This window comes from Polaribacter sejongensis (assembly GCF_038024065.1).
Lineage (GTDB): Bacteria > Bacteroidota > Bacteroidia > Flavobacteriales > Flavobacteriaceae > Polaribacter > Polaribacter sejongensis.
The window spans coordinates 1,211,104-1,326,446 of the sequence record NZ_CP150667.1 but is presented as its reverse complement, the minus strand read 5'-3'; the positions used below and the strand labels follow the sequence as shown (position 1 = coordinate 1,326,446).

Sequence of the window (115,343 nt, the reverse complement as noted above, 5' to 3'; positions counted from 1 at the left end):
GATCGGATTTCTAAAGAATTAGATGAGGTGGTTGAATTAAATATTCCTGCTGTTTTGTTATTCGGAATTCCATCTACAAAAGATGATGAAGGAACAGAAACTTGGAATGATAACGGAATTATGCAACAAGCAATTCGTTTTATCAAGAAAAACTACCCAAGTTTATATGTAATTACAGACGTTTGTTTTTGTGAATATACTTCTCACGGTCATTGCGGAATTATTCATGACAATGATGTAGATAATGACGCTACGTTAGTCAATATTGCTAAACAAGTTATATCGCATGCAAAAGCAGGTGTAGATATGGTTGCGCCATCTGGAATGATGGACGGAACGATTGATATGATTCGTCAGTCTTTAGACAATACAGGCTTTGTAGACTTACCAATTATGGCGTATGCTGTAAAATATTCATCGGCTTTTTACGGTCCTTTTAGAGATGCTGCAGATTCTGCACCAACCTTTGGAGACAGAAGAACCTATCAAATGGATCCTGCAAACAGAGACGAGGGAATGCGTGAAGCAACTTTTGACGATCAAGAAGGAGCTGATATCTTAATGGTAAAACCAGCATTGTCTTATTTAGATATTATTAGAGATTTAAAAAACAATTTCGACCGTCCGATTGCATGTTACAATGTAAGTGGGGAATATGCAATGGTAAAAGCCGCGGCAGAAAAAGGTTGGATTGATGGTGAAAAAGTAATGATGGAAAGCTTACTGTCTATGAAAAGAGCAGGAGCTGATATTATTATTACGTATTTTGCTAAAGAAGCAGCAAGAGTACTGTTGAGAAAATAAAGTTACAATGTCACCTCGAGCGCAGTCGAGAGGTTTTATAAAGGTCTCGACTGCGCTCGACCAGACAAAAATCTAGAAAAATGGAATTCAAGAAATCAGAAAAATTATATAAAAAAGGATTAAAAAATCTTGTTGGAGCGGTAAATTCTCCTGTAAGAGCCTTTTCATCAGTTGGAGGAAATCCGTTGTTTATCAAAAAAGCAAAAGGAACTAAAATTACCGATGTTGATGGTAATAAATATATAGATTTAGTACTTTCTTACGGGCCAATGATTTTAGGTCACAGACATAAAAAAGTACAAAAAGCTGTTGAAAAAGCATTACAAAAAGGATATTCTTTTGGTGCATCAACAGAAAACGAAATAAAATTAGCAAAAATAGTTTGTGATGCTTTTCCAGGAATGGATAAAGTCCGTTTTGTAAATTCTGGTACAGAAGCTGTTTTAAGCGGAATCCGTTTGGCAAGAGCATTTACCGGAAAAGATAAAATTATAAAATTTGCAGGTTGTTACCATGGGCATCAAGATGCGTTATTAGTCGCTGCAGGTTCTGGTTTAATGACTTTAAGTTTACCCGGTTCTAAAGGAGTTCCTGAAGGAGCTGTTAAGAACACATTAATTTCTAATTATAACGATTTAGAAAGTGTAAAAAAACATTTTGAAAACGACGACAATATTGCAGGAGTAATTATTGAACCAATTGCAGGTAATATGGGAGTTGTTGTTCCTGAAGATAATTTCTTAGTAGAATTAAAAAAATACTTAGAATCTAAAGGAGCCTTATTAATTGTAGATGAGGTAATGACAGGTTTCCGTTCTAAGTTTGGTGGAGCGCAAGAATTATTAGGCGTAGAAGCAGATATTACGTGTTTAGGTAAAGTTATTGGTGGAGGTTTCCCCGTAGGAGCTTACGGAGCAAGAGAAGAAATTATGCAAGAAGTTGCGCCTTTAGGCGGAATGTATCAAGCAGGAACGTTAAGTGGAAATCCAATTGCAATGGCAGGTGGAATTGCAACTTTAACGGAACTGAAAAAGCAAAATCCGTATAAACAATTTGAAGAAACTGGTGCTATTTTAGAAGTAATTTTATTAGAAACGGCTAAGAAATACAATGTAGCTTTAACAGTAAATAGATTTGGTTCTATGTTAAATCCTTTCTTTGTAAATAGTGAAGTTACCAACTTTGTAGAAGCACAATTATCAGATACTAAAAAGTTTGCAGTGTTTTTCTGGGAAATGATTAGAAACGGAGTTTTCTTACCTCCAAGTCAGTTTGAAGCATGGTTTTTATCATCAGCTTTATCAGACAAGGATATTAAGAAAATAAGTAAAGCTATTGATGCAGGAATGAAAAAGGTTGCAGAAAGTAATTAAGTATTAAAATGCCTAAATTAAGAAAACAATCATTACTAAATTACATTTATCGGTTTTTCGATATTATTGTATTGTTTTTTATTGTTTTTGATTTTGGTTACGATCATGCAGATAACTTTACATCACCACATGTTTTTGGATTAATCGTTTTATCTACCGCATTATTGGTGTTTAACGCCATTAAGTTTTTTGCTGGAAAATATAAGAAAACCAAGAATATTGCATTAGTAAACATTGCAATTATTGCTGTTTTACTTATTATTTCTATTGTTGTTTCTGTTGTTCATTTTAATAATGATTATCATTTTATCTTACAGAAAATAAAACCAACTCTAGAGTTTGGGCTTATTTTATACTTTCTTTTAAGGTTACTTGTTTTAGTTCGCTACATTTATGAAGTTTACTTTAACCCTGCTATTGTATTTGTAGGGAGTTTTTTCATTTTAGCTGTTTTAGGAGCATTCTTATTGATGCTACCAAGTGCTACCTCTAATGGAATAACATTTACAAATGCTCTTTTTACGGCTACAAGTTCGGTTTGTGTTACGGGTTTAGCTGTTTTAGATACCAGTCATGATTTTACCACGATAGGACAATCTATTATATTGGTTTTAATTCAATTAGGTGGGTTAGGGATTTTGACTTTTACCTCATTTTTTGCTTTTTTTTTTAGAGGAAGTTCTTCCTTTAAAGAAGGTTTAAATACACGCGATTTTCTTGCTCAAGAAGGATTGAAAGATGTTTTTAGAGCGGCATTGAATGTAGTTGCCTTTACGGTTGTTTTAGAACTAATTGGTGCGGTATTTATCTATTTTTCAGTGGCAGATAATATGGTAATTAAAAACAAGTTGTTCTTTTCTGTATTTCATTCTATTTCAGCATTTTGTAATGCCGGTTTTTCTATTATTCCTTCTGGATTATTTCAAGAAAGTATCCGTTTTAATTATAGCTTTCAATGGGTTATTATGATGCTTATTATTTTTGGTGGTTTAGGGCACAATATTATATTTAATTTCTACAAAAAAATTAAAATATCGGTTATAGAGTTATTTCAAAAAAATACGATACATAAACGCGTGCCAATTATTACATTAAATACAAAAATTGTAATCTATACTACGGCTATCTTGCTTGTTACGGGGTGGGTGTTTTTCTTTATTTCAGAATATAATAATACGATGCTAGAGCATACTACAATTGTAGGTAAACTCACAAATGCTGCGTTTAATTCGGTAAGTCCTAGAACAGCTGGGTTTAATGTGATAGATTATAGCCAAATGACTGTGCCATCATTATTGTTTGTAATATTTTTAATGTGGGTTGGAGCCTCTCCTGCATCAACAGGAGGTGGTGTAAAAACAAGCACTATTGCATTAGCAACATTAAATATTTTTACGGTTTCTAGAGGTAAAAGTCGTACAGAAATATTTGGAAAACGGATTTCATCAGAATCAACAAGTAGAGCCTTTGCAATTTTATGTATCTCGCTTATTGTAATTGGAACTGCTATTCTGGCTTTATTAATTTTTGAACCCAAAGACACTCCAATATTATCTGTTATTTTTGAATGTTTTTCGGCATATAGTACCGTTGGATTAAGCTTAAATTTTACGCCCATATTAACAGAGTCTAGCAAATACGTTATCATTTTGGTCATGTTTATAGGTAGAATAGGAATGCTCAATTTAATGATTGGTTTATTACGACAAATCAATCATCAATTTTATGAATATCCAAAAGAAAATATTTTAATTAACTAAGGCTAGTTTATAACGAATTAAATAAATTTATACAAATGAAAATAATAGTTATTGGACTTGGAAATTTTGGACACGCACTCGCATTAAGGCTAACCGAAACTGGCAACGAAGTAATTGCTATAGACAAACAAATGGAGAAAATTAACTTATTAAAAGACCAAGTTTCTCATGCCATTTGTATGGATTCTACCAATGAACTAGCTTACAATGCGGTACCATTAAAAGATGCCGATAAGGTTATTGTTGCTATTGGGGAGAATGAAGGAGCCGCAATTATTACCACAGCAATTGTAAAAAAACTATGTGATGTAAAAATTATCAGTCGTGCATTATCTTCTATTCATGATACAGTGCTCGAAGCGATGGGAGTATACGCTATTATACATCCAGAACAAGATTCAGCAAACCGATTAACCAAGCAAATCAATTTTAAATCTACTTTAGAAAACTATCAATTGGACGATAATTTTACGATTTCAGAAGTAAAAGCAAAAAAAGATTTTATTGGTAAAACATTAAAAGAATTAGATACCACAAATAAATATCAACTGACCTTAATTACTATTATTCGTGAGAAATATGAACGAAATTTTATGGGTAAAAAACATAGTGTTAAACAGAGTATTGGGCGAGTAAATTCAGAAACCATAGTGATGGAAAATGACGTTTTAGTGGTGTATGGAAATAATAAAGATATAGAAAATTACTGCTTAGGGGAAGAAGAATACAACCTAGGTAACAAAAACATATAAGATGATAAAAAACGATTTATTTTTAAGAGCTTTAAAAGGAGAAACTGTAGACCGTCCACCAGTTTGGATGATGCGTCAAGCAGGTAGATATTTACCAGAATTTCAAGAAATCAAGAAAAAGTACGATTTTTTTACACGTTGCCAAACTCCAGAGTTAGCATCAGAAATTACGGTGCAACCAATTCGTAGATACGGAATGGATGCTGCAATTCTGTTTTCAGATATCTTGGTAATTCCACAAGCAATGAATATTCATGTGGAAATGAAACCAGATTTCGGACCTTATTTACCGAATCCAATTCGTACTCAAAAAGATTTAGATTCCGTAATTGTTCCAGATATTCAAGATACTTTAGGCTATGTTATGGAAGCTATTAAAGCAACCAAAGAAAAGCTGAATGATGAAGTGCCATTAATCGGTTTTGCAGGTTCACCTTGGACAATTCTTTGTTATTGTGTACAAGGACAAGGTTCTAAAAACTTTGATAAAGCAAAAGAATTATGTTTCACAAACCCTGTGGTAGCACATTCTTTATTACAAAAAATTACAGACACAACTATTGCGTATTTAAAAGCAAAAGTTGAAGCTGGTGTAGATGCCGTTCAGGTTTTTGATTCTTGGGGAGGAATGTTATCTCCAGTAGATTATCAAGAATTTTCTTGGCAATATATGCAGCAAATTATCGATGCTTTAAAAGATAGTACTCCGGTAATTGCTTTTGGTAAAGGTTGTTGGTTTGCTTTAGACGAGATGTCTAAATCTGGCGCTTCGGCTTTAGGTGTAGATTGGACGTGTTCTCCAAAAACTGCCCGTAAATTGTCTGGAGGCAATATTACTTTACAAGGTAATTTCGATCCTACAAGATTGTTTTCGCCACCGGAAGTTATTAAAACAATGGTACATCAAATGATTAATGAATTTGGTAAAGACAAGTTAGTTGTAAACCTTGGTCATGGTATTTTACCTAACATTCCGTTAGAAAATGCAAAAGCATTTATAGACGCGGTAAAAGAGTATAAAGCTTCATAAAATAAATATTTGGGCGTTACTTTGTGTTGAAAAAACAACACAAAGTCGCGCTTTACATTATATCTTTTTTAATTTGTTCTCGATACAAATTTGCAAAAAAGCAAATTTACTCGAACTGACATTAAAAAAGGATGCCATTTCAATCGCTAACGCAAGCCAACGCTAATGATTAAAAATATACTTTCAGGTATTAGTGCCTACGCAGGTTCTTTTGGTTTAATATCTCAATTAAAACTTTGGAAATATTTTATAATTCCCATAGTAATTAGTGTGGTAACGGCAACAATTATTGGTTTTACAGCCTACGGATTATCAGATAATATTGGTGCTTTTTTAGCTAAAATCTGGATTTGGGATTGGGGAAAAGAAACATTTACAACCATTACATCTGTAATTGGAGGACTCTTTGTTTTGGTTATTGGTTTTTTACTGTACAAGCATATTGTAATGGCTTTATCAGCACCATTTATGAGTCCTGTATCAGAAAAGATAGAAATTCATATCATTGGAGATTTAAAAGACAACCACAGAAAAACGAGCTTTCAAGAACAATTAATTAGAGGTATTAGAATTAGTTTAAGAAACATAAGTAAAGAATTAATGTTAACGATTCCGTTGTTATTATTAAGTTTTATTCCCTTAATAGGAATTGTTTTTACCGCTTTATTATTTTTATTACAAGCTTATTATGTCGGTTTCGGAAATATGGATTATACTTTAGAAAGACATTTTAATTATAAAGATAGCATCAACTTTGTAGGAAAAAAGAAAGGTTTTGCTATTGGTAATGGAATTGTTTTTATGCTCTGTATGTTAATTCCAATTATAGGAATCATTATCGTTTTACCACTTTCTGTAACAGCTGCATCTGTAAAAACGGTGGCCTTATTAAATACCGAAAATAGTAAGTGAATTTTTTAAAAAAATACGACAAACCTTTTGAGTATGCAGGCATAATAATGAAACTTATTATTGCTTATCAATTTTCTGTTATTTGGTTTCAACCAGAAGCTTCTGATGTTTCTAAAATATCTTCAATGGCTATCTTAATGGTTTTTGAGTTTATAATGGTACATTCAGGTGTATTTATGGCTGTTATGCCTAAAAGATTATCTTTGTTTCTGTTGGTGCCTTTTTATGGTTTATTTGCCTGGGGATTTTCGTCAGCAATGGAAGGCAATGATATATTAATTATATACTTGTTAGTTGTATTAAATAGAATGCGCTTTGCATTTTCAGAAGTCGATATTCAGATACGAAGTAGAGCGATACTGTTTTCTATTTCGGCAGCAATTTTATACTTTATACTTATCTTTATCACTCTTTTTTCAAATGGTGTTTTTGGAGAATTAGGACTAACACAAGAATTTTTAAATTCGTCTGGATATTTTGAAACTTTAACAGCAAGTGGAGAGTTTATGGAAAGACCACATACGGCTATTAGTTTTGGTTTTTTTTATTACTGCTTTTTGGCTGTAGTAGAAACGCTATTGCTAACCACTAAAAAAATAAATATGACTAAAATTGCAATTAAATGAAAGATCAATTTTATAAATACATAGAAAACTTACAAGACACAATTACTTCTAAGTTAGAGGAGGTAGATGGCGGAGCTAAATTTCAAGAAGACCTTTGGAAAAGAGAAGAAGGTGGAGGTGGAAGAACTCGTGTGATTGAAAACGGAAAAGTTTTTGAAAAAGGTGGTGTAAACATATCTGCTGTTCATGGCGAATTACCAGAAGCGTTAAGGAAGCAGTTTAAAGTAAAAGAAGGAAATTTCTTTGCTTGTGGATTGAGTCTCGTTTTACATCCAATAAGTCCATTTGTGCCAACAGTGCACGCAAATTGGCGCTATTTTGAAATGTATGACGAAGCAGGAAACATCGTTACACAGTGGTTTGGTGGTGGACAAGATTTAACGCCGTATTATTTATTTGATGAAGATGCTACTCATTTCCATACAGTATGTAAATCTGCTTGTGACCAACATGATCCAGAATTTTATCCGAAGTTTAAAAAAGTTTGTGATGAGTATTTCTGGAATGCTCACAGAAATGAAGCAAGAGGAATAGGAGGTTTATTTTTCGATTATCAAAAGGAAACTGAAGAATTTTCTATAGAAGATAGATTCAATTTTGTAACAGAAGTAGGAGATAGTTTCTTAGAAAGTTATGTGCCAATTGTAGAAAAACGAAAAGAAATTTCGTTTACAAAAGAACATAAAGATTGGCAAGAGGTAAGACGAGGACGTTATGTAGAATTCAATTTAGTGCATGATAGAGGTACTTTGTTTGGCTTAAAGACAAACGGAAGGATAGAAAGTATTTTAATGAGTTTACCGCCAATTGTACAATGGAAATACAACCATCAACCAGAAGAAAATTCTGAAGAAGAAAGGTTGATTAAGGTTTTAGAAAATCCTAAAGAATGGGTTTCTTAAAAGATAAAAAAGGCAAAACGATTCGTTTTGCCTTTTTTTTACATCGTTTTTTTTATTGATATTAATTTTAGTTGTATTTTGCTTTAACTTTTGTGATATCTATTGTTTTGTAAAAGTAAAAATAGCACTAACAAAAAAATGTACTTCAAAACTATATTCTTCTTTTTATTTCTTTTTATTTTAAAAAGCAACTCTCAGAATCTAGATTCTATTTTTATTTCAAAAAAAGAAATTGTAAAATCTATAAAAACAGACGAAAAAAAAGCACTGTTTTTATATGAATGTGGCGAGTATTTTTATTCTAAAAATAGTAATAAAGCGGAATATTTTTATCGAGAAGCTTTGGCTTTAAATAAGGGTAAGAATAATTTGATGGAAGGTAGGGCTTTATTTAAATTAGGATTTGTAGAGAAAAATGAAGGTAATTTAAGTACGAGTCTTAGGTATTTTAATAAAGCAAAAGATATCTTTAAAGATAATAATGATATAGAACGTTTAGCTTCTGTTTATTTTGATATTGGATATGTATATCGATATAAAAACCAAATGGATAAAGAATTTGAATTCTATAAAAAAGGATTGAAATTAAGTGAAGGAGGAAGTGAAACATTAAGAGGAAAAGGTTATCTACATTTAGGGAATTACTATACTAGATTAAAAAAATTAGATTCATCAATTTATTTTTATAATAAAGCGCTTTACCTTTTTAAAAAAATAAAGAAAGAAAATAGAGTTTATAATGTTTATAATAACATAGCGAATACGTATTATAAACAGGGAAGATATGCTGAGGTAATAAATATTAGAAGTTTAGTTTTAAAATATGCTAAAAAGGAAAATAAGAAACTACTTATAACTGTAAGTTATCATAACATTGCGGCCGCATATAGTGAATTGGACGAATACGATAAAGCTGAGAAATATTTAGATTCTGCTATTGTAGTAGCAGAAGAGGAAAATTTTAAACTGAGGTTAGCAAAATCTTATAGCTCAATTTCAAAGGTTAACTATTCATTGAAAAATTATAAAGCAGCTTACCTATATCAACAAAAACATAAAATTTATTCAGACTCTATTATTAAATCTCAATTAACAAACACACTTGAAGAGACTGAGTTAGAAAATAAGCACAAGGTAGAAACCAAAAATTTGCAAATATTAAATCAAGAAGAAGTTTTTGAAAAGAGATTGTACTTAATTATAATTTTTGTTTTTTTATTATTGGGTATTCCTCTTGTTGTTTTACTATATAGAAATTCAGTTAATAAAAATAAAATAATACAAGGAAATTTAGAAAAAGAGAAAATTAAAAAAGAAGTTTTACAGCAAAAGTTTAAAAGATCTGAAACAGATATAAGAAGTTTAGTTGCAGATAATTCAATGAGATTAGAGTTTTTAAAACAACTTTTATTAAAACTTAAAAATCAAAGAGAATCTATTGATTCAGTTGAAGTGAAAAACTATATTAAAGATTTATCTTTTAAAATTCAGCAACAAATTACAACAGATAGTAAATTAACTTTGCTTAAAAATAAGATTGATATAATTAATGATGGTTTTGATAATATGTTAGTTACTACTTATAAAGAGCTTACTAAAACAGAAAGAGAAGTATGCTCATTATTAAGGTTAAATTTATCGGTTAAAGAAATAGCATCAATTAGAAATTCAAGTTCAGATGCAATAAAAGTTACACGCTATAGAATAAGAAAGAAAATGAATGTACCTAAAGGTGAAAAATTAGAGATGTTTATTCAAAAGTTAGAAGTATAGCTTGTTTTTTTTTGTTTAAATAATTGACTTTTAATCGATTACTGTTAATACATTGTTTTTTTGTTACTTTTTGTTACGTTTGAAAAGTACTTTGTTACTTTTTGTTACCTATTTTTTTGTGTAAAATTTAGACTTATTATTTATATTTGATTACATAATAAGTGATTCCCCAAAATGTTTAATTTTCCCCCAAAATATTTTATCACCATTTTAAACTTTTAAAGCAACTTAGAAATAAGTTGCTTTTTTATTTACAAAGCTTTACAACTATTTTTAATCACACAATAAGTTTAAATCGTAACATAATTTCTATTACTTACGGTTTTTAATATTCTTTGCTTTTTACTAAGTCTACTAATTATTAGGTTAGTGGTCTAGTTGTTATATTTTTTATAAATGATAAAAATATAGATTTTGAATATCTCTCATAAACGAAACTGATTTATATAGAATAAACCAGCTAAACATCATTGTAAATAGTTTTTTTTTAGATGGATGCCATACTATGATTTCTATTTAATATTAAATAAGTTCTTTAGGATGTATCTATACAGGAAATAATAAAACCATACAAAAGGATATTTCAGTTTATTAAATAACGTGAAATACCCTTTTGATATGGCTTATGAGAATTGTTGTATTAATTAGAAGAACCTTATTAATTTTTCTTAACAGTATCTTTCTTTTTATTTCCAAAAAGACCACCTAAAACATCTTTTACTTTATCGGTAACCTTGTCTTTTGCAGTTTCTGTGCTAGTAGAATCCTTTTTAGTGTCACCACTTATTAAATCTTTCAACTTATCTTTTCCTTGATTTATCAATTGATTTTTTTGTTTTTCAACCAAATCCTTAACTAGGTTTGCCGTTGCATCTTTAATATTAGAAGTAAATTTAGGACTATTAAAACTACCCGTTAATGTTCCGTTTACAGGAATACTTTTAATATTTGCAGCATCTTTAGCTGTTAGTTTAGCTATTATATTGGTTACATCTGTACCTAAATATTTTACAGGAACATCAAAAACTAAGTTATAATTCATAGATTGATCAAAACCATGTGTCCCTGAAATTGTTAAGCCAATATCTTGATAGTTTAAAGGAATTGGTTTTACAGTAACTTTACCATCTTTAAAAGAAAATGCACCAGTAGCTTCGTTTAAGTTTAGTTTATTTATATCTAAAAAACTTACTTTTTCTGTTAGTGTAGTTAACATTTTAGAATTACTAGCTTTTAGTTTAGTGTCTAACAACTGTCCTAATAAATTTCCAGTAATGGTTTTTAGATTAGGTGTCATATCTTTATTTAAATCACCAGAGACAGTAATTGTAGAATTCATTTTTCCTTCAATTGCTTTTGCTATTGGAGCAATAGATTTTAACATTTCTAAAGAACCAAAAGATTCTCCAATATTTAATTTAGATAGGTTTAAATCCATTTTAAATTTAGGGGTACTTCCTTGGGTAGAAACATTTCCTTCAAAAGCAATATTCCCTCCAAATACATCCGTTTTTAGGTTTTTTAAATCAACCGTTTCATCATGTATATAAAGATCACCAGAAACATTGGTTAAGTTTATATTATCATACACTACTTTTTTTGCATTGGCTGTAAACTTAACATCTAAAAATGCAGGAATTTTTAAAGGAGAAGTACTGGTTTCTTTGGTTTCTGTATTGGTTTGTGGCGTTGCATCTTCAGCAATAAAATCGGCTACTTTAAGATTGTTAGAGTTTAAAGTAAAGTTTCCTTTTAGCACATCATTTTTAAATATAAAACCATAAAAATTGTCTAGGTTTCCTTTTATAGATAAATCGGAAGTTCCTGTTTTTGCATCAAACTCATTTAGTGTAATGGTGTTGGTGTTAAAAGTAACTTTTGTTTTGTTGATGTAAAAAGGGTTGGCAACATCAGCTCCTTCATATTTAAAATCAGTTACGGTAACTTCACCAGCGTTTTTAATATTTTGATAGTTTTCTTTTTCAACAGAATTCATATCAAAATTCGTTGTAATATCTGCCTTTAAAACACCTGCTAAGGCATTTTCTAATTCAACAGGATACACTTTCCCAATATTAGCTAAGTTAATAGTTCCTTTTGCTGTTAAATTAATATATGGATTGGTGGTAATGTTTTTGAAATTTCCATTGGCAGCAAAGGTGTCATCATCAATTTTAAAGTTGAATTGATCAATATTTACATAGGTGTCTTTAACAAAACCTGTTTTGTTTACAATTTTAGTATCTATGTTTATGTTGGTTACAGATTTTGGTAAATCGGCATATTTAAACAAGGCGTTTTTAGAAATAATTTCGATATTAAATGAAGGAATTGTAGTTTCTGATAAAGTCCCTTTTACCACACCATTTACTTCAAAATTACCTTCCGTTTTAATAGATTCTAAATTACCTGCATATTGTTTAGGTAATAAAGCCAATGCATTTTTAAAAGATGAGGTTGGGGTTTTAAAATTAAGGTTATATAATTGGTTTTCATCAACTAATTGAACAAAACCATCAAACTCTAAAGGCAATTGATTTATATAGCCTGTATTTTCTTTAAAGGTGTATTTGCTGTTTTTTAAATCGATACCAAGTACGGCGTCTAAAGAAATTTTTACATTACTTAAATAATTCGTTTTGTCTAGGTCTAAAGATAAATAACCTGTTGTTTGGGTATCTAAGTTAAAAACATCTTCAGCAAAATTTCCTTCACCAGAATGGTAAATACTATCTAAACTCATTTTGGTGTTGCTACCTCTGTCTATGTAATTAAAATTGATGTCTTCTAACTCATAGTCTTCAATGTTTAAAGAAAAAGTACTTTCGCTACTTGTTGTAGGCGTTTCTTCGGAAGCTATTGCTATATCAAAATTTCCATTTCCTTCTTTATCAAATATAATATTGACATCTCCTTCTTTGGTAGAAATACTTTTTATTGAAAGCGTTTCTTCAGAGTTTTTAAAAAGTTCTGTTAGTTTTAAAGATAAGCTTAATTCTTTTGTATTGAATAAAGTATCACCAACAAACGGTGCTTTATTAGCTACAACCACATCGTTTACCGTTAAACTAATTAATGGAAAGTGTTTAAGTAAACTAAGGTCTGCTTCTTTAAAAGTTACCGTAGCGTTTATATTGTTATTAATGGTATTGGTTACCATAACTACAATTTTATCTTTAAACAGAAAGGGAATTGAAATTACTGCTATTATCAATACAAGAGCAGTTATAGAACCCCATTTAAGAATTTTTGAGACTAAAGACTTCTTCTTTTTTTCGGTATTTGTCATTTTTTTAAGTTGATTAAATATCAACAGCAAAAATACAATTTAGACACTCTTTAATGTGTTTATATAACGTTAAATATGAATGAATTGAAAAAAAATACTGTAACTCTTGGTAAGAATTACAGTATTAGTAGTTTACTATATATTGGTATTATTGCCCAAAGATCTCATTTATTCTTTGTTCTAATAAGGCTGGGTCTTCTAAAGTTGCTAAACCTATTTGGTAAAAGAACCATACAATTACCAATAAAAAAATTGCGTTTAAGATGATACCAATAATTCCTGTTATTTTCCCTGCAGTAGCGTTACCAACGCTATTGTAGTTCTCTGGGTTTAAATTGTATTCTTTTATAGCTTTGTTACCTAAAACTAAAGCGATAATACCTAAAGGCAGTCCTATAATTCCGTAACAAATACAAGTTACCAAAGATAAAATACCAAGTACTAAAGAAGTGGTTGCATTGGGTAAATTTTGTTTTTCCATTGATTTTTTTTAAAGTGTAAATAAAGGTTTCATTTTAATACAGTAACTAATTACAATAACAAGCACGTTTATGGTTGCAAAAGATATAATTATTTTTTGCTTGTTTTTAAACCTAAATTTAAAGGTTATCAATATAAATAGACCAAATAATAGTAACGTGTAAATTGCAGGATACATTTTAAATGCAGCTACAAAGTCTCCTTTTGTAAGCAGCATAAATGCCCTCTGAATTCCGCAACCTGGGCAATCTATCCCGAAAAGAGATTTATTTAAACAAGGCAGTAAATAATCATTTGTACTTAAAAACATCTGTAATTATTTAAACATGTCCATTCCTGGTATGTTTGGCATTCCGCTTTTAGCGGCAACAGCCATTTCTGCATCATTAATTTTGGTTGCTTTTTCGATGGCTTTATTTAAAGCAAGAATTAAATAGTCTTCTAATTCTTCGGGATCTTCTAACAAAGAATTATCTATAGAAATAGATTTAATTTCTCTGTTTGCTGTTAAAGTTATTTTTAGTTTACCATCTGCGGCTACTTCATCTACTAAAACAGAATTTAATCTTGTTTTTGTTTCTTCTACTTTTTGCTGAGCTTCTTTAAGCTTATTCATCATTCCTGATAAGTCTCCTAACATATTTTTTTATTAAAATTTAAGTTTGTTACAAATTTAGTATTTTTATAAGAATTTAAATCAACCAAAAATGAGAAAAATAGTTATTCCTTTCGTTGTATTAAGCCTTACATTTGCAACCGCTTGTAAAAATGAGACCATGAAAAGTACAGATGCAAAAACTCCAGTAGCAGAAAAACAGCCTACTAAGTTAGAAAAACACGGAGATGTTAGAATAGATAATTATTTTTGGATGCGTTTGTCTGATGAGCAAAAAAACGCCATAGATAAAGACACTCAAACTGAAAAAGTAGTAAATTATTTAGAAGAGGAAAATACCTATTATAATGAGGTAACTGCATATACAAAACCGTTTCAAGAAGAATTATTCGAAGAAATGAAAGGTAGAATAAAAGAAGACGATTCTTCTGTACCTTATAAAGACAACGGTTATTATTATATTACGCGTTATGAAATAGGGAACCAATACCCAATTTATAGCCGTAAAAAGGAAAATTTAGAAGCAGACGAAGAAGTGCTTTTTAATGTAAACGAAATGGCTAAAGATTTCGATTATTATCAATTAGGAGGTTTAAATATTTCTTCGGATAATAAATTAGCCGTTTTTGCAACAGACACAGTAAGTAGAAGACAGTATTTTTTAAGAATTAAAAACTTAGAAACTGGCGAAATTTATAAAGATATTATAGAAAATACAACAGGTGGCTCTGTTTGGGCAAACGATAATAAAACTATTTTTTACACCAAAAAGAACCCAGAAACGTTAAGAAGTGAAAAGGTTTTTAGACATGTTTTAGGTACACCAACCTCTGAAGATGTGGAAGTTTTTCATGAAGATGATGATACATTTGGTACGTATGTAACCAAATCTAAATCTGATAAATACATTATTATTGGTTCTTACAATACAATCTCTACAGAAGCACAGTATTTAGATGCAGACAATCCAACAGGAGCATTTACAATGCTACAACCTAGAGAAAGAGATTTAGAATATAGTGTTGCGCATTTTGGAGATTATTTTTACTTGTTAACCAATAAAGATAATGCTATCAACTTTAAGTTGATGAAAACTCCAATTACAAATACTACCAAAGAGAATTGGGTAGATGTAATTCCGCATAGAGATGATACTTTATTAGAAGATTTTTCAATATTTAAAGACTATTTAGTTTTAGAAGAGCGTACTAATGGCTTAAATAAAATACGTATTAAGCGTTGGGATGAAACAAAAGATTACTACTTACCTTTTAATGAGGAAACTTATTCTGTAGGCGTGTATGCTAATCCAGATTTTGATACTGATGTAATTCGTTATTCATACAATTCTTTTACAACTCCAAGTTCTGTGATTGATTTTAATATGAAAGATCAATCTAAAGAGGTTAAAAAGGAACAAGAAGTTTTAGGAGGTAAATTCAACAAAGAAAACTACGTTAGTAGACGTGTTTGGGCAAGTGCTAGAGATGGTAAAAAGGTAGCTATTTCTTTGGTTTATCATAAAGATACAGAGCTAAATAATAATACACCGGTATTGCAATATGCATATGGTTCTTACGGATACACCATTCCAGATAGTTTTTCTACCACTCGTTTAAGTTTATTAGATAGAGGTTTTGTGTATGCGTTGGCGCACATCCGCGGTAGCGAATACCTAGGAAGAGAATGGTATGAAGACGGTAAAATGTTGAATAAGAAAAATACTTTTAATGATTTTATCGATTGTTCTCAGTATTTAATTGATAACAACTACACATCACCAGAACATTTATACGCTATGGGAGGTTCTGCAGGAGGTTTGTTAATGGGAGCTATTGTAAATATGAATCCAGAATTGTATAACGGAATTATTGCTTCTGTACCTTTTGTAGATGTAATTTCTACGATGTTAGATGATAGCATTCCACTTACTACGGGAGAATATGACGAATGGGGAAATCCAAACGACAAAGAATATTACGATTATATAAAATCGTATTCACCTTATGACCAAGTAAAAGCAAAAGACTACCCGAATATTTTAGTTACTACAGGTTTTCATGATTCTCAAGTACAATATTGGGAGCCAGCAAAGTGGGTTGCAAAATTACGTGAGTTAAAAACAGACAACAATTTACTGTTATTAGAAACAAATATGGAAGCAGGACACGGAGGTGCTTCGGGGCGTTTTGATGCTTTAAAAGAAACAGCTAAAATGTATTCTTTCTTTTTAGCATTAGAAGATAAATTAGATACCAAATAAATTAAGTATTAAAAACAGTTTCAGTATTTAAGGATTAACCGTACTTTTGCTGCAAGAATCAAAGATCATATAAGTGTCATTGCGAGCGTAACGAAGCTATTTTTAGCAATAAAAGATAAATACGTAGCGCAAAATCGTAATGACATTTACTTTGAGAACAGTGAGAGAATGACGAGAAACAAAGGAATTACCAATTCAATATTAGATTTAGTAGGTGAAACCCCACTAATTAAACTTCATAAGATTACCAAAAATCTACCTGGTGCCTATTACGCAAAGTTCGAAGCTTTTAATCCGGGTCATTCAGCTAAAGATAGAATTGCTTTACACATTGTACAAAATGCAGAGAAAAAAGGCATCCTTAAAAAGGGAGCTACCATTGTAGAAACTACTTCGGGGAATACTGGTTTTAGTTTGGCAATGATAAGTATTGTTAAAGGGTATAAATGTATATTAGCAGTAAGTGATAAATCTTCTAAAGATAAAATTGATTTACTAAAATCTATGGGAGCAGAGGTACATGTTTGTCCAGCAAACGTAGCACCAGAAGACCCAAGATCTTATTATGAAGTAGCGAAAGCAATACATAAAAAAACAAAGAATTCAGTTTATATAAATCAGTACTTTAATGAGCTAAATACAGAGGCACATTATAGAACAACTGGACCAGAAATTTGGGAACAAACAGGAGGTAAAATCACACATTTAGTGGTTGCAAGTGGTACAGGAGGTACAATATCTGGTTCTGGGAAATATTTAAAAGAACAAAACCCGAATATTAAGGTTTTAGGTGTTGATGCAATAGGTTCTGTATTAAAGAAATATCACGAAACTAGAGAGTTAGATTTAAATGAAGTAAGTCCGTATAAAATTGAAGGGTTGGGTAAAAACTTAATTCCTACGGCTACCGATTTTGATGTGATAGATATCTATGAAAAAGTATCTGATAAAGAAGCTGCTTTAGAGGCTAGAAACATTGTTAGAAAAGAAGGTATTTTTCCAGGATATACAAGTGGAGCTGTTATGCAAGCCACCAAACAATATGCTGCAAAAGATATGTTTAATGAAGATAGTTTTGTAGTGTTAATTTTTGCAGATCATGGATCTCGTTATATGAATAAAATTTATAGCGATGATTGGATGAAAGAAAACAAATTTTTGTAAAAAGAATAGAAATAAACGCAATTTGATTAACTGCAAAAAAAGCAGTTCCTTTGCGTTTCGAATAACAATAATAAAATAGAGCACATGGCGAAAGATTTATTTGAAAGAATAGAAGCAGATAAAGGTCCCTTAGGTAAATGGGCAAAACAAGCAGAAGGCTATTATGTTTTTCCTAAGTTAGAAGGACCAATCTCTAACAGAATGTCTTTTAATGGTAAGAAAGTTGTTACTTGGAGTATCAACGATTATTTAGGTTTGGCTAATCATCCTGAAGTTTTAAAGGTAGATGGTGCTGCAGCTGCAGAACATGGTATGGCTTACCCAATGGGTGCCAGAATGATGTCTGGACATACAGAATTTCATGAACAATTAGAAAAAGAGTGTGCAGAATTTGTTGAAAAAGACGCTGCATATTTGGTGAACTTTGGATACCAAGGTATGGTGTCTGCTATTGATGCTTTAGTAACTAAAAACGATATTATTGTCTATGACATGGATACACATGCGTGTATTATAGATGGTGTTCGTTTGCATGCTGGTAAACGTTTTGTTTACAAGCATAACGACATGGAAAGTTTTGAGAAAAACATTAAGCGTGCTCAAAGAATGGCAGAGAAAACAGGCGGTGGAATCTTAGTGATTTCTGAAGGTGTTTTTGGAATGCGTGGAGAGCAAGGTCGTTTAAGAGAAATTGTTGCCTTTAAAAAAGAATATAATTTTAGACTTTTAGTAGATGATGCTCATGGTTTTGGTACCTTAGGTAAAGACGGTAAAGGAACAGGAGTAGAGCAAGGAGTACAAGATGAAATAGATGTTTATTTTGCAACGTTTGCAAAATCTATGGCTGGTATTGGAGCTTTCTTTGCAGGTAATAAAGAAGTAATACAGTATTTACAATACAATATGCGTTCTCAAATGTTTGCTAAATCGTTGCCAATGGCAATGGTAAAAGGAGCATTAAAACGTTTAGATATGTTACGTACAATGCCAGAATTAAAAGAAACTTTGTGGAGAAACACAAATGCTTTACAATCTGGTTTACGTGATGCAGGTTTCGATTTAGGAACTACACAAACATGTATTACACCAGTATTTTTAAAAGGTGATATACCAGAAGCAATGGCTATGGTAAATGATTTACGTGAAAACCACGGAATTTTTTGTTCTATTGTTGTATATCCTGTAATACCAAAAGGATTAATTATTTTAAGATTAATTCCAACTACAACACATACACAAGAAGATATAGACGAAACAATTACTGCATTTTCTGCAATTAGAGAATTGTTAGAAAACGGTACTTATAAAAAGATTGCAGCTTCTATGGTGTAATTTTTTATCTTTTTAGATATTATAAAAAACCGAGCTTTATAGCTCGGTTTTTTGTGTTTAGAAGTTTGGATCTCTAATTTTTATTTTTCATAAAGTTGTAAAACCTTTTCAGAATTAGGGAATAATTCATATTGATAATTATATGGAAAAAAAATAAAAAGTGAAACAGTCTCAAATGATTTAGGGATCATATATGATAGAGATTGCAACACTTTAATCTAAAAAGAATTAAAAAAATAGATCCTATTTTTCAATAAATTCTTTATTAGAACACCTAAATTATATATTGTTTAGAAAGCATTATATGATATTTATCAGGTTTCTAAAATATTTAAAATTTTATTGAAACGTATTTATAGATACTTCTCTGTTATTTAATGGTTGCTCATTTCTATAATTGTTTTTTGGCATATTGTTCTTTAATTTTAAAACTTCATCAACAGAAACAATAATAGGTTCTTTAAAAATAATCCAATTTACATTTTCTGTACATGGAGGTGTTGTTAGAGAACCACCATAAGTATAAAAGTTTTTGTTTTTTGGAAATAAGGTTGTTAGGTCTGAGGATTGGTTAATCTCTTTAGTTGTATTTACTTTTATAGGTAAAAAGCTTTCAAAGAATTCAAATAACTGACTTTTTGCACCTTCTTTAGCTAAAACACTCATAACTGTATACGCGTTAGATTTACTTTTGTGTACTAAGTGAATTTCTAAGGGATAGCGTATACCGTTTATGGTATGTTCAGAAGGCTCATGAAAATGCAATTGAGATAGGTGATAGATCTCTCCGTGATATTGTATAGAATCTCCAGCTTCAAAATCAAACTGAATAGAATGTCCGTTATTAGTAACTTGTTTTAATGCTGTTTTTGGGGTATATAATACTTTTAACAGAGTATCTTTTTGTTGTGTAGGTTTTGTATCAATATCTATAATATTAATAGGAGATTGCCTATTACCATCGCAATCAGAATTTTTTTCTATTTCTACCCAATGTTCAGGAGAAGTTTCTCCATCATAGCTCCAATGTGGTTGGTGTTCTTTTGTATGTGTCTCTGTTTTATCAGATTTACAAGATGTTATACTTATCAGTGCAAAAATTACGATAATGGCTACAAACCTGTTCATGATTTTAATTTATTTTAAGTTGATTAATATCTTTACAAATGTAGGTTATGAAAGAAAAATATATCTATAACATTTATCATATTCTTTAAAAATCTAAGAAATCGGTTTCGTATATAAGTTACCAAATGAATTTGAAATATTAAGGAAATTAATTGAATTTAAGTGATCATTCAGGTAAGCGTCTTTCTATATAATGGTTTTAAATAATGTTAAATTTTTAGGCATAAAAAAACCTCATCATTTTAAAATGATGAGGTTTGTATATATAGTTTAATACTATTTAACTTTCTCTACGTTTTCTTCCAAAACCGCCAGAAGATCTTCTTTCTCCAGAACCACTTCCAGAACTTCTATCTGATCTGTCTGGTCTATCAGAAGAACGTCTGTCAGATCTTCCTCTACTAGAAGAATCTCCTCTAGATGAACCTTCAGAACCTCTACGTCTTCCAAAACCGCCTCCTTCTTTTTTACCGAAAGGTTTTTTACCACCTCTTCGTCCACCACCAGAACGTTCTTTCTTAGTAATCTCTATATTTACAGAGCGTCCGTCAAAATCTGGTTGATTGCTAGCAAAAGCTTCTAATGTTTGGTCTTCGAAATTTTTATCAAGTTCAAAGAAAGAGAAAGTGTCTAAAATATCTATAGAACCAATTTCAATCTTATCTCCAATGTTTTGGTCATTAATTAAACCAATTAATTTACCTGGGTTTAAGTTGTCTTTTCTACCAATATTGATAAAGAAACGGGTCATGTTTTCATTCTCCATTCTAGCTCTAGAGTTATCTCTAGAAGATAAATCATTTAAATCTTTAGAGTTTTCATAATACTTTAACATCGTATTAAATTCTAAAGAAACAAATTTCTTGATTAACTCTTCTCTATCTAAAGATTCTAGTTTTTTATAAATACTTGGTAAAAATTCCTCCATTTCAGATTCATTTACTTCCGTATTTTGAACTTTATCAATTAAATTCATTAATTGATTCTGAACAATTTCTTTTCCAGATGGAACTTTACCTTCTAAGAATTTCTTCTTAATGATTCTTTCAATCTGGCGTAATTTCCCTTTTTCTTTACCGTTAACTAAAACAATAGAAATACCTTTATTACCAGCTCTACCAGTTCTACCACTTCTGTGTGTGTAGTTTTCTATCTGGTCTGGTAATTTATGATTTATTACGTGTGTTAATTCCGTTACATCCAATCCACGAGCAGCAACATCTGTAGCTACTAATATTTGAATTGTTTTCTTACGGAATTTACCCATTACAGAATCTCTTTGCGCTTGAGATAAATCTCCGTGTAAAGCATCTGCACTGTAACCATCTTTTATTAAATTGTCTGCAACCTCTTGTGTTTCTCTACGAGTTCTACAAAAGATAATTGCATAAATATCAGGGTTTAAATCTGCAATTCTTTTTAAAGCAGGGTAACGAGTTCTTTCAGTAACTGCATAAAACTCGTGACTTACATTGTCTGAACCTGCGTTCTTTTCACCAGAAGTAATTTCTACTGGCTTAGTCATGTAGTTTTTCGCAATTGCTTCTACTTCTCTTGGAAAAGTTGCAGAAAACAATAACGTTTGTTTTGTTTCTGGAGTAGCTTCTAAAACTTTATCTAATTCGTCTTTAAAACCCATGTTTAACATTTCATCAGCTTCGTCTAAGACTAACCATTGAACGTTTCCTAATTTTAAAGCTCTTCTATTAATTAAATCTACAGTTCTACCTGGAGTTCCAACTACTATTTGTGCACCTCTTTTTAAAGATCTAATTTGATCTTCCATACTAGAACCACCATATACGGTAGCTACTTTAACATCTGGTAAATATTTACAAAAGTCTTTAATATTATTACCAATCTGAACTGCAAGTTCTCTTGTTGGTGATAAAATAATTGCTTGTACGTTTTTACTGCTTGTATCTAAAAGCTCTAATATTGGCAAACTAAAAGCAGCAGTTTTACCTGTACCTGTTTGTGCAAATGCTTTTAAATCGTCTGTAGATGAAATAATTTGTGGAATTGCTTTTTCCTGAATTACGGTAGGTTTTTCGTAACCTAAATCCGTCAATGCTCTGTTAATCGGTTCTTTTAAACCTAATTCTAAAAATGTTGACATTACTGTGTTTTTTTGGATTCACAGAACGCCCACCTGCAAACCCGATTATAAATTCGACCTGATTATTAATGAGTTAGACTCAGAATAAAAATCGTGCAAATGTACAACTAATTTTTAGATTATCGAAATAAATTAGTGATCTCTTAGCTTTTTTAAATCAGAATATAATTTTTTAGAAGAAATAGAAGCAAAACCATTTGTAATAATTCCTTCTTTATTAATGATAATAGATCTTGTCATTTTACTGGTTAAGAACTTATTGGCTTCACTGTCTTCTGTAATAAAAAATTGATTTTTAATATCTAATTGCTCTATTCGATCTTGTGCACTTCCATCAATTTTTATTTGAATAAATTGTACATCCGGAAATTGTCTACTTAAATAATTAATTCTAGATGAGATATACATTGGTGTTGTATTCTCTGGATTCCAGAACAATAGAAACGTATTTTTGTTTTTTGTAATCTCTTTTATAGAATAAGTGTCGTTCGTTAAATCTGTGATGGTAAAATCGACCAACTCTTGATCTTTATGTAATTCTTCACTATCTAATAGCAATAGTTTTACATGTTCTTTGTCTTTAGTATTTGTGCTTAGTTTAAAATAAGTTTCAAAAGCTTCTTTATTTACGTTGCAACTAGATTTTTTATAAAAATGACTAATAACTGTTTGCTTTAGAATAGCATTCTTAGAAGCATCAGATGTAATATTCTTGTCTATTGTTTTTAATAAATCGACTGTAAAGTCAGAAGAATATTCATTAGTCATTGGTTTATGGCCTAAAGAATATGTGCTGTTATATAAAAAATTTCTAACGTATTTAGAGTAAGGTTGATAATACATTAAAGAATCATTATTCACACCTGCAGATGCTCTATGCTTATAAAAGGACTTGTTCACTTTATGAAAGTCTTTTTTATGCTTATATCTTAGGTGCGCAATAGGATATTTTTCTATTCTAGAAAATATAGGGTAGGTAAGTGCCACATTTAAAACGCGGTTAAACCCTTTTGTTTCTCCTGGATGGTTCATGGCGTATTCTTTAAATGTTTTATCTTTTAAAACCAGTAAAGAATCTGTCTTTTTAATAAATTTATCAGGCGTTAATTGATTTAATTTGTAAAACATTTTATTGTCTCTTTCTTCTTGTAAAAAGCAATCTATTAAAATGTTATTTCTTTCTGCACCTTTACCTGCATACACAATAGATTCATCAAAGTCCCAGGTGTTTAAGCGCAGCATTAAGCTATCTTGTTGTTCTAAGTAGATAAATTGGTTTTCATTACCATGTGCAAAATAGTACAAACCTTCATTGGCATTTTCTAATTTCCCTAAAAATCTATTGTCTTTATTAAGGAACAAAGTATCTATTACTTTTTCCATAGAAAATAACACAACATATTTAGATTTTGGGTTTATAATCTTACCACCAAAATAAGTTGCTGTATTTTTAGAATTAGAAGTACAGCCTACAAAGGCGGTAATTGTAATTAATAAAATTATATGAAGTAGATTTTTAATCATGTACACTATGGATCTATTCTTTATAACAAAGTTAGGTATTCATGTAGGCTATTGTTGTTAATTCATTGTTAAAATAGTTCTTAAATTGGTCATAAAAACCAAATTATAATTTATTGAAAACCGTTTTAAATCAAGGGGTAAAAGATAAATCAAATTTGTACTTTTGCACAAAATTAAAAATAATAGAGTATGTTATCAGTTTCTAATTTATCTGTTCAATTCGGAAAACGAATTTTGTTTGATGATGTTAATACTAAATTTCAAACAGGAAACTGTTATGGAATTATTGGCGCAAACGGAGCAGGAAAATCCACTTTCTTAAAAATTATTTCAGGTGTTCAAGAGCCAACTTCTGGGCAAGTTCATTTAGAAAAAGGTAAAAGAATGTCTGTGCTAACGCAAGATCATTATGCCTTTGATGAATTCCCAGTTTTAGAGACAGTGGTAATGGGGAACAAAGAGCTGTTTAAGATTAAAAAGCAAATTGATGATTTGTATGCAGATTATACAGATGAAAATGCAGAGAAGATTGGTGAGCTTCAAATAATTTTTGAAGAGATGAATGGTTGGAATGCAGATTCTGATGCTGCAGCAATGTTATCTAACTTAGGTATTTCTGAGGATTTGCATTATGCAGAAATGAAAGATTTAGATGGTAAACAAAAGGTACGTGTATTAATTGCACAAGCACTTTTTGGAAATCCAGATGTATTAATCATGGATGAACCTACCAACGATTTAGATTTTGAAACTATTTCTTGGTTAGAAAACTTTATTGCAAACTTTGACAACTGTGTAATTGTAGTTTCGCATGATAGACACTTTTTAGATGCAGTTTGTACACATATTTCTGATATCGATTATAGTAAAATAAACAACTATTCTGGTAATTATACATTTTGGTATGAGTCTAGCCAGTTAGCTACAAGACAAAGAGCACAACAAAATAAAAAGGCAGAAGAAAAGAAAAAGGAATTGGAAGAGTTTATCCGTCGTTTTTCTGCAAACATGGCTAAATCTAAACAAGCTACCTCTCGTAAAAAAATGATCGAGAAATTAAATGTAGATGAAATTAAACCATCTAGTAGACGTTATCCTGCTATTATTTTTGATAGAGATAGAGAAGCTGGAGATCAGATTTTAAATGTAGAAGGTTTATCTAAAAACTTTGAAGGAGATAAATTATTTGATGATGTACATATCAACTTAAATAAAGGTGATAAAATTGCGGTAATTTCTAGAAACTCTAGAGCTGTAACTGCTTTTTATCAAATTATTACTGATAATGAAAAGGCAGATGCTGGTAAATTTGATTGGGGAGTTACAACAACACAGTCATACTTACCGTTAGATAATTCTTCTTTTTTCCAAGACGGAGAATTAAATTTAGTAGATTGGTTAAGACAATATGCGCAAACAGAAGAAGAACGTGAAGAAGTTTTTTTAAGAGGTTTCTTAGGGAAAATGATTTTTTCTGGAGAAGAAGCTTTAAAGAAAAGTAACGTGCTTTCTGGAGGAGAAAAAGTACGTTGTATGCTTTCTAGAATGATGATGAAGAGAGGAAATGTGTTAGTTTTAGATGAGCCAACAAATCACTTAGATCTAGAATCGATACAAGCTTTAAATAATTCATTGATCAATTTTAAAGGAACGATCTTGTTTACAACACATGATCATGAGTTTGCACAAACAGTTGCGAATAGAGTTATTGAGTTAACGCCAAAAGGTGTAATTGATAGATATTCTACTTTTGATGATTATTTATCAGATCCAAAAATTAAAGAATTAAGAGATAAAATGTATTCTTAAAGTTTAAAGAAATATTTTTACATAAAAAAAGGAAGCTATTTTAGCTTCCTTTTTTTTGTTCTGTAATCCATAGGTTTTCACGCCATTCTTCTATAATTTGAAATAGATCATTAAAATCCCATTTTTCAGATAACATACTGAATCCATTAAAAACAGGTGAATTTGAACCTATTCTATGATGAAAATTATTATTATTGATATCGTAAATTTCTTTATACTCAATGTTTAAATCGTCAAGCGGTCTAGTCGTGTTTTTATGTAACTCACTTGGTAAATCTCTATGTTTATAGTAATTAGCTAAAGTAATAATTAATTCTATTTTTGTTATTTTAGAATTTCCTTGAACTTTTTCGCCTATCGAATACTTTAAATGCAGTTTTTTCATTTCAGGATATAAATCGGAAATACTACTATTTATATAATTTTGTAGGACTATAAAAGCTGTTCCAACTAAGTGTTCTGTGTCATCTGCATAAATAGTATCCCAATAATCAAAAGAATCATCCTCACATAGTCTTGTGATTTTATTCAATTGCTTTTGAAAAGGTTTAAAAATTGATTTAACAATCTTTATTCGAGAATCAATTCTATTACAATCAATATTCCCTATTTTCATTTATGCTAATTTGTTAGATTCAGTTAGTATTTGCCATGGTGTTTAATACTATTTATTTCTTCTGTAACGGACTAATAATCTTTACATCAGAAAAAGAAATGGCACCTCTAACAACACCATCTATTGTTTTCTTTAGAGCTTCAATTAATTGCATTTTCAATTGAGATTTATGATAAATTAAACTCACTTCTCTCGCTGGAGGAGGTGTTGTAAATTCTCTTAAATGACTTTTATCTTCATCATTTAAGTCTAAAGTGTGTAGGTAAGGTAGCAATGTCATTCCTAATCCTTCTTTAGATAGTTTAATTAAAGTGTCAAAACTTCCACTTTCTAATTGGAATCCTTTTTTATTATCTACTTTTCTAGTGCTGCATAAATTAATGATGCTATCTTTAAAACAATGTCCGTCTTCTAGTAATAAGATATCTTCCATTTCTAACTCTTCTGCAGTAATGGTTTTGTTTTTAGATAATCTATGGTTCTGTGGTATCAACCCAACAAAAGGCTCATAATATAAAGGTCTTTCTTTTATCGCTTCATTTTCTAGCGGAGTCGCAGCAAGACCTGCATCGATGTGTCCATCAGTTAATTTTCTTATGATTTCTTCCGTAGTTAATTCTTCAATAATCAACTTTACTTTCGGATACTTTTTAGTGAAGTTTTGTAAAAACATTGGCAATAGTGTAGGCATGATTGTAGGAATAATTCCTAATTTAAATTCGCCTCCTATATATCCTTTTTGTTGATGAACAATATCTAAAATTCTATTGCTTTCATCTACAATTACTTTTGCCTGTTCTACGATTTTTTTACCAACTTCAGTTAGCTCAATTGGTTTCTTAGATCTATTAAATATCTTAACACCTAATTCGTCCTCCAATTTTTGAATTTGCATACTCAGCGTTGGTTGTGTTACAAAGCTGTGCTCTGCGGCGACCGTGAAATTTTGGTATTCTGCAACAGATAAAACATATTTTAATTGGGTAATAGTCATTATGTATAAAATTTTTTGATAAAGATATTAAAACTATCAATTATAATGATGCATTATCTGGTTAAATTTCTCATAAATTTGATGTATCAAAAAAAAACAATATCATGAACAAGTCAATATTAGGATTAGATAAAAAAGAAACTGCAAATTTAGTAGATGAATTAAACGGTTTGTTAGCAAATTTTCAAATTTATTATCAGAATTTAAGAGGATTGCACTGGAATATAAAAGGTAAAAACTTCTTTGAATTACATGTAAAGTTTGAAGAGTTTTATACAGATTCTCAAGTAAAAATAGATGAGATTGCAGAACGTATTTTAACATTACAAGGTAAGCCATTACATACTTTTACAGATTATATAAACTTGGCAACAGTTCCTGTTGGAAAAAATATTTCTAATGATGTAGAAGGTGTAGAGTTGGTTGTTAACTCACTTTCAGAATTATTAAAAAACGAAAGAACGATACTAGAATCTTCAGATGAGGCAAATGACGAAGGTACAAACTCTATGATGAGTGATTTTATTGCAGAGCAAGAAAAAACTATCTGGATGTTGAATTCTTGGTTGGGTAAATAAGTAAAACTTGTCATGCTGAACTTGTTTCAGCATCATATTACCTCAATAATCAATTCCTATTAGAACCTGAAATTCATTTCAGGTTCTAATAGGAATTTTATTTTAAGTATAGCCTTTAATCTAGCACATAAGAAACACCAACTTCAAACCCTAAAAAAGTATATCCATTATTTGGAGACTGAAAATCAAGGTTAGAAATGTGTCCTATATTACTTCCAATATATAAAGCTGTTTTTTTAGTAGTTTTATAAGAGAATCCTAGAGAAGCATTTTCTAAAAATGTAAAACCTTTTGCCAAACGTTCTGTTCTGGTGTCTATAGTTGCTACGCCTAGACCTGCTGTAAACTGAAAATCTAAGTTTTTAACAATCTCTCTCTTTATCACAAAGCCCAATTCAAATGCATATAAATGCATTGTTTTAGGCGTTGTAAATTCAATTATTTTATCCTCAAAATTTTCTTCTGAAGGTAATACGAAATAGGAGTTTAATAATTGATGTTTTATAACCTGTATTTGCGGTTGAACAATCAATTCAAAATCAAAAGACCTCCATTTTCCTAAGTTGTAAAAAGCTTGTAACTTTAAGGTCTTTGAAGTGTATTTATAATCTTCATCTTCAAATATAAAGTTTTTAGCATTTACAGTATTATATAAAACCCCTACCTTTTTAATGTTTAGAATTCCTTTTTTATTTTCTTGTGCTTTTACAGCGTATATCAGTATAAAGAATAAGAAAAATAGATAGTACTTTTTGTGCATTTATAGAAAGTTATTACTCTAGAAAATAGAGATTATGAAAACATTTTAGCAACTTTTTCTGCCTTTCTGCTTTCTGAATAATCATAAAAACCTTCACCAGATTTTACACCTAATTTACCTGCCATTACCATGTTTACTAATAACGGACAAGGAGCGTATTTAGGGTTTTTAAAACCATCGTATAAAACATTCATAATAGACAAACAAACATCTAAACCAATAAAATCTGCCAATTGTAAAGGTCCCATTGGGTGCGCCATACCAAGTTTCATTACCGTGTCAATTTCTTCTACTCCGGCAACATTATTATATAACGTTTCAATAGATTCGTTAATCATTGGCATTAAAATTCTGTTTGCCACAAAACCAGGGTAATCATTTACTTCCACCGGAGTTTTACTAATCTTTTTAGAAAGCGAAACAATGGTTTCCATCACGTCATTAGAAGTATTGTAACCCCTAATAATTTCCACCAATTTCATAATCGGCACCGGATTCATAAAATGCATTCCAATAACCTTATCAGCCCTGTTAGTTGCTGCTGCAATTTGCGTTATGGAAATAGAAGAAGTATTGGTTGCTAAAATGGTGTTTTCACTACAGGTTTCATCTAATTCTTTAAAAATTTTTGCTTTTAAAACAGCATTTTCAGTAGCAGCTTCCACTACTAAATCTGCATTTTTAACTACGTCTTTAATAGATGTAAAAGTGCTAATATTTTTTAATGTTTGAGTTTTATCGGCTTCAGAAATTTTTTCTTTGGCCACCATTCTATCTAAATTTTTAGCAATGGTATTCATTCCTTTCTCTAAAGAAGCTTCAGAAATGTCTATTAAACTTACGTTATAATTAAACTGAGCAAAGGTGTGAGCAATTCCATTTCCCATGGTTCCAGCTCCAATAATAGCTATGTTTTTCATGTATATTCTATTTTATTTGGGCGTTTTAACAGGTTTTCACTACTCGCTTTTTTCGTGCCTTAAAAGAGCTCAAACAAACCGCTCAATCCCTAACGCAATTATTTGTAAACTTCATTACTTATTCAAAAAACTATTCGCTTTTTTAAAGTAAATATAGGTTCCTTGTTATTTTAAATCAACAATCTAGACCCAAAATGAAAAGGTATGCTTCCGTGACAAATCTTTTCATTTCAAGCCACACTTAGGTAAATAAAATAATAGACTATCGCTCTGCGATTAAAAACAATCAATAATCATTTGTGCAACTTTTAATGCTTCTGTTCCTTGTCTTAGACTTACTACAGGAGATGTATTGCTTTTTATTGAACCAGCAAAAGATTCTAATTCATCTAAAATAGCATTGTTATTTTCTACTTCAGGATTCTCGAAATAAATCTGTTTCTTAACACCTTCTGCATTTTGTAAAATCATTGCAAATTCATCTGGGTTTGCAGGTACATCTTTCATTCTAACAACTTCAGATTCCTTGCTTAAAAAGTTAACAGAAATATAGGCATCCTTTTGAAAAAAGCGAGATTTACGCATGTTTTTCATAGAAATTCTACTTGCAGTTAAATTAGCGACACATCCGTTTTCGAATTCAATTCTTGCATTTGCAATATCTGGAGTTTCAGAAATAACAGCGACACCACTCGCGTGTACACTTTTTACGGTAGATTTTACAACGGAAAGAATAATATCAATATCATGAATCATTAAATCTAACACTACAGGCACATCTGTACCTCTTGGGTTAAATTCTGCCAAACGATGGCATTCAATAAACATTGGGTTTTCAATTTGATCTTTTACGGCTGTAAAGGCTGGGTTAAAACGCTCTACATGTCCAACTTGTCCTAAGACATGAAATTGACTTGCCAAGGTTTTTAAAGCTTCCGCTTCTAAAACAGTTTTTGTAATGGGTTTTTCAATAAAAATATGACGTCCTTTTTCGATAGCAGATTTAGCGCAATCAAAATGAGATAAAGTAGGTGTTACAATATCTACAACTTCCACAGCATCTATTAAAGCTTCTACAGAATCAAAAGCGGTGTAGCCAAATTCTTCTGCAACACTTGCTGCGTTTTCCTTAGAAGGGTCGAAAAAACCTATTAAGTTGTATTTGTCTGATTGTTGTAATAATCGTAAATGAATTTTTCCTAAGTGCCCAGCACCTAATACTCCTACTTTAAGCATATATTATATTTTTAGTCTTTTAGAACAAAGTAAAATAACTCTTTTGTATCGTTGTTATTTTAGTTTACTTGCTTTACAGCAACGATGCTCATTATAAGGACATTAGTTTAGTTTTACTGATTTAAAAATCAGCCAAAAACAAAGATACAATTTTATGCTTATGTATATGGATTAATTACTATTTTTAGACTCCAGAAATTTATAAAAATTGAAAGATACTTCTAAACACCAAGGCCTTAGAAACCAACTTGCTAAAGTACTAAACGCAAAAGGGATTATTGATAAAAATGTATTGAATGCAGTACGTAAAATTCCACGTCATCTATTTATTGATAGTAGTTTTGAGTCTCATGCGTATCAAGACAAAGCTTTTCCTATTGCAGCAGAGCAAACTATTTCTATGCCTTATACAGTGGCTTTTCAATCGCAAACATTACAAGTAGAACCGGGTGAAAAAGTGTTAGAAATCGGTACTGGTTCAGGGTACCAAACCGCTGTTTTATTAGAGTTAAAAGCAGAAGTATATTCTATAGAAAGACAACGTGAATTATTTAAGAAAACGTCTTTGTTTTTGCCTAAGTTAGGATATAATCCAAAACGATTTATTTTTGGAGATGGATATATTGGCTTAAAAGTAGAAGCGCCATTCGATAAAATTATAGTGACTGCAGGTGCTCCTTTTGTACCAAAGCCTTTATTGTCTCAATTAAAAGTGGGAGGTAGGTTATTGATTCCAGTTGGAGACCAAACACAAATAATGACTTTGTTTATTAGAAAATCTGCCACAGAATTCGAAAAACACGAGTTAGGAGATTTTGCTTTTGTACCAATGTTAGAAGAGAAAAACTAACTATTTTCTTTTATTTTACCTGTGGAGCCATTTTTACTAGGTGTTAGTTCATAAATAAAGTTAGGATTTAAGTTTTCTACTTCTCTATGAGATACAAATAGTATGGTGGTGTCGCTTTCTTTTACAATTTTATTAATTAAAGCAACCACAATAGCTGTTCCTTGGTTATCAAGGTTGATTAATGGTTCGTCTAAAATTAATAATGGCGGATGCTTTATCATGGCTCTTGCTATTAAAACCAATCTTTGAGTTGCGGTAGTAAGATCTTGAAAAGAGGTGTTTCTTTTGTTTTTTAAATTTAATAATTCAAGCCAATCATCTGCTATTTTAATTTGAAGTGTAGTAGGAGTTTGGTATAAGCCTACGCTATCAAAAAATCCAGAAAGTACCATTTGTGAAATGCTAATTTTTCTTTTGAATAATTCTAAAATAGCAGGACTAAAATAGCCTATTTTCTCTTTTATTTCCCAAACACTTTCTCCAGATCCTTTTTTCTTGCCAAATAAATAGACTTCTTGTCTAAAAGCTTTTACATTATTTCCATAAATCATGGATAAAATGGTGGTTTTTCCAGAGCCATTAGGACCAATTAAATGCCAAAATTCATTTTTATTGATGGTCCAATTAATGTCTTTTAAAATAGATCTTTCATCATATTCAACATTTACATTTTGTAAGGATATAAGTTGGTTTGGTATGTTTTTGTAAAAGGTAATCGGTTTAGGAACTTCTCCCTTAAACTCGAAGTTAGTTTCTTTAAAATTATATTTTTTTATAGGAACATTCTCAATAATCTCATCATTCTCAATTTCTAAAACGTGTGTTATTATTGGTAAAATCTCTTCTTTTCTATTAAAAAGCTGAATTAAAATAATTTCTGAAGATAATGCAATAAGATCTTCTTTTAAGTTAGAAACAGAAGCAATATCTAAACTTTCAAAAGGACTGTCTAAAATAAGAAAGTCTGGTTTTTGTTGCAGTAAATAGTTTAGTAAAGCCTTTTTTTGTTCACCACTAGACAAGGTTCTTATGCTTCTATTTTCTTTACTTGTTAAGATTTGCGTGTCGTGCTTTGCTTCTTCGTCTATAAAGATGTCTAAAATAGAATTTGAAAATAAAAGTCCTTTTTTGTTTTTTAAATTAGGGAAACTATGTGTCCCCTTTAAAATGTTTTCTACCAAAGAACTTTTAGCGGAAAGACTTTTATTTTCAATTGTAAAATGGATGTTCTCCATAGTAATTTAGTGAAATTTTGAAAAAAAACTGAAATTATAATTTATATAGCTCTTTCCCAGTAAGTAGTTTTACCGAATAATGAAAGGCCAATATATCCACGAACTTTCAATTTATTTGGTTTAACTAATTCAACATAACTTTTGTATACTTTACCGTTCCTTGGATCTAAAATAGTACCTCCAGACCATTCGTCACCATCTTTTTCTAAACCAGATAAAATATTTAAACCTAAAATAGGCTTGTCTTTATTTTCTCCTTCACATAAACTACAAACAGCAGTTTTTCTGTCAGGATTTTTTATGTCTATTATTTTCGCAAAGGCTTTTCCGTCTTTTTCATAGATTTCTACAACAGAGTCAACTTTACCTGTTTCATCATTTTTAGAATTCCATTTTCCAAAAATGGTTTGTGAACTCATAGAAAAAGAAATAATTAATAGTACGAATGTAAAAAGCGATTTTTTCATGTTTTTATTGTTTTATAAAGACATCGATAAGCGAGGTCTAATTTATTTTAATGGTTTGTAAGTTATCATTTTAAATTTAACAAATATACATTTAGTCATATTTTGCATTAAAATTATTTTCCCATTTTCCTTGAACACGTAAAATTTGTTCAATAACATCTCTTACGCAACCTTCGCCACCTTTTTTGTAAGAAATATATTTAGAAACAGCTTGTATTTCTGGTGCTGCATCATTTGGGCAACAAGGCATTCCAACTAATTTCATTACAGGATAATCAGGAATATCGTCTCCCATATACAACACATTTTCTGGTTTTAAATTGTACTTTTCTACCAATTCGTTGTATTGCTTAATTTTATCGTGAGCGCCTAAATAGATGTCTTTTATACCTAAGTTGGCTAAACGAGTTCTAACTCCTTCGTTTTTTCCTCCAGAAATAATACAAACATTTAAGCCTTTATCTACTGCTGTTTTTAAAGCATAACCATCTTTAATATTCATGTGTCTTACTAATTCTCCATCGGGCATAATTGTAACCATACCGTTGGTAAGTACACCGTCTACATCAAAAATTAAAGTATTTATTTGTGGTAATAATTGTTTGTAACTAATTTCCATATTTATGTTTTATAAAACTTTTAGACGTTGCTAAAAGTGACATTTTTTGTTTTAAATAAATTTAATCAACCGAATTTTGAATTGATTTTGTTAAAAGTTGGTAGATTTCTTGTTGATTTAGATTCAACAAATCTAAATGATTTTTTATTGTTTTTTTATCTTTTCTTACCGCAGGTCCTGTTTGTGCTTTATCTGGTGATAAAGATTCAATTTTAGAAGCAGTTTCTTTAATTAAAGGAAGCAAAACCTCAAAAGGGACTTTATTTTCTGTACAAATATCATTCCCAATTTTATAAAGGTGATTGGTAAAGTTGTTTACAAAGACAGCGGCAACATGCAATGCCTTTCTTTGTTCTGAATCTACTTTGTAAATTTTTTGTCCTATCGATTTTGCAACTGCATCAAGTAATTGTTGGTCTTTTTTATTGGTGGCTTCTAAGCAAAAAGGAACGTCATTAAAATTGACTTCTTTTCCTTTCGAGAAAGTTTGTAGCATGTAAAAAACACCTTTATTATTTTTATTTTTTAACTCATCAATAGCGCATCCACCGGAGGTGTGTACTACAAACTTGTTATTTGTTTTAGAAGAAACTTCAGCAATTGCATCGTCTGAAACAGCAATAATTGTAAGATCTGCTTCTGGGATATTTTCTAATTTTCTAGAACTAATTTGCGTAATAGCAATAGTATCAGCTTTTAAAAAAGCAGTATATAAATGAGTGGCTACATTTCCAGTTCCAACGAGTAATACAGATATCATAAAACGAAGATATTGTTTTTTTTAGTGGATTGCATAAGGAATTACTAAATTAGCAATCATAAAATAATTATAGAAATGAAAGAATCTAAGAAACTAGGAATAAACACGACTTGTGTGCATGTTGGTGAAGTTAAAGACGAACAATATAAAGGAGCAGTTTCTCCAATATATACTTCTACTTCTTATGCTTTTGATGGGGTAGATGTAAAACGTTATCCGCGTTATTTTAATACTCCTAATCAAGAAATGTTGCACAAGAAGATTGCTGCATTAGAAAAAACGGAGGATGCTTTAATTTTTGGTTCTGGTATGGCGGCTATTTCTGCGGCCTTATTTGCTTTTTTACAAAAAGGAGACCATGTAGTTATACAGCAAGTAATTTACGGAGGAACCTATAATTTTATTGTATCAGAATTTGATAAATTCGGAATTGAGTATTCATTTACAGAATCTGATAAAGTAGAAGATTTTAAACCTTTAATAAAAGAAAATACCAAAGTTTTATATATAGAGACGCCTTCTAATCCTTTGTTAGGTATTACAGACATGAAAGCAATTGCTGACTTGGCAAAAGAAAACGGAATTTTAACCATGATAGACAATACGTTTGCATCGCCTATTAATCAGAATCCTATAGATTTCGGAATTGATATTATGTTGCATTCTGCTACTAAATATATGGGAGGACATTCTGATATTTCTGCAGGAGCCATTGCCGCAACTACAGAGCATATTGAGAAAATATGGAAAACTGCCATCAATTTTGGAGGGAATTTAAGTGATCAAACCGTTTGGTTGTTAGAAAGAAGTTTAAAAACATTGAATTTACGTGTAAAAGAACAGACTAAAAATGCGAAAAAAATGGCGGAGTTTTTAGAAAGTAATACAGATATTGATACCGTTTATTATCCAGGATTAAAAAGTCATCCGCAGTATGCGTTGGCTAAAAAGCAAATGAAAGGTTTTGGTGCAATGATGTCTTTTGAATTATCAGCAGGAATTGATGCCATGAAATTTCAGAATCATTTACAATTGATAAAACCATCAATGAGTTTAGCAGGTTTAGAAAGTACAACGGTAAGTCCGGTGCAAACAACACACGCTTTATTAAGTGAAGAAGAACGTTTGTCAAGAGGAATTAAAGATGGATTAATTCGTTTTTCTGTAGGTATTGAAGAGTCAGAAGATCTAATTGAAGATATATTACAAGCAATAAAAAAAGCAAAGAGTTAAACTCTTTGCTTTTAATGTAAAAAGGAATAATAAATTCTACATGTGATCTAATTTGTGGTGTTCATCAATTAATGGACCACCTTCAATAATGTGCTCTGATGCTTCATTTGCAAATTTTTCGAAGTTTAAGTGGAAGAAGTGTGCTAAGTGAATTGCTTTACTAATGTATGCACTTTTGTTTATCCAAGTATTCATTGGGTTTAACATTTCAGTAGGTACGTTAGGGCAATATTTTGGCATAAATAATCCGAAAATTGGGTGTTGTTCAAATTCGATGTTATCTAAACTTCCGTTTAAAATTTCAGTAATCATTGCTCTTGTGTATTTTAATTTAATACGAGAACCAGTTCCGTAAGGACCTCCAGACCAACCTGTGTTAATTAACCAAACATTTACACCTGCTTCAGTCATTTTTTTACTTAACATTTCAGCGTATTTTGTTGGGTGTAATGGCATAAAAGGCTCACCAAAACAAGCAGAGAAAGATGGTACTGGCTCTGTAATTCCTGCTTCTGTACCTGCAACTTTAGCAGTATATCCAGAGATAAAGTGGTATGCAGCTTGTCCAGGAGTTAATTTAGAAACTGGAGGCAATACACCAAAAGCATCTGCAGTTAAAAAGAAAATATTTTTAGGGTTACCTGCGTAAGAAGGTTTTGCAATATTATCTATGTGGTAAATTGGGTAACTTACACGTGTATTTTGTGTAATTGTGCTATCCATATAATCTACATCTCCATCTTTATTGAATACTACGTTTTCTAATAAAGCACCTGGCTTAATTGCTCTAAAGATATCTGGTTCTTTTTCTTCTGATAAATCAATTACTTTAGCATAACATCCACCTTCAAAGTTAAAGATATTGTTTTCTGCTGTCCATCCATGCTCATCATCACCAATTAATTTTCTTTTTGGATCTGCAGATAAAGTTGTTTTTCCTGTTCCAGATAATCCGAAGAAAATAGCTGTATCTCCATCTTCACCAACATTTGCAGAACAGTGCATTGGTAATACATCTCTTTCTACTGGTAACACTAAGTTTAATGCAGAGAAAATACCTTTTTTAATCTCTCCTGTATAAGCAGAACCACCAATTAATGCAATTTTATCAGTAAAGTTAATGATAGAAAAGTTTCCTTGACGAATTCCGTATGCTTTTGGATCATCACAAACATAACCTGGTGCACATAAAACTAACCACTCTTCATCAAAATTAGCTAACTCTTCTTCAGAAGGTCTTAAGAACATGTTAAACACAAATGAACTAGACCAAGGGTATTCTGTTACAGTTCTAATATCTGTTTTGTAAGTTGGATCTGCACATACATAACCATCTCTTACATATAATTCTCTGTTAGATAAGTAATCTACTACATTCGCTTTTAATTTATCGAAGTTTTCTTGAGAAACTGGTTTGTTGGTTTTTCCCCACCAAACTTTGTCTGCTGTATAGTCATCTTTTACAATAAATCTATCTTGAGGAGATCTACCAGTAAATTTACCTGTATTAATAGCTAAAGTTCCATTTTTGGTTTCTTTACCCATTCCTTTTTCAATAGTAATTTTTTGAAGTTCAGCAGGAGATAAGTTCCATTTTACAGTTACGTTTTTTAATCCGTAGGTTTCCATGTTTCTGTTGGTTTCCATAATTTTATATTTATTAATTAATGTGTATTACAATTGCCAATTTGTTGGCTTTTATATTATTGTTTTTCTATACTGTAAAATTACTCACATTATAGAGGTTGTTTTATGACATATATCATACTGGCGCCGAACAGCAGATTTTTATGATAATCCTAACAAAAAGATGTCCACTTTATATAAAATTAAATACGAAAACGTAATAGAAATAATTTCTTATTACGTTTCTTTAAAAAATGATTATTTTTGATGATTCAATTTATTGTTTTGTTATAGATTAATTAATAAAACGATGAATTTGTTGTCTATTTTAAGACAACGGAATGTTTTTTATAGTAAAAACTGATGAAAAATTAATTTATATTAAATAAGTACATTATATATGAAATTAGATATTTTGGCTTTTGGGGCCCATCCAGATGATGTAGAATTGGGTTGTGGAGCTACTCTTGCAAAAGAAATTTCTTTAGGAAAAAAGGTAGGAATTGTAGATCTTACAAGAGGCGAATTAGGTACTCGTGGTTCTGCGGATTTAAGAGATATTGAAGCCGCTAATTCAGCAAATATTTTAGGGGTTTCTGTACGTGAAAATTTAAGGTTTTCTGATGGTTTTTTTACAAACGATAAAGAACATCAATTAGCTGTTATTAAAATGATACGAAAGTACCAACCAGAAATTGTTTTGTGTAATGCTGTAGATGATCGTCATATAGATCATCCAAAAGGAAGTAATTTAGTTTCTGATGCATGTTTTTTAAGTGGTCTTTTAAAAATTGAAACAGAAGTAGGAGGAGAGTTGCAAGAAAAGTGGCGACCAAAATTAGTATATCATTATATACAATGGAAAAATATAACTCCAGATTTTGTAATTGATGTTACCGGATTTATGGATATTAAGAAGAAATCTGTGTTAGCCTACACTTCTCAGTTCTACGATCCGACCAGTAATGAGCCAGAAACACCTATTACAAGTAAGAATTTTACAGATAGTGTAGATTATAGAGCAAAAGATTTAGGAAGATTGATTGGTGTTGAATCTGCAGAAGGCTTTACTACAGAGCGTTATGTGGCTGTAGAAAATTTAAGTAAATTAATTTAATATTTTATTTTGTTGAATTAGAAAAAAGATATATATTTGCAGCCGCAATTATATGGTGGTTGTAGCTCAGTTGGTTAGAGTATCGGTTTGTGGTACCGAGTGTCGCGGGTTCGAGTCCCGTCTTCCACCCAAAAAACAAAGCTTCTTAGAAATAAGGAGCTTTTTTTGTGCCTAAAGTTTTTTCTGATGAGGTTTTATAAAATGAAGAACTATTGGTTTAAAAAATCTAAAAATCAATTTAAAACACTTTTATCTACGCTTTTTATCAAGCTTGCTTGTAATATTTAGAAAAGTCTTTACCTATTATGTGTTTTCTCTTCTCTAAAGTAAAATAAAAGTTTATTTTTACGCAAATTTTACAACACAACAAATTTATAATGAAAAAATACACGTACACAGAAAAAAAAGACACTCGTTCAGGTTTTGGAGATGGTTTAACAGAATTAGGAAGAACAAACCCAAACGTAGTTGCCTTATGTGCAGATTTAATTGGTTCTTTAAAAATGGATCAATTTATTGAAGAAAACCCTGAAAGATTTTTCCAGATAGGTATTGCAGAAGCAAACATGATTAGTATTGCTGCAGGATTAACTATTGGAGGTAAAATTCCTTTTACAGGTACATTTGCTAACTTTTCTACAGGTAGAGTGTATGACCAAATTCGTCAATCTGTGGCGTATTCTGGTAAAAACGTAAAAATTTGTGCATCTCATGCAGGAGTTACTTTAGGAGAAGATGGCGCAACACACCAAATATTAGAAGATATTGGGTTGATGAAAATGCTACCAGGAATGACTGTTATTAATACGTGTGATTACAACCAAACAAAAGCAGCAACAATTGCAATTGCAGATTTTGATGGACCTGTATATTTACGTTTTGGTCGCCCAAAAGTACCTGTATTTATGCCAACAGATGAAAAATTTGAAATTGGTAAAGGAATTCAATTAACAGAAGGAACAGATGTAACTATTGTTGCAACTGGGCATTTAGTTTGGGAATCTTTACAAGCTGCTGAACAATTAGAAGCAGAAGGAATCTCTGTAGAGGTAATTAATATTCATACCATTAAACCTTTAGATGAAGACATTATTTTAAAGTCTGTTGCTAAAACGGGTTGTATTGTTACTGCAGAAGAGCATAATAAATTAGGAGGATTAGGAGAGAGTGTTGCAAGAACATTGGCTTTAAATACACCTACACCTCAAGAATTTGTTGCTACAGATGATACTTTTGGAGAATCTGGAACACCAGAACAATTAATGGCTAAATATGGTTTAGACGCTGCTGCAGTTGTAAAAGCTGTTAAAAAAGTAATTTCTAGAAAATAAAAGCGTTAGTATTTTAAATATCTTTAATAGTAACTTAAAATAATAAATGATGAAGAAAGTAATTTTAATGTTTTGTTTGGCCTTTGGATTTACACAATTGTCAAATGCTCAGGTAGATTTTGGTTTAAAAGCAGGTGTAAACTATAATAATTCAGGAGAAGACTCTTTTAAAAACTCTGCAGAAGATATTGTAGATGGAGGAGCAGAAGCTAAAACTGGTTATCATGTAGGTTTGTGGTTTAGAGGAGATATTCCTGTTTTAGGTGGTTTATACTTACGACCAGAAATTGTTTATACACAAGTTAAGACAGAATTTGAGCAAGCAAGCGGTTCAGATGATTATTCATTTAAGAAATTAGATGTACCTGTTTTGGTAGGTAAAAAATTCTTAGGATTTGCCAATGTTTTTATTGGTCCTTCTTTTCAATACATTTTAGATGATGAAATTAGTTATAAAGAATTTACTTCTGATGAACTTGATAAATTCTCTGTTGGGCTTCAAATGGGGGTAGGAGTAGAGTTTGGTAATATAGGTGTAGATGTACGTTGGGAAAGAGGCTTGACTAACAATGAGGCTAATTTTGTTACAGATAATTTTACCGTAGATAACAGAACAAATCAAATAATATTTGGACTTTCTTTAAAGTTGTAAATAAATACGATATTTAATATTAAAAAGCTCTTGAAATTTTCAAGAGCTTTTTTTGTTTTCTGTTGTTTTCTAATCTAAGTGTAATAGGATTGTTGAGGTTCATTTTGATGTTTATTAGGTATTGGAATCCTCTTTCTATTATTATTTATTCTACGATTTTATAAAGTGGATATTAGGCTACAAGTTGTGCATTTCTGTTTTATTGTAACTTTAGTAATTAGTAACGTTAGTTTATATTGTTTTAATCTAAATGTATCTAAAACAGATTTAAATGGTAATGTTGGTGTAAAACTCTACTCATTTAAAAGCTGTAAACCTTTAGAATTACTATCATTTTTTAGATCAGAAGACCTTTAAAATACGCTGTATTCCATTGATGAGATTATATATGAACAAAGTTATAGAAACCTTTTTTAATGTGCTTATTTAAGTTGTTTTTATCGATTCTATTTCTTAAAGTTTCTTGTCTCGTTATTTTGATGAAAAGTGAAAAATTAGGACAAAAAAAACTCTTAATTTCTTAAGAGTTCTTTGTTTTTTTTTCAATTCCTTAATTAATATCAGGATTTAAGTAATCTGGTAAGTCAGGATTGTTAGGATCGCTAAAATCGTTTGTAGGATCTCCATCGCCATTTGCATCTTCATTTATAGTTGAAACACCATCATTATCATCATCAGCATCAAAATAATTAGGAACAGCATCTAAATCAGTATCATCATCTCTAGGATCTCCATTCCCATCAGGATCTTCCATTATAGAAGGAATTCCATCATTGTCATGATCGGTATCCTTTACAAAATCAAACAAATCAATATAAAAGAAAATACTTTCATTTGCTAAAATACTACCACTTCCTACATTTCCGTATCCCAAGCTAGAAGGAATAAATAAAACACCCTTTCCTCCATTTTCATAAGTAATAGGTCCGTTTTCAGTTACATTGTCTCCGCCTTTAAAGTTCGTAAAACCATGAGACCAACCTCTAATAACAGCATTAAGCGTAAACCATACACCATCGTTAGCGTCAAAAACAGGACTAATGCTATCTGTTGCCACAATTCTTTGACCAGAATACTTTACAAAAACAGAATCCATTACTGTAGGGTAGCCTTTTTCTATATTAGGTGTGCCTTCGCTATTTACATAATAATATAGTTTATAATCTATATCATTTTCAGTAATATCCATGGTTCTTACTGTTTCATAAAGAGGTGTTTGGCCTGCTACTATTGCTTTTACAGAGTCTACAGAAGTATCATAATAATGATTTTCTAAAAACTGAACTAAAGTATCATTGTCTATTAAAGCTTGTGCTTCGTAATCAAAATCATCTACTGCTACAGAACTTGTGTTACTACAAGAATATAGTGCAATTGAAATAATTGCAAATGCAAAAATATTTTTTATTTTATTCATTTAATCTTAAAATTAGAGCGTGCAATTTACCAATTTTATACCTTTGTAAAAAGACAAACGTTGTATTTTAATTATTTTTATGAGAATTGATAAATATTTGTGGTGTATTAGGGTTTTTAAAACAAGAAGTTTGGCTTCTACAGCTTGTAAGAAAGGACAAGTTAAGATAGATAACAAAAGTTTAAAGCCTTCTAAAGAAGTGTTTGGAGATGAATTGATATTCGTTAGAAAAAATCAAATCAATTATCAAATAAAAGTTTTAGATTTACCGGAAAGTAGGGTTGGAGCCAAAATTGTAGATCTTTATAGAAAAGATGTAACGCCTAAAGAGGAGTTTGAGAAAACAGACCTCTTAAAATACGCTAAAGACTACTATAGAAAAAAGGGTACAGGTAGGCCAACTAAAAAAGACAGACGAGATATAGACGATTATCAAGAAGATACAACAGAAGAAATATGACAACATCAGGTAGCATTATATTAAATCAATTGCAAATTTCTCAAAAAATAAGAAGAATTGCGTATCAGATTTATGAAACAAATAGTTCGGAGAAAGAAGTTATTCTTGCTGGTATTGTAGGTAATGGCTTTATTTTTGCTGAAAAATTAATGGAAGTTTTACAAGAAATATCACCTTTAAAAGTAACTCTTTGTAAGGTTAATATTGATAAAAAAAATCCTTTAAAACCTATTACCACTTCTCTAAATGTTGAAGATTATAAAAATAAATCTTTGGTTTTAGTTGATGATGTTTTAAGCTCTGGAACTACGCTAATTTACGGAATTAAGCACTTTTTAGACGTTCCTTTAAAGAGGTTTAAAACAGCTGTATTGGTAAATAGAAATCATAAAAAATATCCTGTTAAGGCAGATTTTAAAGGAATTTCTCTGTCTACTTCTATAAAAGAACATATACAAGTAGAGTTTTCTGCAAAAGAAGCAATTGCTTATTTAGCTTAATAAGTTTTCCAATTCTTCTGCAACTTCTGCTTTAGTTTTATTGTCTATTTTTACAATAGTCTTTGCTTGTTCATAAAAAGGACGTCTTTCAAAAAGGTGCTTTGCAACAAATTCTGGAATTTGATCATCTCCTAAAGAAGCTATTAATGGTCTTTTAGCTTTTTTTCTTATTAGTCTCTCTATCATTGTAGCGGTGCTACCTTGTAAATAGATCGATTTAGCATCAGAATTATTAATTTCTTCCATATTATTTGCATAACAAGGTGTTCCGCCACCTAAAGCAAGGATAAAATCTTTGTCTTTTGCTAGAATTTCTTTCAAATATTTGTTTTCTATCAACCTAAAATAGACTTCTCCTTTGGTTTTGAATATTTCAGAAATAGACATTTTTTCTTTTTCAATAATGTAATCATCTAAGTCTAAAAAATTCATTGACAGCTTTTTAGAAAGACGTTTACCAATACTAGATTTTCCTGAAGCCATATAACCTAAAAGTACTATTTTCATCTATTTGTGTTTTTATGCAAATATCTATAAAAAAAAATCAATTTAATGCTTATTATTCCAATGTTTGATAGTATATTTGCAACCGGTTTACAAAAAAGACCTGGTAGCTCAGTTGGTAGAGCATCTCCCTTTTAAGGAGAGGGTCCTGGGTTCGAGCCCCAGCCCGGTCACAAAGAAAATGTTAAGCAATATGCTTAACATTTTTGCTTTATACAAATGCGCACGTGGCGAAATTGGTAGACGCGCAGCCTTGAGGGGGCTGTGTTCGCAAGAACGTGGAAGTTCGAATCTTCTCGTGCGCACTTAAGTACTTCTTCTATATATCTTGTTTAATTTCTTTTATTTATCTTAAAGTTTACTGGTTTACTGAAATAGCAATAAACAATCCTTATTAGCTCTTTTAGAAAGAATTTAGCACTTCCAGTACTTCAGTTCGTTTTCTTACTGAAACCGGAATATTAGATCCCTCTGTAAGCATTAGATAACCACCATCAGATTTTATAAACTCTTTAATAAAGGTAGTATTTACTAAATGACTTTGGTGTACTCTTAAAAAACCGACTTCCTTTAACATATCTGCATAATATTTTAATGTTTTAGAAACGAGTATTTTTGAATTGTCTTTAAAATAAAAGGTAGTGTAATTATTATCAGACTTACAACGGATTATATTTTCAATATTTACAACAATTATTTTTTCTGAAGTATGTAAAGATATTTTATTAGGCTTATTATTAGGTGCAGTTACAGCTTCTTGCAAAACATGTAGTTGTTCTTTATCTGGCTGAATTTGGCTTTGCGCTTTTTCTATTGAAATAGCCAAGTCTTCATCGGAATACGGTTTTAAGATATAATCGATTGCTGCAAACTTAAATGCTTTAATAGCAAAAGCATCACTCGCAGTAACAAAGATAATTTTCGACTTTAAATCAGGAAAAATTTCAAGAATATCAAAACCTGTTCCGTCTCCTAACATAATATCTAAAAACAAAATATCGGGTTGTTGTTTGCGTAACAATTTTGCAGCTTCTACAACCGATTTTGCTTTTCCAATAATTTTAATCTCTGGATGATTGTTAGAAACATCAGTTGCTAACATTTCCAATGCTACAGGCATATCATCTACTAAAATTGCGGTTAGTTCTTTCATATTATACTTCTTCTTCTAATTCAAAAATAGTTATTTCTGGTCTTACATTTAATCTTACTTGGTGTAAGTTACCGAGTGCTCTATTTATATATAAGGTTCTACCATCATATAGGTCAAATTCTCCAGAAGAGTATCTTTTGTTTTTAACAGGAAGAATAGGTGGGGGTAAAAATGGTGGTTTTACTTGTCCGCCATGTGTATGTCCAGATAAAATCCATCCTTTATAATTATTCCAAACATTTAAGTCGCAAACATCTGGGTTATGGCATAGAACTACATTTGCTTTTTTAGCATCGTATTTATTCATAATATTTACAGGATTAAAATTAGAACCCCAATAATCATCAATCCCAAGAAAATTTAAACCATTAAAACTAACTTCATCGTTTCTTAGGATAGTAATGTTCTCTCTATCTAAAATATTAGATATAGTATCTGCAACTTTTGGTTCTAGCCAATTAATACCATAGTCATGATTTCCTAAAACGCCTGCAGTTCCTAGTTTTCCGTTTACGGCATATTTAAACACTTCTTCTAATTGATCAAATTGTTCTGGTGTTTCATAAGAAACAAAATCCCCTGTGTATACAACAAAATCTGGATTATAAAGTTGTGCTTTTTTAAAAGATTCGATAATGTATTTATAGTCAAATTTATTACCAACATGTATATCGCTAATTTGCATTAACGTTTTCCCTATTAAGTTTTTTGGTAAATTCTTTATAGGCATTTTTATGTTTACAAATTCAAGCCAAAAAGGTTCTATTTGCCAAGAATAAAGTCCACCCACAATACTTGCTCCAACTCCTGTAAGTAAAGTGTTTTTTATAAATTTTCTTCTTTCCATTTTTTTAATAATCTGTTTTTAAAGGAATTTTAAATCCAACTTTGGTTCCTTTTATTTCATTTTTGTCTTTTATTTCTTCAATAGAAAATGAGTTGTATTTTGATAAATGCTGAATTCGTTCTTTGGTAACTTCTAAAGCCACAGATTGATGATTCGATTTTACTTTTTCTTTTTTAGATTGATGAAAACCAATCCCATTATCTTCTATGGTAAAATGCAAGAATCTATTTCTAACTTCAAAAAGAAGTTTGATTTTTGCAGCTGTTTTATTAGGCTGAAAAGCATGCTTAATACAATTTTCTACAAAGGGTTGCAATAACATTGGCGGAATTAAAATTTCTTCTGAATCAATATTATTTAAAGAAGTTTCAATAGTGTACTTAAAAGACATTGAATTCATTTTTTGTTCTAAATCTAAATAGTTTTTTAAGGTATCTATTTCTTCTTGTAAGCTAATTTCTTCTAAACGAGAGTTGTTTAAAACACTTCTTAAAAGTACCGAAAATTGTGAAATAGTTTTATTTAATTCTTTAGAATTTCCAGCATTACCAAGTGCTTTTATTCCGTTTAAAACATTAAAAATAAAATGCGGATTCATTTGCAACTGCAATGCTTTCTGTTCTAAAGTCAGTAAATGATTTTCTACTTTTAAAGTATCAATTTTTTGCTGATTTTTTTTATTCAGTTTTCTTATATGTAGCTCAACAAAAAGCGCTAAAAGCAGACATAAAATTGCTCCACATAATATTATAAACCATGCTTTTTGATAAATAGGAGTGTCAATAAAAAAAGAAAAAGATATTTTTTTACTAAGCAAACTACCTTCTTTAGACTGAACTGTAAATTGATAATTTCCTGCCTTTAAATTTGCGAAATCAACTTTATTTTGAGGACTCCAAGGCGTAAAGTCATTATTTAGTTGATAACGGTATTCGATGTTTTTAGGGTTCTTTAAATCGATTGTTTTAAAAGAAAACGAAATGTTATTTTCATTTGGTTTTAAGGCTAGTTTATTTATGTTTAAAGAGTCTATTGATTTATAATTAACCGCAATATTTTCAATAAAGAGTTTGGGGTTAGCCGTTTCTGTTGTAGAATTGTATTTGTATAAACCTTTGTTTGAACTACCAATCCAAATTGAGTTTTGCTTGTCTTTAAAAACAGTGTTTATTTGGCTGGAAATAAATGCATTGTATTTGTTTATTTTCCTTTTAAAAATGTAGGTGTTGGCATCTAAAATTTCTAACCCATTTTTTTTAGAAGCCACCCAAATTTCATCTTTTACTCTTTTTATGGAAGAAATATTTTCTATTGTTGCGATGTTTTTTAAAACAGTATGATCATCAATAATTTTTAATCCTTGAATTTCTGTTGCTGCAATTAATTGATTGCTGCTTATTAAAAGGGAAGTGGTATTCTCTTCTATAAGTTTATCCATTTTTAAAGGTTTGTATAGTTTATCTATACTCCATAAGCCTTTTATAGAAGCTATGTAAATAATGTCTTTAAAGGAAATAATATCATGAATTATAGAGAAATCTATTTGGTGCTGTATTTCTAAAGGCTGTATTGTGTCTTCTTTTAATTCGCAAACACCTTGTATAGTGGCTAAGATAATTTTATTGCCAATAGATTTTATTTTTAGAATTTCTTTACTTTCAAAAAAGTTAGATTTATTGTGCTGTAAAACCAGAAGTCCGTTTTTTAAACCGATATAAATTTTATCCTTTTCAATAAAAATACAATTTGCATTTTCTTGTTTGTAGTTAGTGAAATTTACACCGTCAAATTTGGAATAACCTTTATCTGTTGCCAGCCATAAATAACCTATTTGGTCTTGCTGAATATCATTTATAGTAGTAGATGGTAATCCATCAGAAATAGAAAAATTTTGTAGCTGTAGGTTTTGTGAGTATGTTTGGTTTATCAGAATAAAAAAAAGAAAAAACAATAAACTCAGTCGGTTCTTAGGCATACCATTTACATAATGACTTAATGAATTTAAAATTTCAAAAAATATTTTCATAATCACAAACTTACTAATTAAAACGCCATTACCTCATTTTTAGTTTTGTGTAATGGCGTTTATTAATTAAAAAAATCTTGAGGTTTTTACCTCAAACCCTTTAAAATTGTCATTCCCGTGAAAATGGGAACCTAAATACAACGTTTTTATATTTTTAAAAACGCTGTATTTCACAATTTCTATTTCAATTTACTTTATAGCATACAAACGTTTGTTATTGGTGTCTGGTTCTATGTGTTTTAAATCTCCATACGGTTTAATTAAGGGTTTTAACACCACCAAACCCGTTGTTCTACCTCTAATAATTAAGGTGCTGTTTTTTCTATTCCATGTCCATCTGTATTTATCTAACGGAATGTTATAATTATTAATCTCTACCATTAATTCTTCGTTTTGCTTAATCCAATCGATCACCTCTTTTTCTGAAGTAAATATCGGCATTTCATTATCTGTATTGTGGTAACCAAACTCCCATTTAATTGGTATAGAGAACTGAGAGGTATACGCATCACCAACATATCTTTCTTCTTCATTATTTAAAGCATCATACCAGTTAATGTCTTTTTCTTCTGGATATTTATTGGCAATCTCTTTAGATAAATCTATTTTTCCTGGCGAATGAGCTGTAGGGTAAAATACATAATAAGGTTGTGCTAAATAATAGTTAGAAAATTTACCACTAAAAATGGTGTAATAAGGAGACGCAATAACTTTAGGTAATGTAGGAGCGGATAAAGCATCTTTTAGCGTTTTTAACAATGCTGTATTTTCAACCAATCCAGAAGCATGAAAAACTATTTTAGTATCTTTATTAACTACATTTTTTAGCGTTGGTAAAGTACCTTGAGTGATCGTTTTTCTTAAAGTTTCTGCGGTAATTTTATCACCTTTAACAATGGTTTCTAAATTCATGCCTTTATACGGATTGCTGTTATTTACAATATGAACATCTCCGTAAGGATTTTTGTTGGCATTTTTATTTAGCCAAACAATTATTTCTTCTAGAGAATATTGTCCGTCTATTATTTTGATGTTTTTCTCTTCAAAATAAGCTCTAGCGTTGGTGTAATAGGTTTCATTTCCTACGTCAAAACCTGCAATAAAAACAATGGGTTCTCTAGAAGTAATTTTTATAGTAGTTTCATCTTTAATGGGAGCAACTTTTTCTGCAAGAACTATTGCTTTATCTTCCTTTATTATTTTCTTATTATCACAACTAATAAACGGACTGCTTAATAAGATAATACCTGCTGCAAATACTGATTTTTTTAATATAGTTTTCATAATTTCTACGTTTTTAAGTGTTAATACACTGTAAAAGTAACGTAGAAGTTGAGGTTGATTTTATCACTTTTAGAATCCGTTGCTTATGAATTAGAATTCGTGTTTTAATTCAAGATTAAACTATAATCAATGTCTGCAGTCGTTATCATTTTACTTCTGTTACCTGTATTAATGCCTAAAAGTATTTTTAATTCTTCAATTTCATAAGAGTCAAAAACCAACACTAAATTCTGATGAAAAGTAGGTACAGGTATTTTTCTTTTTTGTGTTGTGTTTGCGCTATAGTCTAACCAATAAGTAACATCTATTTCTGCAACATATTCTCTAAACTTATTCAGTTGTTCTTTATCAAACTGAAAAAAGATATTATTGAAAACAAGGTTGTAGTTTTTACAATTTTCACAGATTGATATTTCTCCGTTTTTAACGCTTGATATTATTCTAGATTTTTGACACATTTTTTTTAATTTTTAGTAACAGTCAGTTTTTATTTGATTGTTTTCTTTAAATTTATGTAATGAAGATTGTAAATGTTTTTTAGTTATTTCTTCTAATACTTTGGTAACTCCTTTTTCCATGTATATAGATCCACAAATCATAATTAAACCTCCATTATGTATGGTATTTGCAATTAGTGTTCCGTGATTTATTAATAAATCTTGAACATATACTTTCTCTTTTTCTTCTTGAGAATATGCGGCGTGGAAAGAAGTTAGTGTATTATTCTCTAAGGCAGTATGTATATCGTTTTTGTAAATTTTAAAAGACTCTTTTGTTCTTGCCCCCCAAAATAAATGGACTTTAGTTTTTGATTTTTTTTGATGAATCATTCCTAAAAAGGGAGCAATTCCTGTTCCGTTTGCAATTAAAATAACTTCTTTTGTTTTCTGCGGAAGGCGGAATGCCACATTTTTTTGAATGTTGGCGATCATTGTATCTTCTTTATGTAAACTGTTGATATACTTAGAACAAAGTCCGAACTCATGTTTTTTGATACTTAATAGAATGGTGTCGTCTACTTTGGCTATAGAGTACAAACGACTTCTGGTTTCATTTTTTGGAGTGATAGAAAGTAAATCACCAGATTCGAATTTTGTTTTTTTAGTTGATTTTAATTGTATTAAAAAAGTTTCATCAATATTAATTTCTGTTTTACGCACCACTTTAAACTCTTGTTCCTTTTTCTTAGAACTGAGAAGGTTTTCTGAGGTGATGGTAAGTTCCATTTTGTAGAAAGCATTCCATTCTTGTAACCATTGGTCAAAATCAGAAAAAGACTGATTATTCACTTTAAAAATAGGTAAAGTAGGCGTGAAGTTGTCTTGCAGCTGTAAGTTTGCATGTACTAAAATAGCAAACTTGCAATACTGTGTATATTCTTTAGAACCAAAACCAACTACAGAAAAATTTAAAATATTCTGTTGTTGTACTTTTTCAATTTTTTGAATGAATTTAGTCGCGTTTATGGGCGCTTCTCCTTCACCATAAGTTGCAGCGAATATAATAATGTTAGTAGCTTTTTTATAAGTTGTATATTGGTTTAATTCTGATAAAAAAACTCGTTTTCCAGATGTAGTTAATGCATTGTAAAACGCAGTTGCAAAGTTAAAGGTACTTCCTGTTTCCGAACCAACAAGAATTATATATTCGGCTTCGTCTTTAGTAAATTTATTTTTTACCAAGCTAGTTTTCTTCCTTCTTTTTAAAGTCATGGCAAAGCCAGAAAAGATAAAGAATAGAATAGCAAAACAAGAAAGTAATAATACAAAAGACCATAAAATAGAGCCTTTTCCGGTATGAAGTAACAAGCTATAATAAGCACCAAAAGTTACTAAAGGTTGTTTTTTTAGGCTAATAATTTGCCCCGTAATTTGATTTACAGCAACTTCTTTATCTGTAAGTTTTACGTAATAATAATCTTCTTCGTCTTTAGAAAACGGGAATTCTATACTTTTAACTTCATCTAATTTTGTAGACTGAAAAAAATCAATACTAGCATTGTTTTGTTGTGTCTTGTTTTGTGCAATTTCTACATGTTTACTGTTATCTTTTGGCAATACAGAAAAACGATCTAAAGATAAATATACACCTGTTAATGTAATTATTATAATAGGTATTAACGTGTATCTACCAATAATTATATGATAATATTGATTAAAATCTTCTTTAATTATTTTAGAGAATATTTTAGAAAAACCTCCTTGTCTTTTTGCAATTAAAATAACGCCAGTTATACTAATTAATAAAAGTAAAAAAGAAACAAAACCAATAATAAACCTACCCGTAGATTTTAAAAATAATGAACGATGTAAATTTGTTGCAAATTCAAAAATTGGTTTTTTTTGTACAATTTCACCAACTTTTTCTCCCGTTTTGGGGTTGATATAAAAAGTATCGCTTTTACCGTTTTTTAAAACAACATTTGCAGCTACAAAACCATTTTCATCAACATCTAAAGTAATAACTTCATCATAATTTTTTTGTAAAACAGCAATGGTTTCTTGAATAGAAACTGTATTAATATCTACAACATCATAAGGAGAAAGTTTATCAGAAATTGGTTCAAAAGCTAAGATAATACCAGTTATAGAAGCTAGTACAATAAATAAGGTAGAAGATATAGCCAACGTTAAGTGGCTATATCTCCAAATGGAAATCGTCATTATAAAATTTTTTATTGTGGCATTATTCTTATGTAACGAATAAATCCTTTTCCTTCAACTTTAGATTTAACGTTTTCTGATGTTAATTCAAATTCTACATCATCTTTGTAATATTCTTGATTCTCAACAGAAGTTTCAAAGCGAATTTTATATCCAGCATCAATTTTACTGTCATCAATTTTTACAACACTAATAGCACGTTCTCCTCCGCTAATTGTTGCTCCTGTAATGGCGTCAATATCGCTACGTTTTGTCCCTTGAAATTTCCACCATTCTTCAAGGTTAGAGTACCACTCATCATCGTCTCCCAGCACATTTAGGGTTTCTTCATATTCTCCATCAGAATTTATTAGAGAAATTACAATATAAGCTCCTTCTCCGGTGTAATTGGTTAACTGAATCATACATTTGTATGAACTTGTTTCGCTACTTTTAAAACTGAATAATGCAAATGCGATTGCAATTATAATAGGTGTTATTTTAAATATATTTCTAGTTTTCATTCTTCGTTTTTATTTTAAAAATTTAATATCAGTATTTTTTAATAACTCATTTTCCAAAGCTAAATCATAAGTAGATTCTTCAAATTCGTTTTTTATATTTTTATCTGCACCAATACTTAATAAATAATTGATAATTTTAGTGTCTTTAGATTTCATAGCTGCTAAGTGCAGTACCGTATAACCTTCGTTATTTTTTGTATTTACATCAATGCTATAAGAATTTACTTCTTTTAATAATTTGATGTTTTCATTATCTAAAGCAAAATGAAATAATGTGTTGTTACCACCCTGAATTTGGTTTAATTTTAATCCGTTTTTAACAAGTAGATTCTTTTTTGGAGCAAAATCATTATTTCTTCTTTCGTTGTAACTATTAAGCAAATAATACGCTAAAGTATTTCCGTCTTTGTCAGTTACATTTATGTTCGCTTTTTGGTTAATTAGATAGGCCACAACATCACTAGAGTTTCTTTCTACAGCTATTGAAAGAGCAGAGTTTCCTTGTTTGTTTGTATGATTAATATCCTTTGTTTTTTCAGCTAAAAAAGTAATAATTTCTAAAGAATTTCTACCAGTTGCGTTTAATAAAGGTGTGTTTCCTTCTTTATCAGCATGATTGATATCAACATTTTTACTTAAAAAATAATTAAAAGTAGCAATGTCTTTATTACCAGAAGCTAAAAAATGGAATGCATTTTGTCCGTCATTATTAGTAACATTTGGGTCAAGACCTAAGCTATTTAAGTATTTAAAAAAGGCTAAAGAATTGTAACCGCCACGGCCACCTCTTGTCGCTAATAAAAGTGCATTTTCACCATTTTTATTTAAGTTTTTATATGGTAAACCTTTCTTTATTAATAAGTTTAGCATTTCTTTATTTCCTTTTTTAGCAACATAATTAAATGCACCGTTTCCATCATTATCAGTGCTGTCTAAAGCCAATCCTTTTGATGTAAAATAATCTAGTAAATCTAAGTTTTTTAATGAAGGAAGTAATAAGAGTAAAGCGTTTGCACCGTGTCCGTTGGTGTCAGTTGCAATGTCTAATCCGTTTTTTATCAATAAATCATACATTTTAGTATTTGTAACTCCTGCATTTGCAGCAAATGTTAATGGAGAGTATTGATGAGAATCTTTTAAGGTTAAATCGGCATTATTTTCAATCAAATAGGTAACTAATTCTAAGTTATCTAAATAAGCAGCCCAAAAAACATATGTTCTCTTGTCATGTGTAATTTTGTTAACATCATTTCCTTCTTTAGAAAGTAGATATTTAATGGATGCATTTGGTGCTTTTTGTAAAATGGCATATACTACACCATCAAAACCACCTTTATTGGCTTCACTAGGATTGTTGCCTTGTGCAATTTTTTGATCAATAACTTCGATACTTGGGTTTGTACCCCAAAAATCTCTATCTAAAAATACATTTGATTGTTGCTGTTGCTTTCTTTGTGCTACAGCTACTGTGCTTATAAATAATATTGCTACGAGTACTACTAGTTTAATTCTTTTCATTTTTTATTTTTTTACAAATGATTCTATTATGGTGTTAATTTCTTCTTCTTTTGTTATTTCATCAGAAAATAAATGTTTGTATAATTCTTTAAACTCAACCTTAGTTTCTAAAGATAAATTGGTGTTTCTACCATAAACTTCGTTCCATTTATTTCTTACTAATTGCCATTTGGTGTTGTTTTTTTGCCACCAATCTGCTGCTGCCTTACATTTGCTGTCTGCAACTCTTACATAAGTATTGTATCCTTTTTCTTTAGCTAAAACAACGTCTTCTTTTCCTGCTTCGCGAATTATTTTACTATTGTCTTGGTCATGTACCCAACCATAATTGGTTATTTCATGTCTATTACCTCTTAACGTAATATTGTAATCACTTCTTTTGGTGTATTCTCTTCTTGGTAATGGAGCCGTTGTTGTGTTTTCCCAATAGCTTTTTCCATCTACATGAACCCAAGAACCAGATCCTTCATAACGCGGACTATCATCTACTTGATATACTTTTTGTGTCCATTGTTTTTTAACATCTTTTTTGTCTTTTTGTTCAAAAACCCAATTGTTATCCCCATTATACATGTAAAAATCAGTGTTTTGGTATTCCCAATCTTGTCTCCAATGTTTTATAATCATCGGTTTTGCTGGGTTACCAACTTGTAGTAAATGTTGAATTGATATTTTGTTATTATTATCCTCTACCAAACCAGCCCATTCTAGGCCTTTATCTACTTTAGTTTTAGAAGGTCTATAAGTGGAGTCTTTACTATAATTAAAAGTTTCAGCAAAATTGAAGGTTACTTCAAAACAACCACACATTTCTTTTATCGCATTTTGATCTTTCTTTTTCTTGCTTTGTGCATTTACAGAAATGGAAAGGAAAAGTAGTAGTGTACTCAATAATAGTTTATTCATTTTTAAAAATTTTTGGTTATAAATATTTTGACAAAAATATACATTTTATTTAGACTGATTAAAAATAAGATATATATTTGTCGAAAATTATTAAGAATGTTTCTAAATAGAGAAATTGCAATTGCATTATTACTTTTTTCTTTTTCAACTTTTGGTCAAAAGAGGGAAAAAGATTCAACTAGAATTACAAACTTAGATGAGGTTGTAATAACGGGGCAATACAATCCTCAATCTGTAAAAAAATCTGTACATAATGTAACTGTTATTAAAAGGGAGCAGATAGAAAGTCAAGCAGCAAACAATTTAGCAGATGTATTAAATTTTAATTTAAACTTAACGATTGTACCTAGTTCTCAAACAGGGAAGTCTACGATTTCTTTCTTCGGATTAGATGCTCAATATTTTAATATTTTAGTTGATAATATTCCTTTAGTAAGTGATAATGGACTTGGAAACAACATCGATTTAACACAAATTAATTTAGATGATGTTGAGCAAATAGAAATTGTTGAAGGCGCAATGGGCGTAGAGTATGGAGCAAATGCTGTCTCTGGAGTCATCAATATTATCACCAAAAAATCGATAACTAATAAGTGGAATATTAATGCGTCTTTACAAGAAGAAACGGTAAGTGATGAATATGCTTGGTTTGATGAAGGGAGACATATACAGGCATTAAATGTTGGACATAGTATAAACGAAAATTGGCTTGCCAGAGTTGGTGTAAATCGCAATCAGTTTGCAGGTTTTTACAATGAAAGGCAAGGAAAAAGTTATTATGAAAATGATGGTTTAAGAGGGTATGATTGGTTGCCAAAAGAGCAATTAAATACCAATACTTTTGTACAGTATAAGAAAGAAAAGTTTCAGTTATTTTATAAGTTCGAATACTTTAATGAGACTATAAATTATTACGACGCTGCTGTTAGAGCCAATATAGATACACAAGCACAAACGAGTAATCCGTCTGCAACGGATAAAATTTTTAGAACGCATAGATTTGTAAATAATGTAAATCTTGTAGGTAGTTTAAATTCTGGAGCTAACTACAGTGCTTCAGTTTCTTACCAGCAACAAAAGCGTTATTTAAACGAGTTTAACTATTACATTTTAAGTACAGAGAAAAGTAACGAAACGGATGAAGTATATCAATCTAGTAAAGTATTCTTTTCTAAAGGAAGTATAAATAATTTGGTTAAAAGTGATTTTTTAAACTTTCAGTTAGGATATGAAACAAGGTTTATAAATGGTTTTGATACACAAGCTTCTGGTGATGTTACACAGCTAGATAAAACCCAATCTCAGAACAATTATGCCTTTTATGGCTCGTCAGAATTAAAGTTTTCTGATGCTTTTACGTTAAGACCTGGTGTACGATATGAGTATAATTCTTTATTCAAATCTAAATTATTATCCTCTATTAGTGCACGTTATTTAATGAACAAAGGTTTTGAATTGCGTGGTAACATTGGTACTTCATACAGAACGCCAAATTTTGAAGAATTGTATTATTACTTTGTAGACTCTAATCATGATGTGAGAGGTAATGAAAATTTGAATCCAGAAAACGGGTTTTCAGCGTTTATCAACCTAAAAAAATACAGTTACATTAATGATTTTTCTTTATTAAATAGTTTTAAAGTTAGCTATTTAGATGTTGCCGATAAAATAGATTTAGCAATTGTAAACCCAACACCTCTACAATATCAATACATTAATATTGATGCTTATAAATTATGGGGAATCACTTCTGAAAACAGTATTAAAAAAGACAATTTTACATTTAATTTAGGAGCTACTTTACAAGGTGTTTCTAGAATTGCTACTAATGAAGTAAATGCAGAAAACGATTTTTTGTATTCTTTCCAATTAAATACAAGTGCCAATTATAACATCAAAAAATGGAAAACAGCACTTACCGTATTGTTTAAACACAATGGTAATCAACAAAACTATATTTCATCTGGTGTAGATGATAATGGAAATTCTGTGTTTTCTAAATCTACTACAAGCGCTTATAATTGGGTAGATGCTTCTATAAAAAAATCATTCTTTAAAAATAAAATTCAAGCCACTTTAGGCGGAAGAAACTTATTTGATGTTACCAATGTAAATGTGAGTAATGCAAGTACAGAAGGAGTAGCACATGCAACTAACGATAGTTCGTTGTTATTGGGTTACGGACGCTCTTACTACTTAAAACTATTATATAACCTTAATTTTTAAACACTAATAACCAAATATTAAAATCATGACAAACAAATTTTTAACCTTAATTTTATGTGCAGCAGTATTTTCGTTTACAAGTTGTGACTCTGAAGATGCACCAATAGCACCAATAGCTGTAGTTATAGACGGAGCAGCAGTTTCACCAGAAGTTGGTGGACCAAATGAACCAAATCAAGTATATGTAGATTTAAGTACAAATACAACTACTGTTGTAAAAAGAGACTCTTGGGATTTAGGTTTCTATTCAGGATCAGAATTTAGAGTTAGCTTAAATGGATCAATTTCTATGGCAACTGCAGCACTTTCTACTACTAATATTGATGAAGTTAAATCTTCAGATCAAGAAGTAATCGATTTACAACCATTGGTAAGAACAAATACGTATACAGATGAAAGTGCTCCTTTTGTTGATGCTCCAAATGGAAATATTCTTGAAACTGCGATTTCTGAAATTTCTGATACGGATTCTGAGAACAAAGTATATTTAGTAAATCTTGGGTATGAAGTAGATACTACTGCACCTGCAACAGGTAGTTATTCTGCTAATGGAGAAGCTAGAGGTTGGAAAAAAATTAGAATTTTGAAAGATGGTAATAATTATATCTTACAGTATGCCGATTTAGATGCTACTACACACAAAGAAATTACTATTTCTAAAAATGAAGCATATCATTTTACTTTTTTTAGTTTTAATACTGAAAATGAAGTTAGTGTAGAACCTTTAAAAAACGAATGGGATTTAAATTTTACAATTTTTACAAACTTAATTCCTACTGCAGGACCTTATGTATATCCAGATTATGTAACAAATAATACAAAATCAGATGCTAAAGTTTATAAGTTAGATACAGAAGTAGATGCATTTACTTATGATGATTTTTCTATAACCGATGTAGATGCTACTAAATTTACTACAGACCAAAGAAGTATTGGAAGTAGTTGGAGAAACGGGGGAGGACCTAGTAGTTTACCTTCATTGAAAGAGAATGTCTTTTATGTGGTAACTGATACCGATGGTAATTTATATAAATTAAAATTTTTAGCATTAACTAATGATGCAGGAGAGCGTGGATATCCTGAATTTGTATATAGTTTATTGCAATAAAATAGTCCCTCAGCAATCTTTAGATTGTTATTTTAGTTGGAAAGGCCGTTTAAACGAAAGTTTAAATGGCTTTTTTATTCCTTAATAACTTGATTATAATTTACCAATTGGGTTAAGCCTTCTTTATCTGGATCTTCTGCAAAAGAACGTAGATAGGTGTCTAAATATTCAATGGCTCTATCTTCTGGATAAAATAAAACTTTGTTTTGGTCAGAAGACCATTCTATAACGTTTATATAGGTTTTACCTTCAAAAGTTCTGTAGAAATTTTGTGCGTTTTCTGGTAGTTTTTCTTGTAGTTCCTCATCTAGATAAATAATGTAATATTTTAAATCTGCTGTAAAAAAATGGAATGATAACAGATTGTCATAAAAACCAGTTAGATTGTTTGCTAAGGGCAACATAATGGTAAAAACCAAAATGGCTAATTTTTGTGTATTGAAATATTTTATAAAAAATTCAAAAGCATTTGATGTTTTAAGCGTCCAAAATAGAATTACTACACTTATCATGTTCTGAATATTCCAAGGAACCACATTGTAACCATATCCTAAATAAAAGAGCAAAACGGTAATGGTACCGTGCATTAAAAGAATAAACACGACTCCGAATTTTCTTGTTTTATTAAAGAGCAATAATATGCCCATTAAAGCCTCTAACCAAGGCACTGCATAGGTAAAAGCTACTAAAAACCAATGAGGTAAAAAACTAAAATGTTTGTTGATAGCACCCAACCATTGAATGTAAAAAGCTTCGTTTAATTTCTGAATTCCGCTCCAAAAATAGGTAGCGAAAAAGATAAGAATTATAGCGTATAATATTTTTCTTGGGTTTGATTTTTTGTTGAAAATTTCTATTGCTAAAATGGTTAAGAAACTTTGATAAAAGTAGGGTTGTAGTCGGTTTTGGTCTACGAGCGCTAAAAAGAGATAGAGTGCAAGAATCGTCCATCCTTGCCATCTTTTATTCTGAAAAAGGTATAGAATTTGTATTGCAAAAAAGAATCCAGCTAAAATATAATCGAACGGATAGGTAGGAATTGGCAACCAATCAAACAACGGAATTACAGGGAAATTTTTAGTGGTCAACCATAATTTTGGTGCGTACACCATCATTACTAATACTGCAAGAATAGCAAGGATTCTTACCCAGTTTATTTTCTGTTTGTCTGTTAGATTTGTGATCATTTTATATTGATTTGCTAGACCTCACAGGTTTTTAAAACCTGTGAGGTCTTTATAATCTATCTATTTTATTTTCCCATCACTTGTCATTTCGAAATGAGCTTTTTCAGTGATTGAGAAATCTCATAATTTTTAACCTTAGTTTATTTTTTTCAATTAGTTTACAAACAAGTCGAGCCCTTATTGAAACCGTTCAAATATCTGTTGATATTTTAACCTTCTTTCTTTTTTAGAAAAAAGATACAGCCTTTCGACTCCGCTCAAGATAAATTCCAGCAGGAAATAGCTTCTAAAAAACCAATTTCTCCGCCAAATATTTAGCGGTATAAGACTCCTTATTTTTAGCTAATTCTTCTGGAGTTCCTTGAAAAATAAGGTTTCCACCATTTTTACCACCTTCTAAACCTAAATCTATAATGTAATCTGCACATTTAATTAATTCGATATTGTGTTCTATGACAATAATGGAATGCCCTTTGTCGATTAAAGCATTAAATGATGCCAATAATTTTTTAATATCATGAAAATGTAAACCTGTTGTAGGTTCATCAAAAATAAATAAAGCCTTGTCTTTGGTGTTTCCTTTTACCAAAAATGACGCTAATTTTATACGTTGCGCTTCTCCACCAGAAAGGGTAGAAGAAGACTGACCTAATTGCACATAACCCAAACCAACATCTTGTAAAGGTTTTAATTTACTAGCAATTTTAGGAACTAAATTTTCCGAGAAAAATGCAACAGCATCATCTATGGTTAGGTTTAAAATATCGTCAATTGATTTTCCATCGAATTTTACTTCTAAAACTTCTTTTTTAAAGCGTTTTCCATTACAAACATCGCATTCTAAATGCACATCTGCCATAAATTGCATTTCGATAGTAACTTCTCCTTCACCTTTACAAACCTCACAACGACCGCCTTCTACGTTAAAAGAAAAGTGTTTTGGTTTGTAGTTTCTAATGCCTGATAATTTTTGATTTGCAAATAGCGAACGAATATCATCATACGCTTTTATGTATGTTACCGGATTGGAACGAGATGAACGCCCAATAGGGTTTTGATCGATAAATTCTACGTGTTTTAAAGTTTCAAAATCTCCAATAACGTCTGTGTGTTGGCCAACTTTTTCTCCGTGACCAATCAGTTTTTTTTGCATGGTTGGATACAAAATATTTTTAACCAACGTGCTTTTTCCGGAACCAGAAACTCCGGTAATTACAGACAAACAATTTAATGGAAATGTAACATCTACATTTTTTAAATTGTTTTCTCTTGCGCCAATAATTTGGATTTTATTTCTAGAAGTTCTACGTTTTGTAGGAATTTCAATCTTTAATTCTTCGTTTAAATATTTTGCTGTTAAAGATTCTGATTTTAAGATTTCGTCAAAATTTCCTTCGGCAACTACATGACCTCCGTAAGTTCCTGCTTCTGGGCCAATATCTATAATATAATCAGCTTCTCGCATAATATCTTCATCGTGTTCTACCACAACAACAGTGTTTCCTAAATCTCGTAAATCTTTTAAAACACCAATCAATCTTTCTGTGTCTTTTGGATGCAAACCAATACTCGGTTCATCTAAAATATACATAGAACCCACTAAAGAACTTCCTAATGAAGTTGCCAAATTAATACGCTGACTTTCACCTCCAGAAAGTGTGTTAGAGGTTCTATTGATGGTTAAATAAGACAAGCCAACATCCGTTAAAAACAACAAACGATTATTAATTTCGGTCAACAAACGTTTCCCTATTTTTTCTTCATACTTGTCTAATTTGATGTTCTTAAAAAAGATAGCCAATTCATCTAAAGGAAGTGTTACTAAATCGGATATTGTCTTTTCATTTATTTTGACAAAATTAGTTTCGTGTCGTAAACGTTTTCCGTTACACGATGTACATTTTGTTTTTCCGCGGTAGCGAGAAAGCATTACTCTATTCTGAATTTTATAACTCTTTTCTTCTAAAACGGTAAAGAAATGATGAATTCCGTTGAATGATTTATTTCCGTTCCAAACTAATTCTTTTTGTTCTTCTGTAAGTTGAAACCAAGGTTTGTGAATAGGAATATCAAACTGATAGGCAACATCTATTAACTCTTCTTTATAATGTATATAAGAAGGCGTTTTAAACGGAAAAACACAATCTTCCATAATTGATAAACCTGTATTTGGTATAACCAAATCTTCATCAATACCAATTACGTTTCCATACCCTTCACAAGTTGGGCAAGCACCATACGGATTGTTAAAACTGAATAAATGTGTGTTCGGTTCTAGAAAGGACATTCCGTCTAAATCGAACTTATTGCTAAACTCAGCGACTTTATTATCTGCTAAATTTTCTATAAAACAAATACCTTTTCCTTCAAAAAAAGCAGTCTGAATGGAATCTGCTAATCGGTTATAAAAATCTTCATCGTCTTTTGTTACAATTCTATCTACTACTAAATATAAAGATTCGTTCTTAAAATCCGCTTGCGGAAAATCTGATATTCTATATACTTTATCATTCCATTTTAAACGCGCATACCCTTGTTGTTCTAAAACTTGTAAAACGGTTTTTAGATCTCGGTTTTCATCAATAGAAATAGGTGCTAATAGTAATAGTTTTGTTTTCTCATCAAACTCTTTTACAAAATTAACAACATCAGAAACGGTGTCTTTTTTAACTTCTTTACCAGAAATAGGAGAGAAGGTTCTACCAATTCTAGCATATAAAAGTTTAATATAATCGTAAATTTCTGTTGAGGTACCTACGGTAGAACGTGGATTTGTAGAATTTACTTTTTGCTCAATGGCAATTGCAGGTGCAATACCTTTAATATAATCTACTTTTGGTTTGTGCAATTTTCCTAAAAACTGACGCGCATAAGAAGATAAACTCTCTACATAACGTCTTTGACCTTCTGCATATAGCGTATCAAAAGCTAAAGAAGATTTTCCAGAACCAGAAAGACCTGTAATTACCACCAATTTATTTCTTGGTATCACTACATCTATATTCTTTAGGTTGTGGAGTCTAGCTCCTTTAATAATAATATTTTCTTTCGGATTTACTTTAGAAATGTCAGTCTTCATTTATGAAAAATATAAGCTATAAAAATACCGTTTTTTTAATCCATTTTAAAAGAAATGTGAATGAATTTTGCTAAAATATTTGTCGATTTAAAAAATAATATTGATATTTGGCTTTCATAAGCACCACTAAATTAGACGCATATACATAAAAAACTACTTTTAAATTATTAATTTAATAATAAAAAAAGAAGAGCAACTTGTTCTTCAACAGTAGTTATGATGCAGAAAAACTCAAATACAGATAGTACTTTAGTAAGCGATTACATTAAAGGTAATGAAGCTGCTTTAGCGGTTTTAATAAAAAGACATCAGCAAAGATTGTTTAGCTTTATTTATAGTAAAGTTCACGATAGAGATATTACAGAAGACGTTTTTCAAGACACGTTTATAAAAGTTATTAGAACTTTAAAAAAAGGAAATTATAACGAAGAAGGTAAGTTTTTACCTTGGGTTATGAGAATTGCTCATAATTTGGTGATAGATTATTTTAGAAAAACCAACAGAATGCCCTCTTTTAAAAATACAAACGAGTTTGATATTTTTTCTGTGTTAGGCGATGGAAACCTAAATGCTGAAAAACAAATTATAAAAGATCAGATACATACAGATGTTAGAGAGCTTATAAATGAATTGCCAGAAGAGCAAAAAGAGGTTTTGGTAATGCGTATGTATAAAGATATGAGTTTTAAAGAAATTAGTGAAAATACAGGTGTTAGTATCAATACTGCATTGGGTAGAATGCGTTATGCTTTAATAAATATGCGTAAGTTAATAGAGAAACATAAAATTATTTTAGTAGATTAACAATAAATGAAAAAAGGTGTCGTTAGTAGTTTATAACCAATTTGTTAAACAAACTATATGATGCAACTTTACTCAAAAAAGCCTTCTGATTTACAGATGCAACCCAAACAAGAAACAGTTCAATTTTTGATTAATTTTTCCAAATCGCTAACTTTTGTAAAAACGAAATCAAAAGACTTCATTGAATTGAATTTGAATTAAGAGAGGAAAAAGCTTCAACTAACGTTGGGGCTTTTTTTTGTATGCATCTTTTTTTATGTTATATGAGTTAATAGAGTCTTTGGCTTTTACGGAACTTGCAGTCATGGAAAATATATTAGTAGCAGGTGCCAATGGTACCACAGGAAAAAAGATAGTACACTTATTACAAAAATCACAATATTTTAATCCAATTGCTATGGTTCGTAAAGAGAGTCAGAAAAAGCAATTTGAAGATGAAAATGTAACCACTATTTTAGCAGATTTAGAAAAGGACGTTTCATTTACAACAGAGAATATTGATAAAATTATTTTCGCAGCTGGCTCTGGTGGAAAAAAAGTAGTAGCAGTCGATCAAGAAGGTGCTAAGAAGTTAATAGACGCTGGTAAACATACAAAAGTTAGAAAGTTTGTAATGTTAAGTTCTATGGGAGCAGATAACCCAGAAAGTTCAGACAAGCTTAAAGATTATTTAAAGGCAAAACAAAATGCAGATGTTTATTTAAGAGAAAGTAATATTCCTTATTCTATTGTGAGACCAGGAGCTTTAAATAATGATAAAGGAATAGGTAAAATAGAATTGAGTACCAAGTTAAATAAACCTGGAGAAATTAGTAGAGATGATGTTGCGCAAACTTTAGTACATTCTTTACATGATACTGCAGCTGTTAATACTACTTTTGAAATAATAGCAGGAGAAACGTTAATAGGTGAAGCAATACCTAGTTCATAAAACTTCTTTTTAGTATAAATAATACACCTTAATTAAGGTGTATTATTTTTTTTATGATATTCGTCTAAAACAGATTTTCTCCCAACTGTACTAGTAATAATATCTTTATCTAAATCCCAACCACGGGCAGGAGAATATTCACGTCCGTACCAAATGATTTGTAAATGTAAATCGTTCCAAATTTCTTTTGGAAACAATCGTTTTGCATCTTTTTCTGTTTGTGCAACACTTTTACCGTTACTCAAATTCCAACGATACATTAGTCTTAAAATATGAGTATCCACCGGAAAAGCAGGTATTCCAAAAGCTTGACTCAATACAACTCCAGCCGTTTTATGACCAACCGCAGGTAATTCTTCTAAACCTTCGAAAGTTTGTGGAACTTCACCATCATATTTTTCAATTAGAATTTTAGACAATCCGTAAATTCCTTTACTTTTCATTGGTGATAAACCACAAGGACGAATAATTTCCTTAATTTCTTCTACGGTCATTTTTACCATATCAAAAGGATTATCCGCTTTGGCGAATAGTAATGGCGTAATTTTATTTACACGAACGTCTGTACATTGCGCAGACAATAAAACGGCTATTAAAAGCGTGTATGGATCTTTATGATCTAAAGGAACAGGTATTTCAGGATATTTTTCTTGAAGAGTGTCAATTACAAATTGTACTTTTTCTTTTTTAGTCATTATTCGAAGTTACAAAATTTACAAGTCTGCAAGTTACAAAGTTCTAGTTGAAACCTTATTTGTTTTTTATAATTAACTTTTAGATTGAAAAAAGCACTTCGACAAGCTCAGTGAGACATTTTGAGTTTTCATTGATTTCGGTGTCAGCGTGATAATATTTTAGTTTTAAATTTACTTTTTTTGTTAACCATGCTAAATAGCAATTTATCTATTATATGTCAGTCTGAGCTTGTCGAAGACTATTTTAGATGCACTTCGACAAGCTCAGTGAGACATTTGGAGTTTTCATTGATTTTGGTGCTAGTTTGACAATGTTTTTATTATTAAGCTCTCTTTTCTGGTTAAATATATCCAATAACAATTTATCTATTATATGTCAGTCTGAGCTTGTCGAAGACTATTCTGGGTACACTTCGACAAGCTCAGTGTGACATTTTGAGTTTTAATTGATTTCGGTGTTAACTTGATAAAGTTTTAGTTTTATACTCATTTTTTTTGTTAACCATGCTAAATAACAATTTATCTATTATATGTCAGTCTGAGCCTGTCGAAGACTATTTTACATAAACTTCGACAAATTCAGTGTGACATTGGAGATTTTAATTGATTTATGGATGATTAAAATGGGATTATAAAAAACATAGTTACTTTTTATGAAGCTACCGACTTTAGACTTCAAGAATACTTTGTTACTTTGTATCTTTGTAATTAAAAACAAAAAAAATGACATCACTAAAAATAGGAGATAACGCTCCGCAGTTTGAAGCAAAAGACAACGCAGGAAATACCATTAAACTTTCTGATTACGCAGGGAAAAAATTAGTTTTATTCTTTTACCCAAAGGCAAGCACTCCGGGTTGTACTAACGAAGCTTGTGATTTACGCGACAACTATCAATCTTTTTTAGCAAAAGGATATGATGTTTTAGGTGTAAGTGCAGATTCTGAAAAAAGACAACAAAATTTTATCAATAAAAACGAATTGCCTTTTCCGCTTTTAGCAGATGAAGACAAAGCTGTAATTGAAGCTTTTAATGTTTGGGGACCAAAGAAGTTTATGGGGAAAGAATATGATGGAATTCACAGAACTACTTTTGTAATTGATGAAAAAGGAGTGATTGAAGATATTATCTTAAAAGTGAAAACAAAGGCACATGCTGCTCAGATTTTAGATTAAGCAATAATTAAGAATTTCTGAATTCCGAATTTTATGAGTTCAGGAGTACTTTTTGTATTTGTAATTTCAAATAGCTCTCTTTTATGAGATTTTAAAGAACTTTCTGTAATATGTAATATTGCAGAAAGTTCTTTTTCGTTTTTATCAGAATGCACAAATAATGCCTGTAATATTTCTAATTTTCGTTTTGTAAACGTGTAATTATCAATATTTATTTTTGATGAGGTTTTTCCTTTTTTTGTAGATTGATGAACGAAACAATTTAGAATTACATCTTTAAAATTTTGTAAGTCTTCATCCTTTCCCACAAAAACATCTACCCCTTTATGTATCGCTTTTTCTTTGATGAAATTATTATTCATGGTGGTTAATACAATGATTTTAAAATGATTGTTTCCTTTTTTTATTTTATCAATAAAATCTAAAGAACATGTTCCATTAAAATTTACATCTAAGATTAAAACATCTAAGTTTTGATAATTTGTAAATGCAATTAATTCTTTTAGTGTGATAAAAGTATTGGTGACATTTAATTCCGAATGAACATTTAAGCTATCTTTTAAAGCATCACAAAAAAAACGATTATCGTCTGCAATAACTATTCTTATTGGGGTTTTAGTCATTTGTAATGGGGATATTAATTTCGAAATTAGAACCTTTTTTATTGGTGTTTATTTGTAAAGTTCCGTTAATTTGTTTTACTCTGTTTTTTACACTTTCTAAACCGAAACCTTTCTTGGTTATTATTTTTTCATCAAAACCAATTCCATTATCAGTTACTTTTAGTGTAATTAGTTGGTTTTTATGCTGGTTTAGCGTTATTTTAATTTCTGATGCTTTAGAGTATTTTATAGCATTTGTAGTAAGCTCAGATATTATTCGATATAAGTGTACACATTTATCTTGTGACAATTCGATATTTTTAAGGTCGAAATTATAACTGATTTTGTGTTTTGTTAAATTATCTATTTTAGTACAGAATTCAATTAAACTATCAATAAAATTATCAGCATTAACTTTTGGTGCGTACAAGCTGTTTAATAAATATCTATAATCTTTATAGAAAGCATCTAAAATTTCTTCTACTTTTTCTGGTGTTTTTTCATCTTTCTGCAATAAGCGTAGTTTTAAAGCTTCTAAATATCCTCCAAAAGTATCATGAACATTATTTACTAAGTTGTTTCTTTCTGTATGTTGAAAGGCTAATGTTTTATTTTGAAAATTATATTTTAATTCATTACTCACTTTTTTGAGTTTAAAATATTTAAACTGAGTTTCTATGACCGTACCAAAAATAAATCGAGTAAAGAGTAAAATTTCTAAAACCAATGTGATATAATAAATTGTAGATCCACTAAATTTTATATACAAACTATTGTGCACACTTGGGTTTATAATTTGACCACATATTATTGCTAAAATTGGCAGTATAAAAGCGATAACTAAATAAATTGGTAGTTGTTTTGTAATGGTTAAATAGAGGTGGTTTAGTACCCAAATAAAAGCAATTACTTTTAAGATTGTCCAAACATAGAGGTATAAAACAATTAATCCGCCAAAGAAAAATTTATAGATATAGAATAGTAAAAGTGTTAACGCAATGTAGGCTCCTATTTTAAAAAGTAGTTTAGGAATTACTTGAGATTTGTTTAATTTGTAAAACTTCATATAAAAAAAACCAATACAAGCTACTCCAATTGTCTGACTAAGACTTCTAATATTATTGATAGCAAACTCACTTCCTGACCAGAAATATTGCACTCCAATTCCTTTACCGGCTAGAAATTCTATTAAAACAGTAAAAATGTATAAAGGATAAAATAAAACAGTGTACTCTTTTTTTAAAATGGCAAAAAAGACCAGTATAAATGCCATCGAAATTAGAAATGCGATAAACATTCCGAAATAAAAATATTCTGTTTCTACACGCTTTAAAAATTGATTTTCTGTTTCTAAAAAGAAAGACATTCTTGTTCTAGTATCCTTGTTTTTAACTTCCAGAAAAACATCGGTTTTTATATTATTATCTACTGGTATTTTCCAAACAGGGTGTCTATAAAAAATATTTTTATGCGGAAATTCTTTGTTATTAGATACTTTGTAAAGTGTGTCGATTTGATTACCCTTTTTTAAATAAATTTTTCCATAAGGCAAATATGGGTTTGCAATTGTAAAGTACTTGTATGCTGTTTTTGTTGAAGTTGCTGGTAATAATGAAAAGTGATTCCATAAAGTATTTTCTCCTAAATGTTTATAAATTTTAGGTTGCTCTTCTTTTTTAAAATTGCCTAATTCATAATTTTTAATAATTTCTGTAATAGAAGCAGCGTCTTTAGAAGGTTGTTTAAAAAAGGAAATTGAATGATATATTGAAGAAGATTCCTCTTGTGAAAAAGAATTTAAAGTGAGCAGTAGTAGGAGGAGGGTTAGTTTTATTTTCACAAATAGAATTTAAATACCCTACTAAAGTATGGTTTTTTTTTATGACTTCCGCTTAATTTTGTTGATGAAAAAGAAAAAAAGATGGAAGTTAAAAAATTATATGATTATAATGAATTAAAAATTATTGGTAATAAATATCAAATTAAAGATAAAGAAATACCAATAAACCTTATAGAAGATTTTCTTAGCTTTTATAATTTAAGTTTACACGATTTGTCTACGCTTAGTAAGTTTTCTGAAAATTTACAAGAAGAAAAGCGTTTTAAAAAATTGAATAAATCTAAGTTTAATTCATTAACAAACAAAGAACTTCAAATTTTTAAATTGGTTGTTCATGGAAATACAACTAATAAAATTGCAACACAACTTTTTATAGAGCCTACTACGGTTAGTACGCATAGAAAAAATATAAAACAAAAATTAGAATTAGAATCTATTTTTGATTTGTATCAGTATGCAAAAGCGTTTCATGTTTTTGCTTATTAAAGTAGCATTTTATCGAAATATAAAAATACAACGAATATTATAGAAGCCCCTAAAAGGGAAGTCTTAGAAGTATAGTGAAAAAGTGAAAGTAATTTTGTTTGAATTTGAATGAGCGAGTTGATGTATGTCAGCCCGCTTTTTTTATGAATTAAAACTTCATACCTACTTTTAAGTTTAAAACTCTACCCGTCATATAATTCGGAATTCCGAATTGTGTTTTAGAATATACATCTCTTACCCAAGTGTTGGTAATTGAGTTTTGAATATCAAACATATTAAAAAGCTCTAAACCTGCGGATAATTCTTTAAACTTAGACAACCAACCCGTTTCGTATTGTTTATTAGCATCCACAAAAATATAAGAAACTCCTAAATCTGCACGTTTATAATCTCTTAAGCGACTTTGGTAGTCATACACATCAGCATAGGAAGGAGAGCCGCCAGGAACACCTGTATTGTACACCAGGTTTAAATATGCTTTTAAGTTTGGTAAATTAGGAACATAATCTTGAAAAAGAATTCCGAATTTTATTCGTTGGTCAGAAGGTCTTGGAATATAACCTTGGTTATCAATATTTTCTTCAGTTTTTAAATAGCCTAAGCTTACCCAACTTTCGCTACCAGGAACAAACTCACCATTTAAGCGGACATCCAATCCGGTTGCATACGCTTTTGTAACATTGTCTGCTCTATAACGAATTCTAACATTGTCTATAGAGTAGGCGTTTACATCAGATAAATCTTTGTAATACAGTTCTGTGGTTAGTTTAAATGGTCTATCCCACATATCAAAACTATAATCCATTCCTGTCACTAAATGGATTGATTTTTGAGCTTTTACATCTACATTAATATCACCATTAAAATCTCTTAATTCTCTGTAAGAAGGTGGTTGAGAATACCATCCACCAGAAACACGAAACAGCATATCCTTGTCCCAATTCGGTTTTATTGCAAACTGACCTCTTGGACTAATAATTGTCTGGTTTTTAGACTCGATTCCGTTTCCTGTAACAGACCAACTTTGAGTTCTAATACCTAAATTATAAAAAACTTCATGCTCACTCCAAAAAGAACGTTGGTTAAATTGTACAAAGGCAGAGAGTCTATTAATGGCAACATTATTATCTTTTCTGATGTTTTGATAAGGAGTGATTTCACCTTCAAAAGGTTCGTACGGTTGATTGTTAGAAGTATGATACGGAGGCCTTATGGAAAAACCTAAAGAATCGATCATTTCCCATTCTCTAATACGATCTCTAATGTCTTCTTTTTGATATTTTGCTCCAAAATTCCATTGTATATCATCTTTCTTTATCGTTCCTTTTATTTGAATATTGGTAATTACGGCATCTAAATCGTTACGAGCATGGTTTAATTGAGATCCAATTCCTTGAGAGAAATCTACTTCACCAAAATTTTCTGATCCAATATTAGCGTCAACTTCACCTAAATTATAGGCTGCAGCAATATCAAAATGCTCTTCTTCTTGTGTGTTGTATCTAGATACTGTCGTTGTTAATGTAAAGTTGTCATTCACCTTATAATCCGCAGAAAAAGCACCAAACACCGTTAAATATTTGTCTTCCTCTTGACCAGAATAAAAAACAATTAACTCTAACGGATCTGCAACGGTACCAAAACGTGTTCTTCTAGAAATTGGTTGATAATTATAATCGTTTAGAGAAAAATTCCCTAAAAAATTTAATGTAAATTTTTCTGAAAACTCATAAGATAAATAGGTTTGTACGTCTGTAAATTGTGGTCTAAAATTAGTTTCAATTTGTTTACTATTTACAAATAAGCTATTATCTCTATATCTAACACCCGTAATGGTGCTTAATTTATTATTTAAAAAACGGCCCTCAAATGTAACACCTGCTCCTAATAAACTAGCGTCTATTGTGGTGGCAGTTTCTGTAGGTTTTTTGTAGGTAATATCTAAAACAGATGATAACTTATCTCCGTATTTTGCTTGAAATCCTCCTGCAGAAAAATTAATATTCTGCACCATATTCGAGTTGATAAAACTTAAGCCTTCTTGTTGGCCAGATCTAATTAAAAAAGGTCTGTAAATTTCAATTCCGTTTACATAGACTAAATTTTCATCAAAATTCCCACCTCTTACATTGTACTGCGTACTTAGTTCGTTGTTATTACTAACACCGGGTAAAGTCATTAATACGTTTTCTACACCCGCATTAGGTCCAATTACATTTTTAACAACTGCAACATCAATCTTCTTTATACCTTGGGCATTTCTTACGTTGTCTTTAATTATAATTTCTTTTAATTCTTCTGTTTTTGAAGAAAGAACAACAGAATAACGGACACCATTTCTGCTGTTTCCAATATATTTTTTAGTAAAAGTTCTATAGGATAAATGGCTAAAAACTAAGGTGATTTCTTCTTTAAATGGAATTCGAATAGAATAGTTTCCGTTTTTATCTGTGGTGGTACCAACGTTGTTATACTTTATAGAAACTTGTTCAATAGGTTGTTTGTTTTTATCATTAACCGTTCCTTTAAGGATGGTGGTTTTTTGAGCAAAAGCAAAAACAGGTAGAAAGTATAAAAAGAGTAAGATTTTTTTCACGTAGGTTTTAGTTTACTTGTTTTTTAAAGAACGTTGTAGAAAGGGTATTCGTATTCCCAACATTGTCCGAGACTACAATTTTAAAGATATGTTTGCTACCAACCAATTTTTTATCACTAAAGTTATAGGTTAATATTCTTTTTTTATGATTGTATTCCATTAAAATCCATTCTCCATCTAAGGTAGCTCTAAAGTTTTTAATTCCAGAACCAACATCAGAAATCTTTACTTTAATAGTTTCTCTTTTAGAAATCCAATCGTTATTTTTAAAATACAATACGCTAGCTTTAGGTTTATGAGTGTCTGAAACTAAAGCGTATTTGCCCAACGTTTTTGTGGTAGTATAAAAGGTACTGTCTTTTTTACGAGTGCTTAGGTAATACGGGTATTTTGAGTTTTCTACATTCGCTATATAAAGTTGTTTTTTTTCAGCTTCAGAATATTTAGAAACATTAAAAGTTAATGTAAAACTTTTATCTAAAGGAATACTAGGAGTATGAATTTTAGCAACGCCTTTATCAACCTTAAAATCTAAATAGACATCTTCATAAAAAGTGTTCTTAGGGAAAGCAACTGTTACATTTTCTTCTTTAAACTTCTGAAAGTTTTTAGCAACTATTTTATAGGCAGTGGTGTCTTTTGGTTGTGTAAAAATGGTGTTGTTTTTTACACCACTAACGGGTATTTTTAAGGTACTTGTGTTTCCTTTATAGTCTTTTGCAATAATTTCTATATTGTAATTCAATCCATTTTCAATATTTAATATACCATTATCAATTAACCCCTTATATGTAGATAGTTTATTAGCTTCTTCTTTATAAGTTTTCTGATATTTTTTCTTGTACTTTTTATAGTGCGGATAATCTATATGTAAGTTGATGAATTTACTTTCTGCAAAAGAAAATGTTTCTACATCATGATGATAAAAACGTTTTCCATTTACAAGCATTTCTAAACTAAAAATTCCGTTTTTATTGGATGCTTTGTCTAACTGGTCAAAAACATTTACACTAAAACCAATATGTCCAGAAGCAGCAATTTTATCCACTTTATATTTTCCTTTTTCTATACTTTTTAGAGATATAACCGTACTTCTATTTTTATTGTTAATTCGAGCATTCTGGTCTAATGGATACACTTTTAATGCTAAAAAAGTAGGTGGATTTGTATCAATAGGTTTCAACCCAAAAAACAAAGGATTGATGATGTTTTCTGTGCTTGTATCTCTTATTTCGAAGTGTAGATGAGGTCCACCAGAACTACCAGTATCACCAGAAAAAGCAATGATTTCTCCTTTTTTTATAGGAAATTGATCTTGTTTTAAAAATAAATTACCGGTTTCATAATTTTCCTTTTTGTATTGTATCGCTTTTACATATTCTTGTATTTTATCAGCATATTTACTGATGTGGGCATACACAGTTGTAAAACCGTTTGGGTGCGTAATATAAATTGCTTTTCCAAAACCATATTGGGCAACTTTTATTCTAGAAATATAACCTTCTGCAGCTGCATATATTTTTAAGCCTTCTCTTCCTTGGGTTTTTATATCTACTCCAGAATGAAAGTGATTACTTCTTAATTCACCAAAAGTACCTGATAAAATAGTAGGAATGCCTAAGGGATTTCTAAAATAGTCTTTGGGATACTTTTCTTGGGAATAACTAAAAAAAGTGCATAAAAATGTAAATAGCAATAGAGTTTGTCTCAAAATGAAAATGTTTTCTGCAAAAATAGGGAAAATCATTTTTGGGTTAAAGAGTTCGTCTCTAGTTTTTAATAAAATACGTTATTTGTGATAGTTAAAAGACGTAAGACTGTTATGCAAAAAGAGACAAGAAACAAGACGCTCTAAATTTAATGTTATAGGTATTGTTATATTTTAAAAGATTGTTTAAATAAAATATTGAGATAAAAGAGAGCGATTTTTATTCTAATTTACATTTGTTTGTTAGCGTGTTAGAGACAGGTTTTTGTTTTTGATTCTAAAAGAGAAGTGGGCATAAATCTTTTATCATACAAAAATGTTTTTTATTTATAATTCAACTTTCTAAATGTAACTTTCATGTAATAATTTATGTCTAAACAATTTGAATTTCATAAAGTTAACTGAAGCATTTTAGGCTTTTAGTAGATGTTAGATAAAATAAGCAACAAAATGTTGTAAAGTTTAAAACAGAATGTTAACTTTGTAGCTATAGTTTTATTCTTAATAATATAGATGGGTAATACAATTGAAGCAATTCATTTACTGGAAGATAAGTTAGAAAGCTTATTGTCAAATTATGAATTTTTGAAGAATGAAAATGAAATTCTGCTTCAGAATACCAGTAAATTACAACATCAATTAAAAGAAAGAGAGCAATTATTAGCAGCACAGAAAAAAGAGTATGAATTGCTTAAGGTTGCCAAAACTATAGACGGCAGTGGAACAAATACAAGAGATACAAAACTCAAAATAAATACTTTAATTCGAGAAATCGACAAGTGTATCATACAGTTACACAAATAAAGTTCATTAAATTGTGGGAAAACTTAAAATTAATATTGTTATAGCAGGTAGAACTTACCCTTTAAGTGTGAACAACACTAAAGAGGAAGAAGGCATGAGAAAAGCCGCAACTGCTATTAATAAATTAATTTCTATGTATGAAGAAAATTACGCAGTAAGCGATAAACAAGATGTTTTAGCGATGTGTGCGTTACAGTTTGCTTCTAAAGCAGAAATAACTTCATTAGAAAAGGATTCTACAGATAGAGAAGTAGTAGATAAAATAAAAGAGTTGACTAATTTGGTTGATTCTCATTTAAAATAAGTTCTTTAAAATATACATTAACAACACACTGCCTACGTTAGTACATTGTTTATTAAACTCAACACGATTCAATTATGAAGGATGAGTCTTAACTACTAAAGCAAGCCATCTAGAATGGATCCTTGAACAGTTAGTTAGTCCTATAAGTAACCATATTTGGAGTTTAAAAAACCTCACTAATGTAGGCTTTTTTTATATATTAAATTTAAATTATGGATGGAATGATACTTCCCATTATTGTGGGAGTTTTGATAGGAATTGCAGGTGGATTTTTGATCGCTAAAGCGATGGAAAAAGCAAAAGGAAAAAAAATACTTAGTGGCACTAGAAAAGAGGCCGCAACAATCTTAAAAGAAGCTAAGATAGATGCCGATTCTGTAAAAAAAGAAAAGATACTACAGGCAAAGGAAAAGTTTATTGAATTAAAGGCTGAGCATGAAAAAGTAATTCTTACTAGAGAGAAAAAGATTTCTGATGTAGAGAAACGTATTAGAGATAGAGAATCTCAAGTAGCCTCTGAAGTAGATAAAAATAAAAGATTAAATAAATCTTTAGAACACAAAGAAGGAGAGTTTAATAAAAAATTAGACTTTTTAGAAAATAAAGAATCAGAATTAGAAAAAATGCACAAGCGTCATGTAGATATGCTAGAGCAAATTTCTGGTTTATCGGCAGAAGATGCTAAAAAGGAATTGATTACTTCTTTAAAAGATGAAGCAAAAACAGAAGCAATGGCTTTTGTACAAACTTCTATTGAAGAGGCGAAATTAACTGCAGAACAAGAAGCTAGAAAAGTAGTTTTAGGAACCATACAAAGGGTAGGTGTAGAGCAAGCAGTAGAAAACTGTGTGTCTGTATTTAACTTAGAGTCTGATGATGTTAAAGGTAGAATTATTGGTAGAGAAGGACGTAATATTAGAGCTTTAGAAGCTGCTACAGGTGTAGAAATTATTGTTGATGATACTCCGGAAGCAATTATTCTTTCTTGTTTTGATCCTGTTCGTAGAGAGATTGCAAGATTGTCTATGCACAAGTTGGTAACCGATGGTAGAATTCACCCTGCAAGAATTGAAGAGGTTGTTAAAAAGACGGAGAATCAAATTACCCAAGAAATTATTGAAGTTGGTAAAAGAACTGTAATAGAATTAGGTATTCACGGATTGCATCCAGAATTGATTAAAACAGTAGGTAGAATGAAATATCGTTCTTCTTATGGTCAGAATTTATTACAACACTCGCGTGAAGTAGCAAATCTTTGTGGTATTATGGCTTCGGAAATGGGCTTAAATGCAAAAGTTGCAAAACGTGCAGGTTTATTACATGATATTGGTAAAGTGCCAGATACAGAAAGCGAACTTCCACACGCATTGTTAGGTATGGAATGGGCTGAAAAGTATGGAGAAAAACCAGATGTTTGTAATGCAATTGGTGCTCACCACGATGAAATTGAAATGAAAACGTTAATAGCGCCAATCGTACAAGTTTGTGATGCTATTTCAGGAGCAAGACCAGGAGCAAGACGTCAGGTTTTAGATTCTTACATTCAGCGTTTAAAAGATTTAGAAAATATTGCATTTGGTTTTCCAGGTGTTCAAAAAGCATATGCTATTCAAGCAGGACGTGAATTACGTGTAATGGTAGAAAGTGGTAAAGTAAATGATACTAAAGCTGCTGAATTATCTTTTAGTATTTCTCAGAAAATACAAAATGATATGACATACCCAGGTCAAGTAAAAGTAACTGTTATTAGAGAAACAAGAGCGGTGAATGTGGCTAAGTAAAAGAAGCCCATCCTATTCTTCCTGAAAGGAAGAGACACTGTTGTGTTCTCAAAATATTTTTAAAAATCCCTACCATGTTTATGGTGGGGATTTTTCATTTATACAGTTTTTTAATATTGTGGTTCTAGGTATTTGCCTTCTTTGTTGTAAGATTAGCGAAAGCTTTTTTATAGGGTAAATATTTGTAGTATTTACTAAGATAAAAACCCAATGAAAATAAGTGAATATTTTCTTAAACTAGGGTTTTAAATGCTTTATAACAAAGGTGTTGTAGAATCTGATAAATTAAAAATTAATTAGCCTTTAGTGTATTCTTAAGGTTTTTTTTATCTCGATGTTTCTTAAATTAATGTTAATATAAGCTCAATAAACCAACTCTAGGTAACATAATCTTATCCTGTTTTTTTGTTTTGGTTGCAATATACTAACGTTCATTTTAGGTTGATTTAACTTAATATTTTTTGCTTTGTAGCTAGAGTATTAAACTAAACTAACTACAAAATGAAACACAAATTTTTAAGTAAATTTTTAATTTTAATGTCACTTTTTCTTGGGACAGCTGCTTTTTCTCAGCAAGTCTTAACAGGGAAAATAATAGATGAAACAGGTGCTTTGTTACCAGAAGCAAGTGTTCATATAGTTAATGGTAATAAATGGACTACATCCGACTTTGATGGGAATTTTAAAATAGAGTTTAAAGATGCAACAAGTATTATAAGAGTTGAATTTCTAGGGTACCAAAGTCAAGATATTGTTATTGGAAATAGAAACAATATTACTATTACAATGTTACCAGAAGTTAATGCACTAAGCGAAGTTATTGTAACGGCTTTAGGTATTAAAAGAGAACAGAAAAAAGTCGGTTACGCAACTCAACGAGTAGATGCTTCTACTATTAAAGAAGTTGTTGCGCCAAATGCTGCAGGTTTAATTACTGGTAAAGTTGCAGGTTTAACGGTTAGTAATCCAACAGGGTTATTTCAATCACCTTCATTTACGTTAAGAGGGAAATCACCTTTAATTGTAGTAGACGGAATTCCTGTAAGTACAGATTTTTATGATATTTCTCCGGATGATATTGTTGATATTACGGTTTTAAAAGGAACTTCTGCTTCTGCTTTATACGGATATAGAGGAGGAAATGGAGCGATACAAATTACAACTTCTAAAGGTCAGAAATCTGACGGATTAGAAATTACAGTTTCTCATAATACCATGGTAAGTGCTGGTTTTACGGTTTTTCCAGAAACACAAACAGAATACGGAAATGGTTCTAACGGACAATATGAATTTTGGGACGGACAAGATGGTGGTATTTCTGATGGAGATATGATTTGGGGACCAAAATTTGAGCCTGGAGTAAAAATAGCACAATGGAATAGTCCTATTAAAGACAATATTTCTGGTGATGTTACTCCTTGGTGGGGAGATGTAAGCGGAACAAAATATGATGATAAGTCTCGTTATTCTAGAGTGCCTATTGATTGGGAATATCATAATAATTTAAAAGACTTTCTAAGAACAGGAGTTATCAATACTACTTCTTTTTCTGTAGTAAATTCTTCTAAAAATGGTTCTTATAGATTATCTGGTAACTACAAATCGCATACAGGTAGAGTGCCAAATACCAATTTAAAAACAGGTGGATTAACTTTTAATTCAACAACAAAATTATCAGAGAAGTTAACGTTGGATAGCAAGTTGGCGTATAACAAAGTATTCTCGCCGAATTATCCTAGACATGGTTACGGACCAAAAAATCATATGTACACTATCTTAATTTGGATGGGAGATGATGTAAATGGTCAAGAATTGAATGAGCACAGATATATTCCTGGTCAGGAAGGATATAGACAAGCAAACTTTAATTATGCTTGGTATAACAACGTGTATTTTGCTGCTAATGAATTAAATCAGCGATATGATTCTAATGTTTTAAATGGACAGTTGAAATTAAATTATCAAATTTCTGATGATTTTAGTGTTCAGGCAATGGGGTCTGCTGTGATGAAAGATCGGTTTGAAAACAGAGAAAGTCCGAAGTCTTATTTGAATTACGGAGACCCAAGAGATGGAGATTACAAAACATGGAATACCAATTCTGTGGATGTAGATTATAATGTATTAGCTACCTATAATAAAGAAATTACAGATAAATTTTCTTTAGGTGTTAACGCAGGAGCTTCATCAGAATATCATAAATACCAACAAGAATACAATGCTACAGATGGTATTATTGTTCCTGAATTGTATAGTTTAAATAATACAAAAGGAAACGTGATTGCGAGTACAGATTTTTCTGAAAGATCTGTAAACAGTTTATACGGAATGTTAGAATTGGATTTTGATAATAAGTTATTCTTAACATTTACTGGTAGAACAGATAAGCATTCTACATTGCCAACGGATAATAACTCTTTATTTTACCCTTCAGTTTCATTAAGTACCATTGTTTCAGAATGGATTGAATTACCAGAATCTATCAACTATTTAAAAGCTTTTGGTTCTTGGGCGCAAGTAAAAAGATCTTTAAGTGCGTATCAAATAAATTCTTATTATGACAATGCAGGTACTTTTGATGGAAGTCCAGAATTATCGTATTCAGGTAGTTTGGTAAATCCAGATATAGAAGGTTCTTTAACTACCAATGTAGAATTAGGTTTAAGTGCAGGTTTTTTAAAGAATAGAATTGGATTAGACTTTGCATATTATAACGCTATAGATGAAAATTCAATTATCGATTTACCAATTTCTTTAGGATCTGGTTTTTCATCAAGAAAAGAAAATGCACACCAATTTACTACCAATGGTTTTGAGGTTTCTGTGAGAGCAACACCAATTAAGAATGCGGATTTTAGATGGGATGTTTTAGCAAACTGGTCTAAAAAAGTACAACGTTTAACAAGATTAGATGAAGGAGCTGAGCAATACAATAGCTTACGATTAAATGATAGAACTGATGCATATTATGCAACCGTTTGGGAAAAATCTGCAGATGGAGAATTAATTTTAGATGCCAATACTGGGATGCCAACCAAAAATCCATATGAACAAAATATAGGAAATAAGAACCCTGATTTTAGATTTGGTTTAGAAAATACATTCAAGTACAAAGGCTTTTCATTAAAAGTTGGTATTGATGGCGTTTGGGGAGGTTTAATGAGATCTTTAACGGTAGAAAAAATGTGGTGGGGTGGTAAACATCCAAATTCTACAGAATTTAGAGATGCAGAATATGCAAACGGAATTGGAACCGTATATGTGCCAACTGGTGTAAATGTAACTAGTGGTTCTGTGCAAAGAGATTTAAACGGAACAGTAACTTCAGATACAAGAACGTATGCAACACATTCATCACCAGTAAGCTGGCAAGCTTGGTCTCAAAACTACCCATATAGAGCACAAGTTACGGAAGAAGAAAGTGAAACTTTTGCAAATGTATTCGACAGATCTTTCCTTAAATTAAGAACGGTAGCTTTAAGTTACGATTTAACAAATGTTTTAAAAGTTAAAGGAATCAAACAAATTAATGCAAGTATAAACGGTTACAACTTATTCATCTTAAAAAAAGCAGATATCATTGACCCTGATTACGGAAATGATGATAATTTACAAGATCCTTCTACAAGATACTTAGGTTTAGGTTTAACTTTTAAATTTTAATAAAAATGAAAAATTTTAAAATAATATTATTTTTAATGATGGCGGTTGTGGTCTCTTCTTGTGAAGATATAGACATCAACGACAATCCAAATAAAGTAAGCGTAACACATCCAGATTTATTGTTAACTAATATTACAACTTCTGCTTTTCAGGTAAAAGGAACAGGCGCAATGTATGCTTCTAGAATGATTGTGCAAACAGACGGAGAAAGTACTTCTCAGTTTTACAAATGGGACAGAGCAAGTTTTGATGCTTACAATAGCTTAAGACAGGTTACAAAAATGATGGAAGAAGCAGGTAGAATAGCAGATGATTCTTACAAAGGAATTGGCTACTTTTTTAGAGCGTATTATTTTTATGATTTGGCGTTAACTTTTGGAGATGTTCCTTATGCAGACGCTTTAAAAGGAGAAACGGAAGATTTATATCAACCAAAATACAGTACACAAGAAGAGGTTTTTGCAGGAGTTTTAAGTGAGTTAGAAATGGCGAATACGTTGTTAGACGGAACAAGTATTATTACCGGAGATCCTATTTTTAATGGAGATGTTAGCAAGTGGAAAAAGTTAGTAAATTCTTTTCGTTTAAAAGTTTTATTGACACTTTCTAAAAAGGAAGGAAGTTCTTCTTTAAATATTAAAAATGAATTTGCTTCTATTTACAATTCCGAATCTATAATAGCAACTGCAGAAGAAAGTGCGCGCTTAGAGTTTGTAGATGTGGTAGATTCTAGATATACAGAATTCAATTCTAGTGGGTATGGTTCTGGTTTATACATGGCATCTACTTTTATAGATATGTTGGTAGAGAGAGGTGATAAACGATTATTCGCTATTGCAGGTCAGACTAAAAATGCAAAAGAAGCAGGTTTAGGAATTGATAATTTTACTGCCTACGCAGGAGGAAGTCCTATCGCGGCTTATAACGATGTAAATTTAGTGGCAGCAGCTGGAGATATATCTAAAGTAAATGACAGATATACAGCAGATCCAACCACAGAAGCACATAATGTGTTAAGTTTTTCTGAAGTTCAGTTTATTTTAGCAGAAGCAGCAGTAAAAGGATGGATTCCTTCTGGTAATGCACAAGCTTTTTATGAAAACGCAATTAAAGCAAATTTCCAATTTTATAATACCTATGCAAAAGGGTATGAAGCGTATTATACACCAACTGAAGCTGTAAATTATATTGCAGGAACAAAAGTGAATTTTTTAAATGCTACCACAGATGCAGAAAAATTGGAATTAATTTTAACTCAGAAATATTTGACTTCTTTTTTACAAGGTGGTTGGAATATGTATTTTGATCATTTAAGAACAGGGTATCCAGAGTTTCCATATTTAGGTTCAGATACGCCTCCAACAAGATGGATTTATCCTTTAGATGAATACAATAACAATGCAACCAATGTTACGGAAGCAATTGACAGACAATTTAGTGGTTCTAATGATGGAATTAGAGAATTGACTTGGTGGTTACAATAGAAAAATAAAAAGATAATTTATAAGGAGTTTTCTAAAAAGGGAGTTTTTTTGTCAATCTGAATTTATTTCAGATTCTTATAAACATTGAAATTCTGTGATTTGAGATACTGAAACAAGTTCAGTATGACACGAATTAATCCTTTTTAGATAACTTCTTATTTTTAATTTAAAGAAAAATGAAAAAAAAGATATTCATTACATTTTCAATACTGTTTTGCTCGCAGTTTTTATTGGCGCAAAAAATAGAAATAAAACCTTATTTGCAAGATGCGGAACCAACCTCAATCAAAATTATGTGGCAAACAGATTTTGGTGAAGAAGCGGTAGTGTATTGGGGAACCAAAAAGAACAAATTAAAGAATAAAGCTACCGGAACTTCTTTCGATATTAATTTTTCAGAAAAAAGAGTACATGAAGTTGCTGTTACGGGTTTAACTAGATTTACAACCTATTTTTACAAAGTACAAACAGGAAAAGCAATTTCTGAAGTGTATCAATTTAAAACACCTCCTTTTGCTGGCGGATCTAAAAAGATAAACTTAGTTGCTATGAGTGATATGCAAAACGATTGGCAGCATCCAACAAAATTTCAAGAAATAGTAGAAGAAGGCGTTTTACCATATTTTAAAAAGAATTTTGAAGGCGACATTTCAGACAATCTTGCAATGGTGGTTATTCCTGGAGATTTGGTGGTTACTGGTACAACTTTCAATCAATGGGAAGCGCATTTTTTTAAGCAATCAGAAAAATTGTTTTCTCAAGTGCCTGTGTATCCAGTTCCTGGGAACCATGAAAAGAATTCAGATTATTTCTTTAAATATTTTAGTTTGCCAAAAAACGGGAGTCCAGAATATGCAGAACATTGGTGGTTTAAAGATTATGCAAATACCAGAATTATCGGTTTAGATTCTAACGATGGATATCGAGATATAAAACAACAATTGGTTTGGTTAAAGGAGTTGTTGGCTAAAACAGCTAAAAATGATTCGATAGATTTTGTTTTTGCGCAATTACATCATCCGCATAAATCGGAATTATGGATTCCTGGAGAAGAAGATTTCTCAGGAAAAGTAGTAAAATTACTAGAAGATTTTACAGAAGAATCGAATAAGCCAAGTTTACATTTTTTCGGACATACGCACGGATATTCTAGAGGGCAATCTAAAGAGCACAAACATCTTTGGGTAAATGTTGCTTCCGCCGGAGGCGCTATTGATAATTGGGGCGAATTTGAAGGGAGAGATTATGATGAATTTACAGTAACTCAAGATGAATATGGTTTTGTATTGGCAACGATAGACCCAGATAAAGAAAACCCTTCTTTTACTTTAAAAAGGATCAGTAGAGGTAATAATATTAAATCTAGAAAAAACGAGTTAAGAGATAGTATAACGGTTTTTAAGAAAACAATTCAGCCAAAAACCCCTCTTTTAGTTGATTTTAGCAAAGATGCACAACCCATTTATAAAGTAGTTTTAAAAGCAAATTCTTTTAAAAGTGATAAAAAGGATGCTTTTCATGCAGGTGTTAATTGGCAAGTATCAACCACAGAAGATTTTGTAAAGCCAACTTATGATTCTTGGAAACAACATGAAAATTGGTATTACAGAGAAAATAGACAAAAAGATGATGATTTAACGGATGAGATTTTAGATAGAAAGCTAAATAGTAACACAACGTATTATGTGCGTGTTCGATACAGAGATCAATTTTTAAATTGGAGTGATTGGTCTACTATAAAAACATTTAAAACGATTAAATAATGAAAATAATAAAATTATCAAGTGTCTTTTTTTTGTTGATGTTAGCCGCGTGTTCATCAGAAAAAAAGGAAATTAAAACAATATTGAAAGACGATTCTAATAAAGTTTTTGTAATTACTTTAGACGGTTTACGTTGGCAAGAGTTATTTTCTGGAGCCGATTCTTTATTGGTAGAAAACAAAGAATACGTGGGAAACCCTAAAAGTTTGAAAAAAGAATTTTGGAGAGAGTCTGCAACCGAAAGAAGAGAAGTATTACTACCTTTTATTTGGAGCGAAGTTGCTAAAACCGGACAAATACACGGAAACCGTTGGGAAGGAAGTAAAATGAATTTAACCAACGGAATGCATTTTTCGTATCCTGGTTATAATGAAATTTTAACAGGTAAAGCAGACGATGCAAGAATTAATAGCAATCGTAAAATTCCGAATCCGAATACTACATTTTTAGAAATAGCAGAAAAATCGGACGCTTATAAAGGTAAAGTTGCTGCTTTTGGTAGTTGGGATGTTTTCCCGTCTATCATCAACGAAGAAAGAAGTGGTTTGTATGTAAATGCAGGTTTCAGAAATGCAAAAGGATCGGATTTGTCAGATAAAGAAGTTTTCTTAAATGAATTGCAAGCAGAAACTCCGAGTCCTTGGGGAGGTGTTCGTTTAGATGTTTTTACACATCATTATGCTTTAGAAACGATTAAAAAGAAACATCCTAAGTTGGTGTTTATTTCTTACGGAGAAACCGATGATTTTGCACATGATGGAGAATACGATGCGTATTTAAAATCGGCACAAAGAACAGATGCTTTCATCCAAAAACTTTGGGACTTTACGCAGCAAAATTCTTTTTACAAAGGTAAAACCACTTTTATAATTACGACAGATCATGGTAGAGGTATAGAACCTTTAGAAACCTGGAAACATCACGGAAATTCAATAAAAGATACTGACCAGGTTTGGGTACTTGCTTTTGGAAATGAAATTGAAGCAAAAGGAGAAATTGTATCGGAAGAGCAGTTGTATACAAATCAAGTAGCTGCTTCTGTAGCCAAACTTTTAGATTTAGAAATAATAACAGATTCAATTGGAAAACCTTTTTCTTTTATAAAGTAAGTGTTTTATCAACCTAAAAAAGGCTGTCTTTAAATTGTTTTTTTTGTCAACCTGAATTTATTTCAGGTTCTTGTGGTGTTTGAATTTCAGTACGTAAAGATGCTGAAACAAGTTTAGCATGACAAGATTTAAACCTTTTTAGACAGTCTTTTTTATTTTTGAATCTATTTCGAAACTCTCTTTTTTAGTAATTTTTATTTTTTTCGAAATTGTATCTAGAACCATTTTTTTAACTTTATCAAAAATAATACAAAGCATAGCACACTGATTTATCATTTCGACGCAAGGAGAAATCCCGTAAAGTCGCTCAAACTTGTGTTAGTTTCTTGTGAAACTTCTCTTAAAAGGTCGAAGTGACACGATTATAGTTTTTACTCAGTTTTGTCTTTTTTATTCTGAAATTTCGGCAGAGAAATCACATAAAGTTACTCAGTATTGTAGTTTCAAGAGCATGAGTTCCTTCTCTTTGGGAAGGTTAGGATGGGCTTTATTTTCTAGGATGATAGGTTTCTACCACTTCTTTTAAATAACTTTTATCTAAATGCACATACACTTCGGTTGTGGTAATACTTTCATGACCTAACATTTGTTGAATCGCCCTTAAGTCTGCTCCATTTTTTAATAAATGTGTAGCAAAAGAATGACGTAACGTATGCGGACTAATTTTCTTCTTTAGATCAATTTCTATAGCTAGGTTTTTTAGAATGATAAAAATCATTTGTCTGGTCAAGCCTTTTCCGCGTCTGTTTAAGAAAACAGTATCTTCAAAACCTTTTTGTGGCTGTACATGTGCTCTAATACCTTTTATATAACTCGAAATATATTTTTGAGCAGCATAATGAATCGGTACAAAACGCTGTTTATTTCCTTTTCCGATTACTCTTACAAAGCCTTCTTCAAAAAATAAATCAGAAATTTGTAGGGTAATGAGTTCACTTACACGCAAACCACAACTGTACAAGGTTTCTAAAATAGTTCTGTTTCTTTCGCCTTGCGGATGGCTTAAATCGATCGCAGAAATAAGATTGTTAATTTCATCTTCGGACAAGGTATCAGGTAATTTTCTTCCAATTTTTGGAGCTTCAATTAAATCTGTAGGATTGGTTTCTCTATAATCTTCAAAAATTAAATAATCGAAAAAACTACGCAAACCAGAAATAATACGCGCTTGACTTCTAGGATTCACTTTTTTAGCAATTTCATAAATAAATTGCTGAATGGACTCTTCATCAATAGTAATAGGAGTGAGGTTAATTTCGTTTTCCTCTAAAAACAACATCAGTTTTTCTAAATCTCTCGTATAACTATCAATTGTATTTTTAGAAAGCCCTCTTTCTATCCTTAAAAAAAGTTGAAAATCTCTAATTGCGTTTTGCCATTTCATGGGATAAAGATATTAAAAGTTAATTATCAATTTGTTAGAACCTAAAAATTATGAAATATGTTTTTTAGCGATATTAAAATTAAATTATTCTTGTTTTTATTCTTAAAAATAATTTGATTATTCTTTTTTTTGATTAATTTTGATATATAATTAAAAACAAAAATTATTAGTTATTGCTGCGCTTGCGTTTGCAGGATTAGGTGTTGTTAATGCACAAGAAGGTAGTCTTAATGGAGGTGTAAATGTAGGTTTCCCAACTGGAGATACAAGTGATCTTTCATCATTTGCTATGTCTGTAGAAGTTAACTATTTGTTTGATGTTTCAGAAACATTTAAAGTAGGACCTTCTATTTCTTATTTACATTATTTTGGAAAAGATATAGAAATTAATGGTCTTGGAACTTATGAAGTAGAAGATAGTGGATTTCTTCCAATTGCTGCTGCTGCACGTTTTGTTGCTTCAGAAAAATTTAGTGTTGGTGCAGATTTAGGTTATGGTATTGGAATTAGCCCATCTGGACAAGAGGGAGCTTTCTATTACAGACCAATGATAGGTTATAGTGTTAGTGAAAAGGTAATGTTACAAGCTACTTATACAGGTATGAGTAAAAATAGTAATACTGTTTCTAACTTTGGTGTTGGAGCAATGTTTGCTCTATAGTATTATTTAAATATATATTAAAAACGGAAGCAATTTGCTTCCGTTTTTTTATGCTCAAAATTTACCGAATATCATTTGAGTCAACTTTTAAATCTTTTCCGTTCATGTAAAAAGCAGTACTGATTTACTTTTGTATAGAACTTAAAAATTTAAATATTATGAAGAAATTATTGATAGTTGCTTTTGCAACAATGTTGGGTGTAAGTGCAGCAAATGCACAAGAAGGTGTTTTAAACGGAGGGTTAAATGTAGGTATTCCTACAGGAGATGCCAATGATTTCTATGGAGCAGCATTAGGAGCAGAATTAAATTATATGTTTCCTGTAGCTGATGGTTTTACCTTAGGTCCGTCTGTTCAGTATTCTCATTTTTTTGGAAAAGATATAGATACTGCACTTGGAACAGTAGAAGTCTCGGATGCTTCTTATTTGCCAATATCTGGTGCCGCAAGATTTAATGTTTCAGAAAAATTTATAGTTGGAGCAAACCTTGGTTATGCAGTAGGTTTGAGTGAAGATTTAGATGGCGGTTTTTATTATAGACCTGTAGTTGGCTATAAAATTGGTGGTACTACACAGCTAAATGTTTCTTATTCCGGAATTTCAAATGATGGTTTAGAGATGAACAATGTTAGTTTGGGCGTAATGTTTGGACTGTAATAGTTAGATATTTATTATATATGAACGGAAGCTGAAAAGCTTCCGTTTTTTTATGTAAAAAAATGTATTTTTGTTTTATGAAATTACTGATACTAAACGGTCCCAATTTAAATTTATTAGGAAAAAGAGAGCCAGAAATTTATGGTTTAGAAACTTTTGAAGATTATTTTAGAAAACTACAGCTAAAGTATAAGAATGTAGAATTAGACTACTTTCAGTCTAATAGTGAAGGTGCTATCATAGATAAATTGCACGAAGTTGGTTTTAGTTACGATGGTATTGTTCTAAATGCCGGTGCTTATACGCATACTTCTGTGGCTATTGCAGATGCTATTAGTGGTATAACTACTCCGGTTGTTGAGGTACATATTTCTAATGTTCACCAAAGAGAAACGTTTAGGCATCACTCTTTTTTATCGGCAGTTTGTAAAGGTGTTATTTTAGGTTTTGGGTTAAAGAGTTATGATTTGGGGGTTGAGAGTTTTTTGTAGAGTACTATTATTCTTAAATGATTTATAAAGTAACATGGTTATTTCGAATAGAGAATTTTGCGTTTTTTATATTTCTGCAATATTATTGTACTATAAAAGATCATCTATAATTCATTAAAAAAATAACTAGGTTTAAAAATTTTACACAACCAACTGTTTATACTACATTTGCAACGGTATTAATTTTGTTAATATCGCTTCCCTCACTATTTTTTTAGCAGACATTTTATAAGTTGTTTTTTAAATGTATAAAAACTACAATTTATAACAGATATAAATACCCCAAAACATAAAATAAATTATATTTGTTTTTCAGAAATATTATTAAATGAACAAAGAAAAATGGCTTTTTGAAATAACGCCAAAAAACAATTTATTCGATTTAAATTTAAAAGAAGTTTGGGAGTATAGAGATTTGTTGATGCTTTTTGTAAAACGAGATGTTGTAACAGTTTATAAACAAACTATTTTAGGTCCATTATGGTATTTAATTCAGCCATTGTTTACTTCTATAGTTTTTACCTTAGTTTTTAATACCATAGCAAATATTAGTACAGGAGGCATTCCCCCATTTTTGTTCAATTTAGCTGGAGTTACAAGTTGGAACTATTTTAAAGAGTGCCTAACCGGTACTTCAGATACCTTTAAAAAGAACCAAGCAATATTTGGTAAAGTATATTTTCCTAGAATTATTATGCCCATGTCTGTGGTGGTTTCTAACTTATTAAAATTTGGAATTCAGTTTGGAATATTAGCTGCTTTTTATGTGTATTATGTTTTAAATGGAAGTTTAATTAGACCGAATATTTACTTTTTAACCTATCCAATAGTAATACTATGTATGGCTTTATTAGGTTTAGGTTTAGGGATGATTATTTCTTCTATGGTCACTAAATATAGAGATTTAACTTTTTTAGTTTCTTTTGGTGTGCAATTACTAATGTATGTTTCTTTAGTAAGTTTACCGTATAGTTTGTTTAAAGAAAATGATTTAACATGGGCGGTAGATTACAATCCTGTAGCACATATTATAGAATATAGCCGATTTGTAATGTTAGGAGAAGGAACTGTAAGTCAGTTTGGTGTTATTTATACTTTAATTACTTCTGTTGTAGTATTTTTATTAGGAATTTTAGTTTTTAACAAAACAGAAAAAAGCTTTATTGATACGATATAAAAAAGTGAATGGTGAATAGATAAAAGGGAATTGTTAAAAAAGAGTTTATGGATCATAAAGATTTGGATGTTTGGAAAAAGAGTATGGATTTGGTAGCGTCTATTTATAAATTAACTTTAAATATCCCTGATTCAGAGAAATTTGGTTTAATTAGCCAAATGCGTAGATCCGTTATTTCAATACCATCTAATATTGCGGAAGGAGCAGCTAGAAAAGGAGATAAAGAATTAATACAATTTATTCACATTGCTTTAGGTTCTTTATCAGAACTAGAAACTCAATATTTAATAACACTACGTTTAGGGTTTGTGAAGGTTAATGTAGAAGTAGAAGAATTGTTAGTAACAGTAAAAAAATTATTACTAGGTTTTAAAAAATATTTAGCAAAAAAATAAATTAATAATGACGAATTACCATCAAATTTTCGATGCCCACCTTTCAAGTCTCACTAAAAACGATTCACTATGAGTGAAACTATTTTAAAAGTAGAAAATGTATCTAAACAATATCGATTAGGAACTTTAGGAACTGGAACTATTAGCCATGATTTAAATAGATGGTGGGCATCTATAAGAGGAAAAGAAGACCCTTATTTAAAGGTAGGGGAAACCAATGATCGCTCTACAAAAGCAACTTCTGAGTATGTTTGGGCGTTAAAGGATATTAATTTTGAAGTAAAACGAGGAGAAGTTTTAGGTATTATAGGAAAGAATGGAGCAGGGAAATCTACGTTGCTTAAAATTCTATCTAAAGTAACAGGTCCAAGTACAGGAAGTATAAAGTCAAGAGGGAGAATAGCTTCTCTACTAGAGGTTGGTACAGGGTTTCATCCAGAAATGACTGGACGAGAAAATGTTTACTTAAATGGTGCTATTTTAGGGATGACCAAAAAAGAAATTAATGCTAAAATTGATGAAATTATTGAATTCTCAGGTTGTGAGCGTTTTATAGACACACCTACTAAACGTTATTCTAGCGGTATGACGGTTCGTTTAGCATTTGCTGTGGCTGCTTTTTTAGAACCAGATATTTTAATTGTGGATGAAGTGTTGGCTGTTGGTGATGCTGAGTTTCAAAAGAAAGCTATTGGTAAAATGCAAGATATTTCTAGTGAAGGAGGTAGAACTGTTTTGTTTGTAAGTCATAATATGGCTGCAGTAAGGAGTTTATGTACAAGAGCAATTGTGTTAGGAAATGGTGAGGTTGTATATATTGGTGGAACTAATGATGCTGTAGATCATTATTTAAATATGGATACACATCAAGTAGCTAGTATTATAGAAGGTATTAATCATCAAAGCAAAGATATTTTAATAGAAAGTATTTCTATTAATAAACAATGTAAGAATGTTGTTTATGTAGATGAACAACATTCTGAATTAAATGTAAATATAAAAGGAGAATTACTTACTTCTAAGATAATGGATTTAGAAGTACGTTTTTATGATGAAAAAGAAAATTTACAGATGTTATATGCTCCTGGGCACTTAAATGGAGAATTAATAAACTATAAAAAAGGAGTTTTTGAAATAAATGAAGTTATAAAATTACCAAATTCATTAACAAAACAAGAGCTTTTGTTAGATGTTGATATTACACACCCAAACATTGAATTTATAGTTAAAATTTCAAAACATGTAAAGGTTATTTCTAAAGGAATTGTAGGTAAAACGGGATCTGATTTTTCTTTTAAGAAATATGGATTTATGATTCTTAAATAGAAGGTATTCTAGTTTTAAATGATAAAAAATAAATGAAAACAAAAGTTATTACTGTAATTACTATTAATTATAATAATGTTATAGGTTTAAAAAAAACAATGAAAAGTGTTTTTGATCAAACCTATACCAATATAGAATACATTGTTATAGATGGAGGTTCTAAAGATGGTAGTAAAGAGTTTATAGTAGATAATGTAGATAAGCTTGCGTATTGGGTAAGTGAACCAGATAATGGTATTTATAACGCCATGAACAAAGGTATTGCTAAAGCTACTGGAGAATATTTGTTGTTTTTAAATAGTGGAGATTATTTATATTCTGAAAAAGCTTTATTTCAGTTTAAAGAAACTTCAAGTACAATGCCAAATAAAGATTTGTATTATGGAAAAATAAATGTCATTGCAACCGATAATGAGAATGCATGGATTAAACCATATACTAATGATTTATCGTTTTCTTATTTTTTAAAGGATACATTACCACACCCTGCAACATTTATTAAAAGAAGCTGTTTTGATGTTTTATTATATGACGAATCTCTTAAAATTGTTTCAGATTGGAAGTTTTTTATGATTGGTATATGTAAGTTTAATTTTTCATTCCATTATTTTGATAAAGTTATAACTACTTTTTTTTTAGATGGTATAAGTAGTACAAATCCAAAATTAGCAAATGAAGAAAAAAATCAAGTTTTGTTAGATGATTTTCCTCTTTTTATTAAGGATTATAATAAACTTAAAAATGTTGAGAACGAATTAAAATTATTGAAAAAACAATCTAAAATAGAGCGAATTTTACGAAAGATTTATAAAAAAATTAAAGGGTAAATGGAATTGATTTCAATAATAGTACCTTGTTATAATCAAGCGCAATATTTAGACGAATGTTTACAATCTGTTTTAGATCAAACCTATGCAAATTGGGAATGTATTATAGTAGACGATGGTAGCCAAGATAATACAAAAGAAGTTGCTAATAAGTGGGGGGCTTTAGACACAAGGTTCAAATATATTTACAAATTAAATGGAGGTTTGTCATCAGCAAGAAATAGTGGGGTTTCAGCTGCTAAGGGAGAGTTTATTTTACCATTAGATGCTGATGATTATATTTCAGTTGATTATTTGACACTAGCAATGAATCAATTTAATTTAAACTCAAATTTGAAATTAGTATATAGTCTAGCTCAAAAATTTGGAGAAATAAATTCATTATGGGAATTGGAGTCATTTTCTTTAAAAAAGTTAGCTGAAACAAATATAGTTTTTTGCTCAGGAGTGTATCGTAAAAAAGACTGGATTAATGTTGGAGGCTATGATGTAAATATGATTTATGGTCTTGAAGATTGGGAGTTTTGGATTGCATTACTTAAAAAAGGAGGAGAAGTTTATAGAATAAATAAAATATGTTTTTTTTATAGAATAAAAACAGTTTCAATGATTACATCTTTAAATCATAGTCAAAAAAAAGAAATGATTAAATATATTAACATTAAACATGTAGATTTTTTCATAGAACATCTTGGTACTTTTTATGATTTAAATAATAAAATAAATTTTGAGAAAAAAAAAACAGAAAGAAAATTAAAAAGTAAAAAGTATGTGCTGAAACTTTTTCTCCAAACTTTTTTTAAATTAAATATTCAAATACAATAAAATTTTATTTTTAAAAAATAATGTTAGCAATCGTAATTCCTTACTTCAAATTAACATTTTTCAGAGATACTTTAGAATCTTTGGGAAAACAAACTGATAAACGATTTAAGGTTTATATAGGAAATGACAATAGTCCAAATTGCCCCGAAAGGTTATTACAAGTATGTACTTTTGATTTCACATATAAAAAATTTGAAGAAAACTTAGGCGGTATTTCATTGGTAAAACAATGGGAACGCTGCTTGCAAATGTTAGAAGATGAAAAATGGGTGATGATCTTAGGTGATGATGATGTTTTAGGGGAAAATGTTGTTGAAGAATTTTATAAAAATATTACGAAAGTAGAAGAAAAAAATATTAGTGTAGTAAGGTATGCAACTATTAAAATAAATGAAACTGGAGAAGAAATCTCTAAATTATATAAGCACCCTGTAATTGAAAAGTCAACTGATTTTATTTTTAGAAAGAGCCGAAGTTCCTTAAGTGAGTATATATTTAATAGATCTAATGTGGATAATGTTAAATTTAAAGATTTGCCTTTAGCATGGTATTCAGATCTCTTAGCTGTTTTAGAGTTTTCTAATTTTTCTAATGTTTTTACAATAAATAATTCATTAGTATATGTTAGAATTTCAGGCCTTAGTATATCAGGAATGAAAACAAATACAGATAAAAAATGGAAAGCAAGATTTAAGTACTATTATTATTTATTACATTATAAAAAAATATTTTTTAATGTTGAGCAACAAAAAAGATTATTAAAATTATATGAAAAATCATATATTAATAATAAATATAGAGTTTATTATTTTATTAAAATAAGTTATACTCATTTTATTTGTTTCGGAATGAAATATTATCTTTCTTTTATAAACTCAATAATTAAATCGTTTAAAATACAGAAAAATTGAGAATAGGCACAAACCCGCAAAGAAACATAAAACGAGAAATAAAAGGATACAATCATCGGATAATTGTACCCGTATATATTCCAAATATGGATGGGTATTATAAAGATTCTTTTGATATCTTAAAGGTTTGTATAGACACCTTGTTAGCTACAATTTCTAAAGATTCTGCAATTACGGTTGTTAATAATGGTTCTTGTAAAGAGGTAATAGGGTACTTAAACGAACTATTTATAGAAAATAAAATTCAAGATTTAATTCATACACAAAAAATAGGTAAATTAAATAGTATAATTAAAGCTATAAAAAGTAGTTCAGAACTTTTTATTACCATTACCGATGCAGATGTCTTGTTTTTACCTAATTGGTTGCCTAAAACAATAGAAGTTTTTAAGAATTTTCCAAAAGCAGGTGTGGTCGGAATTGTACCACAATTTAAACAATTTGAATATTTAGGGTATAATGTTATTTATGATAATTTGTTTAATAACAATATAAAATTCACTAAAGTAAAAAATCCGGAAGATTTAAAAAACTTTTATAAAAGTATTGGTTGGAAAGACGATTATAACAACGATTATTTAAAATATAATTTAACTGTAAAAAGTAAAATAAATTCAAATGTTAAAGCTGTAATTGGCAACGGACATTTTATTGCAACCTACAAAAGAGAATTGTTTGATTCTGATATTAAATTTACAGAATATCTTTTAGGAGGTGCAAGTGAGGGAAAATATTTAGATAGACCCTCTGTTAAAAAAGATTTATGGAGATTAACAACCGATGGAAACTATGCGTATCATATGGGAAATATCATAGAACCTTGGATGAAAGATAAAATTGATTATTCTTTACAAAATGAAATTAATGTAGATAAATCAAATGAAATTAACGAAATAGTAAAAGATAATTTTTTTTTTTATTTATTAAAAACTAAATTAATGAGACTTTTTTATAAAAGATTTAAATTAAAATTTTATAAAAAATGGAATCTTCCTAAAGAATTACATTCAACCTATTAATATGATTAAATTTTCCATTGTTATAACAACCTATAATAGAATTGAAGATTTAAAGATTACGTTAATATCTTTAGGGAACTTATTTCAGAGAAATGATGTTGAATTGATTATTTGTGATGATGCATCAACGGATGGTACACAAGTTTTTTTGAAAAAAAATTACAATAACCATGTATTATTATTTAATAATAAAGGAAAAGGTTTAATCCATAATAGAAATATTTTAAATAACAAAGCAAAAGGATTGTATATAATATCATTAGATGATGATGCATGTTTTTTATCCAAAAATGTTTTAGAAGAGATTGAAAGTTGTTTTATTAATTACCCAAACTGTGGTGTTCAAAATTTGAGAATATTTTGGAGTTCTAATGAGCCTAAATTGCAATTAAGTAAGAATAAAATCTGTAAAAGTAAAAGTTTTGTTGGTTGTGGACATGTTTGGAGAAAATTAGCATGGAACTCTATTGCTAATTATCCAGATTGGTTTGTGTTTTATGGGGAGGAAAATTTTGCATCGTATCAATTGATAAAAACAGTATGGTCTGTTTATTATAATCCTAATATATTGATTCACCATAGAGTAAATATAAGAGCAAGAAAAAAAGATAATGATTATATCATTCGATCGAGAAGATCTTTTAGAGCAGGTTGGTATTTGTACTTTTTATTTTATCCATTAAAAGAAATACCTAGAAGGTTAGCATATACTTTATGGCAACAAATAAAAATTAAAACATTTAAAGGAGATTTTAAAGCAACAATAGGTGTTTTTCAAGCTTTGTTTGATGTTCTATATAATTTTCCTAAATTGGTGAAAAATGCTAATAGATTAACGATTAAAGAATTTAAAGAATATCAAAACTTACCAAGTACTAAGATATATTGGAAACCAGAAAAAAAAATATGAAAAATATAGTTATTATTCCTGCAAGAGGTGGCTCTAAAAGGTTAGTGAATAAAAATATATTAGAATTAGAAGGGATTCCTTTATTAGTACATAGTATTAATTACGCTAAAGAAAATAGTAATTTAGGTATAGATATTGTTGTTTCTACAGATGATGTAGAGATAAAAAAAATAGCATTAGAAAATGATGTAATGGTTGTTGATAGACCTAAAGAAATTTCTGGAGATTATACGACAACGGTTGCTGTAATGAAACATGTTATAGATACTTTAGAAATAAAATATGATCATGTTATTTTACTACAACCAACAAACCCTTTAAGACCAAAAGAGTTATTGCAAAATGCTTTTAATTCTCTTATTAATGGAAATTTTGATAGTTTAATGACGGTTAGTGAAAATAAACATAAATTAGGTAAGATTATAAATAATATATTTGTGCCATATAATTATCAGTTTGGACAAAGAAGTCAAGATTTAGAAGCGTTGTATTATGAAAACGGGTTGTTATATATCACAAAAACAGCATTAATACTAAAAGAACAAATTTTAGGAGAAAAGAATTATCCTTTTATAGTAGAGCATCCTTTTGCAAAGATTGATATAGATACTTTAGAAGATTTTAATTTAGCTTCTTTTTATTATAAAACATATAAAAGTGAATAATCCATATATAGAAATAGCAGGAAGAAAAATAGGACCTGATTTTCCACCATTAGTAGTAGCAGAATTAGGTATTAATCATGAAGGGGATTTAAAAGTTGCTTTTGAAATGGTAGATGCAGCAGCTAGAGCAGGTGTAGAAGTTTTAAAGCATCAAACACATATTGTAGCGGATGAGATGAGTGGAGCTGCAAAAAAAGTAATTCCAGGAAATGCAGACGTTTCTATTTATGAGATTATGGAGCGTTGCTCTTTGAATGAAGAAGAAGAAATAGCCCTTAAAAATTATGTAGAGAGTAAAGGAATGATTTTTATATCCACACCTTTTTCTAGAGCGGCAGCTAATCGTTTACATAAAATGGATATAGCTGCTTATAAAATAGGCTCTGGAGAATGTAATAATTATCCTTTATTAGAGCATATTGCTAGTTTTGGTAAACCTGTAATTTTAAGTACAGGGATGAATACTATTGAAAGTATCACAAAAGCATTAGCAGTTTTTGATGCACAAAATGTTCCTGTAGCTATTTTACATACTACAAACTTATATCCTACTCCGCCAGAATTAGTTCGTTTTGGAGCAATGACAGAAATGCATAAAGCTTTCCCTGATAGAGTTTTTGGTTTATCAGATCATACAATAAGCAATCATGCTTGTTTAGGAGCAGTGGCTTTAGGCGGTAGTATTTTAGAAAGACATTTTACGGACAATATGGAAAGAAGGGGGCCAGATATCATTTGTTCTATGGATGAAATTGAAACTAAAAACTTAATTAAAGGTGCTGAATTAATGTGGAAAATGCGTGGAGGAATTAAAGAACCAGCAAAAGAAGAACAAGTAACCATAGATTTTGCTTTTGCAACAATTTGTACGATTAAACCAATTAAGAAAGGAGATGTTTTTACCAAAGAAAATATTTGGGTAAAAAGACCTGGTACAGGTGAAATTTTAGCAGAACATTTTAATGATGTTTTAGGTAAAGTAGCCAAAGTAGCTATTAATGATGATGAACAATTAACTTGGAGTTTAATTAAATAAATTTTTAATAAAAAAGGTATGACTAAAAATAAGAACCCTTTAGTTTCTATTATAATCCCGAGCTATAATAGAGTGGATTTATTTGGTGAAACTTTAGATTCTATTATTTTACAAAGTTATACAAATTGGGAGTGTATAGTTGTTGATGACGGCAGTACAGATGGAACGATTGTTTTATTAGAAAAATATAGAAATAAAGACTCTAGAATAAAAATATATAACAGGCCTAATAATTTATTAAAAGGAGCGAATAGTTGTAGAAATTATGGTTTTTCTAAAGCAAATGGACTTTATATAAATTGGTTTGATAGTGATGATATCATGTATAGTCAATTTTTAGAATTGAAGGTAAAGTGTTTTTTAAAAAACGAAGATGTAAATTGTGTAATATCTAAAATTGAATTTTTTAAAGATAGTATTACCAATATAGTAGGGCAAGAAAAGAGAACATTTAATAGTGTTAATTTATTAGAAGATTTTATACGTTTGAAACGAAGTTGGTATGTCTGTGACCCAATGTGGAAAAAAGAACATCTTAAGAATAAAAAATTATTATCTGTAGTTTTATTAAAAGGTCAAGATAGAGATTTTCATATAAGAATGTTAATGGACAAAGATATCAAAATACATTTTTTAGATGAATATCTTGTTAGCTATAGGCAACACGAAAATACAATATCTAATGACTTCTCAAAAGAAGTAGCATTTAGTATTCACAATAGGTTAAAAGAAAGAATTGTAGAGTTAAAAGAGTATGGTATATCTACAGATACACTTATGTTTTTATATATTAGTTTATATAAAAATTATAGATACTTAAAAACTAATGAATTTGATATTTTAAGGGTTGTATTAAAAAAACCTTTAAAACACAAATTGTATTTTAAATGGGGGGTAAAATTTGTTGCAGCTACCATAAGTTATAAGTTAATAGGAAAAGGTGATTTATTGCTAAAATAAATTATTGTAAAAAAGATTAAAGAATTATAAAATGTTGATTAAAAAAGTAGTGTTTTTAACAGGTACAAGAGCTGATTTTGGTAAAATAAAATCTTTGATTGAATCACTTGAAAAACATGAAAAATACACACCTTATGTCTTTGTAACAGGTATGCATTTAATGCAAGAATACGGTTATACAGTTATAGAGGTAGAACGAATTGGTTTTAAGCATATTGATACCTTTGAGAATCATACTGACGAAACGACTATGGATTTAACATTAGCAAAAACAATTGAAGGGTTTTCTAGTTATATAAAAAAAATAAAACCAGATTTAATAGTAGTTCATGGAGACAGAGTTGAAGCTTTAGCAGGAGCAATTGTTGGTAGCTTAAATAATATTTTAGTCGCTCATATAGAAGGTGGAGAGGTTTCAGGAACGATTGATGAATTGATTCGTCATTCAGTTTCTAAAATGAGTCATTTACATTATGTAGCAAACGATTTAGCAAAAAAACGTTTATTACAAATGGGGGAGGCAGCTGCTAGTATTTTTGTAATTGGTTCTCCAGATGTAGATGTTATGTTTTCAAATAATTTACCTTCGTTAAAAGAAGTAAAAGAGTATTATGAAATTACATTCGAGAATTATGGGGTAGTGATGTATCATCCTGTTACCACAGAAATAAATGAAATGGAAAATTATGCAAACCAATTTGTTGACGCTTTGTTAATGGATGATAGAAATTATGTGGTAATATTTCCTAATAATGATTTAGGTTCTAAAGAAATTTTAAATGCTTACAAACGCTTAAATAATAATGTTAGGTTTAGGATATTTCCGTCCATTAGATTTGAATATTTTTTAAAGTTGTTAAAAAGGAGTGATTTTATTATAGGGAATTCTAGTGCAGGAATTAGAGAAGCACCTTATTATGGAATACCAACCATAAATATTGGATCAAGACAGGAAAAAAGGTCTTTACACAAACATATAATTCATTCAGATCACCAAAGTGAGTCTGTATTTAAAGCAATTCAAGATGCTCATATTCTAAAAGTAAAAGAAAGTAAACCTGTTTTTGGGTTTGGAAATAGTGCTGAACTTTTTGTGAATTCCTTGAATGATTTAACATTCAATAAAGATTATGTACAAAAACATTTTATAGATTTATAAAGAATAACTATTATGAGGAAAATAGCAATTTTAACAACTGTAGCTAATTTTAAATTATACGATAAGACTAGTCATTTGTTTGGATTGGAGTATGATAGGTACGTGATAGATGGAAGAAATGGTATGTATGGTATACAGAGTATTTTATATATGATGAAAAAATTTAAGAACTTAGATTACGACTATATTATAATGGCTGATGAAGATTTTGTTTTAAAATCAAATAATACACTTACAATTTTAATCGATGAAATGAATAAAAATAATATCACTGTCTCAGGAGTAAGAGATGGAGGTGTTATTAATCATAGAAATTATAACCCATTTTGTGTCAATACTTTTTTTTCAGTTATTGATTTAAATAAAATAAAATTGATATGGAATAGAAAAGAAATGTTGTCTAATCAAAAAATAGAAAAAGAAGAATTTTTTTTAAATGAAGTTTTAGATTATAAATATGATGAGTCTAGTCTATATGAGTCTTATTATTGTTTTTATTTATGGTTATTACGTAAAGGAGAAAAAATTAAATATTTAACATCTAAATCTCTAGAACTTAATAATGATAGCATTACAAATGTAATTTATCATAACAGTATAATTATCGGTTTTCATTCATGGTATGCTAGAGCCTATGGTACAAATAAGAAACATACAGAAAGAATTGATTTACTTTTAAATGGTTTAGAGAGTAATAGTATAACAACAGTAAATTATGTGTTGTGGAAAGACAGTACTTTTAAATATAGATTATACATAAAAAAGTTTTTTAGGCGAATTAGAATAAAGTTGAATAGAATTAAATAGAGTTATTTTAGAAAATATATTATTATGAAAGCTTTTATTTTATTACCAGATGGAGTAGGACTACGAAATTTTGCTTTTGGTAAGTTTTATGAAGAAGCATTAAAACAAAATTTTGATGTAACTTATTGGAATAATACTAGTTTTCCTATAATAGATTTAGGTTATAAAGAAATTCAAGTAGAAATAGGAAAGTGTAGACCAATTTCTGATTTGTATAAAAGAGCAAAAAAAATAATTGAGTTAAAACAAAATTATAAGAATTTTAAAGATAAAGCTTACTTATCTTATATATTTCCTAATAGTTATAAAAATTTAAAAGAGAGTCTAAAATCATTATATGTTGATGGATTAGTATTTATCTATAATTCACCAAAAGGACTTCTTAAAATAGAACAAAAACTACATCAATTAGAAAGAAAGTCAGAGTATTATATAAAATCAAAAGAAACCTTAAAAAGAGAAGATCCTAAAGTTTTGTTTTTAACAAACCAAAGACCAGTAAATGCAATTGCTCCTCTTTTAGCAGCACAAGATTTAAAGATACCTACAGTTACATTTATTTTTTCTTGGGATAATTTACCTAAAGGAACAATGGTCGTAAATTCAGATTATTATTTTGTTTGGAGTGATCACATGAAAAAGGAACTGTTACAATATTATCCAAAGGTTAGTGAAAATAAAATTTTTGTAACAGGTACTCCTCAATTTGAATGTCATTACAATACTTTATTTGATTCAAAAGAAAATTTTTTTAAAAAAAATAATTTAAAATTAGATAAAAAATATATTTGTTTTTCTGGAGATGATGTAACCACTTCTCCTAATGATCAGTTTTATTTAGAAGATGTAGCAAAAGCAGTACGTAACCTAAATAATAAAGGACATAATATTGGTGTTATTTATAGGAAATGCCCTGTTGATTTTACTGATAGACATATTAAAATTTATAATAATTTTAAAGAAGAAATTGCTTTGATTGATCCTAAATGGAATAATTTAGGAAATAGTTGGAACCAAGTTATGCCTTTACCAGAAGATTTAGATTTGTTAGCAAATACGGTTTATCATACAGAAATGGTTATTAATGTTGGTTCTTCAATGGTTTTTGATTATGTTGCTCAGAATAAAGCTTGTGCATACCTAAATTATAATACAAAAAAGACTACAAATTCTATTTGGAATATTGATGAAATTTATAAATATATCCATTTTAAATCAATGCCTTCAAAAGAAGCTGTTTTATGGATTAATAGTTCTGATGAAATAGAAAAAGTTATTATAAAGGGTATAAATGAGAGTGAATTAAAGACAACCAAAGAATGGTACAAGATTATATGTGGTGAAAATCCATCGAATACATCTGAAGAAATTTGGAAAACTATTCATAAAATTTTAAATTAATATGAATGTAGCTTTTTTAACACCAGAATATCCACATGAAAAAACAAATCATTCTGCAGGTATTGGTTCTAGTATAAAAAATTTGGTGCAAGCATTGGTGAAAAAGCAACATCAAATTACTGTATTTGTATATGGTCAAAAAAAGGATGAAATTTTTAAAGACAATGGAGTTCGTGTTCATTTAATAAAAAATAAAGATTATGCTTATGGTAAATGGTATTTCTATCGTAAACATATTCAAATATATATAAACAAAGTAATTGAAACAGAGAATATTCAAATAATTGAAGCGCCAGATTGGACAGGAATTACAGCTTTTATGAATTTTAAGATTCCTTTAGTTATTAGACTTCATGGAAGTGATACTTATTTTTGTTATTTAGAGAAGCGTAAACAGAAAATTAAAAATTTTTGGTTCGAAAAATTAGCAATTTCAAAAGCTACGGCATACATTGCTCCAACAGACTATGCCGGAAAATTAACTAAAGAATTGTTTAATATTAAAACTAAGGAAATAAAAACCATTCATAACGGTGTTGCCTTAGATCGTTTTGATAAATATCCAACCGATCAATATGATGATGGTCTTGTACTGTATTTTGGAACTTTAATTCGTAAAAAAGGGGTATTAGAATTACCTGTAATTATGGATAGAGTTATAAAACAATACCCTAAAGCACATTTACTTTTAATAGGAGATGATGCTTCAGATATTAGTACAAATTCACCTTCAACTTGGACCTTAATAGAAGAACAGATAAAGAGTTATTCATTGGAATTAAAAGTAAGTTATTTAGGTAAAGTTCCATACGAATCGATGGAAAAATACATAAAAAAAGCACATGTTTGTGTCTTTCCAACTTATGCAGAAACCTTGGGTATGGTTACTATAGAATCTATGGCGATGCAAAAAGCAGTAATAAATAGTAATATTGGTTGGTCTCAAGAATTAATTAAAGATGGTGAAAGTGGTTTTTTAGTACACCCTTCAAATCATAGCGAATATGCATCAAAAATAGTAGAAGTATTAAAGGATAATGAGCTAAGAAAAACGATAGGTGTAAAAGCAAGGGAACGTGTGGAGCAAGTATTTGATATTAATAAAAAAGTGGTAGAGAATATTGCTTTTTTTAAAACTATAATTAAATGATTATAATATATCATAAAAATAATAAAGTAACAGAAATTGTTGCTGATAAATTTAAGATTATTTCATTTAATTCAAATGAATCTATTGCTGCTATTTTATTAGATGTAGCTACTAAATATCCTGAGAAATCAATTTTTTGGTGTTATAAGGAATTTAAAGAATACTTAAATATAACTGATTACAACCTGTATTTTCATCATCATAGAATGATGCTTTCTTACAATCCTTCTTCCTTTAATTTTTTACCAGATAGTATTGGTTATGTAGAACAATCTTCCTCTATAAATGTTAATAAAACCGTTAGGTTTCCAACTTGGCAAATGAGTAGTGCTGTTGGTGTAATTCATGCATCTGTAATATTAAAAAAAATTATAAAACCTAATAAAGATTTTGATTTATTTTTAAATTCTATGGCAAAGATAGCAATGCCTAATGGTTTATGTTGTTGTTCTGAACCAAAATTATTAAAAAAAATAAATCCGATAAATACACCTAAAGCTTCTAAAGTTGTACTTTATAAATTTGTGAAACAACATTATAAATCTGTTTGGTTATTTTTATTGTTTTTTAACGAGTTAATTTTTGATAAAAAATTTAATCTTTTACCATTAATAAATGCCTTTTTTTATAGAAGGAAAAAAAATGTAAAAATTGATTTGAGTTCTATTGAAATAAATTCTACACTTAAATTACTTAAAAATAATACTATTGATGTATTAATACCTACATTAGGACGTAAAGAGCATTTATATAATGTATTAGTAGATTTGTCTAAGCAAACGTTGCTTCCTGAAAAGGTAATTATTGTAGAACAGAATGGTGTAGAAAATTCTGTTTCAGACTTAGATTATTTAAATAATGATTGGCCATTTAAAATAGATCACACATTTATTCATCAATTAGGAGCTTGTAACGCAAGAAATATCGCTTTGTCTAAAGTAACTTCTAATTGGGTGTTTTTTGCAGATGATGATATTCGGTTTGAAAAAGATTTATTAAGGAAGTCTTTTGATTATCTTAAACAATTTGGAGTTTCTAGTTTAACAATTAGTTGTTTGCAAAATGGGGAAATAGAAAAGAATAAAATACCTTTTCAATGGGGAGGTTTTGGAACAAATGCATCGCTAGTTAAAAGTACATATTTAGAAAATTGTAGTTTTAAACCAGAACATGAATTTGGTTATGGAGAAGATACAGACTTTGGTATGCAATTAAAAAATAAAGGATGTGAAATAATGTATTTACCTTATGTTAAAATGCTACATTTAAAAGCACCAATTGGCGGTTTTAGAGCTAAGTTTTCTCCAAAATGGGCAAATGATAAAATACAACCCAAACCATCTCCAACAGTTTTAGCATATAACTTAAAGCACCAAACAAGGCAACAACTTTTAGGATATAAAGTGCTATTATATCTTAAGTTTTATAAATATCAACAAATTAAAAACCCTTTATTATATATAAAATCCATGAATAAAAGATGGAAGAAAAGTATGCATTGGGCAAATAAAATGCTAATTCATGAAGTTTAGTTTAATTATTTGTACTTATATGAGACCAACAGCTTTGTTAAACCTGTTGAAAACAGTTGCTATACAAAGTTTATACCCTGATGAGATTTTAATTATAGATGGTTCTACAAATGATTTAACAAAAGAAATTCTTGAATTAAATAAGTTTCAAAATTTAACCTATTTTAAAGTTTCAGATAAAGAACGAGGGTTAACCAAACAACGTAACTTTGGAATAGAAAGAGTTAGTGAAACTATGGATATCGTTTGTTTTTTAGATGATGATACTATTTTAGATATCGATTATTTTAAAAATTTAAAAAATGTTTTTAATTCTGATAATGATATTACAGGAGTAGGAGGTATTGCAACCAATGAAAATAACTGGAAAAAAAATACAACAGATTATTATCATCCAAAAAAGTATATTTGTATTGACGGTTTTCATGTTAAATTAGGTCAACGACATGTGCTTAGAAATTACTTAAGATTAGGAAGTGACCAATTACCAGGAATTATGCCTGAGTTTTCTAATGGAATTTCTTGTGGATATCCTTTAACAGGTAAAAACTATCAAGTAGATTTGTTAATAGGTATGTCTATGTCTTTTAGAAAAAAAGTAGTAAATACTATAAATTTTTCTACTTATTTTGAAGGGTATGGTTTGTATGAAGATGCAGATTTTTCATTAAGAGCTTTAAAATTCGGAAAAAATGTATTGGCAACTACGGTGCTTTTAGAACACCACCATGACTCAGCCGGTAGACCTAATAAATTTAAGTATGGTAAAATGGTGACTAGAAATGGTTGGTATGTTTGGCGTGTAAAATATCTGAATCCTACTTTTAAAGCACGTTTTAAATGGAATACTATTGCTATTGTATTAATGATGTTAAGATTTGTAAATGTAATTACAACCCATAAAAAAAAGGAAGCTTTTACAGAAGCCATAGGTAGGTTTGTTGGTTTATTATCATTGATTTTTAATAAACCAACGATAAAACAATAAAGTTTTATAAATAAGAATTTAATGAAGAATCATAAAACCGTAATTATAACAAGTTCACCACAAATTACTTCAGCCACAACATATTTTAATGAGTTGGGGAGAACTTTTATGGAGATGGGCTTTAAAGTCGTTATTATTTTTGATAAAAATAAAATTAGGGATGATGATTCTAATGGATTGATTTATAAAACATGGCCATCTAAAAGACCTACAAAATTAGCAGATTTATTGTTTTTAAGAGAGGTAATAAAAGAAGAGAAACCAATTTATATCATTAGTACATTTGGAGCTGTTAATATTTCAATGATTGGGGGATTTTTATTTGGAATTAAAAATAGAATAGCTTGGTATAGAACTACTTCAACTCAATTAAAGGTAGACTCTCAAAGACATTGGTTTAAAGAGAAAATATTAAAAACACGTAAGTCTTTATTGTTAAATCTATTTGCTACGGAAATTCATACAAATTCAGAAAAGACAGCTGAAGATTTAAAAGAATATTTATCTATAAAAAATAAACATATAAAAATTATTTACTTTCTCTTAAAAGATTTTACTTTAAATTTTAATGTCAAAAAAGAAGAAATAGTTTCATTTGTAGGAAGATTTAATCCTTCTAAAGGACAAGAAGTTTTAATTAATGCAATACCCACTATTCTAGAGAAACATCCGAATTATATATTCTATTTTGTTGGAGATGGTATTACGAGATCAGAGCAAATAGTTTTATCTAAAAAATTAAATGTTTACAATTCTTGCGTTTTTACAGGGAGTATATCTCAAAAAGGAGTTTATGAAATTTTAGCTAAATCTAAATTACACGTTTCTGCAAGTGAAGATGAAGCTTTCGGGATGGTTAATTTAGAGGCAATCGCTTTTAATACCCCTATATTAGCACATAAAGTGGGTGGAATACCAGAAATTTTGGATGAAAAAATTAATGGATACTTTTTTGACTTTAAAAGCTCTGAAAACTTAAGTTATCGGATAAATAAAGTATTAGATAATGAGACGTTGTATTTAAAGTTACAAGAAGGAGCTAGAAGTGTTTTTGAAAATAAATTTTTATTAAATACTTCGAATTTAAAAAAGAGAGTAGAATTGATTCTAAAAAAATAAGGTTTTATGAAGTTTGCAATCATCACACATGCTGTCCATAAAATAAAAGATGGACAAATTTATTCATATGAACCTTATGTGCGTGAAATGAATTTGTGGGCAAAGTACGTAGATGAAATAATTATTTTAGCACCTATATCTAATGAAGAGATTACAGATATTGAAACTTCATATTGTCATTCCAATATAAAAGTAGTTGCAATTCCTAATTTTGATATTACTTCCATTAAAAATTTGTTGAAATCGTTATTGGTGATTCCTCAAATATGTGGGTTGATTTATAAGGTTATGAAACAAGTAGATCATATTCATCTTAGATGTCCAGGAAATATTGGTTTGTTAGGGAGTTTGGTTCAAATTTTATTTCCGTCAAAACCTAAAACGGCTAAATATGCAGGGAATTGGGACCCAAATAGTCAGCAACCGATTACCTATAAATTTCAAAAATGGTTATTAGGAAGTCCTTTTTTAACAAAAAACATGAAAGTATTGGTGTATGGAGATTGGCCAAATCAGACTAAAAATATTGTCCCGTTTTTTACAGCAAGCTATCATCAATCAGAAATTGAAGAAATACCCGTAAAAACGTTTGAGAAAAAAATTAAATTAGTTTTTGTGGGTGGATTCACAGAAGGAAAACAACCTTTATTAAGTGTACAATCTGCTCATGAACTGATTAAAAAAGGCTATGATATTTCTTTAGATTTGTATGGTGGTGGTGTAAAAAGAGAAGAAATAGAAAATTATATTGAATTACATAAATTAGATAATCATATAATTTTGCATGGAAATGTAAATAAAGATGAGGTTAAAAAAGCGTTTATAGATGCTCATTTTCTTATTTTTATTTCAAAATCTGAAGGTTGGCCAAAAGTAGTTGCGGAAGCCATGTTTTGGGGATGTTTACCTATTTCTACAGATATTTCTTGTGTTCAAGATATGCTAGGGAACAATAGCAGAGGCAGTCTCTTAAAACCGGATGCAAATGCGGATACTATTGCTACAGAAATAAAAAGTTATTTAGCTGATGAGAACAAGTATCTAGAAAAAGTTGTGGAGGCTAAAAAATGGTCTCAAAAGTATACTTTAGAGACTTTTGAAGGAGCCGTAAAAGAATTATTAAAGAATGAATAAAGAATTAGGAGTTATACAGGTCATAGATTCTTTAGATGCTGGTGGAGCAGAAGTACTAGCTGTTAATATTGCAAATGCACTTTGTGAGGAAGGTATTAATTCGCATATATGTGCAACTAGGAAAGAAGGGATTTTAAAAAGTAACTTAAATGAAAATGTAAGTTTTTTATTTTTAAACAGAAAAAAAAGTATTGAGTTATCTTCAATTCTTAGATTTAAGAAGTATTTAAAAAATAATAATATTAGTATTATTCATGCGCATACTACGTCTTCTTTTTTTGCTTTTTGCATCAAGTTTTTGTACCCAAATGTGAAAATTATTTGGCACAATCACACGGGAAGTTACGTTAACCTAAGTGGATTTAAATTTTATGTGATTAAATTTGTTAGCTTTTTTTTTGATGGAATTATCAATGTAAATGATGAGCTTAATACTTGGTCTATTAAAAAATTAAAACACAAAGTGTCAATTAAACTAGATAATTTTCCACAATTTATAAATAAAAACAAAAGAACTAAATTATACGGAAAAAATAATAAAAGAATTGTAATTTTGGCTTCTTTAAAAGAAGTTAAAAATCATTTAAATCTTTTAGAATCATTTAAGAAAATTCATGTTAAATATTCAGATTGGACTTTACATTTTATAGGGAAAGATTTTAATGATAATTATTCAAAAAAAATTAAACAATTTATTCTAGAAAATAAATTAGACAAATCAGTTTTTTTATATGGCATCTGTTTGGATATAGAATTTATACTTAAACAAGCTACAATTGGTGTATTGTCATCTAAATCAGAAGGTCTACCAGTTTCATTATTAGAGTATGGATTGGCTAAATTACCTGTAGTTGTAACTGACGTAGGTGAATGTAGTAAAGTTGTAGAAAATGGACAATCTGGTTTAGTTGTAGAAAAAGAAAATAGTATTGCATTTGCTACAGCATTAGAAATGTATATTTCAGATAAAGATAAAAGAGAATCCTTTGGAGAAATGCACTATAAAAATGTACAAAAAAAATATTCTCAAGAACATTTTATCAGTCAATTAATAAAATTATACACTTCTTAATTTGGTTCAATATATATTAAATAATAAATTAAAATTAATAGGTATTCATATTCTTATCGGTTTTTTAGGAACACTTCCTGTTTTTCCGAAAGTCTATGGGGTGGTATGTTTAGTACTTCCTATCTTATTAATTTATAGTTCTAAAAATAGAAATGAAGAAGCATTTTTATTTGCTTCGTATTTGGTGGGGGGTGAAATATTTCTAAGAATGATTGGTGGAACTATTCTCTATGAAACAGGTAAATATGGTGTAGCACTATTTTTATTATTGGGCATATTTTTGGGACCTTTTAAGCAAAAGTTTTCTGTTCATTTTATATTTTATATTTTACTTTTATTATTAGGTATTGTTTTTACACAAGTGCCAGAAGGGGAGTCTTTACGTAAAAATATTGTATTTAATTTAAGCGGTCCTATTGTATTAGGTATTTGTGCACTTTATTTTTATTACAGACACATACCTAAACAAGTATTAATGAATGCCCTATTCTTTATGTTATTGCCTTTGTTCTCTATGATTACCTATTTATATTTTAGAACACCAGATTTAAAAGAAATTGTTTTTGGAGGTGCAGCAAATTTTGAAGCTTCTGGAGGTTTTGGACCTAATCAAGTAGCAACAGCCATTGGTTTAGGTATTGTAATTTTAGTAGTTTTTTTGTTATTAAAAGAAAAATTAACGGGCTATATCTTTTTAGATGCTTTCTTTTTAATTTACTTTATTTATAGAGGATTATTAACTTTTTCTAGAGGAGGAATTCTTACAGCTGTGATTGCACTACTTCTTTTTTCATTTTATTTCATTTTATATAAAAAAATAAGTTTTCAAATTCTTTTTAAGTATCTATTAATTATTGGTTTTTTTATTATTTCTATTTGGATGTATACTTCTAATGTAACGGGAGGCATGATAGACAATAGATATGCTAATAAAAATGCAAGAGGAATAGAAAAGAAAGATATCTCTACAGGTAGGATAGATATTTTGGTATCCCAGTTTACTAGTTTTTATGAACACCCTTTAGGAATTGGTGTTGGGAATGGTAAGTATGAAAGAATGAAATCTAATGAAAGAGTTACTGCAGCATCTCATAATGAAGTGGGGAGATTGATAGAAGAACATGGAATTATTGGTTTTGTTTTGTTATTATTGTTATTACTAGTACCATTGCTTAATTTTTTTCAAGCAAATAATTTTCAAAAAGCATTTATAATTATGTTTTATATGATGTGGTTTTTAACAATTAACCACTCTGCAATGCGAGTTGCTTTGCCAGGTTTTATGTATGCTTTAAGTTTGATAAGAATTACAAATATTGAAAATGAGTTAATTGATGAGGAATAAGAAGATTCTTTATATAGGTAATAATTTAACTAAAAAGACTAAATATAACTCCACATTAATGGTTTTATCTAGTTTATTAAGACAGGAAGGTTTTTCTTTAACAGTTTCATCAGATAAAACAAATAAAATATTGAGATTACTGGATATGTGTTTTTCTTTATTGAAAAATAGAAATAAGGTAGATTATGTTTTAATTGATACCTTTAGTACAGTTAACTTCTATTATGCATTGATTATTTCTCAATTATCAAGGGTTTTTAGATTAAAATATATCCCTATTTTACATGGAGGTGATTTACCGCATAGGTTAGATAAAAATCCTTTTTTTAGTGATTTGATCTTTAAAAATTCATACAAAAATATAGCTCCTTCAAATTATTTAAAATCAGCTTTTGAAGAAAAAGGATACAAAACCATGTTTATTCCGAATATTGTAGAAATTGAAAATTATAATTTTAAGTTAAGAGAATCTTTAGTACCTAAATTATTTTGGGTAAGAGCTTTTAAAGAAATTTACAACCCCACATTGGCTATAAAGGTTTTAAATGTATTAAAAAAAGAATATCCAAATGCAAAACTTTGCATGGTAGGGCCTTTTGTAGACTATAGTTATGATGACTGTGTAAAATTGGTATCAGAATTGAAATTAGAAAATTCTGTAGAATTTACAGGAGTTCTTTTAAAAGAAAATTGGCATAAAAAATCTGAAGAATTTGATATTTTTATCAATACAACCAACTTTGACAATACACCAGTAAGTGTAATGGAAGCAATGGCTTTAGGATTGCCTGTAGTGAGTACGAATGTTGGTGGAATTCCTTTTTTAATAGATGATAAAATTGATGGATTATTAGTTTCTAAATCGAATGCAAAGGAAATGGCAAATGCTATTATTACTATTCTTGATAATACATATCCAAATTTAGCGATTAAAGCGAGAAAAAAGGTAACAAATTTTAGTTGGGAGAACAATAAAGAAAAATGGTTTCAAATTCTTAAATAATGATTCGAAAATTCATTTATAATTTAGGAGAAAAAATTAGAAACCCATCTCTTAAAAAACAATATAACTTTTTAAAAGAATCTGAAAAATGGTCGTTAGAGAAGTTAGAAAGGTATCAATTAAAAAAACTGAAAGAACTTTTAATAATTGCATATGAAAATTCAGAATTTTATAGACAAAAATTTGATGAACAACAATTAGATGTTAATGACGTAAAAAGTTTAGAAGATTTAAAATATTTTCCTATTATCAACAAAAAAGATTTAATAACATTTACTTCTAAGATTCATACAAATTTAAATTTTAAGAAAACATTTTTAGCAAGTACTTCAGGTACTTCAGGAGAGTCATTAAAATTTATTAGAGAAGAAAATGCAGATTCATTTAATAGAGCAGCCATACAAAGAGGCTATTCTTGGTATAATTTAAACCCTTGGGATAAAAATGGTTATTTTTGGGGCTTTAGTTTCTCTTTTATTAGCAAGCAAAAAAATAAAATTTTAGACTTTTTGCAAAATAGGTACCGGATATTTAGTTATGAAGAAACAGCGTTAAAGAAATTTATAAAAAAATCTCATAAAGCTAAATATATTCATGGATATTCTTCTATGATCTATCAAACAGCTGTATTAATAAATAAACTGAATTTACCAAAACCTTTACATCTTAAAATGATCAAAGGTACTTCAGAAAAAATATTTGAAAGTTATCATTCTGAGATTAAGAAAGCTTTTGGACTTGATATAATTAATGAATATGGAGCTACAGAATCGGGTATTATTGCCTATGAATGCAAAGAGGGAAATATGCATTTAAACATGGAGGGGGTTTTAGTAGAGGAGGTTGATAGTGAGATTATTATAACCAATTTACAATTGCAATCATTTCCAATAATTAGATATCAATTGGGAGATTATATTTCTTTAGCACCAAGAGATAAAAAGTGTGCTTGCGGTATGAATCATTTAATTTTAGAGGAAGTCACCGGGAGAATAGGAGAAAATGTGTATGGTATGCATAATACATATCCTAGTCTGTATTTTTATTATATTTTTAAGAACTTATCTAAAAGAGAGCATCTTAATTTAAATTATCAGGTGATTCAGAACGAAAAAGGGAAGTTAATATTTTTGTTACAAGATAAAATTGATAATATTCAAAAAATAAAATTAGTCAATGAGATTGAAAAATATTTTAAAAAAGATGTTAATTTTGAAATTATACAAGAAATCAACTTTAGTTCTTCTAAAGGAAAATTAAAAAACTTTATTTCTAAAATAAATGAATAATTTAATTTCTATTATTACTCCTAATTTTAATTCTGAGAAATTTATTACACAAACAATTGAAAGTGTCATTAATCAATCCTATGAAAATTGGGAAATGATTATTGTTGATGATCTTTCTACTGATGATAGTATTAATATTATTAATTCTTTTTGTAAAAGTGATGCTAGAATTAAATTACATAAATTAAAAGACAATTGCGGAGCTGCAGTTGCTAGAAACAAAGCAATTTCTTTAGCAAATGGAAATTTTATAGCTTTTTTAGATAGTGATGATATATGGTTGCCAAAAAAACTAGAGCATCAATTAAACTTTATGTTGTTAAATAATTATTTATTAAGTTATACTTCATATGAAATAATTAATGAGCAAGGTGAAAAAACAACTAAAATTATTAAGAGTAAAGTTAAAGTAGATTATAAGAGAATGTTGTACTCTAATGAAATTGGATGTTTAACAGCTATGTATAATCAAGATATATTAGGGAAATTTTATATGCCTAATATTAGAAAAAGACAAGATTATGGCTTGTGGTTAAAGATTTTAAAAGTTGAAAAATATGCCTTTGGTATGCCAGAAATCCTTGCTCAATATAGAGATCGTAGTCAGTCAATTTCTAATAATAAAGTAGAAATGCTTAAATGGAATTGGAATTTGTACAAAAATATTGAAAAGTTGTCCTACCTCAAATCTAGTTACTATACAGTATGTAATATCTTTAATAAATTGCTTAAATTAATATAAAAGCCATAATATTTTTAACTGTTTTTGTAGTATTTAAGTTGGAATAGTTAAAAAAAAACCATCAATTTTTATCAATAATTTTAAATTACTTTCTTATTAATTAATATTCTTTTTATAAGTTTGCAGTGTTCCCTCATTAAGTTTTATTATTTTTTAATTATATATAATTGAATTAGTTTACGTTAAACAAAATTGACCCCTTTGACAGAAAAAATATCATACTTTAATGTATCGGAAAGAAAGCTTTTTTTAAGAATAATAGATGTTGTAATCCTTATCTCTAGTTTATATTTAGCATCATTATTTATTAATTTTACTTATATCAACTTTTCAAATAGTATCGTTCTAACTAAAATAATACTATTAGTATTTTATTTTTTAATTTTTGGTCAAATTTTTCAACTATATGGTTTAGGAGTTTCAAATAATAAATATTTAACAGTAAGATCATTGGTATTAACTGTATTTGTAACTACTATTCTCTATATTTTTACTCCTTATTTTTCACCAGTATTACCTTCTAATAGATTGCAGATAATTTATTTTTTCTTGCTTTCTTTTATTCCTGTTTTGTTATGGAGATTCATCTATATATCTTTAATATTTTCTCCAAAGTATTTTAAATCCATTGTTTTTATAGGTAATTCAGAAAGAATTAAAAAATTATTAACTCAAGTAAGTAATGATTCTTTTCATCATGTGCATGCTTATTTGTCAGATAAAAAGGTAGAAGGGATTGATAGTTATATAGATATTTCTAAAACCACCGTATCCTCAATTTTGGAAAATAATGTGATTTCAGAGGTTATTGTATCTAAAAGAGATCTTTGTGACGAAGTAGTGAATCGTCTAAACAAAGAGCTTATTTTGTTATTTGAGAAAGGTGTAAATATTGTGAGTTATGAAACTTTTTATGAAGATGTAAATGTTAGAATTCCTAGAGAATATTTAGATCATAATTTTTATAGGCACATCAATTTCAGTAAGAATAATTCTAATAATTTTTATCTTTTTGGTTTAAGAATTGTAGATATATTACTTTCATTAGTAGGATCCATAGGTTTTTTATGTGTTATTCCATTAATTTTTATTGGTAACATTATCGCAAACAGAGGTCCTTTATTTTACACACAATTAAGAGTCGGGAAAAATGGTAAGCCTTTTAGAATTTTTAAGTTGAGGTCTATGGTTAGAGATGCTGAAAAAGGTGGAGCTGTTTGGGCTAAAAAAAATGATATTAGAATTACTACTTTCGGAAAGTTTTTAAGGCGAACTAGGCTAGATGAAATGCCTCAGTTTTTTAATATTATAAAAGGGGATATGAGTTTAATTGGTCCTAGACCAGAAAGACCAGAGTTTGTAAAAGATTTAGAAGATAAGATACCATTTTATGCAATTAGGCATGTTGTTAGACCTGGTTTAACAGGTTGGGCTCAAGTAAATTATCCGTATGCAAATACTATAGAAGAGCAAGAAACTAAATTGCGCTATGATTTGTATTATATTAAAGAGCGTAGTGCTTTTTTAGATTTCAAGATTTTTATAAAGACATTTACTACGGTCTTATACTTTAAAGGTCAATAATTCTTTTTGATAAATAGTAGTACCTTACTGCAAGGAGCATTAATAGAGGGATTATAAGTACAGGGAACACCTGAATTTCTACAATCCATAGAACAGGGATTATTGCTAGAAATAATAGTAATAATTGCATATATCTTTTCAACCATTTTGGTTGATGAGTTTTCAATAATAGAAAAGCAATTACTACATTAGGAGCAAATGCCCACAATAAGTTAAAGTTATTTGGAGCTGTGGAGTGTGTTGAGAAAAACCAAAGAAAAAACAATGCACAACCGATAAGACCTGTTACAAAGAATAAGGTAAAATCTAAAGATTTGGTTCTTTTATTGTTTTTAAAGTCTTTATATGTAATGTAAATACCTAATAGAGCTATAAGACTAAAGATTAAAAAAGGATTAAAAATAGAAATCTTAGCTTCTTTTTCTTTAAAATTTAGAAGTACAATTTCATTCTTTATCAATTCTTGTGGTTGATTTTTAATAAAGACAGTAGCGCTTTTAAAAGAACTATACACATAGTCTGGTAAGTACATATATTGCTCAAAAGTAGCTTGTTCATCTAGTTTTGTACCTGCTATTAAATTTAACCCAAAAGTACCCCAAGAGTTCCAAGGAATTTCATTGTTTGTTAATTGTCTAAATGTGAGGTTTTTTTCTAGGTTGTTATCGTCAAAAATAACTTTGTCTCCTAAAATAGTTTTGGTAATATCTCTTAATTTGGTAGCACAATTATCAAAATAAGGATCGTATTGATAGTTGCTGTTTTCTGGCAAAGCATTGTTTTCTAAGAATTTAAAATAGTGTTGCTTTTCTTGCTTAGTTAAATTTAATACTTGTTCTTTTAACCAACGTTTGTCTCTTCTGTAACTAGCTATAAAGTATTTAAAATCATAGCGAGCTAAGCTATAAATCATATTTCCTTTTGCAAAGTTTGTATAAAAGTTAGGCTGATTAAAATCAAACATTCCGTAATTGTAAATTAAATCTAATTTTAAAACGGGATCTTTAATTCTAATAGCAGAATGTCCAAATGCTTCATATAATTCTTCTCCTGGTCCTGCAGTAACAATACTAACTTCTGCATATTCAGAAAGTTGTAGTTGTGCTTTTAAAGGTGAATATATGGAAAGTAAAAATAGTAAGAGAAAGTACTTTTTGTTCATAAAAATTAAGGTCTAAAAAAACTATAATCTATAGTAATTGAAAATATATTTGAATACAATGCGTTACCAACACTACCAATATTTGTTAAAGCATAATCTATTTTTATGCCATTGTATTTAAAACCAACACCAAAATTGGGTTGCATAGAAAGCGATTTCGAATTGTCGAATTCTGTGATGTATTGAAAATTACCAACACCAGCTCTTAAGAAAACTAATTCATCATAATCTAACTGAAAACCCATTGCTGGGTCTATACTTACTACATCAGAAGAAAATATATCGTTGGTTTTTGCAAAACGCATATTGGCATTTACTTCCGAAAGTAGGTTAAACATACGGCCTATTCTCCAGCTTTTAGCTACTCCTAATTGTAATTTAGGTTTGGTAATTTCTGTAGTTTCTGGTAAATCTTGATTTTCTCCAGGAATAGCGTCTTTAATCTTGTTAAATTCATCTTCATTAATCGACCAACTATTAAAAGTGGTGGTAATGTCTCTAGCCATCAAGCCAAATTTCCAAGAATTGCGTTCAAACTGAATTCCAGCATCAAAACCAAATCCGTAAGAAGAAGCAAAATCCCCAATAATTCTTCTAACAATTTTAGCATTTACACCAAATTTAACATCCTTAAAAATTAAATTTCTAGCATACGCAAAGTTAAAAGCATAATCTACTGAAGAAAAAAGTTGTATTCTATTATAATCGATGTTTCCATCACTGTCAATTAATTCTGTGGTATTTAGAATATCATCTACACCAAAACGAATTACCGAAACTCCAACTGCACTTTCTTTGTCTATTGGCATTGCAAAACTTGCATGGTTGTAATT

Annotated in this window: 100 protein-coding genes, 3 tRNA genes and 1 other RNA gene (2 of these 104 only partly in view); 66 read left to right on the top strand and 38 right to left on the bottom strand. The window is 29.7% G+C overall.

The features are described 5' to 3' along the window. From hemB to WHD08_RS05465, 9 genes are all read left to right on the top strand, one after another. Positions 1-804, top strand: partial view of a porphobilinogen synthase gene (gene hemB / locus WHD08_RS05505; protein WP_208891227.1) — the 3' portion only. Its footprint begins 162 nt before the window's first position; only the last 804 of its 966 coding nucleotides appear in the window; its start codon lies off the left edge, out of view; its stop codon occupies positions 802-804. Between the two features lie 80 nt (positions 805-884). Next, positions 885-2,177, top strand: coding sequence for a glutamate-1-semialdehyde 2,1-aminomutase (hemL, locus tag WHD08_RS05500; protein WP_208888915.1), 1,293 nt, complete (start codon positions 885-887; stop codon positions 2,175-2,177). Between the two features lie 8 nt (positions 2,178-2,185). Continuing rightward, the gene (locus WHD08_RS05495) at positions 2,186-3,937 is read left to right on the top strand and encodes a TrkH family potassium uptake protein (protein ID WP_208888916.1); all 1,752 of its coding nucleotides are present in this window, start codon (positions 2,186-2,188) and stop codon (positions 3,935-3,937) included. Between the two features lie 35 nt (positions 3,938-3,972). After that, on the top strand, positions 3,973-4,689 hold the full coding sequence (locus WHD08_RS05490) for a potassium channel family protein (RefSeq protein ID WP_208888917.1): 717 nt from the start codon (positions 3,973-3,975) through the stop codon (positions 4,687-4,689). 1 nt (position 4,690) lies between these two features. Next, positions 4,691-5,719, top strand: coding sequence for a uroporphyrinogen decarboxylase (gene hemE / locus WHD08_RS05485; protein ID WP_208888918.1), 1,029 nt, complete (start codon positions 4,691-4,693; stop codon positions 5,717-5,719). A 165-nt stretch (positions 5,720-5,884) separates the two neighbouring features. Next, entirely contained in the window at positions 5,885-6,631 is a 747-nt protein-coding gene (locus tag WHD08_RS05480; protein WP_208888919.1) for an EI24 domain-containing protein, read from the top strand. Then, entirely contained in the window at positions 6,628-7,257 is a 630-nt protein-coding gene (locus tag WHD08_RS05475) for a hypothetical protein (protein WP_208888920.1), read from the top strand. Before WHD08_RS05480 ends, WHD08_RS05475 begins: the two co-directional genes overlap by 4 nt. After that, positions 7,254-8,159, top strand: coding sequence for an oxygen-dependent coproporphyrinogen oxidase (hemF, locus tag WHD08_RS05470; RefSeq protein ID WP_208888921.1), 906 nt, complete (start codon positions 7,254-7,256; stop codon positions 8,157-8,159). Before WHD08_RS05475 ends, hemF begins: the two co-directional genes overlap by 4 nt. 138 nt (positions 8,160-8,297) lie before the next feature. Further along, entirely contained in the window at positions 8,298-9,932 is a 1,635-nt protein-coding gene (locus WHD08_RS05465) for a tetratricopeptide repeat protein (protein ID WP_208888922.1), read from the top strand. A gap of 658 nt (positions 9,933-10,590) precedes the next feature. Here WHD08_RS05465 and WHD08_RS05460 read toward each other — a convergent pair. The 4 genes from WHD08_RS05460 to WHD08_RS05445 form a co-directional block, all read right to left on the bottom strand. Next, positions 10,591-13,221 (bottom strand): AsmA-like C-terminal region-containing protein, encoded by a 2,631-nt coding sequence (locus WHD08_RS05460; protein ID WP_208888923.1) that lies wholly within the window; start codon positions 13,219-13,221, stop codon positions 10,591-10,593. Between the two features lie 148 nt (positions 13,222-13,369). Beyond that, positions 13,370-13,702 carry a CCC motif membrane protein gene (locus WHD08_RS05455; RefSeq protein WP_165730378.1) on the bottom strand — a complete coding sequence of 111 codons (333 nt, stop codon included), beginning with the start codon at positions 13,700-13,702 and terminating at the stop codon, positions 13,370-13,372. A gap of 9 nt (positions 13,703-13,711) precedes the next feature. Continuing rightward, a complete protein-coding gene (locus WHD08_RS05450) occupies positions 13,712-14,011 on the bottom strand; it encodes a DUF2752 domain-containing protein (protein WP_208888924.1) in 300 nt (99 codons plus the stop codon). Positions 14,012-14,017: 6 nt separating this feature from the next. Beyond that, positions 14,018-14,341, bottom strand: a complete 324-nt coding sequence (locus WHD08_RS05445; protein ID WP_208888925.1) for a YbaB/EbfC family nucleoid-associated protein — start codon at positions 14,339-14,341, stop codon at positions 14,018-14,020. A 136-nt stretch (positions 14,342-14,477) separates the two neighbouring features. Between WHD08_RS05445 and WHD08_RS05440 the strand changes: the two genes are divergently transcribed. The 3 genes from WHD08_RS05440 to WHD08_RS05430 all read left to right on the top strand — a co-directional run bounded on the left by WHD08_RS05440 (position 14,478) and on the right by WHD08_RS05430 (position 19,076). Beyond that, a complete protein-coding gene (locus WHD08_RS05440) occupies positions 14,478-16,580 on the top strand; it encodes a S9 family peptidase (protein ID WP_244183347.1) in 2,103 nt (700 codons plus the stop codon). 168 nt (positions 16,581-16,748) lie between these two features. Further along, positions 16,749-17,744, top strand: coding sequence for a PLP-dependent cysteine synthase family protein (locus tag WHD08_RS05435; protein WP_208888927.1), 996 nt, complete (start codon positions 16,749-16,751; stop codon positions 17,742-17,744). Positions 17,745-17,828: 84 nt separating this feature from the next. After that, complete coding sequence (locus WHD08_RS05430) at positions 17,829-19,076, top strand: aminotransferase class I/II-fold pyridoxal phosphate-dependent enzyme (RefSeq protein WP_165730386.1); 1,248 nt, start codon at positions 17,829-17,831, stop codon at positions 19,074-19,076. Positions 19,077-19,415: 339 nt separating this feature from the next. On the opposite strand, the gene WHD08_RS05425 is transcribed toward WHD08_RS05430, so the two are convergent. The 3 genes from WHD08_RS05425 to WHD08_RS05415 all read right to left on the bottom strand — a co-directional run bounded on the left by WHD08_RS05425 (position 19,416) and on the right by WHD08_RS05415 (position 23,847). After that, positions 19,416-20,204 carry a carbonic anhydrase gene (locus tag WHD08_RS05425; RefSeq protein ID WP_208888928.1) on the bottom strand — a complete coding sequence of 263 codons (789 nt, stop codon included), beginning with the start codon at positions 20,202-20,204 and terminating at the stop codon, positions 19,416-19,418. Between the two features lie 280 nt (positions 20,205-20,484). Continuing rightward, positions 20,485-22,323, bottom strand: coding sequence for a DEAD/DEAH box helicase (locus tag WHD08_RS05420; RefSeq protein ID WP_208888929.1), 1,839 nt, complete (start codon positions 22,321-22,323; stop codon positions 20,485-20,487). A 132-nt stretch (positions 22,324-22,455) separates the two neighbouring features. Continuing rightward, the gene (locus tag WHD08_RS05415) at positions 22,456-23,847 is read right to left on the bottom strand and encodes a hypothetical protein (RefSeq protein ID WP_208888930.1); all 1,392 of its coding nucleotides are present in this window, start codon (positions 23,845-23,847) and stop codon (positions 22,456-22,458) included. Between the two features lie 189 nt (positions 23,848-24,036). Between WHD08_RS05415 and WHD08_RS05410 the strand changes: the two genes are divergently transcribed. After that, the gene (locus WHD08_RS05410) at positions 24,037-25,656 is read left to right on the top strand and encodes an ABC-F family ATP-binding cassette domain-containing protein (RefSeq protein ID WP_208888931.1); all 1,620 of its coding nucleotides are present in this window, start codon (positions 24,037-24,039) and stop codon (positions 25,654-25,656) included. A 40-nt stretch (positions 25,657-25,696) separates the two neighbouring features. Here WHD08_RS05410 and WHD08_RS05405 read toward each other — a convergent pair whose 3' ends face one another. Next, positions 25,697-26,188, bottom strand: coding sequence for a hypothetical protein (locus WHD08_RS05405; RefSeq protein WP_208888932.1), 492 nt, complete (start codon positions 26,186-26,188; stop codon positions 25,697-25,699). A gap of 136 nt (positions 26,189-26,324) precedes the next feature. After that, the gene (locus WHD08_RS05400; protein WP_208888933.1) at positions 26,325-27,266 is read right to left on the bottom strand and encodes a hydrogen peroxide-inducible genes activator; all 942 of its coding nucleotides are present in this window, start codon (positions 27,264-27,266) and stop codon (positions 26,325-26,327) included. Between the two features lie 104 nt (positions 27,267-27,370). On the opposite strand from WHD08_RS05400, the gene WHD08_RS05395 reads away from it, so the two are divergent. Further along, positions 27,371-27,844 (top strand): Dps family protein, encoded by a 474-nt coding sequence (locus tag WHD08_RS05395; RefSeq protein ID WP_165730395.1) that lies wholly within the window; start codon positions 27,371-27,373, stop codon positions 27,842-27,844. A 115-nt stretch (positions 27,845-27,959) separates the two neighbouring features. Here WHD08_RS05395 and WHD08_RS05390 read toward each other — a convergent pair whose 3' ends face one another. From WHD08_RS05390 to WHD08_RS05380, 3 genes are all read right to left on the bottom strand, one after another. Further along, on the bottom strand, positions 27,960-28,604 hold the full coding sequence (locus WHD08_RS05390) for an acyloxyacyl hydrolase (protein ID WP_244183243.1): 645 nt from the start codon (positions 28,602-28,604) through the stop codon (positions 27,960-27,962). 32 nt (positions 28,605-28,636) lie between these two features. Further along, positions 28,637-29,524 (bottom strand): 3-hydroxybutyryl-CoA dehydrogenase, encoded by an 888-nt coding sequence (locus WHD08_RS05385; protein ID WP_208888934.1) that lies wholly within the window; start codon positions 29,522-29,524, stop codon positions 28,637-28,639. A 276-nt stretch (positions 29,525-29,800) separates the two neighbouring features. Next, positions 29,801-30,760, bottom strand: a complete 960-nt coding sequence (locus WHD08_RS05380; protein WP_165730399.1) for a Gfo/Idh/MocA family oxidoreductase — start codon at positions 30,758-30,760, stop codon at positions 29,801-29,803. Positions 30,761-30,968: 208 nt separating this feature from the next. On the opposite strand from WHD08_RS05380, the gene WHD08_RS05375 reads away from it, so the two are divergent. Further along, entirely contained in the window at positions 30,969-31,610 is a 642-nt protein-coding gene (locus tag WHD08_RS05375; protein WP_165730401.1) for a protein-L-isoaspartate(D-aspartate) O-methyltransferase, read from the top strand. Here WHD08_RS05375 and WHD08_RS05370 read toward each other — a convergent pair. From WHD08_RS05370 to WHD08_RS05355, 4 genes are all read right to left on the bottom strand, one after another. Further along, positions 31,607-32,845 carry an ATP-binding cassette domain-containing protein gene (locus WHD08_RS05370; RefSeq protein ID WP_208888935.1) on the bottom strand — a complete coding sequence of 413 codons (1,239 nt, stop codon included), beginning with the start codon at positions 32,843-32,845 and terminating at the stop codon, positions 31,607-31,609. The two genes, WHD08_RS05375 and WHD08_RS05370, sit on opposite strands and share 4 nt — an antisense overlap. Positions 32,846-32,886: 41 nt before the next feature. After that, positions 32,887-33,312: a DUF2147 domain-containing protein gene (locus WHD08_RS05365; protein WP_165730405.1), complete on the bottom strand. Its 426-nt coding sequence runs from the start codon at positions 33,310-33,312 to the stop codon at positions 32,887-32,889. A 91-nt stretch (positions 33,313-33,403) separates the two neighbouring features. After that, positions 33,404-33,931, bottom strand: a complete 528-nt coding sequence (locus WHD08_RS05360) for a KdsC family phosphatase (protein WP_208888936.1) — start codon at positions 33,929-33,931, stop codon at positions 33,404-33,406. A 61-nt stretch (positions 33,932-33,992) separates the two neighbouring features. Beyond that, positions 33,993-34,691 carry a Rossmann-like and DUF2520 domain-containing protein gene (locus WHD08_RS05355; protein ID WP_208888937.1) on the bottom strand — a complete coding sequence of 233 codons (699 nt, stop codon included), beginning with the start codon at positions 34,689-34,691 and terminating at the stop codon, positions 33,993-33,995. Positions 34,692-34,766: 75 nt separating this feature from the next. Between WHD08_RS05355 and WHD08_RS05350 the strand changes: the two genes are divergently transcribed. After that, positions 34,767-35,924, top strand: coding sequence for a trans-sulfuration enzyme family protein (locus tag WHD08_RS05350; protein ID WP_208888938.1), 1,158 nt, complete (start codon positions 34,767-34,769; stop codon positions 35,922-35,924). Positions 35,925-35,960: 36 nt separating this feature from the next. Here the strand turns inward: WHD08_RS05350 and pckA are convergent, their stop codons facing one another. Then, on the bottom strand, positions 35,961-37,571 hold the full coding sequence (gene pckA, locus WHD08_RS05345; RefSeq protein ID WP_208888939.1) for a phosphoenolpyruvate carboxykinase (ATP): 1,611 nt from the start codon (positions 37,569-37,571) through the stop codon (positions 35,961-35,963). A 379-nt stretch (positions 37,572-37,950) separates the two neighbouring features. Here pckA and bshB1 point away from each other — a divergent pair, with 379 nt between their 5' ends. The 4 genes from bshB1 (at position 37,951) to WHD08_RS05325 (ending at position 40,650) form a co-directional block, all read left to right on the top strand. Further along, the gene (bshB1, locus tag WHD08_RS05340) at positions 37,951-38,667 is read left to right on the top strand and encodes a bacillithiol biosynthesis deacetylase BshB1 (protein ID WP_208888940.1); all 717 of its coding nucleotides are present in this window, start codon (positions 37,951-37,953) and stop codon (positions 38,665-38,667) included. A gap of 54 nt (positions 38,668-38,721) precedes the next feature. Next, positions 38,722-38,797: transfer RNA gene (locus tag WHD08_RS05335), tRNA-His, on the top strand. A 247-nt stretch (positions 38,798-39,044) separates the two neighbouring features. Then, positions 39,045-39,998, top strand: a complete 954-nt coding sequence (locus tag WHD08_RS05330) for a transketolase family protein (RefSeq protein ID WP_068451827.1) — start codon at positions 39,045-39,047, stop codon at positions 39,996-39,998. Positions 39,999-40,047: 49 nt separating this feature from the next. After that, positions 40,048-40,650 (top strand): porin family protein, encoded by a 603-nt coding sequence (locus tag WHD08_RS05325; protein ID WP_165730416.1) that lies wholly within the window; start codon positions 40,048-40,050, stop codon positions 40,648-40,650. A gap of 550 nt (positions 40,651-41,200) precedes the next feature. Here the strand turns inward: WHD08_RS05325 and WHD08_RS05320 are convergent. Continuing rightward, positions 41,201-42,067 carry an FKBP-type peptidyl-prolyl cis-trans isomerase gene (locus WHD08_RS05320; RefSeq protein WP_208888941.1) on the bottom strand — a complete coding sequence of 289 codons (867 nt, stop codon included), beginning with the start codon at positions 42,065-42,067 and terminating at the stop codon, positions 41,201-41,203. 79 nt (positions 42,068-42,146) lie between these two features. Here WHD08_RS05320 and WHD08_RS05315 point away from each other — a divergent pair, with 79 nt between their 5' ends. Next, a complete protein-coding gene (locus tag WHD08_RS05315) occupies positions 42,147-42,527 on the top strand; it encodes an RNA-binding S4 domain-containing protein (RefSeq protein ID WP_208888942.1) in 381 nt (126 codons plus the stop codon). Further along, complete coding sequence (locus WHD08_RS05310) at positions 42,524-43,027, top strand: phosphoribosyltransferase domain-containing protein (RefSeq protein ID WP_208888943.1); 504 nt, start codon at positions 42,524-42,526, stop codon at positions 43,025-43,027. The genes WHD08_RS05315 and WHD08_RS05310 overlap by 4 nt, the downstream gene beginning before the upstream one ends. Here the strand turns inward: WHD08_RS05310 and WHD08_RS05305 are convergent. After that, a complete protein-coding gene (locus tag WHD08_RS05305; protein ID WP_208888944.1) occupies positions 43,019-43,534 on the bottom strand; it encodes a shikimate kinase in 516 nt (171 codons plus the stop codon). The genes WHD08_RS05310 and WHD08_RS05305 overlap by 9 nt on opposite strands. A 97-nt stretch (positions 43,535-43,631) precedes the next feature. On the opposite strand from WHD08_RS05305, the gene WHD08_RS05300 reads away from it, so the two are divergent. Then, positions 43,632-43,704: transfer RNA gene (locus WHD08_RS05300), tRNA-Lys, on the top strand. 48 nt (positions 43,705-43,752) lie between these two features. Next, positions 43,753-43,836, top strand: a tRNA-Leu gene (locus WHD08_RS05295). A gap of 98 nt (positions 43,837-43,934) precedes the next feature. Here the strand turns inward: WHD08_RS05295 and WHD08_RS05290 are convergent. The 9 genes from WHD08_RS05290 to WHD08_RS05250 all read right to left on the bottom strand — a co-directional run bounded on the left by WHD08_RS05290 (position 43,935) and on the right by WHD08_RS05250 (position 54,431). Continuing rightward, the gene (locus WHD08_RS05290; RefSeq protein ID WP_208888946.1) at positions 43,935-44,684 is read right to left on the bottom strand and encodes a LytR/AlgR family response regulator transcription factor; all 750 of its coding nucleotides are present in this window, start codon (positions 44,682-44,684) and stop codon (positions 43,935-43,937) included. Position 44,685: 1 nt separating this feature from the next. After that, positions 44,686-45,531: a metallophosphoesterase gene (locus WHD08_RS05285; protein ID WP_208888947.1), complete on the bottom strand. Its 846-nt coding sequence runs from the start codon at positions 45,529-45,531 to the stop codon at positions 44,686-44,688. A 4-nt stretch (positions 45,532-45,535) separates the two neighbouring features. After that, entirely contained in the window at positions 45,536-47,557 is a 2,022-nt protein-coding gene (locus WHD08_RS05280; RefSeq protein WP_208888948.1) for a sensor histidine kinase, read from the bottom strand. Positions 47,558-47,746: 189 nt separating this feature from the next. Continuing rightward, a complete protein-coding gene (locus WHD08_RS05275) occupies positions 47,747-48,841 on the bottom strand; it encodes a hypothetical protein (RefSeq protein WP_165730432.1) in 1,095 nt (364 codons plus the stop codon). Positions 48,842-48,945: 104 nt separating this feature from the next. Further along, positions 48,946-49,299 (bottom strand): DUF6686 family protein, encoded by a 354-nt coding sequence (locus WHD08_RS05270; protein WP_208888950.1) that lies wholly within the window; start codon positions 49,297-49,299, stop codon positions 48,946-48,948. Between the two features lie 12 nt (positions 49,300-49,311). Beyond that, a complete protein-coding gene (locus WHD08_RS05265) occupies positions 49,312-51,504 on the bottom strand; it encodes a PepSY domain-containing protein (protein WP_208888951.1) in 2,193 nt (730 codons plus the stop codon). 11 nt (positions 51,505-51,515) lie between these two features. Next, entirely contained in the window at positions 51,516-52,007 is a 492-nt protein-coding gene (locus WHD08_RS05260) for a DUF2271 domain-containing protein (protein ID WP_208888953.1), read from the bottom strand. Positions 52,008-52,016: 9 nt separating this feature from the next. Further along, complete coding sequence (locus WHD08_RS05255; protein WP_208888955.1) at positions 52,017-53,525, bottom strand: ankyrin repeat domain-containing protein; 1,509 nt, start codon at positions 53,523-53,525, stop codon at positions 52,017-52,019. A 3-nt stretch (positions 53,526-53,528) separates the two neighbouring features. Next, positions 53,529-54,431: a DUF6607 family protein gene (locus WHD08_RS05250; protein WP_208888957.1), complete on the bottom strand. Its 903-nt coding sequence runs from the start codon at positions 54,429-54,431 to the stop codon at positions 53,529-53,531. 96 nt (positions 54,432-54,527) lie between these two features. On the opposite strand from WHD08_RS05250, the gene WHD08_RS05245 reads away from it, so the two are divergent. Then, complete coding sequence (locus tag WHD08_RS05245) at positions 54,528-56,657, top strand: TonB-dependent receptor plug domain-containing protein (protein WP_208888959.1); 2,130 nt, start codon at positions 54,528-54,530, stop codon at positions 56,655-56,657. Between the two features lie 25 nt (positions 56,658-56,682). Next, a complete protein-coding gene (locus WHD08_RS05240; protein WP_208888961.1) occupies positions 56,683-57,765 on the top strand; it encodes an HmuY family protein in 1,083 nt (360 codons plus the stop codon). 74 nt (positions 57,766-57,839) lie between these two features. On the opposite strand, the gene WHD08_RS05235 is transcribed toward WHD08_RS05240, so the two are convergent. Next, positions 57,840-58,952 carry a MauE/DoxX family redox-associated membrane protein gene (locus tag WHD08_RS05235; RefSeq protein ID WP_208888962.1) on the bottom strand — a complete coding sequence of 371 codons (1,113 nt, stop codon included), beginning with the start codon at positions 58,950-58,952 and terminating at the stop codon, positions 57,840-57,842. Positions 58,953-59,238: 286 nt separating this feature from the next. Next, positions 59,239-62,031 (bottom strand): excinuclease ABC subunit UvrA, encoded by a 2,793-nt coding sequence (gene uvrA / locus WHD08_RS05230; RefSeq protein ID WP_208888963.1) that lies wholly within the window; start codon positions 62,029-62,031, stop codon positions 59,239-59,241. Between the two features lie 219 nt (positions 62,032-62,250). Here uvrA and WHD08_RS05225 point away from each other — a divergent pair, with 219 nt between their 5' ends. Then, positions 62,251-62,835, top strand: a complete 585-nt coding sequence (locus WHD08_RS05225; RefSeq protein WP_373943533.1) for an RNA polymerase sigma factor — start codon at positions 62,251-62,253, stop codon at positions 62,833-62,835. Positions 62,836-63,139: 304 nt separating this feature from the next. After that, positions 63,140-63,766: an SDR family oxidoreductase gene (locus tag WHD08_RS05220; RefSeq protein ID WP_208888966.1), complete on the top strand. Its 627-nt coding sequence runs from the start codon at positions 63,140-63,142 to the stop codon at positions 63,764-63,766. A gap of 32 nt (positions 63,767-63,798) precedes the next feature. On the opposite strand, the gene WHD08_RS05215 is transcribed toward WHD08_RS05220, so the two are convergent. Continuing rightward, the gene (locus tag WHD08_RS05215; protein ID WP_208888968.1) at positions 63,799-64,461 is read right to left on the bottom strand and encodes an endonuclease III domain-containing protein; all 663 of its coding nucleotides are present in this window, start codon (positions 64,459-64,461) and stop codon (positions 63,799-63,801) included. A 723-nt stretch (positions 64,462-65,184) separates the two neighbouring features. Here WHD08_RS05215 and bcp point away from each other — a divergent pair. Next, positions 65,185-65,637: a thioredoxin-dependent thiol peroxidase gene (gene bcp, locus WHD08_RS05210; protein ID WP_165730456.1), complete on the top strand. Its 453-nt coding sequence runs from the start codon at positions 65,185-65,187 to the stop codon at positions 65,635-65,637. On the opposite strand, the gene WHD08_RS05205 is transcribed toward bcp, so the two are convergent. Beyond that, positions 65,634-66,260, bottom strand: a complete 627-nt coding sequence (locus tag WHD08_RS05205) for a response regulator transcription factor (RefSeq protein WP_208888969.1) — start codon at positions 66,258-66,260, stop codon at positions 65,634-65,636. The genes bcp and WHD08_RS05205 overlap by 4 nt on opposite strands. Beyond that, a complete protein-coding gene (locus tag WHD08_RS05200; protein ID WP_208888970.1) occupies positions 66,253-68,079 on the bottom strand; it encodes an ATP-binding protein in 1,827 nt (608 codons plus the stop codon). The genes WHD08_RS05205 and WHD08_RS05200 overlap by 8 nt, the downstream gene beginning before the upstream one ends. A gap of 81 nt (positions 68,080-68,160) precedes the next feature. Here WHD08_RS05200 and WHD08_RS05195 point away from each other — a divergent pair, with 81 nt between their 5' ends. Then, positions 68,161-68,565: a helix-turn-helix domain-containing protein gene (locus WHD08_RS05195; protein ID WP_244183244.1), complete on the top strand. Its 405-nt coding sequence runs from the start codon at positions 68,161-68,163 to the stop codon at positions 68,563-68,565. A gap of 148 nt (positions 68,566-68,713) precedes the next feature. On the opposite strand, the gene WHD08_RS05190 is transcribed toward WHD08_RS05195, so the two are convergent. Then, positions 68,714-71,161, bottom strand: coding sequence for a TonB-dependent receptor (locus WHD08_RS05190; RefSeq protein WP_208888972.1), 2,448 nt, complete (start codon positions 71,159-71,161; stop codon positions 68,714-68,716). Between the two features lie 7 nt (positions 71,162-71,168). Further along, on the bottom strand, positions 71,169-72,872 hold the full coding sequence (locus WHD08_RS05185) for a M23 family metallopeptidase (protein ID WP_244183245.1): 1,704 nt from the start codon (positions 72,870-72,872) through the stop codon (positions 71,169-71,171). A 510-nt stretch (positions 72,873-73,382) separates the two neighbouring features. Between WHD08_RS05185 and WHD08_RS05180 the strand changes: the two genes are divergently transcribed. The 8 genes from WHD08_RS05180 (at position 73,383) to WHD08_RS05145 (ending at position 83,777) form a co-directional block, all read left to right on the top strand. Continuing rightward, on the top strand, positions 73,383-73,673 hold the full coding sequence (locus WHD08_RS05180; protein ID WP_208888974.1) for a hypothetical protein: 291 nt from the start codon (positions 73,383-73,385) through the stop codon (positions 73,671-73,673). A 13-nt stretch (positions 73,674-73,686) separates the two neighbouring features. Further along, on the top strand, positions 73,687-73,977 hold the full coding sequence (locus WHD08_RS05175) for a cell division protein ZapA (protein WP_068448476.1): 291 nt from the start codon (positions 73,687-73,689) through the stop codon (positions 73,975-73,977). 56 nt (positions 73,978-74,033) lie between these two features. Next, positions 74,034-74,142: non-coding RNA, 6S RNA (ssrS, locus tag WHD08_RS05170), on the top strand. Between the two features lie 47 nt (positions 74,143-74,189). Continuing rightward, positions 74,190-75,758, top strand: coding sequence for a ribonuclease Y (gene rny, locus WHD08_RS05165; protein WP_165730470.1), 1,569 nt, complete (start codon positions 74,190-74,192; stop codon positions 75,756-75,758). 501 nt (positions 75,759-76,259) lie between these two features. Beyond that, positions 76,260-79,421 carry a SusC/RagA family TonB-linked outer membrane protein gene (locus tag WHD08_RS05160; protein ID WP_208888975.1) on the top strand — a complete coding sequence of 1,054 codons (3,162 nt, stop codon included), beginning with the start codon at positions 76,260-76,262 and terminating at the stop codon, positions 79,419-79,421. A 5-nt stretch (positions 79,422-79,426) separates the two neighbouring features. After that, positions 79,427-80,905, top strand: coding sequence for a SusD/RagB family nutrient-binding outer membrane lipoprotein (locus WHD08_RS05155; protein WP_208888976.1), 1,479 nt, complete (start codon positions 79,427-79,429; stop codon positions 80,903-80,905). Between the two features lie 176 nt (positions 80,906-81,081). Next, a complete protein-coding gene (locus WHD08_RS05150) occupies positions 81,082-82,668 on the top strand; it encodes a purple acid phosphatase family protein (protein ID WP_208888977.1) in 1,587 nt (528 codons plus the stop codon). Further along, positions 82,668-83,777, top strand: coding sequence for an alkaline phosphatase family protein (locus tag WHD08_RS05145; protein WP_244183246.1), 1,110 nt, complete (start codon positions 82,668-82,670; stop codon positions 83,775-83,777). The genes WHD08_RS05150 and WHD08_RS05145 overlap by 1 nt, the downstream gene beginning before the upstream one ends. 487 nt (positions 83,778-84,264) lie before the next feature. Here WHD08_RS05145 and xerD read toward each other — a convergent pair whose 3' ends face one another. Next, on the bottom strand, positions 84,265-85,161 hold the full coding sequence (xerD, locus tag WHD08_RS05140; protein WP_208888978.1) for a site-specific tyrosine recombinase XerD: 897 nt from the start codon (positions 85,159-85,161) through the stop codon (positions 84,265-84,267). 289 nt (positions 85,162-85,450) lie between these two features. Here xerD and WHD08_RS05135 point away from each other — a divergent pair, with 289 nt between their 5' ends. The 28 genes from WHD08_RS05135 (at position 85,451) to WHD08_RS05000 (ending at position 113,348) form a co-directional block, all read left to right on the top strand. Then, a complete protein-coding gene (locus WHD08_RS05135; RefSeq protein ID WP_208888979.1) occupies positions 85,451-85,822 on the top strand; it encodes a hypothetical protein in 372 nt (123 codons plus the stop codon). 158 nt (positions 85,823-85,980) lie between these two features. Further along, positions 85,981-86,481 (top strand): hypothetical protein, encoded by a 501-nt coding sequence (locus WHD08_RS05130; protein WP_165730485.1) that lies wholly within the window; start codon positions 85,981-85,983, stop codon positions 86,479-86,481. A 77-nt stretch (positions 86,482-86,558) separates the two neighbouring features. Beyond that, complete coding sequence (aroQ, locus tag WHD08_RS05125) at positions 86,559-86,972, top strand: type II 3-dehydroquinate dehydratase (RefSeq protein ID WP_208888980.1); 414 nt, start codon at positions 86,559-86,561, stop codon at positions 86,970-86,972. Between the two features lie 328 nt (positions 86,973-87,300). After that, complete coding sequence (locus tag WHD08_RS05120) at positions 87,301-88,149, top strand: ABC transporter permease (RefSeq protein WP_208888981.1); 849 nt, start codon at positions 87,301-87,303, stop codon at positions 88,147-88,149. A gap of 47 nt (positions 88,150-88,196) precedes the next feature. After that, positions 88,197-88,544 (top strand): four helix bundle protein, encoded by a 348-nt coding sequence (locus WHD08_RS05115; RefSeq protein WP_208888982.1) that lies wholly within the window; start codon positions 88,197-88,199, stop codon positions 88,542-88,544. A gap of 69 nt (positions 88,545-88,613) precedes the next feature. Next, positions 88,614-89,870 (top strand): ABC transporter ATP-binding protein, encoded by a 1,257-nt coding sequence (locus WHD08_RS05110; protein ID WP_208888983.1) that lies wholly within the window; start codon positions 88,614-88,616, stop codon positions 89,868-89,870. A gap of 32 nt (positions 89,871-89,902) precedes the next feature. Continuing rightward, complete coding sequence (locus tag WHD08_RS05105) at positions 89,903-90,697, top strand: glycosyltransferase family 2 protein (RefSeq protein ID WP_208888984.1); 795 nt, start codon at positions 89,903-89,905, stop codon at positions 90,695-90,697. Further along, complete coding sequence (locus tag WHD08_RS05100; protein ID WP_340833550.1) at positions 90,698-91,522, top strand: glycosyltransferase family A protein; 825 nt, start codon at positions 90,698-90,700, stop codon at positions 91,520-91,522. A 20-nt stretch (positions 91,523-91,542) separates the two neighbouring features. Continuing rightward, entirely contained in the window at positions 91,543-92,433 is an 891-nt protein-coding gene (locus tag WHD08_RS05095) for a glycosyltransferase (protein ID WP_340833549.1), read from the top strand. Beyond that, entirely contained in the window at positions 92,430-93,452 is a 1,023-nt protein-coding gene (locus tag WHD08_RS05090; RefSeq protein ID WP_340833548.1) for a glycosyltransferase, read from the top strand. Before WHD08_RS05095 ends, WHD08_RS05090 begins: the two co-directional genes overlap by 4 nt. 1 nt (position 93,453) lies before the next feature. Continuing rightward, positions 93,454-94,362 (top strand): glycosyltransferase family 2 protein, encoded by a 909-nt coding sequence (locus tag WHD08_RS05085; RefSeq protein ID WP_208888987.1) that lies wholly within the window; start codon positions 93,454-93,456, stop codon positions 94,360-94,362. Beyond that, entirely contained in the window at positions 94,359-95,027 is a 669-nt protein-coding gene (locus WHD08_RS05080) for a cytidylyltransferase domain-containing protein (protein WP_208888988.1), read from the top strand. The genes WHD08_RS05085 and WHD08_RS05080 overlap by 4 nt, the downstream gene beginning before the upstream one ends. Further along, on the top strand, positions 95,020-96,063 hold the full coding sequence (locus WHD08_RS05075) for an N-acetylneuraminate synthase family protein (protein WP_208888989.1): 1,044 nt from the start codon (positions 95,020-95,022) through the stop codon (positions 96,061-96,063). Before WHD08_RS05080 ends, WHD08_RS05075 begins: the two co-directional genes overlap by 8 nt. 18 nt (positions 96,064-96,081) lie before the next feature. After that, positions 96,082-97,023, top strand: a complete 942-nt coding sequence (locus WHD08_RS05070) for a glycosyltransferase family 2 protein (RefSeq protein ID WP_208888990.1) — start codon at positions 96,082-96,084, stop codon at positions 97,021-97,023. Positions 97,024-97,054: 31 nt separating this feature from the next. Next, the gene (gene neuC, locus WHD08_RS05065) at positions 97,055-98,182 is read left to right on the top strand and encodes a UDP-N-acetylglucosamine 2-epimerase (protein WP_340833547.1); all 1,128 of its coding nucleotides are present in this window, start codon (positions 97,055-97,057) and stop codon (positions 98,180-98,182) included. A gap of 12 nt (positions 98,183-98,194) precedes the next feature. Beyond that, a complete protein-coding gene (locus WHD08_RS05060) occupies positions 98,195-98,989 on the top strand; it encodes a hypothetical protein (RefSeq protein ID WP_208888991.1) in 795 nt (264 codons plus the stop codon). A gap of 24 nt (positions 98,990-99,013) precedes the next feature. Next, positions 99,014-100,390 (top strand): UDP-glycosyltransferase, encoded by a 1,377-nt coding sequence (locus WHD08_RS05055; RefSeq protein WP_340833546.1) that lies wholly within the window; start codon positions 99,014-99,016, stop codon positions 100,388-100,390. 1 nt (position 100,391) lies between these two features. After that, positions 100,392-101,540 carry a glycosyltransferase family 4 protein gene (locus WHD08_RS05050; protein ID WP_208888993.1) on the top strand — a complete coding sequence of 383 codons (1,149 nt, stop codon included), beginning with the start codon at positions 100,392-100,394 and terminating at the stop codon, positions 101,538-101,540. Then, on the top strand, positions 101,537-103,072 hold the full coding sequence (locus WHD08_RS05045; RefSeq protein WP_208888994.1) for a glycosyltransferase family 2 protein: 1,536 nt from the start codon (positions 101,537-101,539) through the stop codon (positions 103,070-103,072). Before WHD08_RS05050 ends, WHD08_RS05045 begins: the two co-directional genes overlap by 4 nt. After that, positions 103,062-104,060 (top strand): glycosyltransferase family 2 protein, encoded by a 999-nt coding sequence (locus WHD08_RS05040; protein WP_208888995.1) that lies wholly within the window; start codon positions 103,062-103,064, stop codon positions 104,058-104,060. Before WHD08_RS05045 ends, WHD08_RS05040 begins: the two co-directional genes overlap by 11 nt. 21 nt (positions 104,061-104,081) lie before the next feature. Then, the gene (locus tag WHD08_RS05035) at positions 104,082-105,179 is read left to right on the top strand and encodes a glycosyltransferase family 4 protein (RefSeq protein WP_208888996.1); all 1,098 of its coding nucleotides are present in this window, start codon (positions 104,082-104,084) and stop codon (positions 105,177-105,179) included. Positions 105,180-105,185: 6 nt separating this feature from the next. After that, positions 105,186-106,313: a glycosyltransferase family 4 protein gene (locus WHD08_RS05030; RefSeq protein ID WP_208888997.1), complete on the top strand. Its 1,128-nt coding sequence runs from the start codon at positions 105,186-105,188 to the stop codon at positions 106,311-106,313. Further along, positions 106,306-107,385, top strand: coding sequence for a glycosyltransferase (locus WHD08_RS05025; RefSeq protein ID WP_340833545.1), 1,080 nt, complete (start codon positions 106,306-106,308; stop codon positions 107,383-107,385). Before WHD08_RS05030 ends, WHD08_RS05025 begins: the two co-directional genes overlap by 8 nt. A 1-nt stretch (position 107,386) precedes the next feature. Then, complete coding sequence (locus WHD08_RS05020; RefSeq protein ID WP_340833544.1) at positions 107,387-108,730, top strand: O-antigen ligase family protein; 1,344 nt, start codon at positions 107,387-107,389, stop codon at positions 108,728-108,730. Beyond that, positions 108,720-109,733 (top strand): glycosyltransferase family 4 protein, encoded by a 1,014-nt coding sequence (locus WHD08_RS05015; protein ID WP_208889001.1) that lies wholly within the window; start codon positions 108,720-108,722, stop codon positions 109,731-109,733. Before WHD08_RS05020 ends, WHD08_RS05015 begins: the two co-directional genes overlap by 11 nt. Further along, positions 109,733-111,022: a phenylacetate--CoA ligase family protein gene (locus WHD08_RS05010; protein ID WP_208889002.1), complete on the top strand. Its 1,290-nt coding sequence runs from the start codon at positions 109,733-109,735 to the stop codon at positions 111,020-111,022. The genes WHD08_RS05015 and WHD08_RS05010 overlap by 1 nt, the downstream gene beginning before the upstream one ends. After that, entirely contained in the window at positions 111,015-111,764 is a 750-nt protein-coding gene (locus WHD08_RS05005) for a glycosyltransferase family 2 protein (RefSeq protein WP_208889003.1), read from the top strand. The genes WHD08_RS05010 and WHD08_RS05005 overlap by 8 nt, the downstream gene beginning before the upstream one ends. A 192-nt stretch (positions 111,765-111,956) precedes the next feature. Beyond that, the gene (locus tag WHD08_RS05000; RefSeq protein WP_340833543.1) at positions 111,957-113,348 is read left to right on the top strand and encodes an exopolysaccharide biosynthesis polyprenyl glycosylphosphotransferase; all 1,392 of its coding nucleotides are present in this window, start codon (positions 111,957-111,959) and stop codon (positions 113,346-113,348) included. On the opposite strand, the gene WHD08_RS04995 is transcribed toward WHD08_RS05000, so the two are convergent. Next, positions 113,335-114,510 carry a DUF4105 domain-containing protein gene (locus WHD08_RS04995; RefSeq protein WP_208889005.1) on the bottom strand — a complete coding sequence of 392 codons (1,176 nt, stop codon included), beginning with the start codon at positions 114,508-114,510 and terminating at the stop codon, positions 113,335-113,337. The two genes, WHD08_RS05000 and WHD08_RS04995, sit on opposite strands and share 14 nt — an antisense overlap. Positions 114,511-114,515: 5 nt before the next feature. Continuing rightward, a protein-coding gene (locus WHD08_RS04990; RefSeq protein ID WP_208889006.1) for a PorV/PorQ family protein crosses the window boundary here: on the bottom strand, positions 114,516-115,343 show its 3' portion. The gene runs 243 nt beyond the window's last position; only the last 828 of its 1,071 coding nucleotides appear in the window; the start codon falls outside the window, past its right edge; the stop codon is at positions 114,516-114,518.

Excerpts from the sequence above, each read along its gene's own strand:
- WHD08_RS05110 (WP_208888983.1), top strand. The coding sequence starts at position 88,614 with ATGAGTGAAACTATTTTAAAAGTAGAAAATGTATCTAAACAATATCGA.
- bshB1 (WP_208888940.1), top strand. The coding sequence starts at position 37,951 with ATGAAATTAGATATTTTGGCTTTTGGGGCCCATCCAGATGATGTAGAA.
- WHD08_RS05225 (WP_373943533.1), top strand. The coding sequence starts at position 62,251 with ATGCAGAAAAACTCAAATACAGATAGTACTTTAGTAAGCGATTACATT.
- WHD08_RS05040 (WP_208888995.1), top strand. The coding sequence starts at position 103,062 with ATGAAGTTTAGTTTAATTATTTGTACTTATATGAGACCAACAGCTTTG.
- WHD08_RS05465 (WP_208888922.1), top strand. The coding sequence starts at position 8,298 with ATGTACTTCAAAACTATATTCTTCTTTTTATTTCTTTTTATTTTAAAA.
- WHD08_RS05265 (WP_208888951.1), bottom strand. The coding sequence starts at position 51,504 with ATGACGATTTCCATTTGGAGATATAGCCACTTAACGTTGGCTATATCT.
- neuC (WP_340833547.1), top strand. The coding sequence starts at position 97,055 with ATGTTGATTAAAAAAGTAGTGTTTTTAACAGGTACAAGAGCTGATTTT.
- WHD08_RS05195 (WP_244183244.1), top strand. The coding sequence starts at position 68,161 with ATGGAAGTTAAAAAATTATATGATTATAATGAATTAAAAATTATTGGT.
- WHD08_RS05395 (WP_165730395.1), top strand. The coding sequence starts at position 27,371 with ATGAACAAGTCAATATTAGGATTAGATAAAAAAGAAACTGCAAATTTA.
- WHD08_RS05160 (WP_208888975.1), top strand. The coding sequence starts at position 76,260 with ATGAAACACAAATTTTTAAGTAAATTTTTAATTTTAATGTCACTTTTT.
- WHD08_RS05240 (WP_208888961.1), top strand. The coding sequence starts at position 56,683 with ATGACAAACAAATTTTTAACCTTAATTTTATGTGCAGCAGTATTTTCG.
- WHD08_RS05425 (WP_208888928.1), bottom strand. The coding sequence starts at position 20,204 with ATGAACAGGTTTGTAGCCATTATCGTAATTTTTGCACTGATAAGTATA.
- WHD08_RS04995 (WP_208889005.1), bottom strand. The coding sequence starts at position 114,510 with ATGAACAAAAAGTACTTTCTCTTACTATTTTTACTTTCCATATATTCA.
- WHD08_RS05325 (WP_165730416.1), top strand. The coding sequence starts at position 40,048 with ATGAAGAAAGTAATTTTAATGTTTTGTTTGGCCTTTGGATTTACACAA.
- WHD08_RS05215 (WP_208888968.1), bottom strand. The coding sequence starts at position 64,461 with ATGACTAAAAAAGAAAAAGTACAATTTGTAATTGACACTCTTCAAGAA.
- WHD08_RS05010 (WP_208889002.1), top strand. The coding sequence starts at position 109,733 with ATGATTCGAAAATTCATTTATAATTTAGGAGAAAAAATTAGAAACCCA.
- WHD08_RS05390 (WP_244183243.1), bottom strand. The coding sequence starts at position 28,604 with ATGCACAAAAAGTACTATCTATTTTTCTTATTCTTTATACTGATATAC.
- WHD08_RS05410 (WP_208888931.1), top strand. The coding sequence starts at position 24,037 with ATGTTATCAGTTTCTAATTTATCTGTTCAATTCGGAAAACGAATTTTG.
- WHD08_RS05380 (WP_165730399.1), bottom strand. The coding sequence starts at position 30,760 with ATGCTTAAAGTAGGAGTATTAGGTGCTGGGCACTTAGGAAAAATTCAT.
- WHD08_RS05415 (WP_208888930.1), bottom strand. The coding sequence starts at position 23,847 with ATGATTAAAAATCTACTTCATATAATTTTATTAATTACAATTACCGCC.
- WHD08_RS05095 (WP_340833549.1), top strand. The coding sequence starts at position 91,543 with ATGTTAGCAATCGTAATTCCTTACTTCAAATTAACATTTTTCAGAGAT.
- WHD08_RS05005 (WP_208889003.1), top strand. The coding sequence starts at position 111,015 with ATGAATAATTTAATTTCTATTATTACTCCTAATTTTAATTCTGAGAAA.
- WHD08_RS05275 (WP_165730432.1), bottom strand. The coding sequence starts at position 48,841 with ATGAAAACTATATTAAAAAAATCAGTATTTGCAGCAGGTATTATCTTA.
- WHD08_RS05100 (WP_340833550.1), top strand. The coding sequence starts at position 90,698 with ATGGAATTGATTTCAATAATAGTACCTTGTTATAATCAAGCGCAATAT.
- WHD08_RS05050 (WP_208888993.1), top strand. The coding sequence starts at position 100,392 with ATGAATGTAGCTTTTTTAACACCAGAATATCCACATGAAAAAACAAAT.
- xerD (WP_208888978.1), bottom strand. The coding sequence starts at position 85,161 with ATGAAATGGCAAAACGCAATTAGAGATTTTCAACTTTTTTTAAGGATA.
- WHD08_RS05385 (WP_208888934.1), bottom strand. The coding sequence starts at position 29,524 with ATGAAAAACATAGCTATTATTGGAGCTGGAACCATGGGAAATGGAATT.
- uvrA (WP_208888963.1), bottom strand. The coding sequence starts at position 62,031 with ATGAAGACTGACATTTCTAAAGTAAATCCGAAAGAAAATATTATTATT.
- WHD08_RS05105 (WP_208888984.1), top strand. The coding sequence starts at position 89,903 with ATGAAAACAAAAGTTATTACTGTAATTACTATTAATTATAATAATGTT.
- WHD08_RS05120 (WP_208888981.1), top strand. The coding sequence starts at position 87,301 with ATGAACAAAGAAAAATGGCTTTTTGAAATAACGCCAAAAAACAATTTA.
- WHD08_RS05260 (WP_208888953.1), bottom strand. The coding sequence starts at position 52,007 with ATGAAAACTAGAAATATATTTAAAATAACACCTATTATAATTGCAATC.
- WHD08_RS05480 (WP_208888919.1), top strand. The coding sequence starts at position 5,885 with ATGATTAAAAATATACTTTCAGGTATTAGTGCCTACGCAGGTTCTTTT.
- WHD08_RS05220 (WP_208888966.1), top strand. The coding sequence starts at position 63,140 with ATGGAAAATATATTAGTAGCAGGTGCCAATGGTACCACAGGAAAAAAG.
- WHD08_RS05085 (WP_208888987.1), top strand. The coding sequence starts at position 93,454 with ATGATTAAATTTTCCATTGTTATAACAACCTATAATAGAATTGAAGAT.
- WHD08_RS05115 (WP_208888982.1), top strand. The coding sequence starts at position 88,197 with ATGGATCATAAAGATTTGGATGTTTGGAAAAAGAGTATGGATTTGGTA.
- WHD08_RS05495 (WP_208888916.1), top strand. The coding sequence starts at position 2,186 with ATGCCTAAATTAAGAAAACAATCATTACTAAATTACATTTATCGGTTT.
- WHD08_RS05440 (WP_244183347.1), top strand. The coding sequence starts at position 14,478 with ATGAAAAGTACAGATGCAAAAACTCCAGTAGCAGAAAAACAGCCTACT.
- WHD08_RS05235 (WP_208888962.1), bottom strand. The coding sequence starts at position 58,952 with ATGATCACAAATCTAACAGACAAACAGAAAATAAACTGGGTAAGAATC.
- WHD08_RS05370 (WP_208888935.1), bottom strand. The coding sequence starts at position 32,845 with ATGGAGAACATCCATTTTACAATTGAAAATAAAAGTCTTTCCGCTAAA.
- WHD08_RS05445 (WP_208888925.1), bottom strand. The coding sequence starts at position 14,341 with ATGTTAGGAGACTTATCAGGAATGATGAATAAGCTTAAAGAAGCTCAG.
- WHD08_RS05045 (WP_208888994.1), top strand. The coding sequence starts at position 101,537 with ATGATTATAATATATCATAAAAATAATAAAGTAACAGAAATTGTTGCT.
- WHD08_RS05150 (WP_208888977.1), top strand. The coding sequence starts at position 81,082 with ATGAAAAAAAAGATATTCATTACATTTTCAATACTGTTTTGCTCGCAG.
- WHD08_RS05290 (WP_208888946.1), bottom strand. The coding sequence starts at position 44,684 with ATGAAAGAACTAACCGCAATTTTAGTAGATGATATGCCTGTAGCATTG.
- WHD08_RS05035 (WP_208888996.1), top strand. The coding sequence starts at position 104,082 with ATGAAGAATCATAAAACCGTAATTATAACAAGTTCACCACAAATTACT.
- WHD08_RS05315 (WP_208888942.1), top strand. The coding sequence starts at position 42,147 with ATGAGAATTGATAAATATTTGTGGTGTATTAGGGTTTTTAAAACAAGA.
- bcp (WP_165730456.1), top strand. The coding sequence starts at position 65,185 with ATGACATCACTAAAAATAGGAGATAACGCTCCGCAGTTTGAAGCAAAA.
- WHD08_RS05450 (WP_208888924.1), bottom strand. The coding sequence starts at position 14,011 with ATGTTTTTAAGTACAAATGATTATTTACTGCCTTGTTTAAATAAATCT.
- WHD08_RS05360 (WP_208888936.1), bottom strand. The coding sequence starts at position 33,931 with ATGGAAATTAGTTACAAACAATTATTACCACAAATAAATACTTTAATT.
- hemF (WP_208888921.1), top strand. The coding sequence starts at position 7,254 with ATGAAAGATCAATTTTATAAATACATAGAAAACTTACAAGACACAATT.
- WHD08_RS05080 (WP_208888988.1), top strand. The coding sequence starts at position 94,359 with ATGAAAAATATAGTTATTATTCCTGCAAGAGGTGGCTCTAAAAGGTTA.
- WHD08_RS05155 (WP_208888976.1), top strand. The coding sequence starts at position 79,427 with ATGAAAAATTTTAAAATAATATTATTTTTAATGATGGCGGTTGTGGTC.
- WHD08_RS05285 (WP_208888947.1), bottom strand. The coding sequence starts at position 45,531 with ATGGAAAGAAGAAAATTTATAAAAAACACTTTACTTACAGGAGTTGGA.
- WHD08_RS05430 (WP_165730386.1), top strand. The coding sequence starts at position 17,829 with ATGGCGAAAGATTTATTTGAAAGAATAGAAGCAGATAAAGGTCCCTTA.
- WHD08_RS05270 (WP_208888950.1), bottom strand. The coding sequence starts at position 49,299 with ATGTGTCAAAAATCTAGAATAATATCAAGCGTTAAAAACGGAGAAATA.
- WHD08_RS05420 (WP_208888929.1), bottom strand. The coding sequence starts at position 22,323 with ATGTCAACATTTTTAGAATTAGGTTTAAAAGAACCGATTAACAGAGCA.
- WHD08_RS05400 (WP_208888933.1), bottom strand. The coding sequence starts at position 27,266 with ATGACTATTACCCAATTAAAATATGTTTTATCTGTTGCAGAATACCAA.
- WHD08_RS05245 (WP_208888959.1), top strand. The coding sequence starts at position 54,528 with ATGTTTCTAAATAGAGAAATTGCAATTGCATTATTACTTTTTTCTTTT.
- hemL (WP_208888915.1), top strand. The coding sequence starts at position 885 with ATGGAATTCAAGAAATCAGAAAAATTATATAAAAAAGGATTAAAAAAT.
- WHD08_RS05310 (WP_208888943.1), top strand. The coding sequence starts at position 42,524 with ATGACAACATCAGGTAGCATTATATTAAATCAATTGCAAATTTCTCAA.
- WHD08_RS05205 (WP_208888969.1), bottom strand. The coding sequence starts at position 66,260 with ATGACTAAAACCCCAATAAGAATAGTTATTGCAGACGATAATCGTTTT.
- WHD08_RS05355 (WP_208888937.1), bottom strand. The coding sequence starts at position 34,691 with ATGATATCTGTATTACTCGTTGGAACTGGAAATGTAGCCACTCATTTA.
- WHD08_RS05135 (WP_208888979.1), top strand. The coding sequence starts at position 85,451 with ATGTCTGTAGAAGTTAACTATTTGTTTGATGTTTCAGAAACATTTAAA.
- WHD08_RS05330 (WP_068451827.1), top strand. The coding sequence starts at position 39,045 with ATGAAAAAATACACGTACACAGAAAAAAAAGACACTCGTTCAGGTTTT.
- WHD08_RS05255 (WP_208888955.1), bottom strand. The coding sequence starts at position 53,525 with ATGAAAAGAATTAAACTAGTAGTACTCGTAGCAATATTATTTATAAGC.
- WHD08_RS05180 (WP_208888974.1), top strand. The coding sequence starts at position 73,383 with ATGGGTAATACAATTGAAGCAATTCATTTACTGGAAGATAAGTTAGAA.
- hemE (WP_208888918.1), top strand. The coding sequence starts at position 4,691 with ATGATAAAAAACGATTTATTTTTAAGAGCTTTAAAAGGAGAAACTGTA.
- WHD08_RS05070 (WP_208888990.1), top strand. The coding sequence starts at position 96,082 with ATGACTAAAAATAAGAACCCTTTAGTTTCTATTATAATCCCGAGCTAT.
- WHD08_RS05320 (WP_208888941.1), bottom strand. The coding sequence starts at position 42,067 with ATGAATAAAATAAAAAATATTTTTGCATTTGCAATTATTTCAATTGCA.
- WHD08_RS05305 (WP_208888944.1), bottom strand. The coding sequence starts at position 43,534 with ATGAAAATAGTACTTTTAGGTTATATGGCTTCAGGAAAATCTAGTATT.
- WHD08_RS05350 (WP_208888938.1), top strand. The coding sequence starts at position 34,767 with ATGAAAGAATCTAAGAAACTAGGAATAAACACGACTTGTGTGCATGTT.
- WHD08_RS05250 (WP_208888957.1), bottom strand. The coding sequence starts at position 54,431 with ATGAATAAACTATTATTGAGTACACTACTACTTTTCCTTTCCATTTCT.
- WHD08_RS05280 (WP_208888948.1), bottom strand. The coding sequence starts at position 47,557 with ATGAAAATATTTTTTGAAATTTTAAATTCATTAAGTCATTATGTAAAT.
- WHD08_RS05025 (WP_340833545.1), top strand. The coding sequence starts at position 106,306 with ATGAATAAAGAATTAGGAGTTATACAGGTCATAGATTCTTTAGATGCT.
- WHD08_RS05130 (WP_165730485.1), top strand. The coding sequence starts at position 85,981 with ATGAAGAAATTATTGATAGTTGCTTTTGCAACAATGTTGGGTGTAAGT.
- WHD08_RS05145 (WP_244183246.1), top strand. The coding sequence starts at position 82,668 with ATGAAAATAATAAAATTATCAAGTGTCTTTTTTTTGTTGATGTTAGCC.
- rny (WP_165730470.1), top strand. The coding sequence starts at position 74,190 with ATGGATGGAATGATACTTCCCATTATTGTGGGAGTTTTGATAGGAATT.
- pckA (WP_208888939.1), bottom strand. The coding sequence starts at position 37,571 with ATGGAAACCAACAGAAACATGGAAACCTACGGATTAAAAAACGTAACT.
- WHD08_RS05055 (WP_340833546.1), top strand. The coding sequence starts at position 99,014 with ATGAAAGCTTTTATTTTATTACCAGATGGAGTAGGACTACGAAATTTT.
- WHD08_RS05455 (WP_165730378.1), bottom strand. The coding sequence starts at position 13,702 with ATGGAAAAACAAAATTTACCCAATGCAACCACTTCTTTAGTACTTGGT.
- WHD08_RS05365 (WP_165730405.1), bottom strand. The coding sequence starts at position 33,312 with ATGAAAAAATCGCTTTTTACATTCGTACTATTAATTATTTCTTTTTCT.
- WHD08_RS05490 (WP_208888917.1), top strand. The coding sequence starts at position 3,973 with ATGAAAATAATAGTTATTGGACTTGGAAATTTTGGACACGCACTCGCA.
- WHD08_RS05030 (WP_208888997.1), top strand. The coding sequence starts at position 105,186 with ATGAAGTTTGCAATCATCACACATGCTGTCCATAAAATAAAAGATGGA.
- aroQ (WP_208888980.1), top strand. The coding sequence starts at position 86,559 with ATGAAATTACTGATACTAAACGGTCCCAATTTAAATTTATTAGGAAAA.
- WHD08_RS05015 (WP_208889001.1), top strand. The coding sequence starts at position 108,720 with ATGAGGAATAAGAAGATTCTTTATATAGGTAATAATTTAACTAAAAAG.
- WHD08_RS05435 (WP_208888927.1), top strand. The coding sequence starts at position 16,749 with ATGACGAGAAACAAAGGAATTACCAATTCAATATTAGATTTAGTAGGT.
- WHD08_RS05460 (WP_208888923.1), bottom strand. The coding sequence starts at position 13,221 with ATGACAAATACCGAAAAAAAGAAGAAGTCTTTAGTCTCAAAAATTCTT.
- WHD08_RS05060 (WP_208888991.1), top strand. The coding sequence starts at position 98,195 with ATGAGGAAAATAGCAATTTTAACAACTGTAGCTAATTTTAAATTATAC.